Below are 112,923 nucleotides of genomic sequence, written 5' to 3' on the forward strand. Positions count from 1 at the left end.
TCGACCATAAAGCGCATAGGCGACTAAATGAGAGACCTCATGGGGCACCACTTCATCTATAAATTCTTGATAGTTGTCAGCTAGCAGTACAGGATTAAACCGCAACTCATTTGTTTGTAGTCGCGCACAACCGGCAATTTTACCTCTTTGATTAAAGGTTATCGTCGGTAAGGCTAAGTCAACTGATAGTGACCGGCTAGCCAATTGAACACAGGCATGTACACGATTAACGACATGGGCTTGTAAATCTGATTGATTAAGCTGGTTTTGATGGGAAGAAGGGGGGGGCAATGGTTTCATTTATTGTGGGGGTGGGTAAAGGCTAAGTTAAAAGGCAGCGTCTTATCAGTCATGAATAGGACACTGCCATTGGTATATTAAGGGTTAAATTTCACAGGTTAAGCAAAAAGCATACACGCCGCGAGGATCATTGAGCTTTATCACATCGTCAAAATCTGCCGTTACTTGACTAATTAAGCTCATCAATTTGCTATCACTCTGGGCAAACTGCGTTTTTGCTAACATCACTGATGCATTTGAAAAGAACTCTTTCCAGAACAATTCACTGCTGTTTAACGAGCGCTCAACGTACGTTACATCGTATTCAGATAAATCAGCTAGTTGTGCTGCAGCTGATACGGCGTCATCTATGTAGCCAAGATGGTCGACTAAATTTAACGATAACGCTGTTTCACCTATCCAAACGCGGCCTTGTGCGATGCTGTCGACGTCTTCTTTGCTCATATGACGTTCATCTGCGACTAATGAAATGAATTGGTCGTAACCATGCTCAATACTGCGCTGTAACACCTGGCCCATTTTAGGATCGATACCGCGAGTTATTCCCATGCCTGCAAAATCAGTAGTGCCCACACCGTCGGTATGTACCCCTAAGTAATCTAAGGTATTTTCGAAACTGACGAACATGCCAAATATACCGATTGAACCCGTAATGGTACTGGGCGCTGCCCAAATTTCATCGGCACTGGCTGATATCCAGTAGCCTCCTGATGCTGCATAAGTACTCATCAGCGCAACGACTGGTTTGCCTGCTGCTTTGAGGTTTTCAATTTCTTGGCGAATGATCTCAGAGGCAAAAGCACTGCCACCTGGGGAGTCTACATAAAGTACGACGGATTTAATGCTGTCGTCTAAACGAGCCTTACGCAATAAATTTGCTGTACTGTCGCCACCCACTGTACCTGGCTTTTGATCGCCGTTTAAAATGGTACCTTTAGCGACCACAACGCCGACCTTATCAACATTTGTATCTAAGTGGGGAAGCGGTGGGTTCACTATCTGTAAGTAATGTTTGAATGTGATATTGGTGTAACCACGTTTGGAGTCTTCTTCTCCTACCACAGAAGCCAACTCCTGCAATACTTGTTCACGTGTTTTTAATCCGTCGACCCAGCCGTTTTCTAACGCATACTGGGCAAAATCACCATTAACGTCTTCGAATTTAACCATAAATTCGTCGACCTTTTCGTCAAAGTTATCTGCTGATAAACCACGCGCCTCCGCTACATTATTCTTATACTGCGACCACATAGCGTTTAACCATGCTTTGTTCGCTTCTTTTGCAGCTTGTGACATATCATCACGTATTAAAGGTTCTACTGCTGACTTGTAGGTGCCTACTTTAAATACATGTGTAGTCGCCTTGATCTTATCTAACGCTGATTTGTAGTACATGCCAAACCGGCCATATCCTTCAAATAGCATCCAGCCCATTGGGTTCATATAAACGTGGTCAGCATGACTGGCAATGTAATATTGCTCTTGAGTGTAATAATCACCGATGGCGTAAACTGGTTTTTCGCTGAGCTTGAAATCATCGATGGCTTGAGCGATTTGTTCTAGTTTATCTAACCCAGCACCGTTAAGTTCTTGTAAATCAAGTACCAGAGCTTTGATACGCTGATCTTGTTTAGCATTATCCAAAGTAAGCAAAATATCTTGTAACAATACCTCTGGCTTTTCATTTTCTTGGCCTAAGGCTTCTTGCATAAAAGCTTCAAAAGGGTCTATTGCATGTTTTTGAATGACAATATCGCCTCTTAAATTCAAGACAAGAGCGGAATCTTGTTTCACACCTATTTGGCCGTTATCTTTGAATATTAATGAAATAATGGCTATGGCTATTACTAAAAAGATAATGTTAAAGAATAACTTGCGGCTAAAATTGAGAACTGACCAAATACCGCCAAACAGGGCTTTGGTCCAACTTTTATCGGTTGACATATTAATTCGGGTTCACTTACTTAAAAACAATAATGCATCCTAACTAAAATCTGAACTCGATAGAATCCACAAGTGTAAATTAATGTAACTTATGCTCTTTTTAACCACAAAAATTCTTACGTTCGCATCATTTCGCGCTATTTACTTTTTATTTGTTTATTTAATAACCTAAGGTTTAGTAACGAGTGTTGGTTGATTGAACGTTAATTATCTAAGCATTGTTTTTTATTCAATTGGAGTATTCGGATGTCTGCACATCACAAAATTAATTATATCGAAATCCCAGTTACGGATATAAAGGTAGCCAAAGCGTTTTTTAACTCGGTTTTTGACTGGCAATTTATTGACTACGGGCCAGATTATTGCGCTTTCGACGGGGTGGGAATTGACGGTGGCTTCTTTAGTGCTAAGCAAAATGTCTCAACTGCCAATGGTAGCGTTTTGGTTGTACTTTATAGTGATGATCTTGTTGCTACTCAAGCTAACATTGAAGCAAGCGATGGTAAAATAGTGCAGGCGATCTTTAGTTTTCCTGGGGGGCGGCGTTTTCACTTTACCGCTCCCTGTGGTAACGAATATGCCGTATGGAGCGACAAATAAAAGAGCCGACGTTTGGCTCTTAGTGTCTTGTACTACTAAATTGGATTACCTAGGCTAGCCTTGAAAGCCATCGTCCGGTAATAAGTCTTTGCTAGATGCTGCGTTTCGGGCTAATACATCGCAAAGCTCATTCATGGGGTGTCCAGAATGCCCTTTAACCCAGTGCCATTGCACTTGGTGCTGATTGACTTGCTCGTCTAAACGCTTCCATAAATCGACATTTTTAACTGGCTTTTTGTCAGATGTGCGCCAACCATTTTTACGCCAGTTCTTGATCCATTGATTAATTCCATTTTTCACGTACTGACTGTCGGTGGTTAAATCAACTTTGCAGGTTTCGGTTAAACTGGCCAGTGCTTCTATGGTGGCTAAGAGTTCCATACGGTTATTCGTCGTATGGGTAAAGCCTTGGCTTAATTCTTTTTTATGCTTGCCAAACAAAAGAACAGCCCCGTAACCACCAGGACCTGGGTTGCCTAGACACGAACCATCGGTATAAATTTCTATGTGTTTCATTTCAATTATCAATCATTTAAAATTTTTCGCAGTATAATGTAATCGCAACTTAACGTCAGCCTGAAACAATTAGAGAAACCATGAGACAAATCGTACTAGATACAGAAACGACCGGCATTGATCCTAGGCAGGGTCATAGAATAATAGAAATAGGTTGTGTAGAGCTTGTAAACCGTCGCCTTACTGGTAATACGTTTCATGTTTACATAAACCCCCAACGTTTAATCGAACAAGAAGCGATAGAAGTTCACGGTATTACAAACGAGTATTTGTTAGATAAACCGGTATTTGCTGATATTGCAGCTGATTTTGCACAGTTTATTAACGGCGCTCAGTTGGTGATTCATAACGCTCCGTTTGACGTTGGTTTTATGGATCATGAATTTGACCGCGTTGCCTCTATGGGAGGTAAGAAAACCGCAGACATGTGTACCGTGCTCGATACACTCGAAATGGCGCGGCAAATACATCCTGGGCAAAAGAATAATCTAGATGCGCTTTGTAAACGTTATGGCATAGACAATTCACATCGTGAGCTTCACGGTGCATTACTAGATTCCGAGATCCTAGCTGACGTTTACTTGATGATGACTGGCGGCCAAACGGCGCTGAATTTGTCGGGTAAGTCGAATTCAGACGGTGGTAGTCAGGTTGAGCCTATTCGTAGGCTTGACCCAAGCTTAAATCAGCTAAAGGTTTTGCGTGCCACAGCCGATGAATTAGCTGAGCATGAGAAACGTTTGGATTTAGTGACTAAAGAAGGCGGTTCTTGTTTGTGGCGTGAATAGGCGCCAAACCATTATTCAGTTGGGATGCTATGTTAAAACCTCTGTTATTTAGTGCGCTATTATTACCCGCTATCGTTAGCGCACAAACCCCGCAAGCAGAACAACAAGCATCAAACCCGCTTACCACTCTGGGCGATGAGTTTCAAAATAGTATCAAACTACTGCAAAATCGGTTTCGCATCGATCATGAAGTGGATGAGATCACCATGGTCTTTTTTCGCGAATACGGTAGTTTGCCTGTGGTTTTAGTTAGGCCAGACGGCAGCAAAATCTATCAGACACAAGCTGATGGTGAAGATGTTTTTTGGTTTGATACGGCAACCTACGACATGGTGAGTATTAAAAAACCCATGCCTGGACCATGGCAAGCGGTTGGGAGTATTGAGCCAGATAGCCGTGTTATGGTTATCAGCGACCTGTCATTGCACGCAGAGCCTCTACCTAGTGTCATCTTTTCTGGTGAAATTCTTAAACAAACCGCCTACTTAACCAATGGCGGTGAACCAATCAATTATACTGAGTTTCGTGACGTCGTTACGTTAAGCATGCAGTTCTTTAGTACTAATAATCCTGACAGTAATAATTTTGGTGCTGATGCACAAACCATAGCGACCTTTGAAGACAATGGTCAAGGTATGGACGAAACGCCATTAGACGGTACTTTCACTGGTCAATTTAACTTATCGGTAGCAGCAGGTGAGTGGATCCCTACTTTTATGGTATCCACGCCTATGTTCTCCAGAGAACAAGTTGATGATGCTGTGATGCTTTATCCGAATCCGATACATATCTCAGTGGAGCAACACGGCGGGGGAGGCGGGTATCATAAGTTAATGATCGATGCGGACCGTGAACACATTAATATGTCGACCCTACTGATCGATGGAAAAGTTAAATTTCCTAATGGTGATATTCAGAATTTTTCCATTACTGACTCATCTATGGATATTCGTGAACACCTTATCGTGAATTACGAATACGGCGTGTATCGCATAAAGTTAACCGCGTTTGCCAACACGATTGATGGGCGCGATGTGATTTTAGATGTGCCGGAGTTTAGTTTTCTCACCGAAGAGCCAATGATTGCGCCGGTAGTAGACGAGCAAACTGCTGATGGAACGAACCAAGAGAGCTCACAAGACGTCACAAATGAACAACAGCCTGCCTTGCCAGCTGAAGCCGTGACCACAGAGCCAGAAATGGCCACCTCCACATTAATACTGTTGATTGTTGGGATAAACTTGTTCTTATTAATAGTAGGCGGCGCATTAATTTGGTTTGTCACGCGAGACAAGCCTGTGACAGTCACAGAAGCACTGAGTGAAATAACACCGCCAAAGACAGAAGAAAATAGTAAACCTGGATTAATGATGCGTCTCAAACAACGCTTTACGCGTAATAAAGTGAATGTTGAAGACGCAAGCGATACGGTTGTTAAACAGAAAAAGAGCAGTGCCAAAAAGGATGCCAGTAACAAAAGCGCATAATGTTGTTTGCATTTTGGTCAAATCGCTCACTGTATAGGCAAACAAACGAAAAAATTGAAATTAAGCGATAAAATGCAGAAAAAGCTGTTGACTCGATACAGGGTTAACCGTATTATCTGCGCCGCGGTTGAGGGGAAGGTCCTAGATTAACTTCTTAACTCGTTGAAAGTATTAAAGAAACTGGAGCGGTAGTTCAGTTGGTTAGAATACCGGCCTGTCACGCCGGGGGTCGCGAGTTCGAGTCTCGTCCGTTCCGCCAATTTCTTTTAGTATTTTCGGTTTTGAAACAGCGGAGCGGTAGTTCAGTTGGTTAGAATACCGGCCTGTCACGCCGGGGGTCGCGAGTTCGAGTCTCGTCCGTTCCGCCAATTTCAAAACAACAAAATTATATGGGGAGCGGTAGTTCAGTTGGTTAGAATACCGGCCTGTCACGCCGGGGGTCGCGAGTTCGAGTCTCGTCCGTTCCGCCATTAATTTTTATCTCTACATTATATTTATTCTATTCTACGTTATCTTAGCCAGTTCATGGCAAATTTTTGAAACAACTTATCTCTTTTTGTCTTTAGCTATGTGGCTGAAATTCATGTCTTTAGTTTGTGCTTCAGGTAAACTGCTTGCTCTGAATTTTAGCGTGCAGATAGCTAAGTATTTGCACTAATGATTGACGAATGGGTGTATTAGCTTGATCTTATTGTTGTTTTATATTGCGTTGGCCTTAGGTGTCTCGTTTATTTGCTCTATCGCTGAAGCGGTTATCTTGAGCGTATCCTCTGCATATATTTCAGTTCTTGAAAAACAGCAGCATAAAAGTGGCATCCTACTGCGAGAACAAGTACAAAATATCAATAATCCGCTGGCCGCTATTCTGACACTAAATACCGTTGCTCACACAATGGGGGCTGCAGGGGCGGGTGCGCAAGCTGCGGCCGTGTTTGGTGAAGTGTACATGGGCGTCATTTCTGCCATTTTGACCTTATTTATTTTAGTTTTTTCAGAAATTATTCCCAAAACATTGGGGGCGACGTTTTGGCGTAAATTAGCCCCAGCCACAGCTTATTTTCTAAAATACCTCATTTTGTGCCTTTACCCTTTTGTGCTGCTGGCTAATAAGCTCACCGCAGGCTTTAGTGATGATTCGCCGTTGAAAGGGTTAAGTAAGGCTGAACTAGCAGTGTTAACAGATGAATCATATCAAGAAGGGCAAATCGCTAAGCAAGAAGCCAACATATTACAAAACTTACTTTCTCTTGATGAGCTAAAAATTAAAAATGCCATGACCCATCGTACCGTTATCTTTTCTGTATCACAGGAGATGACCGTAGAGGCGTTTTACCATAAGCACGGCACTGTAGAATTTTCACGCATTCCCATTTACGAACATGCTGAGCCAGAAAAGATCACTGGTTACGTTCTTAAAAAAGATATTCTGTTAGCCATGATCCGCAAGAACGAAAAAAATCCGGTCAGTGTATACCGCAAAGAGATGGTTACCTTATTAAGCAGTATGCCTTTATCTGCAGCGCTGCACCCTCTGCATACGAAGCGCGCCAACATGTTATTAGTCGTAGACGAATACGGCGGTTTAGAAGGTATTTTAACTGATGAGGATTTAACTGAATCTTTATTGGGCGTAGAAATAGTCGATGAGAATGACAAAAACGTCAGTATGAAAAAGCTTGCACGACTCATGTGGAAGCGTCGAGAGCGCGCTGCGTTGCATAAATCAAATCAAACGAAAGCTTAAGATGTCGATGAAAAAATCGTTAAGGAACAAGCAAACATATGCATGAACTGTTGAAATGTGATCACTTATCTAAACAGTATGATGACGGCAAAGATAGCGTACACATCCTAAATAACGTGAATTTAACGGTTCACACCTCAGAACAACTGGCCATTATAGGCAGCTCTGGCTCAGGTAAAAGTACCTTGCTGCATTTGTTGGGCGCACTTGATCAGCCTACGTCAGGAAGCGTGTTATTCGAGCAGCAAGACATTTTTGCTTTTTCAAATGCGCAACAAGCCAAATTTCGAAACCAATCATTAGGTTTTGTTTACCAAGCACATCATTTACTGCCTGAATTTAGTGCGCTGGAAAATGTCGCTATGCCGCGTTTAATTGCCAATGAAAAACGTGACGAGGCTTTGCATCATGCTGAAGAGATGCTTAAAAAAGTAGGTTTATCTCATCGGTTATCGCATCGGCCGAGCATGTTGTCCGGTGGTGAGCGGCAGCGTGTGGCTATTGCTAGAGCGCTGGTTAATCAGCCTAAGCTTGTATTGGCTGATGAGCCCACGGGTAACCTAGACACCAAAACAGGTGAAGGAATATATCAATTGCTCAATGAGCTGCGAGATCTTAGCCAAACTAGCTTTATTGTGGTCACGCACGATATTCAGTTAGCGAAACGTCTGGATCGTTCTCTTAGTCTAGTGAACGGGCAGTTAAGCTCGCCCGATGCATAAGGCGAGATTAAATGAAGCTAATTTTTCAACTAGCATGGCGTTTTCGCAGCAGTAAGCAACAAAATGGTTACATTTCCTTTATTTCAGCCTCTTCTACCGTTGGCATCGCGCTAGGATGTTTTGTTCTTATCTTGCTGCTTTCTGTTATGAACGGCTTCGAACGTGAGTTGAAAGACCGTTTGTTGTCAATCATACCTCACGGTGAACTCTATGCGGTGGGCAAGCAAGGTATTACTGATTGGCAAAAAGAAATTGCGGCATTAGAGAAAGACGCGCGGATTGAGTCAATTCAGCCCTACACCAAAGCAACGGGAATGCTGCAAAAAGGCAAGAAAATGAAAGCCATTGAGCTGGTAGGGATTGATCCCCAATTTGCTGAAAATGACGGTATGTTAAGCAGTGTGGCTAAACAACAATGGCAAACGTTTTCGAATGACCCGCAAGGCGTATTATTGGGCGCAGGCGCGATGGATAAACTGGGTATTGAGCTAGGTGACAAAGTGAAACTGCTGTTACCACAATTAAGTGATGATTTATCCATTAGAGCGCCGAAAACATTGTGGCTCAATGTACTGGGAGAGGTGAAAATTGGTGGTGAACTAGATAACCATATAGGCTATATGCATTTACCGTTGGCCTCTAAGACATTAGGTGTAACTCATGGTGTTCAGGGGCTACGTTTTCGTTATCACGACCCGTTCGCAGCGCCATTGATTACACGGGAGATAGGGTTCGGCTTTTCCCAAGAAGTTTACATGTCAGACTGGACACGGACCCAAGGCCATCTATATCAGGATATTCAATTGGTTCGAGTAGTCGTTTACATTACGCTGATCTTAGTCATTGGCGTTGCTTGCTTTAATATCGTCTCGACCTTAGTTATGGCTGTGAATGAGAAGCAATCTGAAATTGCCATGCTAAAAACAATGGGTACAACCGAGCAAAAAATAATTCTAGTATTTATATTACAAGGCTTTATAAATGGGATTATAGGTACCGTTATAGGGGTCACCTGTGGTGTATTAATGGCGTTGAACCTGACGTCTGTCGCCCAAGGAATAGAGCGGTTAACTGGGTTTCATTTTCTGTCAGGTGATATTTACTTTATCAATTTCTTACCTTCGGCGCTTAAATGGCATGAAGTGTATATTACTGCGTTTATCGCCTTAGCCTTAACCATAATCGCTACGGTTTATCCGGCCAGAAAGGCGGCTAGCGTCAACCCAGCAGAGGTGCTTGGGCACTAACGTATGTGTTAACGCCTACTCAACCTAGCCATAATAAAAAGGCAGTGCGTTTTAATGCACTGCCTTATTTGATTGTAAAATGCGTTACGCACTCAATTGTACTTTAGGAAATTTAACTCGCTTTGGGGGAATGAAGCGTTTCTTCCTCTTTGCCCGCGTCAGGATCATTGTACCTATCGATATCAAATTCCCCTTCGCTTTTGCCCACAATACAGGCCACCATACAGTCGCCCGTAACATTGACTGAAGTACGAGTCATGTCCAGCAAGCGGTCGACACCAATAATCAATGCAATACCTTCGACAGGCAAGTTGACTTGTTGCAGCACCATTGCAAGCATAATTAAGCCTACGCCCGGCACGCCAGCGGTTCCTACTGAGGCTAATGTGGCGGTCACGATCACCATCATATAATCACCCAGCGATAAATCGATACCATATACTTGGGCAATAAATACCGTGGCTACACCTTGCATAATGGCGGTGCCATCCATGTTTATGGTTGCACCTAGGGGCACTGTGAATGACGCCACAGAGGATTTAACACCCAGCTTGTTGGTGGCGGTTTCAAGCGTTACAGGCAGGGTTGCGCCGCTACTAGAGGTACTAAATGCGAATATGGCAGCGTCGCGCATTTTCTTAAGCAATATGATGGGGTTAAGGCCACTTAAGAGCTTCAAAATAATCGGATAAGATACAAAGGCGTGTACCAATAATACAAACAACACCAGTAAGAAGTATTTTAGTAATCCGGCAATAGTATCAAAGCCAATTGTGGCAAAGAGTTTAGCCATTAATACAAACACACCGTAGGGCGCTAGATTCATAAGTATGGTCACCAACTTCATGACGACTTCACTTAAATCTTCAAACATAGATGTTAAACGTTTACCTGCATCACCGGCCATAGACATAGCCACACCGAACAACACTGAAAAGACGATGATCTGTAGCATGTTGCCTTGTGCCATAGCATTCACCGGATTAGACGGCATCATATTGATGATAACTTGCCCTAAACTCGGTGCTTCTTTTGCCTGATAAGCGGCATCAGTGGTCATGCTAATAGACTCGCCAGGTGCCACTAACAGAGCAAAACCAACGGCTAGTGAGATAGCGATGGCAGTGGTCCCTATATAAAGCAGAATAGACTTTCCGCCTAAACGGCCTAATTTACTTGGGTCAGACAAACTCGCCGTTCCACACACCAGAGAAACAAACACCAGTGGCACAACGAGCATTTTGAGACTGGCGATAAAAATTTGCCCAACGACGTTAAATATACCATCGACTAAAAGTCCATACGTAGAAACCTCTAGGCCAAATACACTAAACGAAAAATCTCCGCTATCATCAAACAGTTGTTGGAGAAGGCTACCGATAACAATACCGGCCAGCATGCCGAAAAATATTCTGGCAGTTAAACTGAATTTTTCGCGGCTGGGGGGGAGGGATTGGCTCATGATTTTCCTGAATTTATTATTATTGCCCATAGGTTAGCAAGTTTGCTCAGTAAGCTGAACAATTAAAATGTTCAGATATGTGACACACCACTTAGGTTAACCCTTAAAAACAAAGGACTATTTGTATGTATCAACACACAAGATTGCTTTTAAGCAGCTTTACGATTTTTTTGTTATTAGCCTGTGGAGGGGGCGGCTCTGACGCTATATCCAGAGACGGTTCGTCTGATGGAGACGATACCCCAGACCCTATTACCTATTCGGTTAGCCTTAGCCTTGTGAATGCCGATGGGCAAACTGATGGACAACTTAGCGCATCAAATCCATTAACGTTGACCGCCAGAGTAACAGATAACACAGGTGCGATCGCGACCGATCAACTCGTCACCTTTACCTTTAATCCTGAAGGGTTAGCCGAATTTGGTAATGATTCAGGTACGGCTACTACGGGCACCACCGGGGATGCAACAATCAGTTTGCTCGTTGGTGAAAACTCGGGCTCAGGTGAAGTTATTGCAACCCTCAGCGATGGGCAAAGCGCTAGTACCACCTTTACCTCGCAAGGGACAACGCAAGAGAACGTGCAAGCAAGTTCCCTCGATTTATTCGCTGGGGCCGTGCAATTACCCTCAAGTGGCACAGACAGTATTGAGCTAATTGCTCTGGTTAAAAACGCGCAAAATGTACTTATGGAAGGAATTGACGTGGTTTTTTCAGCCGATGCAGATGCCGCGCTAATGATTACTCAGGGTACAACCGGAGCAGATGGACAAGCAACGGCAACGCTTACGACACAGAACAATCGTCAGAACCGAGATATACAAATCACAGCGACAAGCGGAACGTTAAGCCAAACTTTATCCATTTCAGTGGTAGGCACCACAGTGAATATAGATGGGCCAAGCTCAGTGATACTGAACGATCCTGTTGATTTAACCCTTAGCTTGCTAGATTCAGATGGCAATGGGATCGCTAATCAGCAAGTTAATCTTTCTGCTGCAAATGGTTTACTTAGCTCGACCACACCCACAACGGGCACGAATGGTCAGGTAACGGTGACTTATACAGGTAATACGGCGGGTGTTGATACGATCAGTGCCAGTGCATTGAATGACGAAAGTGAGTTTACGGTAACGGTGCAAGCAGACGATTTTAGCTTCACCACAGTTCCCACAGAGGAAGTCGCTCTTAATCAAGCGACTTCTCTTGGTTTAACGTGGCTATCGAATACCGCGCCAGTATCAGGGGCGCAGGTCACGTTAACCACCTCAAGAGGGCTAATAGCCACTAGCACCAAATCAACCGACAGTGACGGCTTGGTGAGCTTTTCGATTTCAGCAGATAATGCCGGCTTTGCCAGCATCTCTGCCACAGGTACTGACAGTGACGGTAATCAGGTGACGGCTCGCACACAAGTAGAGTTTGTCGCTACCCAGGCAGATAGCATCATTGTCGATGCCACGCCCGACTCAATTGGCCCAACAGGAGAAATAAGCACTATCAGCGCGGTGGTAAGGGACGCGAGGGGGAATTTGGTCAAAGGTAAAACGATTAACTTTCTGCTAGATGATGTCAGCGGCGGTCAAATTTCGCCTAATCAAGCTACCACAGATAGAAGCGGTATTGCCAAGACCGTATACACATCTAATGCCCTAAGTACATTTGAAGGGGTTAAGGTGTACGGCACAGTGGATGATACTCAAACCGTGTCTGCTTTTACTTTACTAACAGTTGGCGACAAACCTTTTGATATCGTCTTTGGGACAGGTAACACCATTCAGTCTCCCACTGAATCATCTTATACCAAGGAGTTCTCTGCGTTTGTCACAGATCCTGATTCAAACCCAGTGGAGAATGCTAACGTCACCTTTTCTGCACCACCAAAAGCATTCAATGTTGGGGGAACTTACGAGAAGGGCTTCTGGACATTTAATACCACCACAAATATTTGGAATAAAAATGTCACTGCTGTGTGCGATAACGAAGACTTAAACGGCAACGGGATCCTCGACGAAGGTGAAGACATTAATGGTGATGCCCAGCTTACTCCCGGTAATGTAGTCGCAGTACAATCGCAAGGGATCACAGATGCAAATGGCCAAGTTTTATTTACCTTGAGTTATCCTAAAGCCTTCGGTGCCTGGACAACGGTATCGATAACTGCAAATGGGGAATCTCAAGGCAGTGAGTCATCTGAGCAACATGACTACGGTCTTAGTGTAGCATCTGATGATTTGACCGATTCAGCTTCACCGCCACCGGCGAACCCTTATGGTGAGTCAGCTAACTGCAACGATATTTTATAAATCTTCATTGTAGTCGCAAAGGCTAAGTGCTTGGAAATAGGCCGTTTTAACGTCAACAAAAGACAGACTTGGGTATAGGTGAATAGAGAAAGTCTGATTAGATAAAGATAGCGCGATACATAGCCGCGGTATCACAATATAGTTATCGCCCAGTAGTATGCATACTACTGGGTTTTTTTTGTGTTTGCGCTTAAGCCTTGCACTGAATGAGGCTCAAAAATGCCAGCCACAATACTGCTTTATACTTTTTGGAACGGATACACCGAGCCGAGTTTCAACAACTGAGTTAATTCGTCAAGGGCGGTACGCGATTCATTAAGCAGTGCCACGTCACGTAAATCATCAACAGACAGTCGGTCTCGATAATGTTTGTCTACCCAGTTATTCAAACGTTCAAATTGGGCGTCGTTCATCATAGTACTTTGATTAACAGCTGCTAATTCAGTCTCATTCATAGCTACGCGTAACCTCAGACAGGCAGGCCCGCCGCCATTTCGCATACTTTGCTTCACATCATGGTAACGAATGTGTTTTATCGGGGTATTTAAAGTGACCAGTTCATTTAAATAAGCTGAAACTGCTGGGTTTTCTTCACAGTCAGTGGGGGCGATAATAGCCATCTCACCATTGGCAAGCGTGATTAATTGGGTGTTAAATAAGTAACTTTTTATCGCGTCTTGTACACTTACTTGCTCTGTTGTTACCTTAATAAAATGTAACTCACCGGCACCGTATTTGTGCTTAATTTCAGCAAACGCTTTGTCCGTATCTAAGAATGCTTGCTCGTGATAAAACAACACATTTTGATTGCCTACAGAGATAACGTCATTGTGAAATACCCCTTGATCAATTAGGTCTGGGTTTTGTTGAATAAAGACCACGTTTTCGTCGCTTAACCCGTGTAAGCGTGCAACAGCTTGGCTAGCTTCAAGGGTTTGACGAGCTGGGAATTTAACCGGCGCAGGCTTGCTTTTATCGAAGGCATAACGGCCGTACACGAATAGCTCTACCCCTTTTTCGCCATACTCACGACATAAGCGCGTATGGTTCGCTGCCCCTTCATCACCAAAATGTTCATTGTCTGGCAAGTGCGTGTGATGGCTAAAATGGCTTGGATTGGCAAACGTGGCCTTAAGAATATTGCCCGTGACCTGAGGCTCTAGTGAGCGGTGGTATTTGTTGGTCAAGTTGGCGGGGGTGAAATGCACTGTGCCATCTGCTGTATCTGCACTGGGTGAGACAGTAGCAGCGTTTGCTGTCCACATACTTGATGCTGAGCAACAGGCTTGAAAAATCGCCGGCGCTTGCTTGGCAGCTTGCTGCAAGACGTTGGCATCTGAGCCAGAAAAGCCTAACCGACGTAGCGCATCCACGTCAGGACGCGCTTGAGGCGCCAACACGCCCTGAATCATGCCAAGGTCAGCCAGGGCTTTCATTTTCTTTAAGCCCTGCTTAGCGGCTTGTTTAGGGCTGCTCTCGGCACTCGCATTATTTAACGAGGCAACATTACCGTATGATAAACCCGCATAATTGTGGGTCGGCCCAACGAGTCCGTCAAAATTCACTTCAAACTGCTTCATTTTATCCTCATGTGCGCATTCGTATTCGCTATAACAAAAGCGAAAAAGTTGACCTTGAAAATGACCAATCCATCTTCATCTAGGTGTGTCATGGACGGCATTATACTGGTTTTAAAGTCGCTGCCAATCGAGGTGGTTGAAATTTGAACAGTGAACTGGGCTTGGGTATGACGATTATCGGATAAGTATGAAGAAGAACTTGTTTTCTATTCACTTTGTCGATATATGTTAAAAAGCATTTTATAGCGGTGAACGAGCAATTCTTCTACGGTTCATCTAAAAACCCTAATAAATACAAAGGTTAAGACTAATTATATGGCAAAGTCTCTGGTCATTGTCGAATCACCGGCAAAGGCGAAAACAATTAATAAATATCTCGGGAAAGATTTTATTGTTAAATCTAGTGTAGGCCACGTTCGAGACCTTCCAACCAAAGCGTTAGGCAAAGTTCCGCCTAAAAAACCAGCAAAAGAGCTGAAGTTATTATCCGAAAATAAGCGTGAATCTTATTTACGTGAACATGAATATCGTAAATTAGTCGACCGTATGGGAGTCGATCCAAAAGACGATTGGGCAGCCCATTACGAAGTATTAAACGGCAAAGAAAAAGTCGTTAACGAACTTAAAAAGTTAGCAAAAAATGCTGACACTATCTATCTCGCGACGGATTTGGATAGAGAAGGGGAAGCCATCGCATGGCATCTACAAGAATTGATTGGCGATCCTAGCAAGGATTATCAACGCGTGGTGTTTAACGAAATCACCAAAAACGCCATTCAAGAAGCCTTCTCTGAACCCGGAAAAGTCAATGTCGAGCGCGTTAATGCCCAACAGGCACGTCGCTTTCTTGACCGAATTGTTGGTTTTATGGTGTCGCCGCTTTTATGGAAAAAGGTCGCCCGAGGATTATCAGCTGGCCGTGTTCAATCGGTTGCGGTACGCCTTGTGGTCGAGCGTGAGCGTGAAATTAAAGCCTTCGTACCAGAAGAGTTTTGGGACGTTCATGCCAATCTATTAACGGCGAAAGACAGTGACCTGCGCATGCAGGTGGCTAAATACAATGACAAGGCCTTCAAACCAACCAACAAGAAGCAAACGGATACTGCGTTAGCTGACTTAGAAGGGGCTGAATATAAGGTTATTAGCCGTGATTCTAAGCCAACGCAGTCTCGCCCGTCAGCCCCCTTTATCACCTCGACGTTGCAGCAAGCTGCCAGCACACGTTTAGGGTTTGGTGTAAAGAAAACCATGATGATGGCCCAGCGCTTATATGAAGCTGGCCACATTACGTACATGCGTACCGATTCAACCAATTTAAGCAAAGAAGCGGTTGATGCGTGTCGTGATTACATTGACGATAATTTTGGTGCTAAATATTTACCAGAAAATGCCTTGAAGTACGGCAGTAAAGAGGGCGCCCAAGAAGCTCACGAAGCGATTCGCCCGTCGAATGTATTGCTCAAGTCTGAATCATTATCTGAAATGGAACGTGATGCACAGCGCTTGTATGAGCTTATTTGGCGTCAATTCGTTGCCTGTCAAATGACGCCTGCTAAATATGATGCAAGTACTATCCGTGTATCTGCTAATGGTTATGAATTAACCGCGAAAGGGCGTGTGTTGAAGTTTGATGGTTGGACAAAAGTACAAAACCCTCAGCGCAAAAAAGGCGAAGAAGATTTCTTGTTGCCTGACGTGAAAGAGGGGGAAAGCCTGAGTCTTAAACAGCTTGACCCCAAACAGCATTTCACTAAACCAGTGGCACGATTCAATGAAGCCTCTTTGGTAAAAGAATTGGAAAAGCGGGGGATTGGTCGTCCATCTACCTACGCCAGTATCATCTCGACGATTCAAGATCGCGGTTATGTGCGCCTTGAAAGTAAGCGTTTTTACGCTGAAAAAATGGGTGAGATCGTTAACGACAGATTGCTCGAGAACTTCGACAATCTGCTGAGTTTTGATTTCACTGCCAAGATGGAACAAGAGTTAGATGAAATTGCCAATGGTAAAGTGTCATGGAAAGACGTATTAAATGATTTTTACGGCGATTTCGAGAAGAAGCTGCACCTAGCGGAAAAAGATCCAGACGATGGCGGCATGCGCTTAAATCAGGCTGTACCCACGGATATTGAATGTCCTAAATGCGGTCGCCCGATGAATGTGCGCACCGCAAGTACAGGGGTGTTTTTAGGCTGTTCTGGCTACAACTTACCACCAAAAGAGCGTTGTACTGGCACCATGAACCTTACCTCAGGTGACGAAGTCATCAAGGTAGACGACGAAGAAGAGCTCGAAACTGAGTTACTCAGATCGAAGCGTCGTTGTCCGATTTGTTCTACTGCCATGGATAGCTACTTGGTAGATGAAACGCGCAAGTTACATGTGTGTGGTAATACGCCTACCTGCCCGGGTATTGAAGTTGAAATGGGTACCTTTAAAATTAAAGGCTACGATGGACCGATTATCGAATGTGATAAATGTGGTTCAAACATGGAGCTCAAAAACGGTCGCTTTGGTAAGTATTTTGGCTGTACGAATGAAGAGTGTAAGAATACCCGTAAGTTACTTAGAAACGGTGAAGCTGCGCCGCCTAAAGAAGACCCGGTGGATTTACCCGAGCTTGAGTGTACCAAGTCAGATGCGCATTTTGTGCTACGTGATGGCGCGTCAGGTATTTTCATGGCGGCACATAATTTCCCTAAATCTCGGGAAACCCGTGCTCCACTCGTAGCTGAGCTGGCTCGTTTTAGAGATCGTATTTCACCTAAGTTTTATTACCTAGCAGATGCGCCGGCGAAAGATCCTGACGGAAATGACACTTTGGTCCGCTACAGTCGTAAAACAAAACAACAATATGTGATGAGTGAAAACGAAGAAGGCAAAGCCACAGGCTGGTCTGCTTGGTACACAGATAACAAATGGACAGTGGAAGACAAGCGTAAAAAAGCAAAATAGCGCTTTTGGATCCCAACACTGATTCTTTATAATAAAAAGCCGGTAACTTATCCTTACCGGCTTTATGCATTTTACAACCTATAGGCACGAGTATGGCATTGTCACTCCAAGAACAACTTTTGCAAGCAGGCCTCGCCGATAAGAAAAAAGCGAAGCAGGTACGCCAGCAAAAACACAAACAAGCAAAAGAAAAAAAGAACCATAACATTCAACAAACGAATGAAAGTAAGCTTGCCGCTGAAAAGGCCGCAGAGCAGAAGAAAGCCCGTGATAGAGAATTAAACCAACAGGCTAAAGCAGAGGCTGAGAAAAAAGCTGTTCAGGCGCAAATTGTGCAAATGATTAATGTGAACAAGCAGTCGCGTAAAGTGGGCGATATTGCGTGTAACTTCAGTGATAACAACGTAATTAAACGTATATATGTGGATAAAAATATCCATACTCAAATAACTCAAGGCCAACTGGCGATTGTTAAGTTAAACGAGGCTTATGAGCTTATTCCTATGCCGGTGGCGGACAAAATCGCCGAACGTGACGAAAGTTATGTGTTATACCGCGCCGATATTCTGCCAGAAGAAAAAGCCAAAAACAGCGAAGATGAAGACTGGTATGCAGACTACGAAATTCCAGATGATTTGAGTTGGTAGCGTAGCATTAACCGGTTGATGAATAGCATCACATCGTACTGAGTAAATAAACGCTAGCATATCACTGCCAGCGTTTATCTTATTTCAGTGTTTAAACTTCAATTTGAGAGTTTTCATTATCTGCGGTTTTAACAACGACGATCCGAAAACCATTAAATTGTTTGCCCATAATTTTTTTCATGGCCAAAATACCAAAAAATATGCCTATGCCGGCCCCAGTGGTTTGAATGTACGGGGTAAACGGCTCTACTGATAATCCTAAGGCGGCCAGCGTAAAGCCAATAGCAAAACCAAGCAGCACAGCAGTGGGGATAGTCCAAAGTAATGCGCGCCACGCCCAGCTCCACCAAATTCTTGCTGCGCGCCACCAGGTCACCTCTATTTCTTCCATGAATCACCTTTACGTTATCGTCTTATCGTTGTTTTAACGAGTTGATATACCGCTCGCTGGTATCTCAAAACCGGTAAATGAAACTCCACATAAATTATTTAAAAAAGCGCTCAATCATTGCTAGCGCCGATTGGTTATAACCTACCCGAGTATCAAGATCAGCATCTTTAGGGCGAACGCCCAGTTTAATACCGACAATTGAGTCTTCCGTTAATGCATTGCTACAGGCGGCCAATGAGCGGTGAATTTCCTGTTCTGTCAGTAGTGAATGCTCTGCGCCAAAATCCACGCTTGGATTTTTCGCTGCGGGCATGTGGGTGTCTTTCCAAATGCCATACGGCGATTCTTGATCCGTCACCCCAGAGAACATAAGCCCCTTAAGCAGGCCTTGGGCTTTTACCTTTTCGATGTGGGCTAATACGCCATCTGTGCTCATGGTTTCAATTGCTGAGCGGCCCCAATTGATCAGTATGCCCAGATTTGCTTGATGGGAAGCATTAAGGGCATTAACCACATTTATTTCATCCTCCAAAGATAAAAAACCTTTGGCGGGGGCGTGATCAGGCGTAAAGGCATCACAATGTTCAATAACGATATCCGCGCCGTGCCAATCCCAACTGAGCATTGTTTCTAAAGACGCTTGCAATGATTTGGCAGAGCCACTGGCTTTACTTCTATTTGGTGCGGTCTGTATTTCGATGGCTTTTACTGCTTTTCGCCCAAGCCCTTGATTGAGCTTACCAATGGCATCGCACGCTTTTCGCATAAAAGCGATTGCGGCTTGGCGGCCGTCTTCATCATCTGAAGCAATACCAAAGTGGGGGTTTTTGTCTAATGCCCCCATAGTGCCAGGCACGCAGGTGAACACAAATTTCCAGTCAGGGCTGACATTAGTGATAAACCAATCATCGTCATGGGGGTGCAGCGTACCAGTAAAAGGATGCTCTAAACCTTGTATATTTTTAAAGGTTTTTAACTGTGCGAAATACGCGTGCTCAGCTTCAGCATCCCAATGCTCCCATGCTGGGGATGTGGCGTAGGAGCCGACAAAATAATTCATGTGAATTCCTTTTTGAAAAGTGAAGTTAAACAGTCATTTATAGATGACTTTAGCACGAAGCTAGAAGCTTGCGAATAGCTTTACAAGCGTTAAAAGTGTAAAAACTTTGAGCTAGTTTAGTCTGTTTGATTTGATGGCCCTACAAACACTAATGCACTGCGCAACTGTCGTTTACCATGCATTTTGAACACGAGTATGCAGTTGGCTTACGGTTTGCTTAGATATGCTCTATATCTTTAAACGGCTGTATATGAGTGTGCAGTAAGCGTGTTTAGCCAAGCTGATTTATTGGTCTTCACTGTGCCCATACAAGGAATTAACGCGATGCAAATTCAACCATCAAAGACCTCATTATTTGACTACCTCAACAACACTAGTGATGCCGATGCAGCTTTGCAAAGCGTGGTGGATGCACAAAAAAACAATATTTATGCTGGGCTGGCAGAGGTGGAAAATAATTTAGCAACCGGAAATGTTGACGATGCACTAGAGCGTTTAAAGTCCGGTGAAAACGGCATAAACCTGCAAACCCTGGACAACATGCTGAGCTTTAACATGCGCGGAGTCACTGAAGACTTAACGGATTTGGCAAAAGACCTAGGCCTTACCTTTGATGTTAAGCTCGCTCAAGAGGATGGTGCTTGGGTTGTTAGCAGTGAACATGACCCTGAGCACAAGGGCTTAGCTCAGCTACAGCAATACCTAGATAGAAACCCGAAACTGCAAAGTAAACTCGATGATTTGAACGCTTTATCTGAGTTCTATGAGTTGGGGCAGTCCCAAGAGTATGCAAAAGAATTGCAAGCAGCGGATGTGCATGAAGATGACGTTGTAACTTACCTGACGCAAAGTCGTGAGTATTTGTTTTCATTGGACAGTTTTTATTTATCTGACGCTGGGCTCTCTATTGCGTCTCGAGGTGAGTCAGAAGGTTTGTTTGAGCAAGTGAAGACAACCTTAGGTTTAGTGTCAGAAGAGGATTAATGTTATTGGTCAATGTAGGCTTCGCGTGGTCGCTATGTTGACATCTCTGGTTAAATGCTCTGAGTGTTGAGCGGCCGCTGTTTGCCGCCTTTGCAGTGTAATGTTCTGTTATTTGCCGTTTTATAAGCAGGTCACAAAGTAAAGTATGCTTTTAATAGCTAACATACATTTAGCCGTTCTAGCCAATGTGTTGTCTTAATCTAGGCTAATAAATTAGAATCCCGCCTTTGTATTTTCACGTTTTGGTTTTCATGCGCCTACAATCATTTTTTTACGAGCTCAAGCAGTTGCTCGGTGTTTCAGCCAATACCACAAGTCACAATGAAAAAATAATATCAGCCGTGGGCGGCGGGCTGGGTATCGCAGGGATCATGTGGGTGATGCATTTTTTGGTGCAGGCGCAGTTGTTAACCATGCAGAGCAGTATCATGATTATCGCCTCAATGGGGGCCAGTGCCGTGCTTTTATTTGCCGTGCCTCACGGAGCGTTGTCTCAGCCATGGGCCGTTATTGGCGGGCACTTAATCTCGGCTGTGTTAGCCATTACCAGTGTGAAATATTTAGGCCATGGGCCTTGGGTTGCAGCGTTTGCCGTTGGTGGCTCAATCGGTGTGATGTATTACTTGCGTTGTATCCACCCACCTGGCGGCGCTACAGCACTGACGATCGTGGTAGGCGGCGCCGATATTGATGCGCTAGGTTACCAATTTTTGTGGTTGCCTTTAGGCATAAATATCCTGGTTATCATGGCCATCGCTATCATTTTTAACGGTTTTTTTAACTGGCGTCGTTATCCGGTGTACCTGGCTCATAAGTTAAAAAGAGCGATTGGAGCGCCGTCCAATGAGCGCGAACATGAGTTGACCCAAGAAGATTTTGCTGCGGCTATGCAAGAGCTGGATTCTTACGTAGATATTACCCCAGATGGTTTAACAGATTTACTCGAACTGGCTAAAAAGCACGCGGAAAAAAACATCACTCACCCCCAAAGCATTATTGCAGGGCGGATATACAGCAATGGTAAGCTAGGCCGACTGTGGAGCATTCGACAAGTGGTTGATGCCTCGCCCCAAAATACCCATGCTAGCAAAGACAGGGTGATCTATAAGGTACTAGCGGGTGATGGTGGCTACGAAACCCATATGTGTTTACGCAGTGAGTTTCATAAATGGGCGCGCTTTGAAGTCGAAAAACATAATCAGCAATGGGTCAAGGTTGAAGAGCAAAAAGCGTAAACGCTGATGCATGAACATCCGCGTTTAGCTGTCTTTGCAGTCAAAGCCTGCGAGTGTATTACAAGCCGCGTTCTGTGGTTAGGTAGGTAGCAAAACTTCCTAACCAGTGACTGCCCATGTAATGCATGTCGTGTATCACAGAATTGATGCCTGCTTGGTGATGCTTTTTCGCCGCACTGTTTATCGCCGCTAATCTTTTGTCATCTTCTGGCAGCGCTGAGGCAATGCCTTCTAACATCCATGCTCTGCTTAAATTAAGCCCGTCCAAGTGGGCCAGTTTGCCATCGCTTTTATCGACAACCGTGGCCACGCTCAACCAATTGCCGTTTCCATCTGTTGGGATCGACGGCAAGAACGCGCTCAACCATTTACTGTATTCGGCATTCGGAAAAACACGGCGCATCAAGTCTGCTTCGGCAATACAGGGTGATAAAAAGTCTTGCCCTGATGGCTCGTAAGCGAGGGGGCAGTTTACGTCGTTAGCATACAAACGCGTAACGGTGCTCTTAAGTAGCTGATTAAAAGCAGTATTGTTCGCTGTTTTACTCCAATCTAACATTAGGCCGAAAGCAAATGCGGTTTGACTGTGCTCTCCCACACGAATGGGAAATGACAACTTGGGCAACCAGTCGGTTAAGTTGGCAACGATTTTATTTTCCAACGGCATCAGTGTTGCTAACCACTTTTTAGCTTGGGGGTTGTCCCATTCACGCAATTCGCTGGTGAGTTGTAAAAACCAAGCTAAGCCGTAAGGGCGCTCGAAACTGGTGCCAGTGCCTTCGCGGTTGAAATAGGCTAATTCACCTTGGATATTCGCTTGGCTAAAGCTTTGCCCTAAACTTGCCATTATCGCCTTGTAATGCGCGGAATCAGGATGTTGGCTGGCGATACGAGTGAGCAACCAATGCCCGTGTACAGAAGAGTGCCAGTCAAAACAACCGTAAAAAGCGGGGTAGAGTTCTTTAGGCGTTTTCACGTCCTCATCGCCTGTCATCATATGTTTGATGATGTTCGGATATTCTTTGTGCACACACTCAAGGGCGAGCTCTGCGAATCGCTCGGTTACTTGGGTTTGTGAGGGCGTTGGTAACTGATCATTTTGTGCCGCGAAGGCAATGCCACAATACATGGCAATAGATAAACTTATTGCTTTGATTTTCATCGTAATCTTATATCTCTTTAGTGGTTGAGCGCAGAATACTCGCTCTGTCATGGCGATGCAACGTGTCAAAAGCGGCTGCTAAGGGCGGATAAAAGTGAGGAAACTCCAACGAGCAAAGGTGCAAATACACCAACGCATAACCCTTTGTGTTTACTTAGTGCTTTTTGGCACTGAACCGCCAGCCGCCCCGCAACGTATAGCTTGTGTAATGTACTAACTGTGTAAGGTACTAACTGTGTAACGTTCTGACTGAGGCATACATTGATGTTCACTGGTGAGTATCAATCTATCTGTCATCACGACTTGCGTCATAATCATAAAACTGGTTAAAATACTGTATAAACCACTGTATGTAACATCGACCTATCAAAATAGGCGCTGACCATTCGATAATGAGCGTGTCATCTATGAATCTTTTTAAAATTAATGAAAGCGATAGCTGGAAATCGGTAAACGACGGCGTTATGGGTGGCATATCAAAGTCTCAATTATCCCATGTGGACAAACTCGCCGTGTTTAGTGGTCATGTTTCTTTAGAAAATAACGGTGGCTTTGCATCAGTGACCAGACGGGTTTTTGCAGTAAATGTCACCCATGACGCAGAGTTATCAATTCGAGTTATGGGTGATGGCAAACGCTATCAATTACGCTTAAAACCCAGTTTAGAAAAAGGTGTGCCTTCTTATGGCGTTGGCTTTACTACTCAAGCTAATGTTTGGCAAACCTTCCGTTTTAAACTGAGCGAATTCAAAGCGACCTTGCGCGGTAAAAAAGTAGCAGATGCCCCCATGCTGAATTGGCAGGACGTAAAACAACTCGGTTTTTTAATAGGCGATCGCCAACAAGGGGATTTTTGTTTGTTGATTGACAGTATTACCTTAGATGAATGATATAAATAAGGTTTCTCAAGATGTGACTCCCTCGGTAAAACCAGCCAATTCAGTGTTAGTGCTACCGGAAAAATACTACCTTGATCATTTCAATGAGTTCATTACCTACACTGAAGTGCATTGTGCGTCACTTCTATCGTCGCCTCATATCGAGTTTATCCAAAGATTTAAGCAACTTCAGCACAACACTCAGTGCATGTTTGTACGTGCAGTGAATCGCAAAGGGCCGTTTATCGCTTGTAGCAAGATGTTAGCGTATGAGGAAATTGAAAACTGCCAAAAGCAATTGGATGCCTTGTTAGAAATAGGGGCATTGCGACACGTTGAAAAAAGCGACGTCAGCCTACTGTTAGGTACACTGAATAAGGCGCAACTAGTTGAATTGTTATGTGCTCAGAATGTGTTGTTTAAAAAAAGTGCCCCTAAAGCTGAACTATTAAGATTAGCCAAAGCGCTTACCCCCAGTGCTGTTATTCAGCATGAGGTGTGTGATGACATTAAAGTGAAAACCTTTGTTAATGAATGGCAATATCTGCTGTTTTTATTTTTCGGTAATCTTAAAAGTGCCCTTGATAAATTTTCGATGCGAGATTTAGGCGTACTTAAAACACGCAGTAAATCGAAACAGCAAGGGCCGCGGTTTGATGACATTGAACAAGCTCAAAGTGCTTTTTATTTTGCCCAATTACAACAGCAGCTGGCAACAATCAGTGAGCAAGAGCTGCTTGTATTAGCGCAAAATCAAGCCGTACAACAAAGCCCCGTTGGGATTATAGCCAATGAATACGCAGCACATTTTTGGTACGAAATAGGCTGCGCCTTATTTGCGCTTGATAATGACAGTGCAAAAACGCAAGCGCTGGCATTTTGGCGATTATCGTCACACCAAAAAGCCCAAGAGCGCTTGATAAGAGAAACCTATAAACTTGATAAAGCGCAAGCCAAGTCTGCTCTTGAAGCGATACTCGAATCGCCAAAAGACGATGAGCTGAGTTTATTCGCATTTGATTTTTACCAGCGGAAATTCAATCAAGCGAAATTAAGTGTTCGAACCCAGCGCCTTCGTGAGCACAGCACAAAGCTGTACATTGATGAAGTGTATAAAGATCGTGTGGAGTTAGGCGTAAAACGTTATTACGAAACACTAAGTTTGCCTGATGAAAAGTGCGCATTGGGCGAAAAAAACGCCGATTATCAAAGTGAATTTATAAGCGAGCGTAAAGAGCAACCTCTTCAAAATGCACAAGAGCTACAAAACGGCCAGCAAAGCGTTGAGCATACACGGGTTTCACATACGCAGGTTTATCGAACCGAAAATCGCTTATTCAGAGCGCTATTTGGTTTAACGTTCTGGCATGAATTGTTTAATGAGGCGCAACGTGCCACAGGCTCTGAGTTTGATCGAACCCCGCGCCTGATTAAAGAAAATAGCTTGTATCAAGAACTCGAAGAGCAGGTAGAGGCGCGCTTGGCACTTTTTACGCAACATCACCCTCATGCTACTACCAGCCATGCGATGGGTTATATCACCCAAGTGGCCAGTCGCCATTATGGACAGCCCAATGGCATTTTTCGCTGGCACAGCAAGATGCTCGAAATCATAGGCGTGTTTCTACAACATGTTGATGGGCAGTGCGTCGCAAGTCATCTAAGGGCGATGGCAAAAAATTACCAAGGGCTGAAAGACGGTTACCCGGATTTAATGGTTATCGAATATCAGCAGCTGCGCTTTGAAGAAGTTAAAGCGCCTGGGGACCAGTTGCGGGCCAATCAATTGGTCAGCATTGATGCGTTACAAAATGCCGGCTTTAACGTAGGTGTGTGCCAAGTTGAATGGCGCTATAACCCTCAGCAACCTTATGTTGTGGTTGATGTTGAAACCACAGGAGGTTGTAAGCCAGGCCACCGCATTACAGAGATTGGTGCCGTTAAAGTGATAAACGGTAGGGTAGTCGACAGCTGGAGTAGCCTTATCAACCCTGAGCGGCGTGTACCCCATTTTATTACCCGCCTAACGGGGATAAGCAACGACATGGTTGAAGATGCGCCGTTGTTTTGCGAAGTGATAGATGATTTAGAATGCTTTATGCAGGACTGCATTTTTGTTGCTCATAATGTGAATTTTGACTACGGCTTTTTTAAGTTAGAGTACGCCCGTTTAGAGCGCTCATTCTCAATGCCAAAGCTGTGTACGGTGCGTGAAATGCGCAAGTATTACCCAGGCTCAAAGTCTTATTCGTTAGGTAATTTAACCAAAGAATATGGCTTATCTCTTGATAACCACCACAGAGCACTATGTGATGCGCAAGCGGCCGCAGAGTTACTGATTATGGTCAACGAAAAGAAACGCCATGCCTGATAGCCATAGTGCTTCTTTTCTTCTGTCTTTGTTGACCAAGTTTACTGTCCAAATAAAAAAATGAGAGGAATGTGCAAACGGGCATTCCACGCATCTTCTGTATGCGCGGCACCTTCAAAGGCGAGGGTTTGCCAATTGTTAGTGTCATAGCCTTTTTCGAGCATAATTGCGTCAGCACGTTTTTGTAATGCTGGGTATCTAGCATCTAATGTGGCAGTGCCGTGATCAAAATAGATTCGGTGGTTGTTGGCCGTCGGTAGGTGCGCCCTCATATAGCTAAAAAACGCGCGTGGAATAAGGTCATCCTTAGAATCAAAATCACCAGGCCAGTGAGTTGAAAGGCAAGCTGCAGCACCAAAAACCTCGGGGTATTCACTGATCGCGTACAGCGATATTAGTCCCCCCATACTTGAGCCCATTACAAAGGTGTTTTCGGGGTCAGTATGCACTTTGTACGTTTTATCTATGTAGGGTTTTAGCTCGTTGACTATGAACTTTAAGTACTCGTCCGATTGCACTTTATTGCCTGCAAACAAGGATTGAGCGCCGCTATGGGTCCCTTGATACAGCGCTTTTTGCTTGTTACTGCCCAAGCTTTCAAACGGTTTTTGTGGGAAATATTCTGCATGTCTGAGGGTTGCACCGCCGTTGTCGATACCTACAACAATAAACGGCCTAAGCTTTGATTTGTCCAGTAGGTCAGAAGCGACTTCATCTACGCCCCATGCCTGTCCGTTCCACGTTGAAGAGCGATCGAACAACATTTGCCCATCGTGCATATAAAGCACTGCGAACTTTTCACCCTGCTTAGTAGTTTGTGCATATTGTTCAGGTAACCAGATATGGACATTTCTAGAGGCAACATAGTTGGAATCAAAATCACTGATAGTGACTAAATTACCACGTGTGACTTCACTTGCTGTGCTAGCGCCGGCATACAGAGTGAACATCAGTGTTAAGTTCAATGAGAACAGCAATATTTTACGCATTGTAGGTACCTGTAAGTAATAACAGCATGTCGCTCGGTGCTTATAAAAGGGCGTTAAAGCGAGATAGCTCGCGTCCTAGGGCAGTATAAGCACCGCGCAAAAAGACTCGCTAGGACTATAGCAAGCATCAGCGATTAAATGTGATCCATACGTATGCATTGATTAACATTGCCGATTGGTAAATGCGACGACACAAAAGGGCAAACCTATTTCATTTACAGCAACTAGAATCACTCAAGCCGTTGCTTTACATAGCGCTTTGGTGATTCGCCGAGTAGATTTTTAAACATGGTTATAAAAGCGCTTACTGAACTGTAGCCAAGATACTCAGAAACCCGTTGCACTGGCATGTTACTGCTGAGTTTTTGTACGGCGATGATCACATGTAACTGCGCTCGCCAGTGACCAAAGCTCATGCCGGTTTCTCGTTTTATTAGTCGCGCAAGGGTACGTTCGGTCATGGCTAAATAACTCGCCCATTGGGCAAGTGTTTTTCGGTCTTCTGGGTAGGCCAAAAGTTGTTGCGCTAGCTTAGCCATGGTGGGGTGCGTTGATAAGGGCAACGCCATGGGTTGCTTTGGCAAGCCGCTGACAACATCGATTAATACTTGGGCCATTCGACTGGTTTCGCCATAGCTAGGGTAATGCTGATCCAGTGAGGCAAAATGACAGATTAACGCTTTGGCCAAAGAGCTTATTGCAAGCGTGCAGGTTTTATTTGGCATGCGCAGTTCGCTAGCTTGAATAAACACGTGGCAAAGCTCTGCATGATCAGAAGCGCGATTACTATGGCTCACATGAGCTGGGATCCAAATCGCGCTGTGAGTTGGCACCATCCACATTTTGCCTGCAACTTCACATGTAACATAGCCATGCAGCGCAAGAATAAGCTGCCCTTTAGGGTGGGTATGTAGGGGCAGTTCGTGGCTATCATTGACTTTCTCAATACGTGCAACCACGGGTTGAGGCATAGTTTCGAAATGCTGTAGATCATTCCACTGTATAAAGTTCAGTAAGCTCATTTGTCGGTATTTAGTTATTTGTTGTCTTTATCTGTAAATTATAAGGGTTGAAGAGCTTCTATAATAGCCACAATTTTGCGACGTCTTTCACTATGTACATGTTTGATGTGAGTCATTTGAGCTCATGCTGATATCGCGTATCGCATGGTGCTGGCATGCGCCATGTTGAAGTACACGATTTGTCTTTAAATCATGTGCCGTTAAATCACGTGACAGTAATCGAGAAAAGCATGCGAGTGAAAAATGCAGCGCAACGCTTAAAAGCCATAAAGTCAAACGGGAGTAAATGTGCAGTTAGTAAGCAGGATAGGGCAGTCGGCACCGAGTAAAATAGCTGCATCAACCTTCGTTTTGGTATTGGGAATACTTTTTGTCGCCGCGAATTTACGTGCGCCAATCACTGGCATTGCCCCTATTCTCGAGCGCATTATTCACACCTTCACGTTAAGCAATGCCCAAGCGGGCATGTTAACCACCTTACCACTGATCGCATTTGCCGTGGCTTCGACCATGGCGGCCACATTGGCGCGAAAAATAGGCATTGAAAAAGCGATATTTATTGCGCTGCTATTAATAGGCGCAGGAATTGTTCTTCGGCTAATTGATTCTGTATGGATGCTATACATAGCCACCGCTGTTATTGGTGTGGGGATAGCTATCGGCAATGTATTGCTGCCAAGTTTGATTAAACGAGATTTTGCCACCCGAGTCGCCATGATGACGTCATGTTATGTGCTGGCAATGGGGATTTTCTCTGGTGGGTTTTCAGCGTTGGTCACGCCGCTAGCGAACCTTAAGGGGCTAAACTGGCAAGGGGCACTGGGGTTGTTCTCTGTTATCACTTTAGTGAGTATTGTGCTGTGGTTGCCACGATTAACTACTCGTACTATGCCTGATAATGGCGGCGGTGAACCGAATAAGAGTGGGGCGCCTCATACCGCGAAACTCAGCAAAGTATGGCATTTCGCTTTGGCTTGGCAGGTCACAATTTTCCTCGGTTTGAATTCCTTCATGACCTACGTGCTAATTGGTTGGTTACCTAATGTGTTAGTTGCTGCGGGGTATTCACAGGTTTACGCTGGCGTACTGCATGGTTGGCTACAGTTTTCATCGGCTATTCCTGGGTTCGTACTCATACCTATTTTGGCAAGATTAAAAGACCAGCGTATACCGGCGGTATTGATATCGATTTTAGGCGCTGTGAGTATTTTAGGGCTATTGTATGCGCCGCAGTTTGCACTAATTTGGACAGTACTCGTCGGGTTTAGCTCAGGAGGGTGCTTTATTTTAGGCTTATCGTTTATTAGCTTTCGCAGCCAAAACGCCTTACAAGCTGCCTCGTTGTCGGGCATGGCCCAATCTTTTGGTTACTTACTAGCAGCCGTGGGCCCCATGCTTGCGGGATATCTGTATTCTTCACTTGGTGATTGGTCAGGTAGCTTGTGGATGTGCGCCATTGCCTGTGTATGTTGTGCGGTAGTGGGCTTAGGGGGCGGGCGCAATAAAGTATTGCCGCATTTCTAATTCGCTTAGCTTCAACTCGTGCTTTACCCGGACTAGGGATCCTATATAGGACGCTAAATGCCTAAAGACTTTACAATTGCGCCTTGTAACATTTACTGCAAATCTTCGCCGAGGGGGCTTGGTGCGTCAGCGTTCACCCCTTGGTAAATTCAATACATACTTTTTTACGTTTACGCAAAGCCCTTTCGTGCGGGCGCTGAACGACTTTTGACGCACCGCAGCGCCGATGAAAACCTATCTTGGCGTTGCAATTGCTCCTTTGATAATCGACTCCACATACTATTCATTTACAGGAGAGAGATTATGTCAAACACAGTGAAAACGATTAACCCAACCACTGAAGAACAATTGAAAGAGTACACGCTATTATCCACAGACGAGGCGAACAAAGCCGTTGATCAGGCCGATGAGGTATTCCAACAGTGGAAGCTCACCAGCACCGAGGAGCGTGCCAAATTACTTAATAAGATGGCCGATGTTATCGAAGCCAATAAAGACGAAATAGTCACCCTAATGGTCGACGAAATGGGTAAAGTGAAGGAGCAGGGTTACCAAGAAGTGGAACTGTGCGCAGGAATTTGTCGTTATAGCGCTGAACAAGGGCCCAGTTTACTTGCAGATGAAGAGCGAGATTACGAACCCGGCAAAGCGATAGTAAGTTATCGTCCTATCGGTGTTATTTTAGGGATCCAGCCTTGGAATTTCCCGCTTTATCAAGTGATACGCTACAGTGCATCGAACCTGATGGCAGGTAATGTGACCGTGCTTAAACATGCTGCCAACGTATTTGGTATGGCGGTTAAAATTCAGGAAATGTACGAAGAAGCAGGTTTTCCCAAAGGTGCTTATCAATCGTTATTGATTGATGGTGAAGCGGCGAGTGAACTGATTAAACATCCAAAAGTACGCGGTGTATCCTTCACTGGTAGTGATGGTGTCGGTAAAAAAGTAGGTGCTTCTGCAGCAGAAAACGTCAAAATATCGGTACTTGAACTAGGTAGTAACGATGCCTACGTGGTTCTTGATGATGCAGATATTGACGTTGCGGTCAAAGCCTGTGTGACGGGGCGCGTAATCAATAACGGTGAAACCTGTGTTTCTGCTAAACGTTTCATCGTGACAGAAAAGAACTATGAAGCATTTAAAACCGCATTCGTTGAAGGCATGAAGGCTCTTAAAATGGATGACCCAAATCTCGAAGGGACAGACATTGGCCCGATGGCGCGTGAAGACTTGCGAGACAAATTACATGACCAAGTGACCGAATCGCTCAAAGCAGGTGCAACGTGCTTAATGGGTGGTGAAGTTCCAGACCGTAAAGGTTATTTTTATCCCGCTACCGTGCTTGAGAATGTCGGCGCTGGCTCGCCCGCTTATGATGACGAGTTATTCGGTCCAGTAGCATCTTTAATTAAAGCGAAAGACGATGAAGATGCAATGCGCATTGCCAACGATTCACGTTATGGCCTTGGTGGCGGTATATTCAGCAAGAACGAAGATAAAGCGATTGAACTTGCCCGTGACGTATTTGATACAGGAATGATCAATATCAACGGCTACGGTTTAGCGCATCCTAATCTACCCTTTGGTGGTGTGAAAGAAAGTGGTTATGGTCGAGAACATGGCGGCTTTGGTATGCGAGAGTTTGTTAACGTGAAAGCGATTATGGTCACTCAGTAAGTATGTGCCCTAAGATCTAAGCTAATTGCTGTTTAATCTCAGCAAAACAAAAGGCAGTCAGAATGCTCTGACTGCCTTTTTCCGTTTTTGATAATGCGTTGTTTTTAAGCGCGGGAAATCTCAAACGCGGTGTTTTATATCCTTCCGTGACCACTAAAAGTAAGCCGTAGCACCTTGAAGATATTGATTGAAGGCTCCTTGATTGGCTTGTTTTAACTTAGCGCATTGCCTGGATTCGTCTTGTGCAACGTCATAGCTGCGGGCCATACCGTCATATTTGTCCTTGTGTTTGGCGTAAAAGTCTTGCGCTAAATCGATATTGTGCTGACTGCAGCTGGAGGATACATATTCAGGCATACGGGCAATGTGATAAGCAGGCATTTTAGCGGTGACTTTTTCCATGTTTGAATCTAGCCATTGGTACAGCTCATCTTTATTTTCTTTGGCGTGACTTGCCGTGGCAATAAAACCCAGTACGTTTGCAGGGCTGACTGCATCACTTAGTGCCAAATTTAGCACTTTTTGAAGAACGACAGGGTTAGAAAATAACATACCATAGCGTATGCTGCTTTGGGTGTTAGCATCGTTGCTAGCAATATAGGCAGCTTTATATTTTTCAAACCAGTTTTCGCTGTCATTCACCGCCAAACTGCGCATAGCATTGGCGGCAATAGCTCGGCCTGTACTGGTGTCGTCTTTTAAGAACTTTTCGGTGATACGGCGACTTTCTTTAAGCACTGCTTCGTTTTGTGTGTAGCGACTGAGTAAACCAAATACCGCGGTGCGCAATCGACTTACGTCATTGCTGTCGCTTTTATCTTCGACTGTACCCAATCTAGCAAACCAATGACTTAACTTACTGTTTAAAAAGTCGGCGAAAAGTGCTTTGTTATCATCATCGACCAAATAGGTTAAGTCAGATAATGAAGCTACTACAGAACGGGCTACGACAGGGTCGCTCTCTTTGGCTAGCGCGTCTAGTACGGCCATATGTTGGCTTAAGCTGATCTTATCTGCTTTGAGCAAGGCATCTGAATTGTACAAAAGCGACTTTTTCTCTCTGGCGTTAAGTACTTGGGTATCTTCAAGCAATGCGTGTAATTGCTCAGCAGGGATCTGCCAACGCATGTAGCCCATAGCGTTATCGTTCGGGTAAACCCACTGGGCCTGTGCCAATTCTGGCAGATTCATTTTGCGTTTGTCTAAAAATAACTGACTATGAATGAGTTTGTCGTTCTTTTTATAGGTAATTGCCAAGGGCACAATCCACGTTTGTGCTGTTACTTCAGCACCAGATAAATGGTAACGACTTTGGCTTATATCGCCATTGTCAGCAAAACTAACTAAGGGATAGGCGGGTTGCTCTAGGTAGGTTCGCATCATGGCCGGTACATCAAAATCGGCGACACTCTCTAATACCTCCCACAAGTCCTCAGCTTGGGCATTACCCCAAGCGTGTTTCTGCATATAACGCTGAACACCTTTTTGAAATGCGTCTTCGCCTACTAACGCTTCTACCATCTGTAAAATTGACTCGCCTTTACTGTAGTTCAGGCCAAGCCCGTCCATAACATCTGTTTGACTTCGCACTTCCTTTTTAACGGCCTTCGTTGTAGGGCTGGCGTCTCCAGCAAATGCGCTTTCTTGAACCAACGGGGCTTGGGTATTCAGCTCAGGGTAAAGGGCCATGGTGATTTTGCCTTCCATCCAGGAGGCGAACGCTTCATTTAACCAAAGATCATCCCACCAAGACATGGTGACGAGATTGCCGTACCACATGTGGGCCAACTCGTGCGTTATGGTTTTAATTGGACCGCTTTGTTCAGTTAAGCGGGGAGCATCATCGAGTAAAAGCAGGCTGCTACGAAAGGTCACTAAGCCCGCGTTTTCCATTGCGCCATGAGTAAAGTTAGGCACAGCGATAAAATCGAGTTTTTCATAGGGGTAGGGCGTGGCGAAGTAATCTTCTAAGGCGCTAAGAATTTTAGGTGTTTGCGCCACGGCAAACTTGGTTCGATGGGCTTGGCTTTTGGGCGTGTATATTCGACCAGGCACGGATAATTCAGTGATTTCAGCTGAATCCATTTCGCCCACCGCAAAGGCGACCAAGTAACTCGGCATCGGTTTGGTTTTTTTAAACGCAACAGTTTGCCAGCCATCTTCTGTGTTGGTTGATTCCACGGGTGTATTGGAGATAACAGTATTAACCGATGGTGCGGTAATTGTCAGTTGATAGGGGATTTTATAGCTGGGCTCATCAAAGCTAGGAAACGCACGACGGGCGTGCATGTCTTCAAATTGGGTGAAAATATAGTTTTTACCCTCAAACGTTGAAAGGTACATACCATCTGAGGTGGTGTTAACCTTACCGGTAAATTCCATATGCAATTGATAGGTTTTAGCGGGCAAAATGTCTCGTGCTTTAGCATGTTGAATGTCATAGGCATGGCTCGACAGGGTTAGCTCAAACCGATCCATGCCGTCAATAAGCTCGGCTTTATATACGTCTAGATCTCGTTGATAAAAACGCACAATATCCGTAGGGTTTTCAATGTGTATCGTGATCGTCGTTTCACCGCTAAACGTCGCTTGGTTTGGATCTATTTTCAGTGAAATTTGTTGAAAACTCGGTGTTACGTTATCGCCTAGGCGATAGGCCTCTTCATTAGCAATGGCTTGTGAGGCTATAAGGAGGCTGAAGGCTGCACCTAAGCATCGTTGAATAAAAGTCATATTAAGTCCATGTTATTAATTGTTATTGACGTAATGCATCGAGTTTGGCGCGATACGCGCACTTGATGTATCCGTTTGACGTGCAGATTAGGTCAAATTGGTAGAATTGCAACGATCAAAAAGTTAACACTTGTTTCGTTAAACACAGAACTAAATAGGATGGCCAGAATTGAAAAAAGGCTCATAGAGCCTTTTTTACAGTGGGGTTACGCACACTTTATGCGCTGCTACCCCGCTTCTGGAAATTCGTAATCTTCAAAGGTTTTACGCAAGGCTAGCTTGTTTAATTTACCTGTTGCGGTATGGGGCAGTTCATCCACAAAAACCACATCGTCAGGCAATGACCATTTGTGCAGTTTGTCCGTTAAGAAGCTCAATATTTCAGCGCTCGTTACTTGTGTGTCGCCTTTTCGAACTGCGATAAGCAGTGGGCGCTCAGTCCATTTGGGGTGGTATCGACCAATCGCTGCGGCTTCTGCAATAGCAGGGTGACTCACTGCAGCATTTTCGATGTCGATAGAGCTCACCCATTCACCACCGGATTTAATAACATCTTTGGTGCGATCGGTAATTTGCATAAAGCCCTCAGGATTAATCGTTGCCACGTCTCCTGTATCAAACCAGCCTTTGTCGTCCACGGGGCATCCTTCTTCACCTGGGGTTTGTGACATTCCGTAGTAACCACTGATGACCCAAGGCCCGCGAACTTTCAAGGCACCAAATGCCACGCCATCCCAAGGTAACTCATTGTTATCTTCGTCCACTATGCGCATTTCAATGCCAAACACACCGCGACCTTGCATGGTTTGTAAATCAGTGATTTGTTCGTCTGTGTATTCTTCCATGCCGGGTTGCAAACCAAAAATTGTGCCTAGTGGGCTGGTTTCCGTCATGCCCCAACCTTGATATACCATAGTGTTATGCTGTTGTTTAAAGCGTTCGATTATGGTTCGTGGGCATGCTGCGCCGCCAACCGTGACACGACTTAGAGAAGTGATTTTTTTCCCGCTTTTATCTAAATAATCAAGCAGCGCTAACCAGATGGTTGGCACCCCAGAGCTGAAGCTTACGTTTTCACTCTCAATCAAGTTTTGTAAGGTTTCCCCGTCGCCCATCTTCGGACCAGGCATGACTAATTTAGTGCCTGTCATTATGGTACCAAAAGGTAATCCCCAAGCATTAACGTGAAACATAGGCACAACAGGCAGACAGGTTTCTCTACCGGATGAATTTGTCACATCGGGCAGAGCTCCGGCGTACGCATGTAACATGGTTGATCTGTGGCTGTATACCACTCCTTTAGGATTGCCCGTCGTACCTGAGGTGTAACACATACCGCTGGCGGTATTCTCATCAAATTCTGGCCATTCAAACTCAGTCGATTTATCTGCTATAAGTTCTTCATAGCACAGCATGTTTTCAAGTTTGGTCTGTGGCATATTGGCCTTGTTGGTCAATACGATGAATGTTTCTACATTAGGCAAATGCTCGGCTAGCGCTTCGATTAATGGCATAACCAATACATCAACAAATATGAATCTGTCCTGGGCATGGTTAATAATGTAATTCACTTGCTCAGGGAACAATTTCGGATTGATGGTGTGACACACCATACCGCTACCGGAAATAGCATAGTAAAGTTCAAGGTGGCGGTAATCGTTCCACGCTAAAGTGCCGATGCGGTCACCAAACTTCGCGCCTAATGCATCTAGAGCGTTAGCTAGCTGCCTGGTGCGTACAGCAAAATCTTTATAGGTGTACCTGTGACGAGGGTTATCAGCGGTAACCGATACAATTTCACGGTTCGGATAGTTCTTCTCTGCATGTTTTAAAATATTTGAAATCATCAGTTGTGAATTCATCATTAGCGCTTGCATTTTCGGTTCCTTATTCACGTCAAAGGGCAATTAGATTGCCCCTTTTAAATCATTAATTAATAGCCAAATTTAGCGTTATTACCAGGCGGTCACACCACCATCAAGCGCAATGGATTGCCCGGTCATATAGGTATTGCCAGGTGAAAGCACTAACAACATGGCGTTGACAATTTCTTGTGGTGTCGCAAGACGCTTCATCGGGCAACCGACGGCGAGTTGACTAATGCCTTCTTCTGAAATTTGCCCATCGATATTCAAAATATTGGTAGGGGTATAAAATGGGCAAATTGAATTGGCACGAATACCTTTACGCGCATATTCAATCGCCGCTGTTTTGGTTAAACCGATAACAGCGTGTTTCGCTGCTGAATACGCAGCACCTTTTGGGGCCCCGCCTAAACCGGCAAGTGAACTTACATTCAGGATATGACCGCTACCTTGCTTTAACATGACCTCAATTTGATGCTTCATGCCGAACATTACCCCTTTGACGTTCACATCCATTTGCTTGTCCATTGTCGCTTCGTCAAGCGTATGCATAGGTGCCATGCTATGCGCGATACCCGCATTATTTACCCCTATATCGACTCGGCCAAATTTTTCCATGGCGCTGTCGACCATAGCTTTGCAGTCTGCTTCTTTTGCAACATCACAGTGCTGTGCAATCACGTTGTCAGCGTAATCGCTAAGATTAGCTACTGTTTCAGCAAGCCCTTTAGGGTCGATGTCACTTATCACCAACTTACAACCACGCTCAGCTAAGCCTTTTGACAATAAACGACCGAAGCCACTGCCTGCACCGGTAATTAATGCCACTTGACCGCTAAAATCTAATAATGAATCCATGTTGATACTCGCTTTTAATCTGTTGAAATTGGGTTGTCGTTAATAAATTGCAGTAGCACTTGTGCCAGCTGCTGTGGTTGATCTTCTTGCAAAAAATGCCCACCGTTGGTGATGGTGGTATGTGATTGACCTTGCGTACCAGGGATGAGCTTTTGCATAATTTTGTCGCCCCCTGCGGTAACCGGATCGCTATCGCTAAAGGCAGTGAGAAAGGGTTTGCTGAAACGTTTTAAGGTTTGCCAAGCAGCGCGATTGTTTTCGGTTTGTGGGTCGTCGGTAGTAATGGGCACCAGAAGTGGAAATTGGCGCACACCTGCTTTATGTTCTTCGCTGGGGAAGGGGGCGTTATACCCTTCAAGTACGCTCGGTGCCAGTTCAGTGACCGTGGCGCCTTTAATAATGCCCGCGACGGGAAATTCTGCTACCTCTTGTGAAAACGTACGCCATTTCATAAATGCTTCTCCAGGCGCGTGATCTCCTGTGGGCAACATGGTATTGGCAGCAAGAACGCGTGCAAATTTATCTGAATGCTCTGCCACTAATCGCAACCCAAGCAGGCCTCCCCAGTCTTGACAGACTAAGGTAATGTTTTCTAACGATAGCTGACTAAGTATGTTGCGTAGCCAGTCCAGATGCCGTTGATAGGTATAGTCGCTGCGCTTTGTCGGTTTGTCTGAGCGGCCAAAACCAATAAGGTCTGGCACGATAACCCGATAGCCTTTATCTGTGATGGGGGCGATCATATTTCGATACAAAAAGCTCCATGACGGCTCACCGTGCAGCAGAAGTACGACTTCACCGTCTTTACTGCCTTCATCAAGGTAATGCATACGCATTTCGCCACCGTCAAAGTCATCGACGAAGAGGTAATTTGGTTTGAAGGGATAGGCTGTTAAACCTTCAAAGCATGCATCTGGCGTACGTAAATACTGCATCAATCATTTCCTAGAGGGGCTAAATAACGACGTGTAAACACATTGTTAAATTTGTAATCGTGGTATTAGAAAATCACTTGGCCCGTCAAAAGTCAACTCGCCTAAATTAATGCAGAAGTATGAATTTAATGAATAATAATATGGGCGTTTATTTTTTCTCCGTTATTAGCTCTAATTATTAATCAATATAAAACCAATAAATTTGGATGATTCAGCGCCCTGACCTAGTATTCGTTTACTAATTTGTCTGGTAAGAGGTGTTTATGAGTGAAGCAGTGATAGCTGAAGTACAAGGAAATGTCGCGGTTTTGTATATGCAAAGCCCACCGGTTAACGCGTTATCTAAATCAGTTCGCGTAGGTTTAATTGAAAACATTAATCAAGCACTGGATAACGACCAGGTCGACGCCATTGTTATTTCTTCAAAACTAGCCTTATTCTCTGGCGGTGCTGATATCAGTGAGTTTTCAGGCGGTAACCTTGAACCTCACTTGCCCACCGTTTTGGATGTGATTGAAAACGCTTCCAAGCCAGTGATTGCAGTGCTTAATGGCCCCGCATTTGGTGGTGGCCTAGAAGTTGCGCTTTCATGTCATTATCGCGTTACCTTCGCCAGCAACAAAGTTGGCTTACCGGAAGTGAATTTAGGTATTTTACCCGGCGCCGGCGGAACACAGCGTCTTCCTCGTCTGGCTGGTGTGGCAAAAGCACTAGACATGATTGTTTCAGGTCGTCCTGAAAAAGCCAGCAAGCTTGACGGTGTATTTGATTTAGTTGTAGAAGACCCAACGAACTTACTCAGTGAAGGTATGGCGTTTGTACAAGACGTTATTGCCAATGGGGCTAAGGTACGCAAAACATCAGACGTAGAGATAGATAAAGCCAGCGCGCCAGATGAGTTGTTTGCTCAGTATCGTCAAGGCCTTAAAAAGCAAGCGCGGGGATTTTTTGCACCAGAGCGCTGTATTCAAGCCGTCGAAGCATCGGTTGCATTACCATTTGAGCAAGGCTTAGTGCGTGAGGGTGAATTGTTTATGGAGTGTATGGCTTCTAAAGAAGCACGCGCCCAGCAGCATTTCTTCTTTGCTGAGAGAGCCGCAGCACATGTAAGTGATTACGACAAATCTACCCCTACACGTGACATTAAAAAGGTCGGTATTATTGGCGCCGGTACCATGGGCGGCGGTATTGCCATGAACTTTGCTAATGCTGGCATACCTGTAGTGATGCTTGAACTTAAGCAAGAAGCGTTGGATAAAGGCCTAGCGTTAATCCGTAAAAATTACGAGAACTCAGCGAAAAAAGGCAAGCTAACCCAACAAGCTGTTGAAGACAGAATGGCTCTGTTACAGGGCTCTACGGAATATGAAGCATTAAGCGACGTAGATTTAGTCATTGAAGCTGTGTTTGAGAAGATGTCAGTCAAAAAAGAAGTGTTTGGCGCACTTGATAAAGTGTGTAAGCCAGGTGCCATACTCGCTTCAAATACCTCCACCTTGGATGTAAACGAAATTGCAGCATCGACTTCTCGCCCAGAAGATGTCATCGGCTTGCACTTCTTCAGCCCAGCGAACGTGATGAAATTGCTAGAAGTGGTTAAAGCGGAAAAAACTTCACCTGAAGTGATTAAAACGTCGATGCAGATGGCCAAGAAAATCAACAAAGTGGCTGTGTTGGTTGGCGTATGTTTCGGCTTTGTCGGCAATCGTATGATTGAACCTTATGGCCGTGAAGCTGCCCGTTTGATGCTTGAAGGCGCAACGCCGCAGCAAGTTGATAAAGTCATTTATGACTTTGGTTTGCCTATGGGCCCATTCACCATGGGTGATATGGCAGGTTTGGATATTGGTTACTACGTACGTGAATCACGCCGTGAATTTATTGCTCATGACCCTAGTTACTGTGTGGTTTCAGACCGCTTAGTGAAGCAAGGCCGAGTAGGGCTTAAATCGGGTCGCGGTGCTTATATGTACGAGCCGGGTAACAGAATGCCAATTCCTGATCCTGAAGTGGTAGAAATGGCCAAAGAAGAGGCAGAGCGTCTTGGTATCGAACAACGTGATATCTCAGACCAAGAAATTTTAGAGCGCATTATCTTCCCACTAATCAATGAAGGTGCATTGATTCTAGAAGAAGGTATAGCCGCTAAATCAAGCGATATTGATGTTATTTATGTGTATGGCTACGGCTTCCCAGTGTATCGCGGTGGACCAATGCAATACGCAGACGAAATTGGCTTGAAAAACGTTTACGAGGCGATGTGCAAATATCGTGATGAATTAGGTGAATACGGTAGCCATTGGTTTGAACCAGCACCGCTATTGAAACAACTGGCTGAGCAAGGCAAACGCTTTGCTGATTTCAAGCAGTAACACCTACTTAACCGATTAAACAGAGAGAAAAACAATGAAAGAAGCAGTCATAGTATCAACCGCAAGAACCCCCATAGGCCGTGCTTACAAAGGGGCTTTCAACAATCTTGAAGCGCCAAGCATGGGTGGCCACGCCATTCGTGAAGCAGTAAAAAGAGCGGGTGTCGACCCTGCATCAGTTGATGATGTCATCATGGGTAGCGCCTTAACCCAAGGCAGCGGTGGGATGAATATTGGTCGTCTAGCGGGGCTTGCCGGCGGCTTGCCAACGTCTGTTTCAGGGATGACCTTAGACCGCCAATGTAGCTCAGGTATGTACGCCATAGCGACAGCAGCCAAGCACATTATCACCGACAATGTGCCTGTAATGGTAGCAGGCGGACTAGACCAAATCAGTTTGGTGCAAAACAAATACATGAACACCCACCGTATGGTGGATCCTGCATTGGCGAAAATGCATAAAAATATTTACATGCCTATGTTGCAAACCGCTGAAGTGGTTGCCGCTCGTTATGGTATTGAGCGTGATGCGATGGATGAATACGCATTGCAAAGCCAAATGCGCACGGCTGCGGGTCAGGCTGCAGGTAAGTTTGATGATGAAATCGTACCGGTAACCGCCACTAAAGTGGTGGTTGATCGCGAAACTAAAGAAGAAAGCTTCCAAGAAGTCACATTGAGCAAAGATGAAGGTAACCGTGCTGACACGACTATCGAAGGTCTTAAAAGCCTTAAACCTGTGATTGAAGGCGGTGTAATTACTGCGGGTAATGCGAGTCAGTTGTCTGATGGTGCATCTGCTAGTGTGTTGATGGATTCTAAATTAGCCGAGCAACAAAACCTAACACCACTCGGGGCTTATCGTGGTATCGCAGTGGCCGGTTGTGAACCAGATGAAATGGGTATTGGTCCTGTGTTTGCTATTCCTAAGTTGCTTAAGCAACACGGTTTAACGATGAACGATATAGGCCTGTGGGAGCTGAACGAAGCGTTTGCTGTTCAGGTTATGTATTGCCGCGACAAGTTAGGCATTCCTGATGAATTACTTAACGTTAATGGTGGCGCGATCTCGATTGGTCACCCTTACGGTATGAGTGGCGCGCGTATGGTGGGTCATGCACTTATCGAAGGTAAGCGCCGTGGTGCAAAATATGTCGTGTGCACCATGTGTATTGGCGGTGGTATGGGCGCTGCTGGTTTATTCGAAGTTTATTAAAGTTTTAGGCGCCTTGAAGAAGGCGCTAAAAATGCTAAAAGAGGTTACAGAATGGAAGGTTATAAAGCGCCGCAAAAAGATGCACTGTTCGTCATGAACGAACTGTTAGGCTTTGAGAAGCATTACGCTGATCTTGGTTTTGAAGATGCATCACCGGATATGGTCGAAGCAATTTTTTCTGAAGCTGCAAAGTTCAGTGAAAACGTGTTGGCTCCACTTAATGCTGTGGGTGATGAAGAAGGGTGTACCTGGGAAAACTCAGTGGTCACCACACCGACAGGATTTAAAGACGCTTATCAGCAATATGTTGAGGGCGGTTGGCCGTCAATGACACACCCGGCTGAATTCGGCGGCCAAGAATTACCTTATTCGCTGTCATCTGCTTTAGGTGAATGGCTCTCAGGTGCAAACCACTCTTGGGCTATGTACCCAGGTTTGAGTCAAGGTTGTATGGCAACTCTTGAAGCCCATGGCACAGACGAACAGAAGAAAATGTTCTTGCACAAATTAGTTGCAGGAACTTGGACAGGCACTATGTGTTTGACCGAATCTCACTGCGGTTCTGACTTGGGCATGTTAAAAACCAAAGCGGTCAAGAACGATGATGGCAGCTATAGCTTAACCGGCACCAAGATTTTCATCTCAGCGGGTGAGCATGATATGTCTGAAAATATCGTACATATCGTGATTGCACGTTTACCCGATGCACCTGAAGGTACAAAAGGTATTTCGCTGTTTGTTGTACCAAAATTCAATGTGAGTGCCGATGGCGAAAACGAAGATCGTAATGCGGTTACCTGTGGTTCAATTGAGCACAAGATGGGTATCAAAGGTTCGGCGACCTGTGTGATCAACTTTGATGGCGCTAAAGGTTATTTGGTGGGTACTGAAAACCGCGGCTTGAACTGCATGTTCACCTTTATGAACTCAGCCCGCATTGGTACCGGTCTTGAAGGGTTAGCATCTAGCGAAACAGCGTTTCAAGGTGCATTAGCATATGCTAAAGATCGTGTGCAATTTCGTTCAATGAAAGGCGTACAAAATCCTGACGGTCCTGCAGATCCGATCATAGTACACCCTGATGTGCGTCGTATGTTGCTTACCCAAAAAGCGTTTGCTGAGGGTAATCGTGCACTTGCCATTTACGCCATGAAACTGGTTGATATTACGCTGTACAGTAAAGATGAAGCGGCTAAGCAAATCAGTGAAGCGAAACTCGCTTTTCTCACGCCAATTGTTAAAGCGTTCTTGACTGAAACAGCGCAAGAGTCGACCAGCTACGGCATGCAGGTGTACGGCGGACATGGTTTCATCAAAGAATGGGGCATGGAGCAGCTTGCACGTGATACGCGTATTTGTACCATGTATGAAGGCACAACCGGCATTCAAGCAATTGATTTGTTGGCCCGTAAAATAGTGGGCTCAAACGGTAAACTGCTAGAAGTATTCACCCAAGAAATACGTGACTTCTGCGTAAGTATTCGTGATAAAGGTCAATTCAATGCATGGTCAAATGCGATTGAAGTGCATTTAGACGAGTGGAAACAGATCACCGTTGATATTACCAAACGTGCTGCGCAAAACCCAGACGAATTAGGTGCAGCTTCGGTGGATTACCTTATGTACTCAGGTTACGTAACCGTCGGTTATTTCTGGCTTAAAATGGCTGTACTCGCCCAAGAAAAGCTTGATGCTGGTACTGACAATGCAGCGTTCTATGAAGCGAAGCTGCATACTGCGAAGTTTTACTTTGATCGGTTATTAACCCGTACTCGCTCTCTTGTTTCCGCCATGGAAACAGGTGCCGATAGCCTAATGAGTATGCCGGTTGACCAGTTCGACCTAGGTGCGTAACGCGCTAAATCATTAATAGAGTGAACTAAGGCGAACGTTTTTTAAAAGCGTTCGCCTTTTTTATAAAAGGGACATACGATGCCAATGACTCATCATTATGCCGATATTAATGGCATATCACTGCACTATGTTGAAGCGACCTGTCTTAGTGACGAGCCGAACCCAGATACCCTGGTTTTTCTGCACGGATTTCCTGAATATTGGGGTACGTGGCAAGCGCAAATCGATTATTTTCGTCAACAATATCGTGTCATCGTGCCAGATTTAATGGGCTACAACTTAAGCGATAAACCCAAAGACGTTAGCGCCTATAGTGTGCCGAATTTGATTGCTTTGTATGCACAGTTTGTGAAAACCATCAGTCAAAATAAAGCGGTGCACCTCGTTGCTCACGACTGGGGTGGGGCGATTGCGTGGCCATTGGCAGCGTTTCATTCAGGCCTTTTTGGTAAATTAGTGATTTTAAACGCCGCTCACCCAAGCACGTTTAGCCGAGAAATGGCGGTTAATCCAGAGCAGCAGAAAAAAAGCGCGTACATTCATCGTCTCGTCGCTGATAACGGTGTTGAGTATGTTGAACAAGATGACTTCTGTATGCTCAAAGACATGTTGTTTGACGGTATGCATGACACGCAATTCAGCGAACGCCATAAGGCCGAATATCTGCGCGCTTGGAAGCAACCCGGCGCCGTAAACGGTATGCTGCAATATTATCGCGCTATGCCGCAGTTACCGCCTGAGCCTTCATCATCGCCCAATGATGTAACGACTCAGCAAGGTTTGCATGACGCCACGAATGTAAAAATCCCTCACATTCGTATTGAATTACCTACGCTTATTTTATGGGGCGAACAAGACGAAGCGTTTGTCACTGGCATTTTAGAGGGCATAGAAGATTATGTACCTGACTGCCAAGTTAAGCGTTTTGCTGATGCGACCCATTGGTTACATCATGAAAAGCCTGACGAAGTTAATGCGGCTATTTACCAATTTTTGAAAAGCTAGGATTGCTCAGCGTTTTACAAAGTCGCTGTACATCGTCCGTTAAAAATAACCTCTAGCCGTTTATAGGTTGGCTTATTGGTTAGTGTCAGGGTCGTGCGCTATCACTTGATTACGGCCATTTTCTTTAGCGTGGTATAAGCGTTTGTCAGCTTTGGCTATTAATTGATTTAAGCTTTTACCGTCACATCCATAGGTTGATAGCCCTGCACTTAGGGTGATTTGAATGTCACATTTTGCGGTTGAAAACGGAGTGATCATTAAGCGTTTTCGTAGTGCTTCAATTTGCCCATAACCTTCTTCTAAATCGGTTGCCACCATCAATAACGCAAATTCCTCTCCGCCAAATCTTGCTAATAGGTCTGTTTTGCGGGTGTTGGTTTGCAAAAAATTAGCCACATGGCGCAGGGCGTCGTCGCCCACGGAGTGCCCATGGACATCATTTATCGTTTTGAATAGGTCTAAATCAAAAAGCACTAAGGTTAAGGGCGCGTTGTGTCGAGTCGCTAACGCACTGAGTTGCTGAAATCCTTCATTTAACTTCATACGATTAGCGAGGCCTGTTAGCGGATCTGTTCCTGCTAGCGATAACAAACGCGCTTCGTTTTGCTCTCGCGTTTTTTCATACACATGGGCAAATGCCATCATCAGTAATGCGCTGAGAATGACGTTGGCCGAAATCGCCACATTCAGTGAAAATTGCTGCTCGAGCGAAATAAAACGCCAGTGATAAGAGATAATTCCACACACAATAAAAATCGTCGAATAGAAAAATCCTAGCTTACGTCCAACCAGCAAGTATGAAATAACCGGTATGGTCAATATCCACACGAAAATTGATTCAGACGACTGAGGTAGAGACAGGCCATAAACCATAATAATGAAAAAGGGCACGATATAGATGTTCACCCAGCGCTGAAAATGCACCGTGGTTTTAATGTACTTGAGTAATCCTAATGAAAATAAGCCATAGCCTAGTTCGATTGATGCAAGTAGCCATAAGCCGCGATAAAAATTAATTACCGAGAAAATGATCCCGCCGAATACGGTCACCATAAGTAACACGACCATGATATCCCTGCGGTACTTATAATTCTGAACTAATTGTTCTGTCATTATCCATCTCATACCACTTTTGCATTACAAGCACCCGTAAACGGACGTAAAGCAATCGTGGATCCATTGTATTTATAATGCAATTAACGCAATTGCTGAAATTATAGCTACTAACGCGACTTCATACCTTCAGCGTGATATTGCTGAGCTAGTTTGAACATAACCATTACGACCCAAGTTATCAATAATTAACGGGGATATTGCGCAAGTATAACAGGAGGTTAAACTCAATTTTTGCGTGGGGTGGTGGTATATATTTACCGGTTAGAATAGGCATGTGGGCAAAAAAACGGCCTCAAATGAGGCCGGCTGCTAAGGCGTCAAGTTGCGCTACCTGACTTGCCATGTTGAAACAATTGGTAATTACTGGGCCTATATCCGGTCGTTCAAAACTGCAACAATGGGCGAATTGGTTAAACCATTTTCACTTGCCCAAGCCACTACCGTTTTGCCGTCTGTTTCCGGTGAACTCAACTCGCTTTTTGGCATTTTCTTCACCATTAAGGTGCCTGTTTCGACTGCATCATTTAGCATAGCAGTACGGATTAAGCTGTTGCCGCCGCAAGTAATACCTGAGTAGTAATCTTGTAATTTAAGGCGGTAATCCGACTGCACGCGTTTCATTTTTTTGCGCAGTTCGCTTTTATCATCTGCTTTGACAATGGTACAAATATTTTGCAGTGCTTCTGCTACGTCAGCTTGCGCAGGAGCAGCAAACACAATAGAAGTAGCGGCGATAGCGATAGAAGTTTTAACGATTTTCAACATGGTCAATTCCTCAGTAGTAATAAGTATCTCGATTTGATGGCTTTATTAAACGCTATCTAAATTGATTAAAAAATCTACAAGCTAATACTTTGGTATAAGGGTTAATACCTTCAGTTACTCATATGGGTTATTCAATTCGGTGAAAATATCAGCAGACACTGTTGGAATATAATTTTTGAATTTAATGACTAAAGCGCAAAGAAAGTACCGCTAACAAAGCGCTCAGCACTCCGGTTTTAACCAAGATAAGGTGCCTATCGCAATGAGTATAAATGCAAGTCGCTGAGGTACAGACCTCAGCATATGGTTATTCCCCTCGCACTATTAACTATTATTCAGTAAACAATGCGCATTATGCACAATGTTTAAATACTCAGATCGAGCAGGTTATAGTCTTTTAGCTTGTCTAACGTATTGCTTTGCCAACTAAAATCTACTTTGCTGTGTGCAAGTGGCTGGTATTGGTATGGGGTTTCATTTGGGTATTGTGCTTTGCGCGCTTCAATGGCATAGCCTAGTGCATGGGAGCGTTTTTCAATTAGCGCTTCGTCAAACACCACCGCTTCGCTGTGAATACCGGCACCTTTTACATTAAGTACAGAGGTACGCTTATGAAAACCAAAGTTAATCGTAATACGGGGTTCAAATCCCGTATTAGCAAACGACCCATGAAGCAGTTGGCGATTGCAAATTACCACATCACCTGGGTTACAAATAATCGGTAAGGCATCAGCAATGCGCTCGCTACCCGTGTCTTGCACTAACTTTTTAATGTCTATACGGCCCTTTTTATGGGAGCCAGGTACAACCCAAACCCCATTTACCGCAGTACTGCCGTATACCTGCGCCATAAAGTTGAAGCCATGTATTTGCGCGTCGAACTCAGGTGCATCCCAATGGGTATCGCCATCTTGATGCCAAGAAACTGCCGCTCCTAAACCTGGCTCTTTAATAAATAAACATTCGTGAAAAGGCGCAAAGTCTTTGCCATTAATGGCTTCTGCCACCTTTAATAATTCCGGCTGAGCATACACCCGCAAGCAAGCAGGGGAGAACTGTAACGAGCCTAAAAGCACAAACGGTGACTCTTTTGGGGCGCTGCTGGCAGCGGTTGGCTCAAACAGTTTTACCTGATGACGACCATTTGCGATGGGGGTGCCACCTAAAGGGTCGCCTAGTGATTTGGCCCATAATAGGTTAGGGGCTTCGCAATCTACACCCAATGCGGGTTCACCATTGGCATTTGTTTTAGCGCCATTTGCGCTGGCGAAACGTTGCTTCAATTGCGCTAGGTCTTGCTCTATATCTGCGAGTTCGTTTTCATCCAATACGTTTTCAAAAATATAAAAACCATAGGTTTGATACGCATCTACGATCCCTTTATCTAATTGCCCATGTTTATCAAACGTTAGGGGGCCTCGATTAGGCAGTGCGACAGCCTTGGCTTGACCTTCTATTAAGTATTGACGCATAGCGTCGGCATTTTCGCCATAATGCGCGGCACATGCCTCAATCGAAGCACTAATATCTTTAATCATACTGTATTCCTCTTTTTGTAAACAATTTGTTAATTAACTCATTCTTAATCTTTAGTAGTTTTTGTGCAACATAAAAATTAATGTATGATAAAGTTTACTTTAAAGAAACAATACGAGCAGAGTATATGAAGGCAGCTAGGAGCCAAGGCGGAGTTGCAACTCGCACAGCCAATAAACTGAAACGCAAGCAGACCATCCTCAACACCGCGCGGGGCATTATAGCCAGTGGTGGCTATTCGTCTTTTACCCTGGCGGAGTTGGCCAGCTTAGCTAATGTGACCGTGCCAACTATCCATAATTTGATTGGTAACAAGTCGGAAGTGTTAAAACAGTTAGTGGTCGACATGGTCGAGCGTACCGAACACGTGCTGTTTACCGATAAATTTAGTGACCCCATCACAGCCGTTGAGTCTTTTACTGATAATCTGATGTCACTTTACCAAGACGACGAAGCCTTTTATAAAGCAGCGTTTGTGATAGGTGAACAAGAGTCACTGTTTGAACACGGCCACGCGGGAGGTATCTTTAAAAAGTCACTTAAACTTGCTTATAACGTGTGTACTGAAGCTAAGGAACATGGCTTTTTAAATGGCAACGTGGACCCCGAGTTGTTAGCAGATAGGGTGTTTGCCAATCAGCGTATTGCTCGTTATGACTGGATGCATGGTTATATCGACTTGTCGGAGTACCGCAGGCAAATGATTTGCGGCATGCTGCTTACCTTTGCAGCAGATGCAACTGAAGAATACAGGGTTGTTTTGTTAGCTAAAATTAATCACGTTTTCAGCAGCAGGAAATAGCGCGTCGCTCGAAGTAATACCAATTCTAAAAATAAAAAATTAACCACTATTAAAAGATTGTTGCTTATTGCGATGCGGACTAGAAGTGATATGTAATCGTAAGTGTATCGGTATTTTATGGGAGTATTGCTATTGTTAAGTTAAACAGTCAATAGCGTAATAAAAAGAGTTGCTGTGATTGAATGACAACAAACAACTCTTGGTTGTGGCACATAATCGCGAAGCGGTTAAATGACGCAAGTAAATTGTTTAGCGGGTGAGGGTTTTGATCAGTGCACTGTGTTCAGGAAACGTACTAACAAGCTCTTCCTGCTCAGCAAGTTGCATGTCTTCGTATTCAAAGCCAGGGGCCACCGCTTCACCTATCAAACCGTAGCCATAGTCGCCAGTGGTCGAGATTTTCGATGCTTTCCACGTGCCACCTTTTACCACCATTTGCATTTCATGGCCTTTGGTTGGATCTGGGCCGAGTACGCGTGTCTCTAGGCTACCGTCTTGATTGAGCAAATAGTAAGTGATTGGGTCACCTGCATGGAAGTAATGCATGATGTCAGAGCGGTTTATGTGAAAATGGCTAACAGGCGATTTCGCGCTGAGCAAATAATAGATTGAGGTCATGTTAACGCGATCCCCATGGGCTGTGCTTAACATTGGACGATGATCTGCCTTAAATGTTTGACGATAGAAACCACCTTCGACGTGTCCGGTTAAGTTTAACGATTTGATTAGCTCTTCGGCACTGAGTTTGGCATCCACAGGCTCAGTCGTTGGCTTGATTAATTCGTTTAACGTATCTTCATCCGGTGCAACCTTTGATGCTTCATAGGGCAGGGCGTCTTTGTAGGTGCTCCAATTAGCGATTATGTCGTTAACCACCACACTGCCGACGTTATAAGCAGATTCAAGAGCAGATTGCATACCAGCGTAACCGTTTTCTCCGCTTTCCATGGCGAGGTTCTCGGCGGCGGTTAAGCTGTCAGGCTGCATGGCATAGTTACTGGCGGCGCGCAGAACCATAAAGCGCGACTTATCGACTTTATTAGCATTATCAAGATAAATCATTGATTGGTAACTGCCTGTGTCTTCCATACCAGAGGTGACGAAATTTGCTTGGCCGTTACTCCAATATTGTGACCAATCGTTGGCCCATTCATTTAGCAACTTGCCGTGCCAAAACGTTGCAGCAGCCATATGATCGCCGATGAGTACGAACGGGCGTTTACGAGCATTGGGGTAATTGAGGTATTTCTCGCGCAACTCATACATGGCTGGGTAATCACTAAGGGCTGTGTCTTTACTCAGTTCATAGGCCCACTTTGTTAGCTTAGTATTGAGCTGATAGGCTTCGCCATTCATTGCCTGAACAGGTTTACCACTTGGCTGTGCATTATCTTCGGAGTCTTTTTCTGAGTTGGCTTCTGAGTTAGCTTGTATCGGCTCTACACTAAACAAAGGGAAGTAACCGCTTTTCCAATCGTCAGGAATTTCGCGTCCGTCGATTTCGTGAGCTAAGTCACCATCAATTAACCAGTTCGCCCACACCGCAGAACCAATAGATGCGTCTTGGGGGTCAACACCGGCAATTCCCGCAACCAACCAGTAAGCGTGGGTTAAATCAAAGCGCGGATCTAAGCCTAAAGCCATAATAGCTGCAGCGGCTTTGGCAGTGCCCATACCTGTGACGATACCCATTACGCCTGTGTCTTCATTGACGTAAATATCGTGGTGAGACATGGGAAATGGATAACGTGTATTCAGGTTTTGGCCTTCTTTCCACATTTGAAATTCACCGGGCTTATCATCGTCGTCTTCACCGATTTCAAACATAGTAACCACGACAACTTTTATCTCTAAAGGTTGAGTTTGCGCTGATGTTTCAAGCGCCTCGCTAGTCGTTTGTTGTGCGGTTGTTGGGCTCTGACAGCCGCAGATAAGCACGCTGAGAAAAAATACACTAGAGAGGGAAAGAACGGAATTGGACAATATTTTTAGCATAGTTTTACCATTAGATAAAAAAACAGGCATGCTATTTAGCATACCTGTCTGTGGGAATAAATCACTTATAAAAACTTTATGTGTGATTAAAACTTATAAGCAATTGACGCTTGGTAGTGACGCGGAAGTTCAGGTAGTACAATTTGTGCACCAAATAAATCAGGGAAGTTAGCACGGTAGTACTCTTCATCTGTTAGGTTTTTGATGTTCAAACTAGCTGACCATGTATCTGTGGTATACGTCACACCGGCGTTAACCAAGGTGTAAGACGGGAGCTTAACGGATTGTGAGAAGCTTGAGTATGTCTCATCAGCACGAACTATACTGGCACTAGCGGCGTAACCATTTAAGAAATCATAGGTCGCATTTAGTGTGTATATGTTCTCAGGAATACCGGCTTTTCTAGCTGTCTCTTTGCTCGCCCCTTCAGGTATCAGTGTTAAACCGATAGGGTTACCACCAAATACCAATGACGGGTCAGTTAGGCTTGTTAAGTCTTCCGCACCTAAGAAACCGAATAACGAACCACCATTGCCATCGTTATATGCCGTTAAGTTATACACTTTCATTTTAGTATAACCTGCGCCGACTACGAGTTGATCGCTCACTACCCAACGTAATTCAAACTCGGTTCCTTTGTTTTGCGTGGTCGCGTTAGTCACAATCGCTTGGGCGTTAAAGTCTGAGCGTTCTTGTTCGTAAATGGACAACGCAAAATACAATGAGTCATCTAAGAACGAGCCTTTAATACCAAATTCGGTAAGTTCTGATGTATCAAACGCACCGTTATATTCATTGCCGTCGTCATCAATTAGCTGACCGTAGCCAATTTCAGCACCTTGGCCGGCGACAAGTGTTGCTTGCTCTGCGAGGGTAATATATGGAATCAAACCGAAATCTGTTTTGTATGAAATACTGGTATTCCATGAGGTACCATCTACTGTTTGACTAGTCGACAAGATCTCGCCTTTATTAAGGAGTAAATCGCCGCGGCTCGTTGTTTCGATATCTATCGAGTCATAACGTAACCCTAATACGATATTTAAGCCCCAGTCCCATGTTAAATCGGTCATGGCGGCAATACCTAAATCGGTATAATTCCCTTTGTCGTAGTTATCGTAATTATCGTTAATGCGCGTGGCTAGCTCACGTCTATCAAGGGCAGTTGATTCCATCGTTAGATCGCGACGGTTAAAGTATTCGTAAGTGAAGTCATCCCCATGTAAGAAGTTTGTGTGACGAATTGACGGCGAAAACTGAAATTGTGCTAATAATGAATTGCTTTCGTACTCGGTAGAGAAAATCAGTTTGTTTTCGATCACAGAGCTGTTGTGGAACTGCGAGAAACCATAAGCGTTCTCGTTTAAGTTCTCATAATCTTCGTAGAAGAATTGGTTTTTGATTTCCCAACCGTTGTCTGTGTAATAGATGGCATCGAAATACAAGGTTTGCACTGTGTTTAGCAACACATCATCCGCTGCAACCAAGACTTGGTCACGGCCTAATGTAGTGGTACCAACATTTTCTAACTGCATCAAATCAGTGGCGTCTGCATCTGTGAATAAAGAAGGAACGGCGTAAAAGAAACCGTTACCTGCGAGGTTTACTGCAGCGTATTCATCATGAGATATAGCACCGCTACCATCTGTATCGATGTTTTTAGCTGTACCTGTGATGTAAGTGCCATTATCAATTAAATCTTGAGTTAGGCGGTTCCAACCAGCAACTTGGTTACCGTCATAATCGTGGTACATACCACCAAACTCAAAGCGAAGGTTTTCTGTCACGTCGATATTGAATGACCCTTGCAATACTGTTTGGTCGGTACCTGAGTTTTCATAGTAGCTGCCTGAATTTTCAACTTCGCCATACAAATAGAAGCCGGCTTCTTTGCCCCCAAGCGTAGCGGGGCCACCTATTTCAGCAGTCAGTACACTTTTATCCCATGAGCCAAGGGTATAAGAGAAAGCACCTTCATTTTCGTCTAAGTATTGACCGCCACTTGCGCGGGCAGATTTAGGGTTAAAGTTTAAGTAACCACCAATTTTCGCTGGACCATAGATAGGTGATGCCGGGCCGCGGACAATATCAATGCGGCTAGATGCGCCTATTGGAGTAGGGTAGTTGCCTGGGTTATCTAGACGTTTAACACCTCGGAAATAGGTTTCACCTGGCGTACCACGTACATCAAGCGAGCCTGCAACACCAAAAAACGATTGGGTGAAGGTACCAGGTGAAAATGCGACAAGGTCGTCTATATCCGTAACGGCGAAACGTTCAAGCATTTCATCACTGATGGTTGATGCTGAGCGCGGCGTTTCTAAGATAGATTTACCGAAACCAAATACAGCTTCAACACCTTGCCCAGGTAAACTGCCTAACGATCCCGTTACTTCAATTCGCTCCACCGCCGCGGCTTCTTCACTGTCCGCTTCTTGCGCTGAAATGGTGGGAGATAGCGTCATTGCTAGCCCTAATAGAACAGCGTTGCTCAAGGTTGAGCTTTTAAATAAGGGATGTTTCATCAGTATTCCTCTAACTATGGTTCTTATGTGTTTTATAAAACGTGCTTTATTAAAAGTGTTTCAGTGTGTTTCAATGTGCTACTGAGGTAAAAGCAGGAAGGGTGCCAAAGACTTGTCCAAATGGTCAGGAAATTAGTGTAATGCTTAACTTGTTGATATTTATGAAGTATTCAGGTTTTGTTGTTGAAGAGAGTTAAAAAAATACGCTCAGCTGGCAGGTTGTTTGAATTGCCTGCACCAAAATGGCTCGAATTTCCCCCTATTGCACCGAAACATTCACAGCTGACGTATTAACCGAAGGATAAATAATTTCACGAAGCGAGCAAATTTACGTTAATTCACTGCAGATTGGATCTTTTTCGCTAGTTTTGCATGCTCTGAACGAAGTTCAATTTCGTCAATAGCGAAATGTTGGCCTTCTTCTATCACCCATTTACCTGCAAGCATTAATTTGTCCACTTGATGTGCGCCACAGGTGACTAATGCTGCTACAGGGTCACCCGCACCTGAGAAGCGCAGAGCATCTAAATCAAATAGCGCTAAGTCTGCCTGCATACCCACCGCGATTTCACCGATATCATGACGATTCAACAACGAAGCCGACCCTTTGGTTGCAAGCCCCAGAACATATTCCGCTGTTATGTCGTCTGCACCGTAACGTAGACGTTGCTGCAATAAAGACTGGCGTACTTCTTGTGCCATATTCGAGCAGTCATTTGAGGCTGAACCGTCAACACCTAGGCCTACGCGGCAGCCGGCGTTTATCAAATCCAGTGTCGGGCAAATACCAGATGCCAGTAACATATTTGAGGTAGGGCAGTGAGCAATGCCTACTTTAGCATTCCCTAAACGGGTAATTTCCTCAGGTGTAAAGTGGATGCCGTGGGCTAACCATGTTTTGTCATTAAGCCAGCCACATTGTTCAAGATAATCTAACGGACGAGCACCATATATGCGTTGACAAAATGCGTTCTCGTCTTCGGTTTCGGCTAAGTGGGTATGTAATAAAACATTGTTTTTTTGCGCCAATATAGCAGTTTGTTCCATTAGTTCTTGGGATACAGAAAAAGGCGAGCAGGGCGCCAGTGCAATTTGTAACATAGGGTTGGTGTTGTTATCGTCTGACTGGTGGTAGGCATCTATCACGCGCTGGGAATCAGCGAGTATAACATCTTCGCTTTGTATCACAGAGTCAGGAGGCAAGCCCCCTTTGCTTTGACCTAAACTCATTGAGCCTCGGGTGAGTAGCGCGCGACAATTAAGTTCGGCCACGGCCTGCACCTGTACATCAATAGCGTGACTTAAACGCTTAGGGAACACGTAATGGTGGTCGCCAATAGTCGTGCAGCCCGATTTCATGAGTTCAAGGCCGGCTAATTTAGTGGCGCTATAGAGCATTTCTTCATCAAGGTTTTTCCACACCTTGTATAGAAATGTTAGCCACGGGAATAATGGCTTGTTTAACGCGCCGGGAACGCAGCGAGTAAGTGTTTGGTAAAAATGATGATGGGTATTAATCATGCCGGGCATGATGACTTTACCTGAGCAGTTTTCTATCGCATCGAAATGTAACTTGGGCGTATTGCCACTTTTCACCAATTCTATGATTCGGTTACCTTGGATTAACACACCGTTTCCCGCTTCGCTGGTGTTTGCGGTGAATACCGCTTCTGGCGACTTGAGCCATAAGGTAGGTGAAGTACTTGCTTGCATAGATGTTGTCCCTTTAATGCGAGTGGTTGGAAATTGGATTTGGTTCTGATAATCGTTTCGCCATACTGTGAATCGACCTTGTAGTTAAAGGCCTTTACATATTGCATTTAGCGAGAGGTATTGGCCAAACGCTACTCCTTTGAGGAATGAGGTACAGCAAGATTAGCCTGTTCAAGTATGTCAGTTTCAGAGGTGCCGAGCTCTGGGCTATGTTCCGAATTAGTAGGGAGCTCAGGTGGTTTTTTTTTCTCCGGAATAACAATACTCATAATAATGGCGCAAAAGCCGGCAGTCGTGACCGATGACGATAAGATGTTGTTCGCCAGCTGAGGCAATTGAGCAAGGGTCTCTGGGACCATCATTACCCCTAAACCCAAGCCGAGTGAAGTAGCGATAATGAGGCTCTTGCGACGATCAATCGGTTCACTGGTGAGTATTTTTACACCGGCAACAGCGATGGTGGCAAACATCACTAGGGTAGCGCCACCAAGTACAGGTTTTGGCATGAGTTGTAGCACGCTGCCGATAACCGGAAATAATCCAAGTAATAGTAATAACCCAGCAATGTAAAAGCCCACATGACGACTGGCTACACCGGTCATTTGAATAACCGCGTTGTTTTGACCGAAGGTGGTATTTGGAAAGCTATTGAACATTGCTGCTAGCATTGAGTTGACCCCATCTGCCAACACGCCACCTTTTATGCGTTCAATGTAAATGGGTCCCTTTATAGGCTCTTTGCAAAATAGGCTGTTGGCGGTCAAATCTCCAGAGGTTTCAATTGCACTTAAAAAGTACACTAGGGCAATAGGAATAAATAACGACCAATCAAACGCAATGCCGTATTTAAACGGCTGCGGGACACTGACCAATGGTAATGGGATCATGTTGTCAAAGGTGAGAATACCTTGCCACCAAGCGATAAAGCAGCCGACTAACATACCAATGAAGATGGCGCTTAAACGTAGCAGTGGGTATTTTGACGCATTTAACGCTATTACTGTAATCAGAACACTAAGGCCGAGTAACAGGTTATGCACAGCGCCAAAATCAGGAGCGTTGAAGCCACCAGATAAGTCTGTCATACCGACTTTTATTAAGGTTATGCCTATCGTGGTGATCACTATCCCTGTGGTAAGTGGGGTAATCACTGCTTTTAAGTGTTGAATAAAGCGACTTAATATAATTTCCACAAAAGCGCCAAAAAAGCACAGACCAAACATCAATGCCAAAATTTCATCGTTTGACCCTCCGCGACTCTTAATGGTGGTGCCTGCTACCAATAAAGCACTGATAAAGGTGAAGCTGGTGCCTTGCACAGCAATCAGCCCACAGCCAATTGGACCGAACTTCTTTGCTTGAATAAATGTCGAGACGCCCGATGTCATGAGTGCCATGCTGATCAAATAAGGTATTTCGGCTTCAAGCCCAAGGACTGATCCTATGATCAAAGTGGGGGTGATTATGCCGATAAAGCAGGCCATGATGTGTTGTAGTGCCGCGGTGGTACTATGACTAACAGAGGGGACATCTGTTAAGGCGTACAATATTTCACCGTCTGGTGGGCGAGGAGTCTGCATTTATCAACCTTTGTTCTCTTTGATGTTCATTAAGTGCTTTATTTGTTAGTGGCTTGGCATAGCGAATACTGGCGACAAATAAACAAACCATATCGCGATGGCGAATGGGTAAAGCTTTCTTGCCCTTTGTCTTTAAACGCGTTTTCAAACGCTTTTATGCGTGCTCGGTAATCCGCGAGCAAAGCATTTTTAGTTTGCTCATCTACAAACGCATGTTTAAGGGAGTTTTCCCCTAAACTAATGAGTTCTGGCCATGACAGGTTGAATTCATTCACGGCGACAAAATATTCGTCCGTCATGTTTGAGTCCCACATGCCTCGATCATCGGTTGATAAAGCCACGGGAATGCCAGTGCGTAAATACTCAGGGAAGGGGTGCTCAGCGTACTGATCAACATATTCAAGCAGTAAATTGCTTACCAAGTTAATTTCAACTAAATAACGCTCGTTGCGCATCAATAGCATAGTGTCAGGATCATCAATTAAGTTGACGCCGTGTCCGATCCGGTTTGCCCCTAACAGTAAGGTGTCTCTAACGTGAAAATTTGGCTCGTCTACTTCACCTGCATGAATCGCGAGCGGTATGTGCGCTATGCGTTGGCGCAGTTTGCGCAAGGTGGGTAAAAACCGTAGTGGGTAGCCTTTGTCGTTGTCTTCACGCCCAACCATATTTATCCCTACATAGATGTCTCTGTTGTTATCAACAAAGCGATACATCCACTCGAGCTCTTGTTCAGCATGGGGTAAAAAGCGAAGTAACACATATTGTAATCGGACGGTTACACCTGTGTCTTGGGCGTCTTTTTTGGCTAAGCGCTGGCGAAATATGTCGAGGGCCTCGTCTGCTGAGTAGGGGCTTCCGTCTGATTTTAAGCCGCCTTTGGCATTGGTTTGCGCTTCAATATAACGTACGCCTTCTCTGGCAAAGGCTTGCATGTTTTTAACTAGTATTTCAGCCATTAACGTCGGGTTACGGGTTAAATCCCCTAGTCGTGCCCAGTGACGTTCAAAAAATTCTGCTCGGCCTTCAAAGGGTTTATCAAGACGGATACTATTGAACCAAGCGGTTTTTTGTTCAGAATTTAAATCACTAAGGGGGCGGTATTCAGCTTGCTCACATTGACTCAAAGTGTTGTAGCGACTGTGTTGAATGGTTTTAAATAACAACAATTGAGGGTTTTGACCAAACTCATTGTTGCCGTAACCAAAACACTGCTTGATATTCACCTTAGTGTAATAACGGTAACCGCCGTTGACGTTTTCATTTGTAGCCAGATCGTACCACCACTGACTGTAGCCCGACCCACTGAGATGATGGTGAAGATCACCGCCTTTGGGCAGCGCATAAAGAAACGCATATAGCGCGCTTTTATCTGATTGTCGTTTGAATTGCTCAAACCAGTGAGCTGGGGGCTTAGCCATTGCCTTCATTGCTGTACCGCCAGCAAGTAAAGCAGTGGCCAAAAAAAGTAATGAACGACATGCGCTTTTGATGTGTTGTCCGTAGTGCATAAGTATTTCCGGTTAGCGTTGGCAAATATCAGTTTAGCCAAGTTAAGTGAATTTATTGCAAATATTTGACCAAATGGTCAGCGTATTAATAATGCCTAACTTATTGAATTTATTGCGTTAAAATACGCTATTTAGGTTAGGTTATTTAAACTCGTGGCACGCTGCACTCTAGTGGTGCAAAAAAATGTGTTTTTTGAACTTTGTGGATGCAAGGCAACTGCAATCACAGAAGGCGTGGTTTGGTGCCGGCAGGTCATGAATAATACCAATCCGCATTAATACCTCCCTCTTAGAATGCGTCCAGGGTTATATTTATTTACATATGCAGATCTTATTTTTTGTTAGGCTTATTAGAACAGCGATTGCCACATCCCGTGTGGCGATAGATTAACAAGTAGATTGGAGAGTAAAATGGAAGTGAAGTCTGCCCTTGTTAGCGCACATTGGCTACAAGCCCATTGTGATGACAGCGACCTAATCGTTTTTATGAGCACAATGAACGACATCACCACTGGGGCGCCAGAGCCAGCCCCTGAGGGATACATCCCCGGCGCCCGATTATTCGATTTCGAACATCAGGTCTGTGATCCTAATAGTTCGCTACCGCACACCATGCCCAGTCCAGAAAAGTTCGAGCAAGAAGTACGTAGGCTAGGCGTTAACAACCGTAGCGTCATTGTGGTGTATGACAATCAAGGGTTGTTTACCGCGCCGCGTGTGTGGTGGATGTTTAAATGCATGGGCCACGAGCAGGTATATATTCTCGATGGCGGTTACCCCGCCTGGCAAAAAGAGAGCGGTAAAAGTACGTCTTCGTTAATCACCTCGCCCCCAACAGGGGACTTTACGAGTCAATTTAAGGGGTCGTTGCTCATTGACTATCAAGGGGTGTCACACGCGTTAGATATCACTGACAGTTGGGTTGTCGATGCCCGGGCTGCGGGTCGTTTCAACGGCGCTGCACCTGAACCTAGGCCACATCTTCGCAGTGGACACATGCCCAACGCGGTGAATTTACCTTTCACCCACTGTATTGAACAGGGGCGATTACTATCGCCAGACTCACTTCGCGATAAGTTTGCAGCTTTAGGGATAAAAGAGGGGGATCAACTTATTTTTAGTTGCGGCTCTGGAGTGACGGCGTGCGTACTCGCGCTGGCTGCCCACGAAGCAGGGTACAAGCAACTTAGTGTATACGATGGCTCTTGGAGTGAGTGGGGAGCAAATCACGCATTACCTGTGGTGTGTTAGCGAACGGGTTTTAAATGCAAGACAAAGCGTAAAACGGCTTAAGCGCTTAAATGCGGTTCGGTTAAGGTTTGATGCAGTTTAGTTCAGTTGCTATTCATTCGTGAAATCGCATACTGCGCAGGTCGCGTCGTTGTTATTTATAACAAGTTGTTAGTTGAGATTGATTGTAAGGAAATAGAATGAACAAAGTATTCACCATCATCACGTTGTGCGGCTTAGGTGCTGTCTTAAGTTTTAGCTCTGCCACATTTGCTAAAACCGATGAACAGGTACATCAAATTAGCGTAAGCGGACAAGCAAACGTAGCCAGTGTACCTGACTTATTTCAATTTAGTGTGTATGTGGAAGAACAGGGTGAGCGAGTACAGGATTTAAACAGCGTGGTAGCAGATAAAACGCAAACCATTATTAGCAGTGTGTTGGCCTTTGGTGTGGAAAAGAAAGACATACAATCTATGCGCGTACAGCTTAACCCATGGTACGAACATAGCAATAATCAGCGTGTTCAAAAGGGCTTTAAACTTTCTCGAGAAATTAACTTCACTTTGCGTGATATTGAGCTCTATGACCAGGTGATTGATGCGGTATTGAGTACAGGTGCTAGCCGTATCGATGGCTTCAATTATGTGGTTGAAGATCCACAGCCGCAATACTTGGCGGCGTTAGAGCTGGCCTTAAAAGACGCTAAACTAAGAGCGACCCGCATGGCTAATACCCTGGGTGCTAAGCTTGGTAAAGTGATCACCATCAATGAAAATAGCGGCTATTCGCCCATGCCTCGCGGTCGCGAAGTGATGATGATGAGTAAATCGAGTGATTCATTGCCTGGACAAATTAATACTGGCGCACAGGTGAATGTCACATTTGAATTGGTTGAATAAAATACGTCGAATTTACATAGGCTTATGTAATATCTTCATGCTTAAACTTAAACATGAGAACCTCAATAAGCAGCGGTACTAACACGTAGCGAATACAGTACATATAATGTAGCTGTATTCGCTTTTTTATTGGTATTTGATTTTTCAGCAGCGCCATTTTGCTTACGGCTCATCTGAATTTTTGCGGTTTTATATTTAGCTTAATAGTAAAAATCAAGTTCAACTTCAGGCACCGCTATCACGACTAGCCAATACATAAATGCTGCAATGGCCAATGCAATAAAAACGGCTAACACCAAGCGTGAATGCGTGATCCCACTTTTTGATTGCACATTCTTTTTACCGTGGACCATAGCGCCGATTAATGGCTTTTTTAGCAATAATTCGTAGCTTAAAATTGCGCTAATGTGTAGACCAATAATAATTAATAACACATCAAACAAGGTATGATGCAACCACTGCATAATACCTTGCGTTTCGTCAGTTACGCTGGGGTAATACGGCCCTGTAAAAAGCACATCATCGGTGACGAATAATCCACTTATCGCTTGAGCGCCCACCACAATTAAAATGGCGGGCACCATCAACGCACCCAGAGGGTTGTGGCCAGTGTAAGTTGACGGACGTCGACTTAAAAGCGAACGGGCATAGTGATAGATCGCACCCGGGCCACGCAAAAATGAACCGAATCGTGAATGCTTAGGACCTATAATTCCCCAAATAATGCGAAATATCACCAAGCCTAATAAGCTGTAACCAAATTTAGCATGAAGATCCATATATCCATCTAGTACTTCAGCGGTTAACCACTGTGCAAAAATAAGCAGTACTAATGACCAATGAAAGATACGTAGGGGAAGATCCCAGACCAAAGTTTTGTGGTTTGTCATATGTTGGCTCGAATAATGAATAACAAGAAACAGAGAAGATGAAGAATATTGTTACTGGTGATTAAACACAACTCAAGAGGAATTATATATTTGCTGTTTTCATTGCGCTGTTTTAACGGAAAATTTCACTCATCGTAAGTGCCTTGGTATAGCGAGCTGAGTGACAATTAGTCAATTTCACCATGCTGTTCCTGCCTACCTAGTGAAAAAATCTGTAAATCTTACATTGCGTAACGTTATTTGGCTGATTTAGCGAAAAATAAAGTGGCATATTCTCTATTTTCAAGCATAAAATGCGCGCAAAACTACTATGACGTTGTTTACCCATATTGAGGTCTAACGACACGGTTCAACTTTTAAACACGCGGTTTACAGTTGAGGCCAATTTATCACCTTATTAACACGACAGAGATTTCATATGTTGCAGGCTAACCTACAAGCAATCCGCCAAGCTATTCGGTCTAACACTTACCTCGACGAGGCCGAAAGTGTTGAATATATGCTCAATACAAACCCTTTGAGTGAAGAGGCGCGTAGTAGGGTACATGCAACGGCTTTGTCGTTTGTTGAACAGTGTCGCGCTAACCCAGACAAACAAGGTTTGTTTGATGCTTTTTTGCAAGAGTACAGTTTATCTAGCCATGAAGGCGTCGTGCTGATGTGTTTAGCAGAGGCATTGTTACGGGTGCCAGATAGTTACACGATTGACCGTTTAATTTCGGAAAAAATCCATTTAGGCAAGTGGGGCGATCATATCGGCCAGTCTGATGAGTTGTTAGTTAACGCCGCAAGCGTAGGTTTGTCTCTGACCAGTAAAATTCTGGGCAAAGAAGAAGCACCAAATGAAGAGCCACAAAATTGGTTCCGTAAGTTAATTCAGCGTGTTGGGGAGCCCGTTGTGCGTGGTGCTACGTTGCAAGCCATGAAATTTATGGGGCAGCAGTATGTACTAGGCAGAGATATCAAAGAAGCCACGAAGCGCGGGAAGAAAGGCAACGTTGAAGGCACTCGCTTCTCGTTCGATATGTTGGGCGAAGGCGCTCGCACATACAAAGATGCGCAAAAATACTACGATGCCTATCTCAGTGCTATCCATTCGATTGGTAAAAACAATTCTGATACAGATGTGAATTTAGCGGACGGGATTTCAGTCAAACTTAGCGCCTTGCATCCGCGTTATGAATTTAGTCATCAGCAGTTGGTGATTGACGAATTACTCCCGAGCGTTTTGGCGCTTGCCATTGAAGCGAAGAAATACAACATCGGTTTTACCATTGATGCGGAAGAAGCTGCTCGTCTGGATATTGAGTTAGATGTATTTGAAGGATTGGCGTTTGCTCCTGAATTAGCCAACTGGAATGGTCTCGGCTTTGTGTTACAAGCCTATCAAAAGCGTGCACTGTTTGTCGTTGACTGGTTGGTGGAATTAGCCAAAGCAAGCGAGCGCAAGTTGATGGTGCGATTAGTAAAAGGCGCGTACTGGGATGCCGAAATTAAACATGCTCAAGAAATGGGGCTTAGTGAATTCCCAGTTTTTACACGGAAAGTACACACGGATTTGAGCTATCAGGTTTGTGCCGGCAAATTGCTCGATAATCGTGCCAACATCTACCCTCAGTTTGCTACCCACAATGCGTATACTGTTGCCCTTATTATGGAAATGGCTGGCGATGACAAAAGCAGTTTTGAATTTCAACGTCTACACGGTATGGGCGACCTGCTTTACGGACAAATAAGCGAGACAACCGGTAACGCACTTCCTTTAAGAGTATATGCGCCGGTTGGAGTACATCGCGATTTATTACCCTATTTGGTGCGAAGGCTACTAGAAAACGGTGCCAACGGTTCATTTGTGAATCAGTTTTTAGATGGCAAAATTGCAGCCGCTAATTTAGTCCAAAGCGTTGAAACAACCATCAGCAAAGCAAAAGGCAAACGTAATACACAAATTCCGCTGGCCCAAGATATATTCAATGCGTTTGGCGAAAAGCGTGATAACTCTCGAGGTATCGATTTAGACGATCCTCTTGCTTTTGATACCGTTGCCCAGCAGGTTAAGGCATTTAGTGATATAAAATGGCAGGCGGGGCCGATTGTCAGTGGCAAATTTAACACTGAGAACGGCTATCCATTGTACTCGCCCGCTGATACGTCAATTATGATCGGCCATTGCACAGATGCCAACGAGAATGACGTTGAAAATGCCATGCAAGCCGCGGCAAATGCTTATCCAAGCTGGCAATCGACGCCTGTCGAGCAACGGGCGATCATTCTTGAAGGTGTGGCTGATTTGCTAGAAGCGCAAACAGAAGAGCTTACCGCCTTGATTAGTTTCGAAGCGGGTAGAACGCTCAATGACGGTATATCAGAAGTACGCGAGGCCGTGGATTTTTGTCGTTACTATGCGCTGCAAATTCGTCATTTGGTCTCTGATAGCCCCACTCAACCCAAGTTAGCTCAAGGTCAGGGCGTATTTGTGTGCATCAGCCCGTGGAACTTCCCATTAGCAATATTTGTTGGGCAAGTGGTGGCAGCATTAGTGGCAGGAAATACCGTTATTGCTAAGCCTGCAGAGCAGTCACCGCTTATCGCAACCCACGCTATTAAATTAATGCACAAAGCGGGTGTGCCGGCAGATGTATTGCACCTACTTACTGGGCCAGGACGAGAGCTTGGGCCACTGTTAATGAAAGACGAGCGGGTAGCAGGCGTAGCATTTACCGGCTCAACGGCTACTGCACAAAGTATTCAAGGTGAGTTAATAAAACGAGGCACGTCCTTGCCACCGTTTATTGCTGAAACGGGCGGACAAAACGTCATGCTCGTTGATTCAACCGCGCTACCAGAGCAGGTTATCGACGATGTGATCCAATCGGCATTTTTAAGTGCAGGGCAGCGATGCTCAGCGTTACGCGTATTGTATGTACAAAATGATATTGTTGATAATCTGCTAGAAATGCTTAAAGGTGCCCTAAACACATTAAAAATAGGTAAGCCTTGGGAGTTAAGCACAGATCTTGGCCCTGTTATTGATGATAATGCATTAAATACGCTACAAACGCATTGTGAAAAAATGACTAAGCAAGCCAAATTAGTCGCCAAAGCGAATCCGCCTACGGGGTCTGAACATGGTTATTACATGCAACCTCAGGTGTTTGAAATTGAACACATCAATGTATTAGAGCGTGAGGTGTTTGGGCCGATTTTGCATGTTATTCGCTACGACGCAAAAGACTTGGATCGAGTGCTACAAGATATTAATGACACGGGTTACGGCTTGACCCTAGGTGTGCACAGCCGTCTTAAAGAGTTTGCTGATAAGGTGTATGCCAACACACATGTGGGCAACACGTACATCAACCGGAACATGGTAGGCGCCGTTGTGGGCGTTAATCCGTTTGGTGGGCAAGGCCTTTCTGGTACCGGTTTCAAAGCAGGTGGCCCGCATTACTTGTTGCGCTTTACGCAGTTATGGGCCGCGGAACCTGTATTAGGTTCGTTGCCTGACGTAAACGGCTTGTCAAAACAAACTCAAACCAGTTTACGTGTAGCAGCCATGGGGCAGAACGCATGGCAAGCAACACCTATCGCACAGCGTATTAACTTATTGGAAAACGCTTTTGCTGGCGCACAAAACCTACCACAGTTTTTAAACATCTCGCCAGAGAACCAAAAACAAGCCTCTCGGATGTTCGCACAGGCCAGACACAACTTTACGGGCGCGATTGAATTGCCTGGTCCGACAGGGGAAACCAATGAATTGTCATTACATGGGCGTGGTGTATTTCTAGCCACCCTTAATGAAGGGGATGAAACACGCAATGTGTTACAAGCCATCGGCGCGCTACTTGCGGGTAATAGCGTAGTCTTGGTAAGTTTGGGGCAAACAGTGGCCAGTCGCAGTGCTGTTTATCAAGCGTTGGAAAGTTTCGTTCCCCCAGAAAGCTTACAATGTATTGATGATAAAAAGGAGCTCCATGCATTATTACTCAATGATGCCATCGCGGGTGTAACCGGAACCAATACTGATGGGCTTATCAGTGCTTTAGGCGCAAGAAAAGGCGCGATCATTCCGTTTATTGGTAGCTTAACTGCAGACTATAGCGTGCTGCGTTTTGCGACTGAGAAAACCAAAACCGACAATGTTGTCGCCACTGGGGGCAACGCAATGTTGTTAAACCTTAAAGAGTAAATTAGGCTTCTAGAAAAGGTTGTTGTGCATTTAAGCAGCACTTATCACTGGTTGAATAGTGATAATGCTGCTCAAATTAAGCCTTTTGGGTAATTTACCTGACACTAATTCTGTCTATGATGAACATGAGCGAAACTAAAAACGATAAAATCGTGTTACTACAAGGCAATAAAAATGAAAAAAGGCCAAGATACGCTAGACCGCACAGACTTAAAAATACTCGATATACTGCAACGAGAGTGCCGCATTTCGAATGTCGAATTAGCTAATCAAATCCATCTAAGTCCCACTCCCTGTTTAGAGCGAGTTCGCCGCTTGGAAAAAAACGGCTACATAGAAAAATATGTTGCTCACTTAAATCCCAAAAAGTTAAAAGCCAATCTGACCGCTTACGTTCAGCTTTCATTGGCGAGCACCAGTACGGAGTCGGTAAAAGAATTTAATCAACAAGTCAGTGAAATTGACGAGATTGTCGAATGCGCCATGGTCGCTGGTCAATTTGATTATCTGATCAAAATTCGTATTGAGAACATGGATGAGTATTGTAAATTTTTGGGCTCTAAGTTGGCTTCCATTAAAGGGGTGACTCAAACGCACACCTACGTGGTAATGGAAGAAGTAAAGTCAACTCATCTAATTCAATTATAATAAATAAACGATTGGCCTGCTTGTATGGCTGAAAGCCTGATGTAAATCAGGCACAATGTCGTCACTGAATCATTTGACATACAAGCAGCATGAATAAAATTGCAATTTTTGGGGCCAATGGCCGAATGGGACGCGTGTTAATTGACGCGTTAGATCAAGCGCAGAACGCAACGTTATGCGCGGCATATGTAAGAGCAAGCTCATCTATGATGGGCGTGGATGTCGGTGAGTTAGCCGGTATTGGTCAGCGTGGTCTTACTGTCAGTGACGCCAACTCAGGCGATTTCAAGCAAACTGATATTCTGATTGATTTTACCCTACCTGAGGCGCTTGAAGCCAACTTAGCGCTGTGCGTAACGCACAATAAGCCCATTGTGATTGGCACGACCGGTTTAAATCAACAACAAAAAGAAGCGCTGCAACAAGCCAGTCAGCACATTCCTATCGTATTCGCCGCGAATTACAGTGTTGGTGTCAACTTACTGTTGAACCTTGCTCGGCAAACTGCACGTGTCATGGGGGATACGGCGGACATTGAGATCATTGAAGGTCATCATCGTTTCAAAAAAGATGCTCCATCAGGTACCGCTGTAGCAATTGGTGAAGCCATTGCTGATGAACTAGGCCGCGACCTTGCAACTTGCGCGGTTTATGGTCGTGAAGGTGACACGGGAGAGCGTGATCAAAAAACCATTGGTTTTGCCACCGTCAGAGCAGGGGACATAGTAGGCGAACATACAACACTTTTTGCTGATATCGGTGAGCGTATTGAATTAACCCACAAAGCGTCGAGCAGATTGACCTTTGCCAAGGGGGCGGTAAAAGCGGCGGTTTGGTTGAAAGACAAGCCCGCGGGCTTATATGACATGCAGGACGTTTTAGGCTTAGCATAACTTAGGGTTTTAACCCTTAGCGCGGTAAATACGATTGAAAGCGGTATTTTAACAATTTTCCCAATTGGGAATAGACCTTAATCCGGCTTTCATGTATATTATTGCGAATTTGCCAAATTTTAGTGGGTTTTTTATAAATCCACGGAATTAATAGCTGCAAATACGGTAAAGCGGGATGTAATTCAAACAGTTACAGCCCGTTTTTTATAGGTTTTTGCACATTGCCCGTGTAAATACCTTAGGTTAACTATATTCGGAGGTTGACTTGGCTAATTCCGCCCTTTTAGTGCTAGAAGATGGGTCTGTTTTCAATGGCACGGCTATCGGAGCGACTGGTATGTCTGTTGGTGAAGTGGTGTTTAACACCTCAATGACAGGTTATCAGGAAATTCTTACTGATCCCTCTTACGCAGAACAAATTGTAACTTTAACCTATCCCCATATTGGTAACACCGGTACCAATAGCGAAGATTGTGAATCGACTAAAGTGTGGGCCAAAGGCCTCATTATTAGAGATTTGCCGCTGCTTGCGAGTAACTTTCGTAACGAACAATCATTGTCTGAGTACCTACGTGCAAATAACATTTTAGGTATTGCAGATATCGACACCCGCCGCCTAACACGTATTTTACGTGATAAAGGCGCGCAAAACGGTTGCATTATTGCCGTAGATGCGAGCTCTGAGCAAAGCCTTGATAGTGACGTGGGTTTAGAAAAAGCCAAAGCGTTTCCTGGTTTAAAAGGCCTAGATCTAGCCAAAGAAGTGACCACTGATGAGCTTTACAGCTGGACAGACGGATCATGGACGCTAGGCCAAGGTTTTAATGAAAATCAAACAGACTTGCTTTTTCATGTGGTTGCTTACGACTACGGCGCCAAGCACAATATTTTACGTATGTTAGTAGACAGAGGCTGTCGATTAACCGTAGTGCCGGCTAAAACCAGTGCTGCAGACGTATTGGCGTTGAACCCAGACGGCGTGTTTTTATCAAACGGCCCTGGTGATCCTGAGCCATGTGATTACGCGATAGACGCGATTAAGACCTTGCTTGATAAAGACTTACCTATCTTCGGTATCTGCTTAGGCCACCAGTTATTGGCGTTAGCCAGCGGTGCCAAAACGGTTAAAATGAAATTTGGTCATCATGGTGCTAACCACCCAGTGAAAGACATTCAAGGTAAACGCGTGATGATCACCAGCCAAAACCACGGTTTTGCGGTAGATGAGCAGTCTTTGCCAGATAACCTGGACATTACCCATGTGTCATTGTTCGATCAATCTTTACAAGGTATTCACCGCAAAGACAAGCCAGCGTTTAGTTTCCAGGGACACCCTGAAGCAAGCCCAGGCCCACATGATGCGGCTCCTTTGTTTGATCACTTTATTGAGCTGATGCAAGCAACACGCTAAGACGACCCTTAAGCCCCAAATTTAGAGTAATAAGCACAATGCCAAAACGTACCGACATAAAAAGTATCTTAATTATTGGCGCTGGACCGATTGTTATCGGCCAGGCCTGTGAATTCGACTATTCTGGTGCGCAGGCGTGTAAAGCACTGCGCGAAGAAGGTTATCGAGTTATTTTGGTTAACTCTAACCCTGCGACCATAATGACCGACCCTGAAATGGCCGATGCGACATATATTGAGCCGATTCATTGGGAAGTGGTCAGAAAAATTATAGAAAAAGAACGCCCTGATGCGATTTTACCGACCATGGGCGGACAAACGGCACTTAACTGTGCGTTAGACTTAGAAAAGCACGGTGTGCTGGCTGAATTTAACGTAGAAATGATTGGTGCGACCGCCGACGCTATTGATAAGGCAGAAGACCGCGAGCGTTTTGATAAGGCGATGAAATCAATCGGCCTTGAATGCCCAAGAGCTGAAATTGCTCACAGTCTGGATGAAGCGTTTGATGTGTCAACGCGTATCGGCTTCCCTTGTATTATTCGTCCGTCTTTCACCATGGGTGGAAGCGGCGGCGGGATCGCTTATAACGTTGAAGAATTCGAAGAAATCTGCCGCCGAGGCCTTGATTTATCACCGACCTCTGAGCTGCTTATAGATGAGTCTTTGATTGGCTGGAAAGAGTATGAAATGGAAGTGGTTCGCGATAAAGCAGACAACTGCATTATCGTATGTACCATTGAAAACTTTGATGCTATGGGTGTGCACACAGGTGATTCAATCACGGTTGCACCGGCGCAAACGTTAACCGACAAAGAGTTTCAAATCATGCGTAACGCTGCTATGGCAGTATTACGTGAAATCGGCGTTGAAACCGGCGGCTCAAACGTTCAGTTTGGTGTTGACCCTCAAACCGGCCGTTTGGTTATCATCGAGATGAACCCTCGTGTATCTCGTTCGTCAGCGTTAGCGTCTAAAGCAACGGGTTTCCCTATTGCGAAAGTGGCAGCAAAACTTGCCATTGGTTACACCCTAGATGAGCTTGCTAACGACATCACTGGTGGTTTAACGCCAGCGTCGTTTGAACCGGCTATCGATTATGTCGTGACCAAAATTCCACGTTTTAACTTTGAGAAGTTTGCCGGTGCCAATGACCGTCTTACCACCCAGATGAAATCAGTGGGTGAGGTGATGTCGATTGGTCGTAATCAGCAAGAATCGCTGCAAAAAGCACTGCGTGGCCTTGAGGTTGGTGTTAACGGTCTTGATTCAATTATTGATTATACCGACCCTGAGAACAAAGCCGCTATTATTCGCGAGCTTCGTGAACCAGGTGCAGAACGGATTTGGTACGTCGCTGACGCGTTTAGAATGGGGATGGATATCGAAGAGTTATTCTCTTTAACGAACATCGACCGTTGGTTCTTGGTGCAAATTGAAGATTTAGTCAAAGAAGAGCAAAATGTAGCCGAGCTTAGTTTGTCGGGTATTGATGCAACATTGATGAATCGCCTGAAACGTAAAGGCTTTTCTGATGCACGTATCGCGGATTTGACCGGTGTAGATCAAGGTGATGTGCGTGAATTACGCCGCGGTTTTGATATTCACCCGGTATACAAGCGCGTAGATACCTGTGCGGCTGAATTTGCTAGCAGTACTGCTTACATGTATTCAACTTACGATGAAGAATGTGAAGCTAACCCGTCAGATAAAGATAAAATTATGGTACTCGGCGGGGGGCCTAACCGCATAGGTCAAGGTATTGAATTCGATTATTGCTGTGTTCATGCTGCACTTGCCATGCGCGAAGACGGTTATGAAACCATCATGGTTAACTGTAACCCTGAGACTGTTTCAACAGATTACGACACCTCTGACCGTTTGTACTTCGAGTCGGTTACGCTAGAAGATGTACTTGAAATCGTGCGTATTGAGAAGCCAGTGGGCGTTATCGTTCAATACGGCGGACAGACTCCGCTTAAATTGGCCCGAGATTTAGAAGCCGCAGGTGTTCCAATTATTGGTACATCGCCTGATGCTATCGATAAGGCAGAAGATCGCGAACGCTTCCAAAAGATGGTGAATAAGTTAAACCTTAAACAACCAGCGAATGCCACGGTAAGTAACCTTGAAGAAGCATTGTTGGCAGCCGAAAAAATTGGTTTTCCTTTGGTTGTTCGTCCTTCTTATGTACTTGGCGGCCGCGCCATGGAAATCGTTTATGATCTTAAAGATTTGAAACGCTACCTGAATAACGCGGTTAAAGTGTCAAATGACTCGCCCGTATTGCTAGACCGTTTCCTTGATGACGCTATCGAAGTTGATGTGGATGCAATTTGTGACGGCAAAGAAGTCATGATCGGTGGCATTATGGAGCACATTGAGCAGGCAGGGGTTCACTCAGGTGACTCAGCATGTTCATTGCCGCCTTACTCATTGAGTAACGACATTCAAGATGTGATGCGCGAACAAGTTAAGGCTATGGCACTTGAGTTAGGTGTAGTAGGGTTAATGAATACACAATTCGCGGTTAAAGATGGCGAAGTGTACTTAATCGAAGTTAACCCTCGTGCAGCGCGTACAGTACCGTTTGTATCTAAGGCCACAGGTTTACCGATTGCCAAAATCGGTGCCCGTGCGATGGCGGGGCAATCACTTGCCGACCAAGGATTAAGCAAAGAAGTCATCCCACCATTTTACAGTGTAAAAGAAGTGGTATTGCCGTTTGCTAAATTCCAAGGTGTTGATCCTTTGCTAGGGCCAGAAATGCGTTCTACCGGTGAGGTAATGGGGGTAGGTGATACGTTCGAAGAGGCTTACGCGAAAGCCAATTTAGGCGCGGGTGAGCCAATTCCTGCCGGTGGTAAGGCGCTTTTATCCGTTCGTTTGAATGATAAGAACCGTATCATTGAATTGGGCCGTGCTATGGTCGCCAAAGGGTTTGATCTCGAGGCGACACGTGGCACTGCTGCGGTATTAAATAAAGCTGATGTGCCTTGTTCAATTGTAAATAAGCTATCTGAAGGTCGTCCTAATATTGTAGATTCAATTAAAAACGGTGAGTATTGTTATATTATCAATACCACTGAAGGGCGTCAGGCAATTGATGACTCTGTGTATATTCGCCGAGAAGCATTGCTCAATAAAATACCCTATACCACAACCATGAATGCGGCTTTTGCTACTGTGAATGCAAACAAGGCAGATGACCGTGCCCGGGTAAATTCGGTTCAAGAGTTACATAAACGTTTACTCTAACCGATGATTAATTTGGTGCTGGGCGTTGAATTTATTCGCTCAGTACCTATTTAGTACCCAGGTAATATCAAATAAAAATAAAGTGAGCTATTGATCAATGACTCAATATCCAATGACAGCTAAGGGCGCAGATATGCTGCGTGAAGAGCTACAACATTTAAAGTCGGTTAAACGTCCTGAAATTATTAAGTCTATCGCTGAAGCGCGTGAGCATGGCGACTTAAAAGAAAACGCTGAATATCACGCTGCCCGCGAGCAACAAAGCTTTTGCGAAGGTCGTATTCAAGACATCGAAGGCAAATTGTCAAATGCGCAGATAATCGATGTCACTAAAATGCCCAATAATGGCAAAGTGATTTTCGGTACTACTGTCACTATCTTGAATTTAGAAAGCGATGATGAGATAACCTACAAAATAGTGGGTGACGATGAAGCAGACATTAAGAACAACTTAATCTCTGTTAGCTCGCCTATTGCCCGCGGCTTGATTGGTAAACAACTTGACGATGTGGTCACGATCCAAACACCCAAAGGGGCGATTGAATTCGAAATTATCGAAGTCGAGTATGTCTAATCTTTTTTAAGTTTTGCCAAAAAAATAGCGCACAATTTGTGCGCTTTTTTGTATCTAGCGTTCGCGTTAAATTTGGCAAGTCTGCAGCGCCTGCCGCGAACATTTTAACGTGCTTTTAATGAGTGTGCTGTTTGGTTAATTGTTGAATAACTTGTTGATTTAACGCTGCTAGGTTATGTGAGCTTCGACTGGTGTACAATCCTTTATCGACCACTAGATCACGATCAACTATTTTAGCACCAGCATTACGTAAGCGATTTAACACGGTTGGGAAAGAGGCAACCAAGCGGTTTTTCAAAACGTCTGCTTCAAGTAACATCCATGTGCCTTGATTAATGGCGACAACGGGTTTGTCTTTCGCATCAGTAAAGAATGCTTTCACAAAATTAATAGCGTCTTTATCTTGCAACAATGCATCTGGGTTGAACAATCCACCGGGTAGGATCAGCGCGTCGTACTCTTGCGCTGTGACGTTAGATACGATTTTATCGACTTCAATCTCTATTCCCCATTTACTGCCATTCCAACCAATGATAGTACCTGGCTCTATTGAAATAATATGAACCTTAACGCCTGCTGACACGAGGGCGTCCCGGGTTTCTATAAGTTCACATTGCTCAAACCCATCCTTGGCTAATATGGCTGCTGTCTTATTATTTGATAATGTCGTCAACATGCGTTTCTCCTATTTTGCATGTGTACTTTAATCGATTAATAGTCATAAAGTACAAGTTATGCGCTCAAATACAAACTTGCAATAATCGAACCAACTTAAGCTTGTAAGTTGATAAAGCAGTGTTATATTTTACTCATTGATTTATAAAGAATTATTTAAAAAACTATAAAATTAGACTGAATTTATAGAGCTTAGTTTTATTAGAATAGTGAAAAGTTGTGTAAATTTAGTCACGAGAAAAAGGTAAATTTGTCACAATCGTTTACAGTAAAGAACAGTTTAGGTAGTAATATTTACCCAAAAGCACGTTTTCTTAAGTTGCCCGTATAATTCTGTCGTTACTTTGACACATGTCAGGATAATGCTTGCAAGACACGATTGCTGGTACCGTGTCATTTAACGCCTCTAGCGCTGTATTTGTATCTAAGCGCTACATTTTTTACAAGACAAGACAAGACAAGACAAGACAAGACAAGACAAGACAAGCACAGTACTGATATTTCACTGTATGACTGTCCAATCAATGTGCTACCTTGGCGGATTACGTCAGTGACTAGGAGCCTTCGCTGTGAGAAGTGCGTTGTTATATACGATCACCGTGTTGATTTGGGGCTCAACTTGGTTAGCGATAGAGTTTCAATTGGGCGATGTCGCGCCTGAAGTCTCGTTGGTTTACCGTTTCGCTTTAGCTGCGATACTTATGTGGGGATATTGTTTGTTTTCCCCTTTGAGTATGCGTTTTCCCTTGGCAGACCACGCCTTCTTTCTTGTGTTAGCCTTGTTTAATTTTGGTTTAAACTACTTAATCTTGTACAAGGCCCAGCAGTATTTAACGTCTGCCATGGCGTCTATCGCGTTTTCAACATTATTGCTAATGAACATTATCAATACACGTTTATTTTTTGGTCGTGTTATCGCTAAACGTATTTACATTGGTGCGGCGCTCGGTGTATTTGGCTTAATTGCGCTGTTTTGGCCAGATATCAAAACGCTCGACTTTGCCAGTGATGCAATGTATGGATTAGGGTTAGCTTTAGGCGGCACTTTTTTGGCTTCATTGGGCAATATGGCGAGTGTGCGCAATTCTTCACGTCATATTGGGGTGATGCAGGGCAACGCTTGGGGAATGCTGTATGGTACGTTAGCGTTGATCGCAGTGGCGCTAATACGCGGCGCTGAGTTTAGCTTTTCCACAGAGCCTCATTATGTGTTTTCTCTACTGTATTTGTCAGTGTTCGGTACTGTTATCGCATTTGCGAGTTATTTCTTGTTACTAAGAGATATTGGGCCAGAAAAAGCGAGTTACTCTATCGTGCTATTTCCATTTGTGGCTGTTGTGCTCAGCACCATGTATGAAGATTTTGTATGGCACACCAATACCATCCTGGGGTTTTTGTTAGTGATCCTTGGCAATGCCATTGTTTTAACGCCTGTTGAAAAACTCAGGCATTGGCAGGTAAAGAAAACGTAGAAGGCAAGATTCAGTGATTGACTCAAGCACGCTGGTCAGGCGTGCCAAAGTGCTTATTTAGTGCGGTTTAGGCGAATTGCGATAATAAATGCCAGCACAGTTAATACCCAAGGCCCTAAGTCCCCTATATATCGGTATGGCGTTGTGCCGCTTACACGTTGTATTTCATCACTTAACACGCCAGTTTCAAACTGCGGTAAGCGGCTTTTAATCTCGCCGTCGGCATTGATAAATGCAGTAATACCATTATTCGTTGAACGCATTACTGGCAGGCCAAATTCTTTTGCACGTACTTGAGCAATTTCTAAATGTTGTGCCGGCCCGTGAGAATGGCCAAACCATGCATCGTTACTCACGGTAATGATAAAATCAGTGTCTTCGTACAAATTCTGTCGAATTTGTCTTGGAAATGCGATCTCAAAACACAGCGCTGGGGCAAAATGAAAGCCGTTAGCAAGTAAATTCACTTGCTGATAATCCCCTCGAGTGAAAGACGACATAGGCAAATCAAATATGGGAGCCAAGCCGCGTAACCAGTCTTCCATAGGGATAAATTCACCTATAGGAAGTAGATGATGCTTGTCGAATCGATTGGTTTGCGGGTAGTGGTAATGCCCTTCGCTATCAGTTGATTCTTTAAGACCAACACCGATGATACTGTTATACGCTTGGCGGGTTTCAAAATTATAATTAACGATCCCAGTGAGAAGGCCGGTTTTGTTTTCAGCGGCTTCTTGATCGAGTTGCATTAAGTAATCGGCGGCAATCGGCTCTAATTGCGGTATAGCCGCTTCAGGCCAAATGATGACTTGGTTATCCCAATGCGCTTCGGTGAGCTCAAGGTATTTCTTCATGGTAGGCCAATCTTGCTCTGGAGCCCAACGGATATCTTGAGGAATGTTGCCTTGCACCATGGCAATGTGAACGGGTTCGCCTGTAGGAGAAACCCAATTGTGCTGGTTTAGTGTCCATCCACTTAAATAAACTAACACGCTTAAAATAATAGGGGGGAGATAACGCTTACTTAATAACCATACTGCGCACGCAGCACAAAGCGCCATGAGCAGCGCACTGACCCCAAATTCACCGATGACCGGTAACCAGCCAGATAAGGGGCTCTGCATTTGGCTATAGCCAATCGATAACCAAGGAAAGCCGGTTAAAAATATGCCTCTGGCCCACTCGCACAATAGCCACAAAAAGGGCAGGGCTAGCGCCCAGACTTGAGGAGAAAAGTAGCGCTTAGCGAGTTTGCTAAACAGCATGGGGTACAAAGATAAATAACTACACAGCAGCACCATTAAGCCGATGGAGCCGGCGAGCGGCAGGCCTCCGAAATCAGCAATGCTGACATGGACCCAACTGATGCCTGCACCAAACCAACCTAGTCCAAAACAGAAGCCAAGTTTACCAGCCTGTTCTAAGCGCGCTTTGTGCAGTATGCATAAATACCCAGTCAGCGCGATAGGCATGACAGCCCAATAAGAAAAAGGAGCGTAGCTTAAGGTTAAGCTCGCTCCAAGTAGTAATGATAAAATATACAGCATGTGCGTTATGGCACCTAATCTTCGGTATGGGGAAGCGTGACCTTTAATTGAATCAGGCGTCTGGCGTCAGAGTTAGTAACGGCAAAAACAAAACCGTTAATACTGACTTTCTCATCACGCATAGGCATATGACCAAATGCTTTAAGCACAATGCCGCCGATAGTGTCAGCCTCTTCCTCGTCAAACTCAGTGCCAAAAAATTCATTAAAATCTTCTAGCTCTGTTAAGGCTTTTACTGAATACGTATGCTTGTTTAGCGCACGTATATTATCGGTATTGGTATCTTCAGCATCGTGTTCATCTTCAATTTCACCGACAATTAATTCGAGAATATCTTCGATGGTCACCAAGCCTGATACCCCGCCGTACTCGTCTACGACTATCGCCATGTGGAAGCGCTTTTGTTGAAATTCTTTAAGTAGAACGTCAACACGTTTACTCTCGGGCACGATGACTGCTGGACGTAGAACTTGTTTAAGCTCGAACTCTTTGCCGGGTAAAAATGCGTATTTAAGTAAGTCTTTGGCGAGAATGATCCCTTCAATATGATCTTTATCTTCACTTATCACAGGAAATCGAGAGTGAGCAGAATCAAGCATGATAGGTAAAAACTTATCGACCGTTTCTGTTATGTCAATGGTGGTCATTTGTGCGCGAGGGATCATAATCTCTCTTACTCGCATTTCGCTGACTTCCATGACGCCTTCAATCATTTCTCGGGTTTCTTGATTGATGACTTCTCGTTGTTCCGCATCAGTGATGACAGAAAAGAGTTCGTCTTTGCTTTTCGGTTCTCCCGTGAATGACTGGACTATTTTATCCAACCAACCTTTATTGGCAGAACCGTTAGTAGAGGGGGGGTTATCTTCGCTCATGATCTCGTTAAATTATGGTTTGAGTGGGTATCATCATTGATCTTGGTAAGGGTCGTCAATCGAAAACTGCTTAAGAATGATAACCTCTACTGCTTCCATCTGTTGTGCTTCGTCATCAGTTATGTGGTCAAAGCCAAGTAAATGCAAGGCTCCATGGACAATCATATGTGCCCAATGGTGCGCCAATGCTTTGTGTTGCTCTTTGGCTTCATCTGCTACAACGCTTGCACACACCACCAAATCACCCAGTAGATTCAAGCTTAGTCCCGGCGGTGCTTCAAATGGGAAAGACAGCACATTAGTTGGCTTGTCTTTTCCTCGGTAGGTGTGATTAAGGTCTTGGCTTTCTTCTTTATCAACAATTCGTACGGTGATCTCTTGGTTTGAAAGCTGTTGATGAGCCAGCACCGCATCTAACCAACGCTGAAAATCATCCGTTTTGGGTAAATTTAATGCGTCACTGGCGACTTGCAAGTCAACAATTGCGGTCATGAATTATCGCTTTGTTGCTGAGTATGCTCGGCTTTCTTTTGAATTCGAACCCGCTCTTGTTCCACTTCGTAGTCTTCGTAAGCCATTACTATCCTAGCGACGACGGGGTGGCGCACTACATCATTGGCATTAAAGAAATTAAACGAGATATCGTTAACGTCTTTTAATACTTCAATTGCATGGCGCAAACCAGAGCGTGCACCTCTTGGCAAATCGACCTGAGTGATGTCCCCTGTGATCACCGCTTTAGAGTTGAAGCCAATACGGGTTAAGAACATTTTCATTTGTTCAACCGTGGTGTTTTGGCTTTCATCTAAAATAATAAATGCATCGTTAAGTGTCCGGCCACGCATGTAGGCCAGGGGGGCGACTTCGATCACGTTGCGCTCAATTAGCTTTTCTACTTTTTCAAAGCCAAGCATTTCGAACAAGGCATCATAAAGAGGGCGTAAATACGGGTCGACCTTTTGTGATAAGTCACCCGGTAAAAAGCCGAGCTTTTCGCCAGCTTCTACAGCTGGGCGGGTGAGCAAAATGCGTCGAATTTCTTGGCGCTCTAATGCATCTACGGCCGCAGCAACCGCTAAATAGGTTTTCCCGGTACCTGCAGGCCCAATACCAAAGCTAATATCATGGGTTAAAATGTCCGATACATACTTCGATTGATTGGGATTGCGCGGCTTGATCACTCCGCGCTTCGTTTTAATGTGCACTTCTTTACCGTAATGGCCAGCTTCAGCGCGCTCAAGACACTTGGCTTCTTGAATGGCTAAATGCACCTGATCAGATTCCAAATCAGGGATCTCACCACGTACGGGTTGAGTTTCTATATACAACAACTTAAGCAACTGCGCAGCGCCACTTGATTGCTGCGCTTGGCCTGTGACTTTAAATTCGTTGCTGCGATAGGTAATTTCTACCCCAAGGCGGCGCTCAATTTGCTTAATATTGTCATCAAACGGCCCACATAGACTCGCTAGGCGTTTGTTGTCAGATGGCTCTAATAAAATTTCATTACTGGTAAGTTTGCTCAATCGGTATCTCTCGGTTAGTTATGGTTAATCAATGGGCTGGTACAAACTGCGCGACACCTAAGGCATCGGTCTTATTCGTTTGTTTGGCTAATATAGCTTGGGGTGCCACATTGATACGTAAATTCATATCGGCCTCTTTACGCAGCACGTCACCGCGCAATGAGTTGGCAAATACATCGGTGATTTTGACATCGACAAATCCACCAATCATATCTGGCGTACCTTCAAAGTTAACCACTCGGTTATTTTCAGTACGTCCAGAAAGCTCCATCGGATTCTTCTTAGATGGGCCTTCAACTAAAATGCGCTGTTCACTATCGATCATATTACGTGCAATGCGTAACGCTTGTTGCGTAATACGATTCTGTAGTAACTGTAATCGCTCTTTTTTCGTTGCTTCAGTTACATCGTCCGGCAAATCTGCTGCGGGAGTACCTGGGCGTGCACTGTAAATAAAGCTGAAACTTAAATCGAAATCCATAGCTTGAATTAAATCCATAGTCGCTTCAAAGTCAGCATCGCTTTCACCTGGAAAGCCAATAATAAAATCAGATGACATACTTAAGTTCGGACGGATTTTTCTCAGTTTACGAATTTTCGATTTGTACTCTATAGCTGTATGGCCACGTTTCATTAAATTCAATACACGATCTGAACCTGACTGAACGGGAAGATGTAAATGATCAACTAATTCAGGGATGGTCGCGTACGCTTCAATAATATCGTCAGTAAATTCAACTGGATGTGATGTGGTGTAGCGAATGCGATCGATTCCGTCAATAGAAGCAACCATTTCGAGCAACTCGGCAAAGGTACATATGGCGCCATCGTGATGAGGACCACGAAAGGCATTCACATTTTGACCTAACAGATTCACTTCACGCACGCCTTGTTCAGCCAATTGGGCCACTTCAAGCAATACATCATCTACCGGACGACTAACTTCTTCACCCCGGGTATAAGGAACAACGCAGAACGTGCAGTATTTAGAGCAGCCTTCCATGATCGATACAAACGCCGTTGGGCCCTCAGCTCTTGGTTCGGGCAGGCGATCAAACTTTTCAATTTCAGGGAAGCTAATGTCGATGACTGACGCGCTGCCCCCTTTAATTTGATTAATCATTTCGGGCAAACGATGAAGGGTTTGCGGACCAAATACTAAATCAACAAAAGGTGCACGCTGGCGAATGACCTGACCTTCCTGAGAGGCCACACAACCGCCAACACCAATAATGAGCTCTGGCTTGTCTTGCTTAAGGTTTTTCCAGCGGCCCAGTTGATGAAACACTTTTTCCTGTGCTTTTTCTCGAATAGAGCAGGTGTTAAGAAGTATAATATCGGCCTCTTCCGCGGTGTCTGCAACTTGATATCCATGGGTCGTATCCAATAAATCAGCCATCTTTTGCGAGTCATACTCGTTCATCTGACAGCCCCAAGTTTTAATAAAAAGTTTTTTAGTCATAACGCCGTGTACTTACCTTTGATGTGAAATCTCTGCTTAACAAAGCAATGCAATCTATTGATGCCCCGAAATGCAAATGACAGCTAAATAACGATATAGTGCCGTACGTGCAAAATTGAGCAAAATCGAACCGCGTATTTTACGGGTTATTATGACGCTAGGCTAGTTTTATCCGGTTGGAATAACGCAAAATTCCGAAGAATCTGCAGGGTTGTAAACGATATGTTCCACATTGGGCGATTTATAAGGGAAACATCAAAAGATAAACCGATGTCGGACGTGAATAACTATGCAATTAGTGCAAGAACCTAGTATGTAAAATTATTCATTTTGGCGGGTCACTACTGTACATGTTTTCTGTAATCCAAGATGAGATTCATTCGTGCTAAATGCTATTAAAGCGCATGAAGCCTTGATATTCTTGCGCTTCAGGATATTTCAAAGGCGTAATAAATGAACAATTTACACACTATCGCTGTTGGCGACATTCAAGTTGCAAACAACAAACCATTCGTACTTTTTGGCGGAATGAATGTTTTAGAGTCTCGTGATATGGCGATGCGTATTGCAGAACATTATAAAGAAATCACTACCAAGCTTAGGATCCCTTACGTCTTTAAAGCCTCGTTTGATAAGGCAAACCGTTCATCGGTGAATTCATATCGTGGTCCAGGTATGGATAAAGGGCTTGAGATTTTCGCTGAAATTAAGGCCACATTCGACGTACCTTTGATTACCGATGTTCATGAACCCGCGCAAGCAGCGCCAGTGGCAGAAGTGGTTGACGTTATTCAGTTGCCTGCGTTTCTAGCCCGTCAAACAGACTTGGTCGTTGCCATGGCCGAAACAAACGCCATTATCAATGTGAAGAAACCTCAGTTTTTAGCGCCTCATGAAATGCGTCACATCATCACCAAATTCATGGAAGCAGGAAACGATAAAATTATCTTGTGCGAACGTGGCTCTAGCTTTGGCTACAACAATCTCGTGGTTGATATGCTTGGTATGGACGAGATGAAACAATTTGCTCCTGTTATTTTTGATGCTACCCATGCGCTACAAAAGCCTGGAGGCAGAACCGACTCTGCAGACGGCCGACGAGCTCAAGCTGCACAGCTAGCAAGAAGTGGCATGGCGTTAGGGTTAGCTGGTTTGTTTATTGAAGCGCATCCTAATCCGAATGAAGCGAAGTGTGATGGGCCTTGTGCTTTGTCGCTCGACAAGCTGGAACCCTATTTACAGCAAATGTTAGCGCTAGACGAGTTAGTGAAGGGCTTTGCGCCATTAGATACCAGTGCGAAGTAACAGATATACATTTGACTAAACTGAGAGGTTTTGAGCATATCGGATGACCCGACATGCTCAGAACGTCTAGATAAAAATGCGTTAATTCTTTAAATGAATAACGCGTATATTATTCTGATAAGGTCGCTGTTTGTGGGGCATTGCCAGCGCGCTTGTCTTGTGTAAGTGCAACGGCTTGTTGGCTATCACCTAAACTTTTTTCAAGGCCTGTTACGATAGCGTTTAATGCGTGTGAGCTATCAGTGTTGCTGATATCAGCTAGCATAGATTGTAAATTTGCTTCGATTTGTTCTGTAACATACATAGCAGTAAGGTCGAATTCTTGCGCAAACGTGGACTGACTGAATACTAATGCAAATAAACTGCTTAAAACTAAATTTTTACGATTTTTCATCATTATCACCTAAAGTATATTAATGTTATATGTAAACATATTCACTTAATTGTTAAATAAATACGCATATTGTTAACCCTTGTTTTAAAAGGGTATTTATCTTTGACGGATTAAATAATATACAATTATTGTGCGTTATGAAAATGACAATAAGTATGGTTATGGATTAGAAAAACTAATAATGGTACGCTTGGCTGAAATTCCTCTAGTGCTGACGTTATGAATCGTAGGTTACCTCCACTTAATGCGCTCAAAGCCTTTGAAGCGGCTGCTCGGCATTTGAGTTTTACCCGAGCTGCAGATGAGTTGTTCGTGACGCAGGCCGCAGTGAGCCATCAAATCAAATCATTAGAAGAGTTTTTATCGATGAAACTCTTTATGCGTAAAAATCGATCTTTGCTTTTAACGGAAGAAGGTCAGGGGTATTACTTAGATCTCAAAGATATTTTCCAAGCATTGCAAGAGGCCACACAGCGGTTACTCGCGCGAGGGGAAAAGGGGGCCATTACAGTGGCATTACCTCCAAGTTTTGCCATTCAATGGCTTGTACCGCGCTTAAATCAATTTAGCCAGTCTAACCCTGATATCGATATTCGTATTAAAGCGGTGGATTTTGATGAGGGCTTTCTAACGGACGATGTAGATGTCGCGATTTATTATGGTCGCGGTAAGTGGCCGAATGTATATGCCCAAAAACTTCATACCGAATATTTGACACCGGTATGCTCACCGCTGCTTTTTCAAGGGCAGAAGCCGTTAGAAAAGCTATCTGACCTAAAGCATCACTTATTGCTCCATGATTCATCAAGAGAAGCCTGGAAAAACTGGATCAAGCATTTCCATATATCCGGCGTTAACGTTAATCAGGGGGCCATATTCAGTCACTCTATGCTGGTATTACAAGCAGCCGCGTTAGGCCAAGGTATAGCGTTGGGTCACAGTGTACTTGCGCGCCCTGAGATTGAATCTGGGCGCTTGGTTTGCCCGTTTGATGAACGATTGATTGCCACCAATGCTTATTATGCTGTGTGTCATCAGTCACAAGCTGAATTAGGTAAAATAGTGGCATTCTTGCAATGGCTGCAAAGCCAAGTAGAAGATGAACAGGAGAATGATGATTTTAACTGATAACGCACAAACGCCTATTGCCCACATAATATTAGCTCATGGCGCCGGGGCAGGCATGAATAGTGAATTCATGGAGACGGTGGCAATGCTATTTGCGAAACGCCACGTTAGCGTTACGCGCTTTGATTTTGAATATATGCAAAAAGCGGCATTGTTAAACCGTCGTCAACCACCGGATAGAATGCCCAAACTACAAGCATACTTTGAGCACATTATTGCGTCATTAGACGTAACCGTTCCGCTTTTTATCGGTGGTAAGTCTATGGGCGGTCGCGTAGCATCCATCGTATTAGATGAGTCACTCGCGGCAGGGGGAATTTGTTTCGGCTATCCATTTCACCCTCCCGGTAAGTTAGACAAACTAAGAACTGCGCATTTAGAAGTGTTACAAAAACCATTATTTGTCGTTCAAGGTAGCCGTGATACCTTCGGTACGCAGGACGAAGTAAAAAGTTATTCTTTGCCAAGTAACATTGAAACGCACTTTTTGGCCGATGGTGACCATAGCTTTAAGCCGCGTAAGCGTTCAGGATTCACCCAAGATGCACATATTTTGGAAGCGGTTAATGCAAGCGTCGCGTTTATTGAGCGGCAGGTAGCATAATATAGCGTTATCAACGAAATGTGTTATTTACGCAGCTCTTAATGATGAATAGTCAGGTGTGAAAGGAAAGTGAAATGAAGATTTACCTTGTCATCGGCACGGTCAGTGCGATGCTTGCCGTTATACTCGGCGCATTCGCCGCTCACGGGTTGAAAAATCAATTGTCGGAGCAGCTTTTAGCGGTGTTCCAAACGGGCGTTCAGTATCAGATGTACCACAGCTTAGGGCTAATTTTATTGGTCTTAACAGCACAATTTATGCCTAGTGCGCAGCTTGTATGGTCAGCTGGATTTATGAGTGCTGGCATAATGCTTTTCAGTGGCAGTTTATATTTATTAGCCATTACAGGTATTAAATGGTTCGGGCCGGTTACGCCCATCGGTGGGCTTTGTTTTATCATTGCCTGGGGTTTATTTATTTTTGCAGCATTCAAAGGATTAAAATTGTAGATGGCTGGGTTAGCGTTATATTGTCGTACAGGGTTCGAGAAAGATTTAGCCAATGAGGTCTTAGAAAAAAGCGCAGAGCTGAATGTTTACGGTTATCCAGAGCTCAAAGCCAACAGTGGATTAGTACTGTTCCATTGTTATCAAGAACAGGATGCAGACGCATTAGCCAAAAAATTGCCCTTGTCTAGCTTGATATTTGCCCGCCAGCTTTTTGCTTTTAGTGAGCGTTGTGAGCAGTTAGACACCAATGATCGAATTGGTCCAATCTTAAACGGCTGTATTGAATTTCCCGAATGCGGGGAATTACGTGTTGAACATGCTGACAGCACTGAAGGGCGCGAAATTTCAAAATTTTGCCGAAAAATAAGTGTTCCTCTGCGCCAAGCGCTTAGAGGCAAGCGCATTTTAACTCCGTTAGAGCGCAGCAATTTACCCGTGTGCCATGTGTATTTTGAAGACAGCACCACGGCTATTGTTGGGTACTCTTATCCTGAAAATAATTCGCCGCACCCGTTAGGCATTTTACGTTTAAAGTTTCCAAATGAGGCGCCTAGTCGCTCCACGTTAAAACTCGATGAAGCATTTCAATTGTTTATCCCTAAAAAAGAACACGGTAAACGTTTGTCCGGAGGATTACACGCAGTGGATTTAGGTGCTTGTCCAGGAGGCTGGACTTACCAATTGGTTAAAAGGGGGATGTTTGTCGAAGCGGTAGACAATGGTGCGATGGACGAAGCATTGATGGCTACAGGCCAAGTTCGTTACTGTCCAGAAGATGGTTTTAAATTTCAGCCGCGCAAGAATAATGTGTATTGGTTAGTATGCGACATGATCGAGCAGCCACAACGAGTTGCTAAATTAATGGCAACTTGGATTGCGACTAAGCGCTGTGAAGAAACCGTGTTTAACCTTAAGTTACCGATGAAAAAACGTTACGAGTCCGTTAAAGAAGCATTGGAAATCATCGATCAGTGTATTGATCAACATCGCGCTGGGCCGTATGATCTGCGAGTTAAACACTTGTATCATGATCGAGAAGAGGTAACCGTTCACCTACGGTTGAAAACGTAGTACAGCGTATTACTCATAGGTAACGAAACTTTACACTATAAAAAACAACAAGTTATAAGTATTGTGTAAGCTGATTATATGTTTAGCTAGCTGAATTAAACAGTGCGTAGATGTAAGCGATCAGTATAATAATGAACAGAACATAGACAGTAGTGACATTAAATGAAGAACATTGAAATAGAAGATGATTTATACGCCTATATAGCGTCACAAACGCAGCATATTGGTGAGACGGCCTCAGATATTCTGCGCCGTTTGGTTATGCCAGAAAACACAGTCGTAAAAACGGTCGTTGCGCCTAAACCAAGCACTACAACAAAAGCTCCGACAGGGGATGTATTTAGTCAAATTACCACAAAAGATTTGCTTGAATACCCCAAGATGGTCGAGCGTTTTCTAAAGATTTTGTCAGTTCTGGAAAGCATACATGGCTCTCAGTTCGACGAAGTACTCACGTTAAGTGGCAGAAACCGCGTTTATTTTGCTAAAGACAAAGAAACGTTGTTGCAAGCCAGTAGCGTGACAAACCCAAAACAGATTGGTGAGTCCGCGTTTTGGGTTATGACTAACAATAATACAGCTAAGAAGGCGTCGTTAATTAAAGAAGTCGCAGAAGTATTAGGTTACAACGCGAACGATAGTCAACGCTTAGCCGCATTATTTGCACCGGAATTATATGAAGACTAACTAAAGGATCTACATGGCTATTCACTCAGAAGCAGGTAAACCCGCGTCACAAGAACAACTCGTTAACGTTGCGCATTTAATTAGTGCCTATTACAGCAATAAACCTGATAAAAGTGACGTAAGCCAAGGGGTAACGTTTGGTACATCAGGGCACCGTGGAAGTGCATTTAAAAACACTTTTACCGATACCCATATTGCGGCAATCAGCCAAGCATTAGCTGAATATCGCACGGCTAATAAGATTTCTGGACCTATGTATGTAGGTATGGATACCCACGCTTTATCTGAAGCTGCCTTCACCACTGCTATTGAAGTACTAGCAGCGAATGAAGTCAATTTGGTGGTGCAACAGGACCGAGGTTACACGCCAACGCCTGTAATTAGTCATGCCATTCTTGATTACAATGAAGGAAGAACGTCAGCCTTAGCGGATGGCGTAGTCATTACACCGTCGCACAATCCCCCTGAAGACGGTGGCTTTAAATATAATCCACCTCACGGCGGCCCCGCCGACAGTGATGTAACGAATCAAATTCAAGCTCGCGCCAATGAATTAATCCAAGGTGATTTGCAAGACGTCAAGCGTATGCCTTATCAAATTGCCTGCGATACGGGCTTAGTACAAGAAGTCGACTTTGCTGATAACTATATTAATCAGTTAGATCAGGTTATCGACATGCAGGCTATTGCTGATGCTGGTTTAAAACTGGGAACAGATCCCCTAGGTGGTGCAGGTCTTCACTACTGGGACAAAATTGCAAAGCGTTATGGCTTAAATATAGAAGTGGTTAATCAAAAGGTCGATCACCAATTTGCGTTTATGCGCCGCGACAAAGATGGCAAATTGCGTATGGATTGTTCATCACCTTATGCCATGGCTGGTTTAATTGATTTGAAAGATCGATTTGACTTGGCATTTGGTAATGATCCTGACTTTGACCGCCACGGTATTGTGACCAAGACAAACGGCTTGATGAACCCAAATCACTATCTCGCTGTGGCCATAGAATATCTGTATTCACACCGTAAGGATTGGCCAGCAGGTTTGAAAGTGGGCAAAACACTGGTGTCCAGCAGTATGATTGACCGCGTAGCACAGGATGCTGATTTAACCGTGGCAGAAATGCCGGTGGGCTTTAAATGGTTTGTGCAAGGTTTACTCAATAGCCAAATTGGTTTCGCAGGTGAGGAAAGTGCCGGTGGGATCTTCTTGCGTCGTAACGGTAAGCCATGGGCGACGGACAAAGATGGCATTATTTTATGTTTGCTAGCGGCCGAAATACTTGCGGTAACGGGTAAAGATCCAAGTGAACATTATCAAGCCTTTACCGAAAAATTTGGTGCGCCGTTATACACTCGTATTGATGTTGCAGCCACGCACGCACAGAAGCAAGCGCTGAGCAAAGCTGATAAAAACGCAATCACTTCGACCGAGTTAGCAGGTGAGCCTATTGTGTCGATTCAGACCCATGCATCAGGCAATAATGCGGCTATCGGAGGGGTTAAAGTAGCCACTGAGAACGGTTGGTTTGCTGCTCGCCCCTCAGGCACCGAAGAGATTTATAAAATATACGCTGAGAGCTTTAATGGTGAAAAGCATTTACAGCTTTTGATCGAAGAAGCACAGAATCTCGTGGCGCGTATATTTGAAAGTGTCGTTTAAAGATTAATTGTTTCTTTTATGTTATCAGTAATGAATTGAATTGTTGTAAATGTATTTTTTAAAGGCGGTTGAATACGTATTCAGCCGCCTTTTTTGTTTTATTAACGTATTTTTAACAGAAAACTGTGCTTTTTCCTGCTAAAACTATCTCAAGTTTATTTATGTAATTTTATTACGGTTTGTAATAGCTGTATGTTAACCATATTTTAACAAATAAAGATGAGATAGCATTATGACAACAAAAAGCCCTAAACGAACAACAGTCAAACAAAAGACCAGTAAGACAGCTTCGGCTAGTTCTGTGCCATTAAGCAAAGCCGACCTGAAAGCATCCATTGTTAAACACCTACATTGCTCCTTAGGGACAGACGAAAACAAAGCGAATAATCACGCATGGTGGAAAGCAACGTGTGCCTCTGTTCAAGAGCATGTCTTAGAAGGTTTGCGTAAAACCCAGAAGTCTCATTATTTAAACGACACCCGTGCGGTGCATTATTTTTCTGCTGAGTTTTTGATGGGTCGTTTAATGTCAAATAACCTGCATAATCTGGGTTTGTTTGATGCAACCGAAAAAGCCCTTAATGAACTTGGGGTCAACCTCACTGATATTATGGAAGAAGAGCCTGACATGGCGTTGGGCAATGGTGGGCTTGGCCGTTTGGCAGCTTGTTTTATTGACTCACTCGCCACGTTAGATTTACCTGCTGTAGGTTATGGTTTGCATTATGAGCACGGTTTATTTAGACAAGAAATAAAAAATGGCGAGCAGATTGAAAGACCGGACAGCTGGCGCGATTATGGCAATCCGTGGGAAATTTGCCGTCCTGAGTCAATCCAAGATATACCGCTATTTGGCTACGTAGAAACGAAATACGGTGAAAATGGCCGGATCAATAAAGAGTGGCATCCTGGCTTAATTGTCAAAGGTTTGCCTTGGGATATCCCAGTGGTTGGTTATGGCGGCAAAACCGTCAATGTTTTACGTTTATGGCAAAGCCAAGCATCAGATTATTTCAACTGGGATGTATTTAATGCAGGTGGCTATGTGGATGCCCAGAAAGAAAACGTGCAGGCCGAAACCATCTCTAAAGTACTTTACCCGAATGATGAAACAGATGCGGGCAAAGACCTACGTCTTATTCAGCAGTATTTCTTTAGTGCATGTTCACTCAAAGATATTATTCGCCGCTACAAACGTGCGCATGGGGACGATTGGAGCCGTTTCTCGGACCAAGTGGTGATCCAGCTAAATGATACCCATCCTGCGGTGGCGATCCCTGAGCTTATGAGAATCTTGATCGACCGAGCCGAACTGGATTGGGACTACGCGTGGAGTATCTGTAGCAAAACATTTGCTTATACTAATCACACCTTATTGCCTGAGGCACTAGAGAAATGGCCTGCGCGTATGTTTGAAAGAATTTTACCACGTCATTTAGAGATTATTTATGAGATTAATCGTCGTTTTATGGACGAAGTTGAGGCCGTTTGGCCTGGCAATAACGACATCAAACGCAAGTTGTCTATCATCGAAGAAGGCCCAGATAAGATGGTGCGCATGGGCAATCTATCGGTTATTGGCTCTTTCGCGGTCAACGGGGTAGCGGAAATTCATTCAGAGCTGGTTAAGAAAGATTTATTCCCTGAATTCAATCATATGTGGCCAAATAAACTAACAAATGTAACTAACGGTATTACGCCGCGGCGTTGGTTAAAAGCCTGTAACCCAGCATTATCCAAGTTGATTGATAGCAAGATTGGTGCTGACTGGCCGTTAAATTTGGATAAATTGCAGGGCTTAACTGAGTTTGCTGATGACGCTAAATTTAAAAAACAGTTCATGAAGATTAAGCGTGACAACAAAGTACAGTTAGCCAAAGAAGTACTTGCACTTACCGGTGTCGAAATTGACCCTGATGCGATATTTGATGTGCAGATTAAACGCCTACACGAATACAAGCGTCAACACTTAAACCTTTTATACATTATGGCCTTGTATCGTCGTTTGTTGGAAAACCCCAATTACGATATGCACCCTAGAGTATTTTTATTCGGCGCAAAAGCGGCACCTGGTTATAAGTTAGCCAAGGATATTATCTATGCCATTAATAAAGTGGCTGAAAAAATCAATAATGATGCTCGGGTTAACCATAAACTGAAGGTCGTTTTTTTGCCAAACTATCGCGTTAGCTTGGCAGAGAAAATGATCCCTGCGGCCGATATCTCTGAGCAAATATCAACCGCCGGTAAAGAAGCATCTGGTACAGGTAACATGAAGTTATCTCTAAACGGCGCTTTAACGGTCGGTACGCTGGACGGTGCAAATATCGAAATTGCTGAAGAAGTAGGTGACGAGAATATTTTCATTTTCGGCTTAACCGTGGATGAAGTCGAAGCTCTTGATAAGAAAGGGTATAACCCGTTTGATTACTACGACAATAACCGCGAATTAAAAGCGGTACTTGATTGGCTAGACAGTGACTATTTCACCCCTGGAAAACCTGGCGCATTATCGTCTTTAAAACGCAGTATGCTAGAAGGAGGCGATCAATATAAAGTCCTCGCTGATTTTGTGTCTTACAGTGAAGCGCAGTCACTTGCTGATAAAGCATACAAAGACGCTGACAAATGGGCGCGAATGGCGATCCTAAATACTGCCCAAATGGGAAAATTCACCTCAGATCGGTCTATAAAAGATTATGTAAAGCGCATTTGGAAGCTTGATCCATGCAAAGTTGAGTAGTATTAATGCTTTCTTACCTTTAAAGGTGTAATGGCTTTAACCCCAGCCATTTTCCTGTAGACTATTACGCTATATGTAAGGCTCTAACGCTGCTTAGAGCCTTTTTCCTAAACAAAAATAGACACTCAGTGTCAGAAGTATTTGGGGTTGATTTATTTGCATGAAGCCTGTTCATGATTCATTGCGAACGTTACCTAATCGTCATATTTTTTTAGAACAGATTGACGTTATGCTTAAGCGCAACCCTCATCATTCTATGTTGTTGATTGATGTAGTGCGTTTTTCCGATGTCAGCAGTAGCTTCGGCTATGAATTAGGTGATGAATTACTGCTCACGATAGCAAATAGAATCAGTTATTTGTTCACCGGTCATCACGCCCAATTGGGTCGCATAAGCGGTGATATTTTTGGCTTGGTGATCCCTGGTAAATTTAGTCAAGTTCAACTCCAGCGATTTTATATCCATCTCATCGAACATTTTAAAACCCCCATCGGTGTTGGTGATCATTCATTTATTGCTGATTTTAATGTTGGCGCGGTTTCCAATGAAGAGTCTGCAATTGCCGCAAGTCAGTTTTTCACTCGTGTTGAAGCCGCATTAAAACAAGCCAAGCAAAATCGTTACGACAACTTTTGCTACATGAGCCTTGTCGACAAACCAGATAATAGTCGCTCTATTACCCTTAAAGCGGATCTTAAGCGGGCATTGTCGCACCATGAGCTAGAAATTTATTATCAACCGAAAGTCAATTTACGCACGCTTGAAATAGTCGGAGCAGAATGTCTATTACGCTGGAATCACCCGCTGGATGGCGTGTTGTTTCCTGGTGCACTCATTGAAGCCGCTGAGTCATATAACATGATGAACGAGATGGGCTATTGGGTACTCGAAGCGGCTTTTAAAGGTGTAAAAGAATTAGCTGCGGCCAATGTGCGCCTGAAACTCTCAGTAAATATGTCGCCTACCCAGTTATACGACCCTCATTTTGTTGATCAACTCGCTGAGTTTGCTCGGGTCTATGAGGTTGACCTTGGGCAAATTGAAATTGAATTAACAGAGGATGTGGCGTTGTCTAACTCATTTGTGGTGACGTCTCAATTAACGCAAATTCGAGCATTAGGGGTGTCTGTTGCCATTGATGATTTCGGAAAAGGCTATTCGAATCTTGCTTATATGCGCAATATTGAGCTTGATACCATTAAAGTAGACAAAACATTTGTGATGGAATTGTCTGAAAGTCCAATCAATAGAGCGGTAATTGAAGCATCAAGATTGATCGCCACCGCAGCGAATTGTGAATTGGTTGCTGAGGGTATTGAAAATATTCATCAATTGCACGTGTTACGAGAGATTGGAGTGATGGAAGGCCAAGGCTTTTTGTTTTCACGTGCTGTTCCCATAAACGATTTTATTAGGTTAACTCAGCAAGATTTTATCGTTGGAAACTCTCACGCGCGTTTGTCGCGAGTAGGGGATACAGCGAAATAGAAACCACAGTGGAATAGTGGCCGCAGCGGTATAACAGCCGCAGCGGTATAAAATCTCAATTTCTGTTACTTAGGTCATCATATTAATGTTGTACGATTAGGCTTTAATATCGTACGTTGAAGAGATGATGATTAAGCTTTAAATGCGTAAAAGGCAAAGTATGTACACTTCACAAACCAACCAACTTATCGATCAATTAGCAAGCGAAGGCCAATTTCTTTTACTTTCGAGACGCTCCTCCGAGTTATTCACAGCTGAAAAAGACCCCGTGGAGTTCACATTATCCAATGGCACTTTAGTGCACATTGTAGCGCCTGGTATCATTGCCTTTACGCCAGCAGAAAAAGGCAATAAAGCGATTATATTATCCAGTGGCATTCACGGCAACGAAACTGCACCAATAGAGATATGTGACCAATATGTTGTGGATATTTTGACCTGTAAGATCACACTTGGGCATCGGGTTTTGTTTATTTTTGGTAATTTACCAGCAATGGACAAAGCAACACGCTTTGTTGATGAGAACTTAAACCGTTTATTTAGTCAGGCGCATAGCAGTGCTTCGGTGAATCAAAATGCTTACGAATGTGCACGGGCAAAAGAATTAGAAGAGGCGGTTGCGCAGTTTTATAACGCGCCGTTGTCTAATAAAGTTCAGCCCGCGAATGCAACCCCGCAGGATGACGAAACGCGATACCACTATGATCTTCATACTGCCATTCGCCCATCAAAAAACGAAAAATTTGCAGTCTACCCATATTTGCATGGTGAATCGCACAGCAAAGAACAGTTAAGCTTTTTGCTGGCATGCGGTGTAGACACCTTCTTATTATCCGGTAGTTCTACCACTACATTTAGCTATTTCAGCTCGCGTCAATTTAATGCTCATGCGTTTACGGTTGAGTTAGGAAAGGTACAGCCGTTTGGGCAAAATGACATGTCGCGTTTTACCGCTGTTAATACCACTCTTAGGCAATTTATCTGTGGCGAACCGCTCATCAGCAAACCATACAACAACGACGATATGTTGATCTATCGCGTAAATCAGGTGATCAATAAACATTCAGATGACTTTGTTCTCGATTTTTCTGATGATTTACCAAATTTTAGTACCTTTGAAAAAGGTGCGTTGCTAGCCCATGAAACAGGCGCTGAATATCGAGCTCAATATGATGGAGAAGCGGTGGTTTTCCCAAATGCCAATGTAGCACTTGGCCAGCGAGCTATTTTAACGGTAGTGCCGACAACGCTTGATTAGCCTTAATAGCGGTTTACACGGATTTGTTACAAATAGGTAATTGAATGCAGTGGGTTAATTCAGTATTTTTAGTTAGGTCGTTTAAAATTAATAAGGATAATAAAATGATTATGACAACCACTCCTAGCATTGAGGGTAAAAAAATAGAACGCTATTGCGGTATCGTAGTTGGCGAAGCGGTTATGGGAGCAAATGTGTTTCGCGATATTTTTGCTGCCATTCGTGATGTGGTCGGTGGCCGTTCAGGCGCATACGAAGACGAGTTAACCAATGCGCGGCAAATCGGCTTCAAAGAGCTCGAAGCAGAGGCGCGCTCTATGGGAGCAAACGCAGTTGTTGGTATCGATATCGATTATGAAGTGGTAGGAAAAGGCGGCAGTATGCTGATGGTGAGCATCAGTGGCACAGCAGTGAGTTGTTCCGACCTATAGATTGCACACCCCCCACTCAACACTAAATCTACGTTAAGCTGGACACGCACTCAGCTTAACGCCAACCCGATATAGAATGCTTTAATCCAATTAGATGCAATGTATCGAGGAAATGTCACTTTTTGCCCCAGTCATCATCGTCATCAAAGTTAGCGTTATTGTCTTTATCGGGCTTGGGTAATTTTTCTTTTGCAGTCTGTTGTAACAACATAATATTGCCAACAATAAACCCCAACACCACGACAATAATGGCAACAACTATCCATATATTCATTTAATCACCTAGTGAAGTTATCACGCTCTGTTAGCGTTCCCTGATTTAGTATGTACCTGTGATATATGGTTGGCAACTGATTAAGTACAACCTCTTTTCCTTCAATGTCCTGTCTCAACAGGCAGTCGTTTAACGCATCGCAGCTCATTGCATTTTGCATTTGCTCAGCTACAGGCTGAAAGCTTAAATGCCAAGGCTCTGCTGATACTCCACCTGTGTATTGCTGATAGGGGCGGTAAAACCCGAAATCGGCGGCAAAGCGATCTAACCACTGGTTAAGTGCAAAGCAGGGGCCGTTTTCAGCATATTCCGCTGGAACAAGCTGGAGTTTTTGCCCTGTTTGTTCAACCCGAGGGCGATCATAAACATCGAGATCTGTGCCCCAGTGATGGCGACTGCCACCAGGTAGCGCAGACCAGGTCAGTATAGCGTGCAGTTTTTCTTCCGGTGTCAGTTTTGCTGGGTCGAGTAATTTACCACTTGCAGAATACAAGGGGCGTAAACCTTGCCATTTGTTGTTCCAAATGAGTAATTGGCGTGTAAAGTCACGAAAGCCACTGGCGATATTGATGTCAATTTTATCTATCTGCGCGGCGCGTTGCATAGACTGAAAAGCATTAAAAGTACGTACTTCAAGCCTATGTCCGTCTTGCGCCTCGCATAAATGCGAGGCGTCAGTTCCTAGTACATGCCCAATCAAGATCAAGCCAATAACCTTTGTAAAATGCCTTGGTAAATTTTAGCGAGTTCGGCTAAATCTTTGATGTTTACGTTTTCGTCTATTTTATGAATAGTTGCGTTTACAGGGCCTAATTCGATTACTTGCGCTCCCGTTGGTGCAATAAAGCGCCCGTCGGACGTGCCACCTGCAGTGGAGAGTTCTGTCTGTCTACCGGTAACGTCTTTTATCGCATCTTGGGTCGCTTCAACTAATTTACCTGAATCAGTTAAAAAAGGCTGACCGTTGAAGGTCCAATCAATTTCGTAATCAAAGTCGTACTTATCAAGAATTGAGATAACCCGTTCGATAAGTTGCTTGTCGGTCACTTCGGTTGAAAAACGGAAATTAAAACAGGCAGTTAGGTCACCTGGTATGACGTTGCCAGCCCCCGTACCCGAATTAATATTAGAAACTTGAAAACTGGTAGGGGGAAATGAGGCATTGCCACTGTCCCAATGGGTCTGAGCGAGCTCAGCAAATGCTGGTGCTGAGGCATGAATAGGATTTTTCGCTAGGTGAGGATAGGCAACATGGCCTTGTACCCCTTTAATGACGATATCGCCGGTAAGTGAACCACGACGGCCGTTTTTTACTACATCTCCTACAAGTGTGGTGCTTGATGGTTCGCCTACTAAGCACCACGTCATTTTCTCGTTGCGGGCTTCAAGGGTGTCGATCACACGAGTGGTGCCATTAATAAAAGGGCCTTCCTCGTCACTGGTAATAAGAAAAGCAATCGATCCCGTATGTTCAGGGTGCTTAGTAACAAAGGCCTTAGTGGCAACTAGCATAGCGGCTAAACTGCCTTTCATATCAGCAGCGCCGCGTCCGTATAACTGTCCTTCGTGCTGAGTCGCCTCAAATGGCGGAAACGTCCACTTTTCTGCAGGCCCACTGGGCACAACATCGGTGTGGCCGGCAAAGCAAAACACAGGATCGCCTTTGCCTTTGCGTGCCCACATGTTTGTGGTGTCTTCAAACACCATAGTTTCAATCTCGAAACCTAATGGAGCTAAGTATTCTGCCATTAACTGCTGGCAACCGGCGTCTTCTGGGGTCACAGATTGGCGGTTAATTAATTCTTCGGTCAGGGCTAATACTTCACAACTCATTTGAATATCTCTTGGTATTGGGCGTCTTTGAAACCAACAATATGCTGGTCATTATGGATAAGAAGAGGGCGTTTAATCATCGCAGGTGCCTCAAGCATAAGTGCAAGTGCCGTCTGTGTGTTGAGGTTTTCTTTTTGCGCATCGGATAACTGACGAAAGGTGGTACCTCGCTTATTTAATAAGGTTTCCCATCCGACTATTGCTTCAACTTCTTCAAGCCATTTTGCATCAATGCCGTCTGCACGATAATCATGAAACCTGTACTCAACATCGTTTGTACTTAGCCACTTACGCGCTTTTTTAATCGTGTCACAGTTTTTAATTCCGTACATTGTTGTCATCAAGTTACTCGTTATTCCCATTAATTTACTTAGCCGCTAACTATAGCGAGACACACAGGGTAGGGTAAAGAGGAAACATATATTAGTGCTTAATTGCTCCACGGTTAATTACAAGGGTTTTTACTTTCAGCATATTTTTCTCTTGCTTAGCACAAATGATTTCGCCTAGCCGTGAATAACGGCCTTTTAATTTCGATTTTGTACCACACATTAAGTAAATGAACTTCTCTAAACGATTATCCAACAGCATATTGGCCAGCACTGGGTTTGTGTTGTTGCTATGGTGTATTCAGTCAGCTGAAATCTTATTCTCTTTGGATATGCATGTGTTTGCTGTCTATCCACAAAGACTCAGTGGAACACTGGGGATACTCACAGCTCCTTTGATTCACGGCTCATTACAACACCTATTTAGTAATAGCTTGCCACTACTGATACTGTTAACGGCATTAATATATGGCTATCCGAAAACGCGATATAAGGTGCTGGTCAGTGTCTGGATTTTATCGGGCGTTGGTGTGTGGCTTTTTGCTAGAGAGTCATATCATTTAGGCGCCAGCGGTATGACACACGGGATTTTCTTTTATCTATTGGTAGTGGGGATTTTACGTCGAGATAAGTCGTCAATTGGGATCATGATGATTGCATTTTTCATGTACGGCGGCATGACAATGAGTATCTTCCCTAGAGAGCCCGGTATTTCATTTGAGTATCATTTGTTTGGCGGAATAAGCGGTGCTTTGGCAGCGCTGATGTGGTTTCGGTTAGACCCCAAACCAGAGGTAAAGCGTTACCCATGGGAACGTGAAAGCACTGATATAGACGACCCGATCATTCAGGACCAATGGCGCGACGACGTCGAGCAATTGCATCCTGAAGATCATGAGCTTACAAAGCACGGGTTTTCCTCCCAGGTTGATCAAACCACGCGGCCGGAAAAAGTTGAGCAAGTTGAAAAACCTACAGAGCACCCACAGCGTAAAAAAATTATCAGTATTTCAAGACGTGATTAATACCAACTCCAACGGTATAGGCATATTTGTCGGTATTTCCCTGCAGAAATTTATCATTGTGGAAATCATTCCGAATTTCTATATGTATTAATACAAAAGGGGAATAGAGGTTACGCGTGACTAATTTGCACCCCATGAAATTCCATTTCGCCTAAAATTTTTCCGTTAATCAGTATGCTAAATAGTTGATTAGCATTTGTATGAATTAGTGCTTTATTTGCTATCAAAGTAAGATGATTCTCTATTGTTAATGCATAGGTTTATTTAGTCTTATGGACGTTCGAATGGCAGATTTTAATTATTATTTTCGTGTGCGTTATGGAGAATGTGACGCACAAAGTGTGGTGTTTAATGCGCGCTACGCGGATTATGTCGATATTACTATGACAGAGTATTTTCGGGTTTTTTATGGCGGTTTCGAGAATCTGATCACACAAGGATATGAAACTCAGGTGGTAAATCTAAATATCAGCTGGAAGTCGTCTGCGCGTTTTGATGATGTCATTCACGGGACTGTAGGGGTTAAAAAAATTGGTAATTCTTCTTTCACCTGCCAGGTGCATCTAACGCAGCAGCAAAGCAAAAAGCCGATTGCTAGTGCAGACATTACCTATGTGTGTGTTGACTCAAGTTCCTTTGAGAAAAAGGCAGTGCCGCAAAGCTTAAGGGAGGCATTTGACGCGCCTATTCAACCCATCACTATTAACCATGCGGGAGATGTGCTCTGAGTCATTATTATGAACCGATTTAGATATAGACCTTAGTCGGATACAACCAGATCAGATAACTTTTTATAATGATACTACAGTTGGTGTCAGATATTATTTCTAGGTTTTTGTTATAACCTACTGTAATTTAGGTTAAATGTTCCATTTGGTTGAATGAAACTGCCTTTTTAATAATAAAGTTACCTAACCTAATAATAAGAATAAAGGGTTTGATATGGTGCCTCAAAATAGAAAAAGTGATAATGCGTTGCTGAGCGCGTTTTCTACCCGCTCAGGGCTGTCTACTCACTCAGGGGCGTCTACTCGCTCAGGGCTGTCTACTCACTCAGGGGCGTCTACTCGCTCAAGGCTGTCGACACAAAGATTAGAACAGTTAATAGCGAAAACACATTATCAGCCTGAGTCGCTCGCGACGTTTAAAGAGCCTCTATTGACCAGCATTAACAATTTTATCGATGAGTTGTATCGTGAGCATCCTCAAATGGCTAGCGTAAAGCTGCACACGGACGAATATAATCTTTCAACCGATTTACGCGATGTACTGAGGCAGTATATTGAAGGCCTCTTTGTTACTGCTCGTTATGACCAAGTCTATATCACTGAGCGCATTGAATTAATTGTTCAGTATAAAAATATAGGCGTACCGGCATTAGACTTCATTCAGTTTATTAATACCTTAAGTGAGTTACTGTGTCGCTTTGCTCAACAGGCCTGTGATCTGGGCTCTGCACAAGGCTCTTTTTGTCATTTTATAAGACAGCTACTTCAGTTTGATATTGAGCTATGCGCTGATACTAATCTAACGCATCTATACGCTGAGCTTGACGTGCTAAGGCAGCAAAACGAGAGTTTGTCCCGTGATATTGAGGCGAGAATAGCGAAACGAACGAAAGACTTAATGGATCAGGTACGTTTAGATCCCTTAACGAAAATCTATAACATCAGTGCGATGCAAGAGATGCTCGACAAAGAATTAGCACTAGCGAAGCGCCGCCAAACTAAAGTATCTTTGGTGTACTTTGATGTTGATCATTTCAAAAAAATCAATGATACGGAAGGGCACATAAAAGGCGATGAAGTGCTTAAAGAAATCGGCCAAACGTTACGTCAATGCGTTAGGCAAACTGATATCGCTTGTCGTTACGGTGGCGACGAATTTTGCTTAGTGTTACTCGAATGTAATGCACAAGAGGCACAAGGTGTGTGTGAGAAGCTCATTGCTACTTTTCGCGCTCGCTACCCGACGTATTCATTTAGTATGGGAATTGCGGAAACTGGCGCTTCTGAATTTGTTAGTGTTAAACAGCTTATCCATTTAGCAGATCAAAAAATGTATTTAGCGAAAAAAGAAGCAGGGTTTACCATCGTTCTTTAAAGGGCAAACCCATGCTAAATCGTGTTGGCCCTTTTCGTTGAGCCTTCGCGTTAGTTCAAAACCTATTTTTTTATGACCTACCTTTTGCCACCAGAGCGCCCAGTTATAGCAATAACAGAGGGCTGCTTGGTTGTGTATGATTACAAATTTTTAACCCTTTCACATTAACGAACACGCTCATACAGCCTGTTATCGCCTTGAATACGTATGCAAAAACTTGTTTAGATTATGTTACAAAGGATAATCTTCACGCTGTCGTACAGCCGCCACCCTTAAAATAGTTTCGTAGAAAACACCTCGCAACATAAGGATGGGATATAACAAATAGAATGTAATGCGTATATTCGAGATGACCATCAGTTTTCGTCAGTTTTTACAACCTAACAACATGTATAAGTAGAGAAGGTTTCATGCAGCAAACAAAACCACAATTAAGCTTTTGGCAAATTTGGAATATGTGCTTTGGCTTTTTAGGTATTCAATTCGGTTTTGCTTTGCAAAATTCAAACGTCAGCCGAATTTTTGAATCTCTTGGCGCAGACTACAGTAACCTAGCAGTGCTGTGGGTCGCGGCGCCCATTACCGGCCTTGTAGTGCAACCCATAATTGGCTATTTGAGCGATAATACCTGGAACCGTTTAGGCAGAAGGCGTCCGTATTTTTTATGGGGCGCCATAGCGGCAAGTGGCGCGCTATTTATTATGCCCAATTCACCTACTTTGTGGTTCGCTGCAGGTATGCTCTGGATTATGGATGCCTCTATCAACGTCTCAATGGAGCCTTTTCGTGCATTCGTCGGTGACATGCTGCCTCCTAAGCAGCGCGCCAGTGGTTATGCCATGCAAACCTTTTTCATTGGTATTGGCGCGGTCGTTGCCTCAGCCTTACCTTGGATGATGACCAATTGGTTTGATATCTCGAATATTGCTGAACCGGGCTCAGTAGCGGATTCCGTTAAATTTTCATTCTATGCCGGCGGCAGTATTTTTCTTTTGGCTGTGTTGTGGACGGTTGTTTCTACGAAAGAGTACTCCCCAGAGCAACTGGCGGCGTTTGATGCTGCCCAGGCGCAAATTGACCAGAAAAAAGACACAAACACGACGACACGTACACAAAAGCAATATACTCGTGGAGGCAGCGGATTCACTGCCGTAGGCCTGATTTTACTCGCCGTTATTTATACCAATATTGATGCCCTGGATCAAAATCTTTATATCTTAGCAGGGGGCCTGATAGCGTTTGGTGTGTGTCAGTTTGTTGCTGCTTTTATGGTTCGCCAGCAGTATACCAAAAACGGGTTTGCTCAAGTGATGGGGGACCTGTTTGCTATGCCTCAGGCCATGCGCCAGCTTGCAGTCGTGCAATTTTTCTCTTGGTTTCCACTGTTTGCTATGTGGATTTACACCAACTCTGCTGTCACCTCCCATCATTTCGGTAGTCGTGATACAAGCTCAGTAGCGTATAACGAAGGTGCTGACTGGGTATCAATTTTAATGGCGACCTATAACGGGGTATCTATTATCGCAGCAATTGTGATCCCTGTGGTGGTGCGTATCCTTAATTTACAGTATGCCCATTTAATCAATTTATCCTTAGGCGGAATTGGATTTATTTCATTTTGGTTTATTCGCGACCCTGCGTGGCTGGTGCTGGCGATGGTGGGAGTCGGTTTTGCTTGGGCATCAATTCTATCTGTGCCCTATGCCATATTGGCCAACGTACTGCCGAGCAATAAAATGGGTGTCTACATGGGAATATTCAATTTCTTTATCGTTATTCCACAAATATTAGCCGCCAGTATCTTAGGTTTTCTGGTGACGAAAGTCTTTGATAATCAACCTATTTTTGCTTTAGTGATCGGCGGTTGTAGCATGCTTATCGCTGGTGTCATGACGTTACGTGTCAAAGTTCCTCAATAGCTCATATCGGATTAGATAAAATGATGAAACAAAAACTGTTAGCCCGCCCGTCACTTTCCTGTTTTACGTTCACCGCAATGACTATGGCATTGACCCTTGCGTTAACCGCATGTACCCATACGAGTCACACAGCGTCAGTTGATAGCGCAGAACAAAGCACAGCACAGTATTACGGCACGGATAACCCCTTTGTGAAAGAAGCCGTTTATTTCGTGATGACAGACCGCTTCGTCGATGGAGATGCGAGTAACAATTACCCAGAACAAGGGGGGAATCTCCCCAGTTTTGATTTACCTCTTTATGCTGATAATGGTGATGCCGCCAATGTGGGTTATTTAGGTGGCGATCTAAAAGGTGTGTTAGATAATGCGCAGTACATCAGTAACATGGGGTTCACAGCGGTTTGGCTAACCCCCATTGTAGAAAACCCCGATCAGCAGTTTTCAGGGGGGGAGGCGATAGCGTATGGAGGAGCGTTCAAAGATGGCGGTAAATCTGCTTATCATGGCTATTGGGCATCCAATTTTTATAAAATAGATGAGCATTACCCGTCTGAAAATTTAGATTACAAAACATACACCAACAAAATGCGCGACCAATTTGGCATCAAAACCGTGTTTGACGTGGTGGCAAATCATGGTTCACCGTCGTTTAGTATGCCTGTAGAGCAAGATCAATTTGGCAAGTTGTATGACCTGAATGGGCGTTTAGTGGCTGATCATCAAAATTTGGCCCCAGAGAAACTAGACCCAAATAATCCGCTGCACCAGTTTTATCACACCAGCCCAGACATCATGCAACTTTCAAATTTGAATGAAGACAACCCGCAATTGCGTGACTATCTGATTAACTCGTACTTGTATTGGATAGAGCAGGGCGCAGATGCTTTTCGTATCGACACGATTAAACATGTTCCCCATCACTTTTGGCAAGAAATGGCAGCAAGAGTGAGGGAACAGTACCCAGACTTTTTTATGTTTGCCGAGAGCTTTGACTACAATGCGAACTTTATCGCCCAGCACACCCTTGCGAAAAACGGCGGGATCAGTGTGTTAGATTTTCCTGGCCAAAAAGCAATCACGAGTGTATTTGAAACACCGGGCAGTGATTACGCCTCATTATTGTCGTATTTACACTTAACCCATGGGCCTTACGCAAACCCCTATGAGCTAACCACTTTCTACGATAACCATGATATGCCACGCATGAACGCGAGCGATTCAGGGTTTATTGATGCCAACAATTGGTTATTTACCAGCAGAGGGATCCCCGTTGTTTATCAAGGCTCAGAAATAGGGTTTATGCGAGGAAAGGCAGAACACCAAGGGAATCGGAATTATTTGGGCCAAGAAAATATTGAAATTGCCAAGTCTCACCCTATTCAACAACAGTTATCTGCGATCGCCAATATAAGAAAGAATGTACCGGCATTGCAAAATGGTTTGCAAGTCAACCTTGAATTCAAAGGCGATCATGCGGCGTTTTATCGTGTTATTCAAAAAGGCGATATTGCACAAACCGCATTAGTGTTACTCAACAAAAGCGACAAATCGCATCGCTTTGCAATTACCCAATACCTAGATAAAGGTACATGGACCGAAATGCGTTTTGAGCAACAAGCGCAGACCATTACGACCGGCGATGCATTACTGGCTGATGTGGCAGGTCATAGTGTAAACGTCTGGGTTAAAGAGGGCGCCGTGGTTAATGATGCCCTCAAATATGAGTTGTCTAAATTGATGGCGTTTAAATAAATGATTACGCAGCGGAGCAAGTACGTTATTTAGTACTATGCTCCGCTGGACTGACGGATAACAAGATCAACATGCATTAAGTAATGCTCCACTTCTTCCCCCGCGATTAACCTTAATAAACTGTCTACTAAAATCTCACCGGCTAAAATTGTGTCTTGCTTGACCGTGGTTAAGCCTGGTGTAGCGAAACTCGCGACAGGGACATTGTCGAAGCCAACGACGGCAATTTGTTGTGGGATCGATATATTGCTATCGCGTAAGGCTCGAAGCACACCTATGGCTATCAGGTCACTAGCACACACGATGGCATCAATATTGGGATGACGTTCAAGTAGTAATAAGGTCGCGCTGTAGCCCGAATCTTCGGTTGATATTGCGTCCTGCTGTACGGCACTTTGCGCTACATCAGCAAGCGTCAACGCTTTATGATAGCCCTGGTAGCGGGCAAAAAACTCAGGCGCACGGGAATCTGCCCCGCCGATAAAGGCAAATCGTTTTCGACCCAGATCGAGTAGGTGCTGGGTAACGTCAAATCCCCCTTGGAAATTATCACAACCAATTGAAACACCCGGGTGTTCATCATCAAGGGCGCCCCAGCGCACGAAATGCGTGTTTTGTGCCTCGAGCTGAGTAAGCTTAGTGCAGTATTCTGTGTAATCGCCATATCCTAATAGGATAATGCCATCGGCTTTATTTGAATCTTCATATTCAGCATGCCAATCATCGCTTAAATTTTGAAATGAAATTAGTAAGTCATATCCAGCATTTGCCGATGCCCGCGTGATACTGCCAAGCATGGATAGAAAAAAAGGATTAATGAGAGAATTATCTGATGTTGGGTCTTCGAACAACAAAAGCGCTAGGGTTTTACTGTGCTGACGCCTTAGGTTACTGGCGTTCTTGTCAACTTTATAATTAAGTTCACGAGCTATGGCTTGCACTTTTTCACGAGTTTCTTTATTAACTAAAGGGCTATTGCGAAGTGCACGAGACACCGTAGACTGCGATACACCAGCGTGATGGGCAATATCAAACGATGTAGCTTTCTCTTTCATTATTAGAAACCTTATTCAACAAACACAGAACAATAGACCATTTATAAATAAGAGTTATACACTAGCCAGCTTTTTAAATCCCTAACAAAATACCAACACGCTGGGTTTTTGCACGTTTATTATACTAAATGTTAAGTCGCTGATTTAGCTTATTTAAAGTGTCCTTATTATGACCTATTTAATTACATCATATTCACTGGCTTGCTAATAAAAGGGCTTTTCGGGCGTAGAATACTGGTATAATATCCGCTGTTTTCCATGTATTAGCGTTAGGGGTAATTATTAATGGCCGAGACCGAAAGTCGTCCGACCAATTTCATTCGTCAAATCATCGATAAAGATCTGCAATCGGGTTTGCATACACAAGTGCAAACGCGTTTTCCACCAGAGCCAAACGGTTATTTACATATAGGTCACGCAAAATCGATTTGTTTAAATTTCGGTATCGCTCAGGATTACCAAGGACAATGCAATTTACGCTTTGATGATACCAACCCTGACAAAGAAGACATTGATTACGTTAATGCGATCAAAAACGATGTCACATGGCTTGGTTTTGAATGGCAGGGCGAGGCTCGCTATTCTTCTAACTACTTCGACCAATTGCACGCGTATGCGCTGGAATTGATTGAAAAAGGATTAGCGTACGTTGATTTTTCTAATCAAGAACAAGTACGTGAGATGCGCGGCACCCTCACAAAGCCAGGTACCAACAGTCCATATCGCGATACTTCGATTGAAGAGAATCTTGCGCAATTTGCTAAGATGAGAAACGGCGAATACAAAGAAGGCCAGTGCCTACTGCGCGCTAAAATTGATATGTCGTCGCCGTTTATGTGTATGCGCGACCCAGCGTTATACCGCGTAAAATTCGCCCATCACCATCAAACAGGTGATAAGTGGTGTATTTATCCCATGTACGATTTTACCCATTGTATCTCTGATGCAATAGAGGGTATCACTCACTCTTTATGTACTTTGGAGTTTCAGGATAATCGTCGTTTATATGACTGGGTGTTGGAAAATATCACTATTGATGTTGTGCCTCGTCAATACGAGTTTTCTCGATTGAATCTTGAATATACCGTTTTGAGCAAACGAAAACTGATTCAGTTAGTAGAAGAGCAGTATGTTAGCGGTTGGGACGACCCCCGTATGCCAACGATAGCTGGGTTGCGCCGCAGAGGGTTTACCGCAGCTTCAATCCGTGAGTTTTGTAAACGCATCGGCGTGACCAAAATGGATAACATGGTTGAAATGGGCATGCTAGAGGCACCGCTGCGGGATGAGCTCAACGAAAATGCTCCTCGTGCTATGGCCGTGCTTGAGCCCGTTAAAATCGTAATAGAGAACTATCCCCAAGATGGTGTCGAATTATTGGATGCACCTAATCATCCAAATCGACCTGAAATGGGCAGTCGCCAAGTTCCTTTTACCAAAGAGATATACATTGAGGCTGAAGACTTTAGAGAAGAAGCCAATAAGAAGTTTAAGCGTTTGGTATTAGGCAAAGAAGTACGTTTACGAAATGCTTATGTGATCAAAGCACAGCGCGTTGAAAAAGACGAGCAGGGCAATGTAACCACCATATTTTGTGAATATGACCCTGATACTTTAGGTAAAGATCCAGCTGATGGTCGCAAGGTAAAAGGCGTGATCCACTGGGTTTCAGCTGAGCATGCTGTTGCGGCTGAAATCCGTTTATATGACAGTCTATTCTCTGTGCCTAACCCCGCGGCTGAAGAAGATTTTGCGGCCTGTATTAATACGAATTCGTTAACGGTTAAGAACGGCTGGGTTGAACCAAGCTTGGCCAAGGTTGATGTCAATTCATCAGAGATACACGCCTATCAGTTTGAGCGTACTGGGTATTTTTGTTTTGACAAAGACAGCACGGCAGACAAATTAGTGTTTAATCGTACGGTTGGCTTGCGCGACACGTGGGCAAAGATTGGTGATTAATACCAGTTCACATGTGTATGTGACATTAGCAAAATAGCATTATTGAAAAAGCCCCTGTTATTTTTTAAATAACAGGGGCTTTTTTATATCATCTAGAGACAGCGTTACTTGTGCCAAGTGACGATAATTATCTGCTTTGAAAAACTACTTAGGCTGTGCGTGAAATGTTTTGCCTGATTCATGCTTACTTGCATCACTCATTAAATACAAATAAAGCGGCATGATCTCTTCAGGGGTTTTTAACTTACTTGCATCTTCTGCTGGGTAAGCTTGTGCCCGCATGTTGGTGCGAGTGCCGCCTGGGTTAATACAATTTGCTCGAATTGAGGTATTTTCGTTTTCATCCGCTATGATTTCCATCATGCCTTGGGTGGCGAATTTCGAAATTGAATAACTGCCCCAATAAGCGCGCCCTTTCAAACCAACACTGGAGGTGGTGAAAACAAGCGATGCGTTTGTCGATTTCTTCATTACCGGTATCAGCGCTTGAGTCATAAAAAACTGACTATTCACATTGACTTGCATCACGTTATTCCAATCGTCTTCATTGATTTGCTGGAAAGGTTCAAGATGACCTAACAGGCTTGCGTTGTGCAATACGCCATCCAGGCTAGCGAACTGATTGTCAATCGTGTTGGCCATGTCGCGATAGTGCTGCGGCGTAGCGCCTTGCAAATCTAACGGAATAATAGCTGGCTCCGGGCCTCCATTTGCGACAATTTCGTCATAAACGGCTTCTAACTTACTGACCGTTCTACCGAGCAAGATGACAGTGGCGCCGTACTTAGCAAATTGTAAGGCCGCTTCTTTCCCTATGCCATCGCCTGCGCCAGTAACAAGTATCGTTTTCGACGTTAAAAGCCCGCTGGTTGGTTGAAAATTAAACATATATTTCTATTTCAAGTAAATTTTGCTGATTTTATCATTTAGATGTGAAAATATCCTACCGAAATAGTCGTGGAAGACTGGATTGTTTTACGTTACATGTTGTTAACAAACCTTTGCAAATCAATATCAAACTAAATAAGATGGTTCAGGAAGTAACTGGTCTAACGTGTTATTTATATCGATGATAAATGTGCATAGGTCGAATTGATTCCAAGAACATGCAAAGCCAATTGAAATAATAAAGAGGTAGGGAAATACAATGAATAAACTTTTGCTTAGTGCGAGTATCGCAGCTGTGCTGGGACTAACAGGCTGTAATGGAGACTCGGTAGCAGATTTAGAGACCGATACCCCCGTAGAGAAACCGTTTGCTCGGGTGGTATTTGATCCTGCCAACAGCGACCTTAATTTACCGAATGATTTATTGATGTTACCAAGCGGTAGCTTTTTCGATTTTACGTTAAATACAGAAGGGACGGAAACGTTTGATGGCGGCAACCCTGAACACGCACTAAGCGCGCTAGATGGATGGTCGACTCAGAATCCTTTCTCGATTAATGTCACTTTACCTACCGGTCTTGATATTGATGCCAGTAGTGTTAATGGATCATCAATTAAGTTATTTCAGGCTACCCAAGCGTTAGAGGGTACCTCAGAAACGTGTCAAGCAATTGCGGCCGCTGCTGCTGCTCCAGGCGTGCCTTGTGAACTAGGTGATGAATTGGTGTACGGCGAAGATTTCATTGCCTCATACGAGTCAGGAGCTGGGACAGGTTCGATCACGGTTATTCCATTAAAACCACTGGCGGCTGGTCAAGGCCATATGTTGGTGGTAACAGATTCTCTTTTAGATACAGACGGCAAAAGTATCAAAGGTTCAAGCTCTTGGGAGCTAGCCCGCCAAGACATACGCACTCTACCGCTTTCAACAGACGAGCAATTGCAACTACAAACGTTAGTCAATAGCATTGTTGACGTTATTATTCCCACGGGCATTGAACGCGAAGCGATTTCATATGCCTCATACTTCTCGACGGTCTCGGCTGGCAGTGTGATGGACTCGGTTAAAAATCTGCAAATTGCAGGTTACGCTACTGCATTCGGGGCGGCTATGACTGCGACGGGTGGCGACGTTGCTACTTCTGCGTCTGTAGCGCGTGATTATTTGCCGCAGCTTGATGTTTCAGGTGACAATGTTAGCAACGCGTATGAGGCCCTTAATTCACAATTGGGCGCCACATACACCGCATTACAGGCTCAAGGGTTGGGAACATGTGCTGAGCTATCTGCTGCAGTGACTGCCTCAGGAGGTTCCCCAAGCGCAGAATTAACTCAAGCGGCCACATTTGCTGGACCGTTTTGTGCGGCTAAACGTATCGAAGCAGAAGTTAAACTACCTTATTACCTGAGCACGACTAACCCGCTAGGGGATTGGTGGCGTGCTATGTGTACTAGCGGTGCAACACTGCAATTAATGGGGGCCGAAACGGTTGCCTCATTAATACAAGCTGGCGCAGTCGGGCCAAATGATGCCTTGTGTCAACAAGCGTCGGGCGGGCAGTTACGCGATCTTGATTTATCGTCTTTGGGTATTGATGATCCACGCAACCTAACCAAGTTTAACCCTTTGCCTATCGCCCAAGGGACAAACACCGATGATGATTCGACATTGATTAATGAAGCAGGCACTGAAACCTTAGGTGTGCAATTTACCGTACCTGACGAGTCTGTGATTGCTATGCTCTCTGCAGCGACAAATGGTGCGATCCCAATGCAAACTAAGCCTGATAATGGCTGGCCGGTGATCATCGTTCAACATGGTATTACTGGAGCAAAAGAAAATGCCTTAGTTGTAGCGGCAGCGTTTTCTCTAGCTGGTTTTGCTACAGTTGCAATTGATCATCCGTTACACGGCGGGCGTGGTTTTACATTAGCTGACGGTACTGTTGTGAATGCATCGACTCACTCACCAACTGATTATATGAACCTGGCAAGCTTAATAACGGCGCGCGACAACTTGCGTCAAAGCGCGTCCGACACACTTGGATTGCGCCTGGCCCTTAATGCCATAAACGATGGTTCAGGGATCGTCGATATTGATACATCAGAAGTACATTTTATCGCCCAGAGTTTAGGGTCGATTTCGGGCATGAACACATTGGCTAATGCGAACACACCGTTTGAAGGTGACTTTGCTGCGTTTAGCGATATGTATAAGGTAGACACAGCTGTACTGAATGTTCCTTCTGGTGGTGTTGCTAACTTCCTTCTAGAATCACCGGATTTTGGTCCATTAATTAAAGGGTCTTTATTAGCGGAGTCTTCAGAGGATTTTGCTACGTTCTTAAGGCAATACGCTGCAGCAAATGATTTGTCAATTGAAGCGGCGATTCGTCCAGCTTACATTGCGTTTGATGAAGCATTAGAGGACGATGCGCGCGCAGAAATTGCTGCGACTTTTAGTCAGTTCGTGTTCGCAGCACAAACCATACTAGATGCGGGCGACCCTATTAACTATGCCCAGCGCATGAGCAGCAATACACCGACATTAATGCAGTTGGTTGTAGGTGGCGGCGTGAATGATGACGGTACAACAGCGCTAACCGATCAAGTGAATCCGGTGGTAACGGCGTTACCTTTATCTGGTGGTATTCCTTTGTCTCAGGTCATGGGCTTATCACAAGTTTCGTCAACGTCACAAGGCGATGCAGCGCAAAGTGGTGTGGTCTACTTCTCAGCTGGAGCACACCAATCTTTGTTTGTTCCTTCACCAAGTTTGGCTGCTACCACAGAGATGCAAACTCAAGCTGTGAACTATTTTGGCTCACAAGGGAACAATATTGTGATCACAGACGAGTCTGTTGTTGCAAACTAATTCTTTGCCTTATTGATGAAAGCTAGGCCATGCCTAGCTTTTTTTTTGTAAATTAGTCCCAATATCGCTTAAGTCAGTCATTAAGGAGCACATAGAATTGGAATTTTTGTATGAATACGGTTTATTTATAGCCAAAGCGGTAACGATTGTTATTGCTATATTATTAGTCGTTGGTGGGATTGTTAGTTTAGTTAGCAAACAAAAACAATCCAAAGGGAACCTAGAGATTGATTCAATTTCTGAGCGATTAGATGATATTAAGGGCAGCGTTGATAACCTGATTTGCACCAAGGACGAGCTTAAAAAGAAAAACAAGGAACAGAAAAAAGCAGATAAGGCGGCCAAGAAAGCTGCTAAGAATAACAAAGCAGAAGATGAAAAAGGTAACTTGTACGTCATTGATTTCAATGGCTCTATGGACGCTCATGAGGTTGAAAACCTTAGGGAAGAAGTGACAGCTGTTATTTGCATTGCAAAACCAAAAGATGAAGTCTTAGTTCGTCTAGAAAGTGGTGGCGGAGTCGTACACGGCTACGGACTCGCTGCATCACAGTTGCAACGTTTAAAAGACAAAAAGATACCATTAACGGTTTCGGTCGATAAAGTGGCAGCCAGTGGTGGATATATGATGGCTTGTGTTGCTGATAACGTGTTGGCCGCCAAGTTTGCTATCATAGGTTCGATCGGTGTTATCGCGCAGATCCCGAACTTTAATAAGTTATTAAAGAAAAACGATATTGAGTTTGAGCAGCATACAGCGGGACAATTTAAGCGCACTTTAACCATGTTTGGCGAAAACAATGATGAAGGACGTGAAAAGTTTCGAGATGAACTTGAAGATGTGCATCAAATGTTTAAGGGGTTTGTTCAAGAGCACAGACCAGCCTTAGCGATTGATACTGTTGCCACCGGAGAATATTGGTACGGGAGTAAAGCGTTAGAGCTTGGGCTTGTGGATACGATCCAAACATCGGATGATTTTTTACTCAGTGCAAATAGTGATAAAAAGATCTATTCAGTGAAGTATTCGGTGAAAAAGAATTTGGCTGAAAAATTCGGTATGTCAGTTAGCCATGGGGTTGCTAATACACTAATGAAACTTTGGCATAAAACACAAATTATTCCAAAATAGGCAATTAGACAAAAGATTAGTTTTGTATAAAAAATACCGGCTTTTAGCCGGTATTTTTTTATCTGCAATAAAGCGCTGTACAAATTTTAATTATATAAAATATCGTAAAGCCCATATTGGTGATAAATTTGACCTGTTTAAATTGATATTTTAGTGATTGTAACTGTTAGTGGTTGCTATCGTCCTTCGACCTCGCAATGTGTTTGTAAGTTCAACTTTTTATCGTTATAAATAATATGCAATTCAATAGAAACCAGAGAGTTTTACTGAATTCTCAACCGCGCAATGTCAATCAGCCCAGCTTGATAAAACAATAATAAGATGTCGCATGCGCAATTAAAAAACACAATAAAGTTGGATATAAAATGAACACGTCATTAAACAAATTAACGAAAAGTATTCGCTACGTTATCGCTACATCCACGGCGGTAGCGGTTACTGCTATTAGCCCAGTTTATGCTCAAGAAGTTAAAGACGATAGCGCTGATGTAGAGAAAATCGCGGTTGTAGGGAGCCGCTCAGCACCTCGTTCAGTTGCGGACTCTCCTGTTCCAATTGATATCATTGGTGGAGATGAGTTAGGAAAGTCTGCGTCTACTGACATGCTTGATATGTTGGTCAGCACTGTGCCTTCATTTACGGCACGTGCGCAGCCTATTTCAGATGCTGCAACCCTTATTCGCCCAGTAAATTTACGTGGTTTATCGTCAGACAGTACGCTTGTGTTAGTCAATGGCAAAAGACGTCATCGCGCTTCTGTTATTGCATTCCAAGGTGGTGGGATAAACGATGGCGCGCAAGGCCCTGATATTTCGGTTATTCCTAGCTCAGCTTTGAAGCAAGTGGAAGTTCTTCGAGATGGTGCCGCTGCGCAGTATGGCTCTGATGCTATTGCCGGTGTAATGAACTTTGTATTAAAGGATGACGCAGAAGGTGGTTCGTTATCTGTTAAGCGTGGTGAATACTACGAAGGCGACGGTGCTACTACCACGGTGGAAGGTAACCTTGGCCTACCATTTACCGATGATGGTTATGCTAACTTAAGTTTTCAACTTAAAAATGCTGACGCAACCAGTCGCAGTGTACAACGTCCTGATGCCGCTAATTTGATAGCCCAAGGCAACACAGCTGTTGGCGATCCTGCGCAAATTTGGGGTAACCCTGAAATCAACGATGACATTAGTGTATTTGGTAATGTCGGTCTTGATCTTGGTGATGATAAGAAATTTTACATGTTCGGTAACTATTCTGAACGTGACATTGTAGGTGGTTTTTACTACCGCAACCCGCACAACCGTGGGCAGGTCTATTCTAACGATGGCGGTGAAACGCTATTGGTCGGTGATGTTGCACAAGCTGAAGGAGCAGAGCGCACCTGTGCGACTGTTGCTATACCAAAGGTTGTGCAAGCTGATGGCTCAGTGGTGGACGGTAATGTACTAGAAACTGCGGCTTATCAACAAATGGTGGCCGATCCAAACTGTTTCTCAATGAACCAAATTTTCCCTGGTGGTTATACTCCAGCGTTTGGTGGAAATATCACCGATACATCATTAGTAATTGGTGTTGAAGGCGAATTGAAAAGCGGCTTCTTATCTGGAGCGTTTTTTGACTTAAGTGGTTCAGTCGGGCGCAGTGAGTCAGCGTTTAACCTTACGAATACGCTTAACCCATCGCTTGGCCTTGATACGCCGACTGAGTTTGATACGGGTAAATATATTCAGCTAGAAAAGATGTTCAACTTAGACTTATCTAAACAAATTGATGTTGACGCAATTGATTCACTAAACCTTGCAGGTGGTCTTGAATGGCGTGAAGAGTCGTTTGAAATCGTTGCTGGTGAAGAGGCATCTTGGAAAGCAGGAGACTATGCAGCACAGGGCTTTAACATTGGCTCTCACGGATTTAAAGGCTTTGGACCTGAGTCTCAGGGAACAAATACGCGTCGTAGTGTCGCAGCTTATGTTGACGTCGAAGCATATCTGACGGAAGACCTATTAATTGGTGCAGCTGTTCGTTACGAAGACTTTACCACCTTTGGTGATACCACTAACTACAAGTTAACAGCGCAATATAGCGTGACAGATGAACTTTCACTACGCGCGTCAACCAGTACAGGGTTTAGAGCGCCTACAGTTGGTCAAGCAAATGTGGTTAATACGCAAACCTCGATTGTTGGTGGTGATTTGATTCAGAGTTTCTTGGCGCCACCGACTGATACGTTATCAGCGTTTTATGGCGGTAAAGAGTTAACACCAGAAGATTCGCAAAGTTTTGCTATTGGTGCGGTGTACCAAAGTGGTGATTTCTTTATTAGTGCTGATTTATATAGCATCACCGTGGAAGACCGTATTGCTCAATCTAGCCAGATTGATGTAAACCCTGAGGATTACGAAGAATTGAGAACTTTGGGTGTGCAAAACCCAGAACTTATTTCGGCTGTAACCTATTTCGCTAATGACTTTGATACTAAAACCCAAGGTTTGGATTTAGTGGCAAACTATACTCATCCCATTTTTGATGCCGGTGATACTAAGTTCTCACTAGCTTACAACTGGAATGAAACTGAAGTTGAGAAATTCAACCCTGACACAACCAGTGCAGGTAAAGTTAAATTGCTCGAAGAAGGGATCCCTCATCACAGAGCGACTTTTACCATTTCACAGAGCTGGGATACGGTAAGTGCCTTTATTCGTGTTAACTATTTCGGTGAGTACTTTGCGGTACATGCTGATGATGCAGAACCAGGTGGTTGGAATGAAGACGCTGGCAGCAGTGCTACGGTTGATGCTGAAGTAAGTTACTTTGTCACCGACCAAATTACCTTGTCTGCAGGTGCGAGTAACTTGTTTGATACAGAAGCGCAAGAGCTACCAGCAAGCTCATTTGCAGCTGTGGGTGGTCGCTTTTATGAAAATGGACCGTTTGATTATAATGGTGGTTTCTACTACGTAAAAGCGAAGTATAACTTCTAAATTATTCAGTACCTTATAAAAAAAGCTCTGTCGCGCTAACTACGTACG

General features: G+C 44.2%; 85 protein-coding genes and 3 tRNA genes (1 of these 88 only partly in view). 52 read left to right on the forward strand and 36 right to left on the reverse strand.

From position 1 onward, the window contains the following. Both GCHA_RS10650 and sppA read right to left on the reverse strand, forming a co-directional pair. Window positions 1-300, reverse strand: the 5' portion of a protein-coding gene (locus GCHA_RS10650; protein WP_007987981.1) for a SprT family zinc-dependent metalloprotease. 240 nt of this gene lie to the left of the window's left edge; the window shows 300 of its 540 coding nt (coding positions 1-300); its start codon is at window positions 298-300; its stop codon lies beyond the left edge, outside the window. Window positions 301-384: 84 nt separating this feature from the next. Then, on the reverse strand, window positions 385-2,244 hold the full coding sequence (sppA, locus tag GCHA_RS10655) for a signal peptide peptidase SppA (RefSeq protein ID WP_007987982.1): 1,860 nt from the start codon (window positions 2,242-2,244) through the stop codon (window positions 385-387). 246 nt (window positions 2,245-2,490) lie between these two features. Here sppA and GCHA_RS10660 point away from each other — a divergent pair, with 246 nt between their 5' ends. After that, window positions 2,491-2,844, forward strand: coding sequence for a VOC family protein (locus tag GCHA_RS10660; protein WP_007987983.1), 354 nt, complete (start codon window positions 2,491-2,493; stop codon window positions 2,842-2,844). A 54-nt stretch (window positions 2,845-2,898) separates the two neighbouring features. Here GCHA_RS10660 and rnhA read toward each other — a convergent pair whose 3' ends face one another. After that, window positions 2,899-3,360, reverse strand: a complete 462-nt coding sequence (rnhA, locus tag GCHA_RS10665; RefSeq protein WP_007987984.1) for a ribonuclease HI — start codon at window positions 3,358-3,360, stop codon at window positions 2,899-2,901. Window positions 3,361-3,440: 80 nt separating this feature from the next. Here rnhA and dnaQ point away from each other — a divergent pair, with 80 nt between their 5' ends. The 8 genes from dnaQ (at window position 3,441) to GCHA_RS10705 (ending at window position 9,348) form a co-directional block, all read left to right on the forward strand. Then, window positions 3,441-4,148 (forward strand): DNA polymerase III subunit epsilon, encoded by a 708-nt coding sequence (gene dnaQ / locus GCHA_RS10670; RefSeq protein ID WP_007987986.1) that lies wholly within the window; start codon window positions 3,441-3,443, stop codon window positions 4,146-4,148. A gap of 29 nt (window positions 4,149-4,177) precedes the next feature. After that, window positions 4,178-5,635, forward strand: a complete 1,458-nt coding sequence (locus GCHA_RS10675; protein ID WP_007987987.1) for a TIGR03503 family protein — start codon at window positions 4,178-4,180, stop codon at window positions 5,633-5,635. A gap of 182 nt (window positions 5,636-5,817) precedes the next feature. Next, window positions 5,818-5,894: transfer RNA gene (locus tag GCHA_RS10680), tRNA-Asp, on the forward strand. 32 nt (window positions 5,895-5,926) lie between these two features. Then, window positions 5,927-6,003 (forward strand) — tRNA-Asp (locus GCHA_RS10685). Window positions 6,004-6,028: 25 nt separating this feature from the next. Next, a tRNA-Asp gene (locus GCHA_RS10690) sits at window positions 6,029-6,105 on the forward strand. 212 nt (window positions 6,106-6,317) lie between these two features. After that, window positions 6,318-7,379: a CNNM domain-containing protein gene (locus GCHA_RS10695; RefSeq protein WP_007987991.1), complete on the forward strand. Its 1,062-nt coding sequence runs from the start codon at window positions 6,318-6,320 to the stop codon at window positions 7,377-7,379. A 38-nt stretch (window positions 7,380-7,417) separates the two neighbouring features. Next, window positions 7,418-8,101 (forward strand): lipoprotein-releasing ABC transporter ATP-binding protein LolD, encoded by a 684-nt coding sequence (lolD, locus tag GCHA_RS10700; RefSeq protein ID WP_007987993.1) that lies wholly within the window; start codon window positions 7,418-7,420, stop codon window positions 8,099-8,101. An 11-nt stretch (window positions 8,102-8,112) separates the two neighbouring features. Beyond that, window positions 8,113-9,348 carry a lipoprotein-releasing ABC transporter permease subunit gene (locus GCHA_RS10705; protein WP_007987995.1) on the forward strand — a complete coding sequence of 412 codons (1,236 nt, stop codon included), beginning with the start codon at window positions 8,113-8,115 and terminating at the stop codon, window positions 9,346-9,348. A 112-nt stretch (window positions 9,349-9,460) separates the two neighbouring features. Here the strand turns inward: GCHA_RS10705 and GCHA_RS10710 are convergent, their stop codons facing one another. Next, window positions 9,461-10,810, reverse strand: coding sequence for a dicarboxylate/amino acid:cation symporter (locus GCHA_RS10710; protein WP_007987997.1), 1,350 nt, complete (start codon window positions 10,808-10,810; stop codon window positions 9,461-9,463). Between the two features lie 125 nt (window positions 10,811-10,935). Between GCHA_RS10710 and GCHA_RS10715 the strand changes: the two genes are divergently transcribed. After that, complete coding sequence (locus GCHA_RS10715) at window positions 10,936-13,116, forward strand: Ig-like domain-containing protein (RefSeq protein ID WP_007987999.1); 2,181 nt, start codon at window positions 10,936-10,938, stop codon at window positions 13,114-13,116. Window positions 13,117-13,355: 239 nt separating this feature from the next. Here GCHA_RS10715 and astB read toward each other — a convergent pair whose 3' ends face one another. Further along, the gene (astB, locus tag GCHA_RS10720; RefSeq protein ID WP_007988002.1) at window positions 13,356-14,696 is read right to left on the reverse strand and encodes an N-succinylarginine dihydrolase; all 1,341 of its coding nucleotides are present in this window, start codon (window positions 14,694-14,696) and stop codon (window positions 13,356-13,358) included. Between the two features lie 315 nt (window positions 14,697-15,011). Between astB and topA the strand changes: the two genes are divergently transcribed. Together topA and GCHA_RS10730 are read left to right on the forward strand one after the other, a co-directional pair. Then, a complete protein-coding gene (topA, locus tag GCHA_RS10725; RefSeq protein ID WP_007988003.1) occupies window positions 15,012-17,651 on the forward strand; it encodes a type I DNA topoisomerase in 2,640 nt (879 codons plus the stop codon). Window positions 17,652-17,743: 92 nt separating this feature from the next. Continuing rightward, window positions 17,744-18,298 carry a DUF2058 domain-containing protein gene (locus tag GCHA_RS10730; RefSeq protein WP_007988005.1) on the forward strand — a complete coding sequence of 185 codons (555 nt, stop codon included), beginning with the start codon at window positions 17,744-17,746 and terminating at the stop codon, window positions 18,296-18,298. 91 nt (window positions 18,299-18,389) lie between these two features. Here GCHA_RS10730 and GCHA_RS10735 read toward each other — a convergent pair whose 3' ends face one another. Continuing rightward, window positions 18,390-18,689 (reverse strand): hypothetical protein, encoded by a 300-nt coding sequence (locus GCHA_RS10735; protein WP_007988007.1) that lies wholly within the window; start codon window positions 18,687-18,689, stop codon window positions 18,390-18,392. Between the two features lie 94 nt (window positions 18,690-18,783). Further along, window positions 18,784-19,749, reverse strand: a complete 966-nt coding sequence (locus GCHA_RS10740; protein ID WP_007988009.1) for a DUF4862 family protein — start codon at window positions 19,747-19,749, stop codon at window positions 18,784-18,786. Between the two features lie 324 nt (window positions 19,750-20,073). Here GCHA_RS10740 and GCHA_RS10745 point away from each other — a divergent pair, with 324 nt between their 5' ends. Both GCHA_RS10745 and GCHA_RS10750 read left to right on the forward strand, forming a co-directional pair. Continuing rightward, window positions 20,074-20,733: a hypothetical protein gene (locus GCHA_RS10745; protein ID WP_013753684.1), complete on the forward strand. Its 660-nt coding sequence runs from the start codon at window positions 20,074-20,076 to the stop codon at window positions 20,731-20,733. A 251-nt stretch (window positions 20,734-20,984) separates the two neighbouring features. Then, window positions 20,985-21,968 carry an HPP family protein gene (locus GCHA_RS10750; protein WP_007988014.1) on the forward strand — a complete coding sequence of 328 codons (984 nt, stop codon included), beginning with the start codon at window positions 20,985-20,987 and terminating at the stop codon, window positions 21,966-21,968. 58 nt (window positions 21,969-22,026) lie between these two features. Here the strand turns inward: GCHA_RS10750 and GCHA_RS10755 are convergent, their stop codons facing one another. After that, a complete protein-coding gene (locus GCHA_RS10755) occupies window positions 22,027-23,130 on the reverse strand; it encodes a DUF2891 domain-containing protein (protein ID WP_007988016.1) in 1,104 nt (367 codons plus the stop codon). A gap of 407 nt (window positions 23,131-23,537) precedes the next feature. On the opposite strand from GCHA_RS10755, the gene GCHA_RS10760 reads away from it, so the two are divergent. After that, a complete protein-coding gene (locus tag GCHA_RS10760; RefSeq protein ID WP_007988018.1) occupies window positions 23,538-24,020 on the forward strand; it encodes a CIA30 family protein in 483 nt (160 codons plus the stop codon). Continuing rightward, the gene (locus GCHA_RS10765; protein ID WP_007988020.1) at window positions 24,013-26,379 is read left to right on the forward strand and encodes an exonuclease domain-containing protein; all 2,367 of its coding nucleotides are present in this window, start codon (window positions 24,013-24,015) and stop codon (window positions 26,377-26,379) included. The genes GCHA_RS10760 and GCHA_RS10765 overlap by 8 nt, the downstream gene beginning before the upstream one ends. A 41-nt stretch (window positions 26,380-26,420) precedes the next feature. Here the strand turns inward: GCHA_RS10765 and GCHA_RS10770 are convergent, their stop codons facing one another. After that, window positions 26,421-27,368 carry an alpha/beta hydrolase gene (locus GCHA_RS10770; protein WP_007988021.1) on the reverse strand — a complete coding sequence of 316 codons (948 nt, stop codon included), beginning with the start codon at window positions 27,366-27,368 and terminating at the stop codon, window positions 26,421-26,423. A 230-nt stretch (window positions 27,369-27,598) separates the two neighbouring features. Further along, window positions 27,599-28,390, reverse strand: a complete 792-nt coding sequence (locus tag GCHA_RS10775) for an AraC family transcriptional regulator (RefSeq protein WP_007988023.1) — start codon at window positions 28,388-28,390, stop codon at window positions 27,599-27,601. A gap of 288 nt (window positions 28,391-28,678) precedes the next feature. Here GCHA_RS10775 and GCHA_RS10780 point away from each other — a divergent pair, with 288 nt between their 5' ends. After that, window positions 28,679-29,914, forward strand: coding sequence for a CynX/NimT family MFS transporter (locus tag GCHA_RS10780; protein WP_007988027.1), 1,236 nt, complete (start codon window positions 28,679-28,681; stop codon window positions 29,912-29,914). 303 nt (window positions 29,915-30,217) lie between these two features. Next, a complete protein-coding gene (locus tag GCHA_RS10785) occupies window positions 30,218-31,594 on the forward strand; it encodes an NAD-dependent succinate-semialdehyde dehydrogenase (protein ID WP_007988030.1) in 1,377 nt (458 codons plus the stop codon). A gap of 153 nt (window positions 31,595-31,747) precedes the next feature. Here GCHA_RS10785 and GCHA_RS10790 read toward each other — a convergent pair whose 3' ends face one another. From GCHA_RS10790 to GCHA_RS10805, 4 genes are all read right to left on the reverse strand, one after another. Next, window positions 31,748-34,327: a M1 family metallopeptidase gene (locus tag GCHA_RS10790; RefSeq protein WP_007988034.1), complete on the reverse strand. Its 2,580-nt coding sequence runs from the start codon at window positions 34,325-34,327 to the stop codon at window positions 31,748-31,750. Between the two features lie 227 nt (window positions 34,328-34,554). Next, window positions 34,555-36,204 carry a long-chain-fatty-acid--CoA ligase gene (locus GCHA_RS10795; protein WP_007988035.1) on the reverse strand — a complete coding sequence of 550 codons (1,650 nt, stop codon included), beginning with the start codon at window positions 36,202-36,204 and terminating at the stop codon, window positions 34,555-34,557. Between the two features lie 78 nt (window positions 36,205-36,282). Beyond that, window positions 36,283-37,050 (reverse strand): SDR family NAD(P)-dependent oxidoreductase, encoded by a 768-nt coding sequence (locus GCHA_RS10800; RefSeq protein ID WP_007988038.1) that lies wholly within the window; start codon window positions 37,048-37,050, stop codon window positions 36,283-36,285. Between the two features lie 14 nt (window positions 37,051-37,064). Beyond that, the gene (locus GCHA_RS10805; protein WP_007988040.1) at window positions 37,065-37,985 is read right to left on the reverse strand and encodes a haloalkane dehalogenase; all 921 of its coding nucleotides are present in this window, start codon (window positions 37,983-37,985) and stop codon (window positions 37,065-37,067) included. A gap of 263 nt (window positions 37,986-38,248) precedes the next feature. Between GCHA_RS10805 and GCHA_RS10810 the strand changes: the two genes are divergently transcribed. The 4 genes from GCHA_RS10810 (at window position 38,249) to GCHA_RS10825 (ending at window position 44,432) form a co-directional block, all read left to right on the forward strand. Continuing rightward, window positions 38,249-40,357, forward strand: a complete 2,109-nt coding sequence (locus GCHA_RS10810) for a 3-hydroxyacyl-CoA dehydrogenase NAD-binding domain-containing protein (RefSeq protein ID WP_007988043.1) — start codon at window positions 38,249-38,251, stop codon at window positions 40,355-40,357. Between the two features lie 34 nt (window positions 40,358-40,391). Beyond that, window positions 40,392-41,573 (forward strand): acetyl-CoA C-acyltransferase, encoded by a 1,182-nt coding sequence (locus GCHA_RS10815; protein WP_007988044.1) that lies wholly within the window; start codon window positions 40,392-40,394, stop codon window positions 41,571-41,573. 51 nt (window positions 41,574-41,624) lie between these two features. Next, window positions 41,625-43,427, forward strand: coding sequence for an acyl-CoA dehydrogenase C-terminal domain-containing protein (locus GCHA_RS10820; RefSeq protein WP_007988045.1), 1,803 nt, complete (start codon window positions 41,625-41,627; stop codon window positions 43,425-43,427). Window positions 43,428-43,505: 78 nt separating this feature from the next. Then, window positions 43,506-44,432: an alpha/beta fold hydrolase gene (locus tag GCHA_RS10825; RefSeq protein ID WP_007988046.1), complete on the forward strand. Its 927-nt coding sequence runs from the start codon at window positions 43,506-43,508 to the stop codon at window positions 44,430-44,432. Window positions 44,433-44,504: 72 nt separating this feature from the next. Here the strand turns inward: GCHA_RS10825 and GCHA_RS10830 are convergent, their stop codons facing one another. The 3 genes from GCHA_RS10830 to GCHA_RS10840 all read right to left on the reverse strand — a co-directional run bounded on the left by GCHA_RS10830 (window position 44,505) and on the right by GCHA_RS10840 (window position 47,851). After that, window positions 44,505-45,545: a GGDEF domain-containing protein gene (locus tag GCHA_RS10830; RefSeq protein ID WP_193362825.1), complete on the reverse strand. Its 1,041-nt coding sequence runs from the start codon at window positions 45,543-45,545 to the stop codon at window positions 44,505-44,507. A 372-nt stretch (window positions 45,546-45,917) separates the two neighbouring features. Beyond that, the gene (locus tag GCHA_RS10835) at window positions 45,918-46,313 is read right to left on the reverse strand and encodes a DUF3718 domain-containing protein (RefSeq protein ID WP_007988048.1); all 396 of its coding nucleotides are present in this window, start codon (window positions 46,311-46,313) and stop codon (window positions 45,918-45,920) included. A 365-nt stretch (window positions 46,314-46,678) separates the two neighbouring features. Beyond that, a complete protein-coding gene (locus GCHA_RS10840; RefSeq protein WP_007988050.1) occupies window positions 46,679-47,851 on the reverse strand; it encodes a phytanoyl-CoA dioxygenase family protein in 1,173 nt (390 codons plus the stop codon). 125 nt (window positions 47,852-47,976) lie between these two features. Between GCHA_RS10840 and GCHA_RS10845 the strand changes: the two genes are divergently transcribed. Then, window positions 47,977-48,651, forward strand: a complete 675-nt coding sequence (locus tag GCHA_RS10845; RefSeq protein ID WP_007988051.1) for a TetR/AcrR family transcriptional regulator — start codon at window positions 47,977-47,979, stop codon at window positions 48,649-48,651. A 249-nt stretch (window positions 48,652-48,900) separates the two neighbouring features. Here the strand turns inward: GCHA_RS10845 and GCHA_RS10850 are convergent, their stop codons facing one another. The 5 genes from GCHA_RS10850 to GCHA_RS10870 all read right to left on the reverse strand — a co-directional run bounded on the left by GCHA_RS10850 (window position 48,901) and on the right by GCHA_RS10870 (window position 57,975). Continuing rightward, window positions 48,901-50,676 (reverse strand): cupin domain-containing protein, encoded by a 1,776-nt coding sequence (locus GCHA_RS10850; RefSeq protein ID WP_007988052.1) that lies wholly within the window; start codon window positions 50,674-50,676, stop codon window positions 48,901-48,903. Between the two features lie 56 nt (window positions 50,677-50,732). Beyond that, the gene (locus tag GCHA_RS10855; protein ID WP_007988053.1) at window positions 50,733-53,171 is read right to left on the reverse strand and encodes a TonB-dependent siderophore receptor; all 2,439 of its coding nucleotides are present in this window, start codon (window positions 53,169-53,171) and stop codon (window positions 50,733-50,735) included. Window positions 53,172-53,504: 333 nt separating this feature from the next. Next, window positions 53,505-54,884: an 8-oxoguanine deaminase gene (locus GCHA_RS10860; RefSeq protein WP_007988055.1), complete on the reverse strand. Its 1,380-nt coding sequence runs from the start codon at window positions 54,882-54,884 to the stop codon at window positions 53,505-53,507. Window positions 54,885-55,015: 131 nt separating this feature from the next. Continuing rightward, window positions 55,016-56,464 carry a uracil-xanthine permease family protein gene (locus GCHA_RS10865; RefSeq protein WP_007988057.1) on the reverse strand — a complete coding sequence of 483 codons (1,449 nt, stop codon included), beginning with the start codon at window positions 56,462-56,464 and terminating at the stop codon, window positions 55,016-55,018. 38 nt (window positions 56,465-56,502) lie between these two features. Beyond that, window positions 56,503-57,975 (reverse strand): adenosine deaminase family protein, encoded by a 1,473-nt coding sequence (locus tag GCHA_RS10870; protein ID WP_007988059.1) that lies wholly within the window; start codon window positions 57,973-57,975, stop codon window positions 56,503-56,505. Between the two features lie 411 nt (window positions 57,976-58,386). Here GCHA_RS10870 and GCHA_RS10875 point away from each other — a divergent pair, with 411 nt between their 5' ends. Together GCHA_RS10875 and GCHA_RS10880 are read left to right on the forward strand one after the other, a co-directional pair. After that, window positions 58,387-59,226 carry a sulfurtransferase gene (locus tag GCHA_RS10875; RefSeq protein WP_007988061.1) on the forward strand — a complete coding sequence of 280 codons (840 nt, stop codon included), beginning with the start codon at window positions 58,387-58,389 and terminating at the stop codon, window positions 59,224-59,226. A 179-nt stretch (window positions 59,227-59,405) separates the two neighbouring features. After that, window positions 59,406-60,107, forward strand: a complete 702-nt coding sequence (locus tag GCHA_RS10880) for an SIMPL domain-containing protein (protein WP_007988062.1) — start codon at window positions 59,406-59,408, stop codon at window positions 60,105-60,107. A 200-nt stretch (window positions 60,108-60,307) separates the two neighbouring features. Here the strand turns inward: GCHA_RS10880 and GCHA_RS10885 are convergent, their stop codons facing one another. Continuing rightward, on the reverse strand, window positions 60,308-60,997 hold the full coding sequence (locus GCHA_RS10885; RefSeq protein WP_007988064.1) for a cytochrome b/b6 domain-containing protein: 690 nt from the start codon (window positions 60,995-60,997) through the stop codon (window positions 60,308-60,310). A 418-nt stretch (window positions 60,998-61,415) separates the two neighbouring features. Here GCHA_RS10885 and putA point away from each other — a divergent pair, with 418 nt between their 5' ends. The 6 genes from putA to greA all read left to right on the forward strand — a co-directional run bounded on the left by putA (window position 61,416) and on the right by greA (window position 71,972). Next, complete coding sequence (gene putA / locus GCHA_RS10890) at window positions 61,416-65,189, forward strand: bifunctional proline dehydrogenase/L-glutamate gamma-semialdehyde dehydrogenase PutA (protein ID WP_007988066.1); 3,774 nt, start codon at window positions 61,416-61,418, stop codon at window positions 65,187-65,189. Between the two features lie 174 nt (window positions 65,190-65,363). Continuing rightward, the gene (locus GCHA_RS10895; protein WP_006993387.1) at window positions 65,364-65,837 is read left to right on the forward strand and encodes an Lrp/AsnC ligand binding domain-containing protein; all 474 of its coding nucleotides are present in this window, start codon (window positions 65,364-65,366) and stop codon (window positions 65,835-65,837) included. Window positions 65,838-65,926: 89 nt separating this feature from the next. Beyond that, on the forward strand, window positions 65,927-66,730 hold the full coding sequence (dapB, locus tag GCHA_RS10900; RefSeq protein WP_007988072.1) for a 4-hydroxy-tetrahydrodipicolinate reductase: 804 nt from the start codon (window positions 65,927-65,929) through the stop codon (window positions 66,728-66,730). Between the two features lie 265 nt (window positions 66,731-66,995). After that, window positions 66,996-68,141, forward strand: a complete 1,146-nt coding sequence (gene carA, locus GCHA_RS10905) for a glutamine-hydrolyzing carbamoyl-phosphate synthase small subunit (RefSeq protein ID WP_007988074.1) — start codon at window positions 66,996-66,998, stop codon at window positions 68,139-68,141. A gap of 38 nt (window positions 68,142-68,179) precedes the next feature. Further along, window positions 68,180-71,398 (forward strand): carbamoyl-phosphate synthase large subunit, encoded by a 3,219-nt coding sequence (gene carB / locus GCHA_RS10910; RefSeq protein ID WP_007988075.1) that lies wholly within the window; start codon window positions 68,180-68,182, stop codon window positions 71,396-71,398. A 97-nt stretch (window positions 71,399-71,495) separates the two neighbouring features. Beyond that, complete coding sequence (gene greA, locus GCHA_RS10915) at window positions 71,496-71,972, forward strand: transcription elongation factor GreA (RefSeq protein ID WP_007988077.1); 477 nt, start codon at window positions 71,496-71,498, stop codon at window positions 71,970-71,972. Window positions 71,973-72,087: 115 nt separating this feature from the next. On the opposite strand, the gene GCHA_RS10920 is transcribed toward greA, so the two are convergent. Continuing rightward, complete coding sequence (locus GCHA_RS10920) at window positions 72,088-72,648, reverse strand: type 1 glutamine amidotransferase domain-containing protein (protein ID WP_007988080.1); 561 nt, start codon at window positions 72,646-72,648, stop codon at window positions 72,088-72,090. A gap of 568 nt (window positions 72,649-73,216) precedes the next feature. Here GCHA_RS10920 and GCHA_RS10925 point away from each other — a divergent pair. Beyond that, window positions 73,217-74,119 (forward strand): DMT family transporter, encoded by a 903-nt coding sequence (locus GCHA_RS10925; RefSeq protein ID WP_007988081.1) that lies wholly within the window; start codon window positions 73,217-73,219, stop codon window positions 74,117-74,119. Between the two features lie 53 nt (window positions 74,120-74,172). Here the strand turns inward: GCHA_RS10925 and lnt are convergent, their stop codons facing one another. From lnt to miaB, 5 genes are read right to left on the reverse strand one after another with little or no spacing between them, the layout of a single operon-like run. Further along, window positions 74,173-75,666 carry an apolipoprotein N-acyltransferase gene (lnt, locus tag GCHA_RS10930; RefSeq protein ID WP_007988083.1) on the reverse strand — a complete coding sequence of 498 codons (1,494 nt, stop codon included), beginning with the start codon at window positions 75,664-75,666 and terminating at the stop codon, window positions 74,173-74,175. A 14-nt stretch (window positions 75,667-75,680) separates the two neighbouring features. Continuing rightward, window positions 75,681-76,541, reverse strand: coding sequence for a CNNM family magnesium/cobalt transport protein CorC (gene corC / locus GCHA_RS10935; protein WP_007988085.1), 861 nt, complete (start codon window positions 76,539-76,541; stop codon window positions 75,681-75,683). Between the two features lie 33 nt (window positions 76,542-76,574). After that, window positions 76,575-77,033 carry an rRNA maturation RNase YbeY gene (ybeY, locus tag GCHA_RS10940; protein WP_007988087.1) on the reverse strand — a complete coding sequence of 153 codons (459 nt, stop codon included), beginning with the start codon at window positions 77,031-77,033 and terminating at the stop codon, window positions 76,575-76,577. Continuing rightward, window positions 77,030-78,067, reverse strand: a complete 1,038-nt coding sequence (locus GCHA_RS10945) for a PhoH family protein (protein WP_007988089.1) — start codon at window positions 78,065-78,067, stop codon at window positions 77,030-77,032. Before GCHA_RS10945 ends, ybeY begins: the two co-directional genes overlap by 4 nt. Before the next feature lie 28 nt (window positions 78,068-78,095). Further along, the gene (gene miaB / locus GCHA_RS10950; protein ID WP_039992338.1) at window positions 78,096-79,529 is read right to left on the reverse strand and encodes a tRNA (N6-isopentenyl adenosine(37)-C2)-methylthiotransferase MiaB; all 1,434 of its coding nucleotides are present in this window, start codon (window positions 79,527-79,529) and stop codon (window positions 78,096-78,098) included. A gap of 453 nt (window positions 79,530-79,982) precedes the next feature. Here miaB and kdsA point away from each other — a divergent pair, with 453 nt between their 5' ends. Next, window positions 79,983-80,834, forward strand: coding sequence for a 3-deoxy-8-phosphooctulonate synthase (gene kdsA, locus GCHA_RS10955; RefSeq protein ID WP_007988092.1), 852 nt, complete (start codon window positions 79,983-79,985; stop codon window positions 80,832-80,834). A gap of 109 nt (window positions 80,835-80,943) precedes the next feature. Here kdsA and GCHA_RS10960 read toward each other — a convergent pair whose 3' ends face one another. Beyond that, complete coding sequence (locus GCHA_RS10960) at window positions 80,944-81,228, reverse strand: hypothetical protein (protein ID WP_007988094.1); 285 nt, start codon at window positions 81,226-81,228, stop codon at window positions 80,944-80,946. Window positions 81,229-81,447: 219 nt separating this feature from the next. Between GCHA_RS10960 and GCHA_RS10965 the strand changes: the two genes are divergently transcribed. The 10 genes from GCHA_RS10965 (at window position 81,448) to GCHA_RS11010 (ending at window position 92,751) form a co-directional block, all read left to right on the forward strand. Beyond that, on the forward strand, window positions 81,448-82,356 hold the full coding sequence (locus GCHA_RS10965) for a transcriptional regulator GcvA (protein ID WP_007988096.1): 909 nt from the start codon (window positions 81,448-81,450) through the stop codon (window positions 82,354-82,356). Then, window positions 82,343-82,960, forward strand: a complete 618-nt coding sequence (locus tag GCHA_RS10970; protein WP_007988098.1) for an alpha/beta family hydrolase — start codon at window positions 82,343-82,345, stop codon at window positions 82,958-82,960. The genes GCHA_RS10965 and GCHA_RS10970 overlap by 14 nt, the downstream gene beginning before the upstream one ends. Window positions 82,961-83,034: 74 nt before the next feature. Next, window positions 83,035-83,409, forward strand: a complete 375-nt coding sequence (locus GCHA_RS10975; RefSeq protein WP_007988102.1) for a DUF423 domain-containing protein — start codon at window positions 83,035-83,037, stop codon at window positions 83,407-83,409. Then, the gene (gene rlmM, locus GCHA_RS10980; protein WP_007988103.1) at window positions 83,410-84,480 is read left to right on the forward strand and encodes a 23S rRNA (cytidine(2498)-2'-O)-methyltransferase RlmM; all 1,071 of its coding nucleotides are present in this window, start codon (window positions 83,410-83,412) and stop codon (window positions 84,478-84,480) included. Between the two features lie 162 nt (window positions 84,481-84,642). Next, window positions 84,643-85,167: a negative modulator of initiation of replication gene (locus GCHA_RS10985; RefSeq protein WP_007988105.1), complete on the forward strand. Its 525-nt coding sequence runs from the start codon at window positions 84,643-84,645 to the stop codon at window positions 85,165-85,167. Window positions 85,168-85,180: 13 nt separating this feature from the next. Beyond that, window positions 85,181-86,830 (forward strand): phosphoglucomutase (alpha-D-glucose-1,6-bisphosphate-dependent), encoded by a 1,650-nt coding sequence (gene pgm, locus GCHA_RS10990; protein ID WP_007988106.1) that lies wholly within the window; start codon window positions 85,181-85,183, stop codon window positions 86,828-86,830. Window positions 86,831-87,062: 232 nt separating this feature from the next. Then, a complete protein-coding gene (locus GCHA_RS10995; protein ID WP_007988108.1) occupies window positions 87,063-89,573 on the forward strand; it encodes a glycogen/starch/alpha-glucan phosphorylase in 2,511 nt (836 codons plus the stop codon). A 160-nt stretch (window positions 89,574-89,733) separates the two neighbouring features. Further along, window positions 89,734-91,062 (forward strand): putative bifunctional diguanylate cyclase/phosphodiesterase, encoded by a 1,329-nt coding sequence (locus GCHA_RS11000; protein ID WP_007988109.1) that lies wholly within the window; start codon window positions 89,734-89,736, stop codon window positions 91,060-91,062. A gap of 160 nt (window positions 91,063-91,222) precedes the next feature. Continuing rightward, the gene (gene astE, locus GCHA_RS11005) at window positions 91,223-92,320 is read left to right on the forward strand and encodes a succinylglutamate desuccinylase (protein ID WP_007988112.1); all 1,098 of its coding nucleotides are present in this window, start codon (window positions 91,223-91,225) and stop codon (window positions 92,318-92,320) included. Window positions 92,321-92,424: 104 nt separating this feature from the next. Further along, window positions 92,425-92,751 carry a heavy metal-binding domain-containing protein gene (locus tag GCHA_RS11010; protein WP_007988114.1) on the forward strand — a complete coding sequence of 109 codons (327 nt, stop codon included), beginning with the start codon at window positions 92,425-92,427 and terminating at the stop codon, window positions 92,749-92,751. 115 nt (window positions 92,752-92,866) lie between these two features. Here GCHA_RS11010 and GCHA_RS22610 read toward each other — a convergent pair whose 3' ends face one another. Genes GCHA_RS22610 through GCHA_RS11025 form a run of 4 tightly spaced genes read right to left on the reverse strand, consistent with a single transcriptional unit; the run spans window position 92,867 to window position 95,199 of the window. Continuing rightward, window positions 92,867-93,025, reverse strand: a complete 159-nt coding sequence (locus GCHA_RS22610) for a DUF2897 family protein (RefSeq protein ID WP_007988115.1) — start codon at window positions 93,023-93,025, stop codon at window positions 92,867-92,869. Between the two features lie 4 nt (window positions 93,026-93,029). After that, complete coding sequence (locus tag GCHA_RS11015) at window positions 93,030-93,731, reverse strand: M15 family metallopeptidase (RefSeq protein WP_007988117.1); 702 nt, start codon at window positions 93,729-93,731, stop codon at window positions 93,030-93,032. Beyond that, window positions 93,728-94,858 carry a succinyl-diaminopimelate desuccinylase gene (gene dapE, locus GCHA_RS11020; protein WP_007988119.1) on the reverse strand — a complete coding sequence of 377 codons (1,131 nt, stop codon included), beginning with the start codon at window positions 94,856-94,858 and terminating at the stop codon, window positions 93,728-93,730. The genes GCHA_RS11015 and dapE overlap by 4 nt, the downstream gene beginning before the upstream one ends. Continuing rightward, window positions 94,855-95,199, reverse strand: a complete 345-nt coding sequence (locus GCHA_RS11025) for an ArsC family reductase (protein WP_039992340.1) — start codon at window positions 95,197-95,199, stop codon at window positions 94,855-94,857. Before GCHA_RS11025 ends, dapE begins: the two co-directional genes overlap by 4 nt. A gap of 218 nt (window positions 95,200-95,417) precedes the next feature. Between GCHA_RS11025 and GCHA_RS11030 the strand changes: the two genes are divergently transcribed. From GCHA_RS11030 to GCHA_RS11050, 5 genes are all read left to right on the forward strand, one after another. Continuing rightward, the gene (locus GCHA_RS11030; protein WP_007988125.1) at window positions 95,418-96,212 is read left to right on the forward strand and encodes a rhomboid family intramembrane serine protease; all 795 of its coding nucleotides are present in this window, start codon (window positions 95,418-95,420) and stop codon (window positions 96,210-96,212) included. A gap of 284 nt (window positions 96,213-96,496) precedes the next feature. Then, window positions 96,497-96,940 (forward strand): acyl-CoA thioesterase, encoded by a 444-nt coding sequence (locus tag GCHA_RS11035; protein ID WP_007988129.1) that lies wholly within the window; start codon window positions 96,497-96,499, stop codon window positions 96,938-96,940. A 214-nt stretch (window positions 96,941-97,154) separates the two neighbouring features. Beyond that, window positions 97,155-98,315 (forward strand): GGDEF domain-containing protein, encoded by a 1,161-nt coding sequence (locus GCHA_RS11040; protein WP_007988131.1) that lies wholly within the window; start codon window positions 97,155-97,157, stop codon window positions 98,313-98,315. A 410-nt stretch (window positions 98,316-98,725) separates the two neighbouring features. Continuing rightward, window positions 98,726-100,234 (forward strand): MFS transporter, encoded by a 1,509-nt coding sequence (locus GCHA_RS11045; protein WP_007988132.1) that lies wholly within the window; start codon window positions 98,726-98,728, stop codon window positions 100,232-100,234. A 20-nt stretch (window positions 100,235-100,254) separates the two neighbouring features. Then, window positions 100,255-101,988, forward strand: a complete 1,734-nt coding sequence (locus GCHA_RS11050; protein ID WP_007988134.1) for an alpha-amylase family glycosyl hydrolase — start codon at window positions 100,255-100,257, stop codon at window positions 101,986-101,988. Between the two features lie 35 nt (window positions 101,989-102,023). Here GCHA_RS11050 and GCHA_RS11055 read toward each other — a convergent pair whose 3' ends face one another. Further along, a complete protein-coding gene (locus GCHA_RS11055; RefSeq protein ID WP_007988136.1) occupies window positions 102,024-103,043 on the reverse strand; it encodes a LacI family DNA-binding transcriptional regulator in 1,020 nt (339 codons plus the stop codon). Window positions 103,044-103,328: 285 nt separating this feature from the next. Between GCHA_RS11055 and glnS the strand changes: the two genes are divergently transcribed. After that, window positions 103,329-105,005 carry a glutamine--tRNA ligase gene (gene glnS, locus GCHA_RS11060; protein WP_007988138.1) on the forward strand — a complete coding sequence of 559 codons (1,677 nt, stop codon included), beginning with the start codon at window positions 103,329-103,331 and terminating at the stop codon, window positions 105,003-105,005. A gap of 144 nt (window positions 105,006-105,149) precedes the next feature. On the opposite strand, the gene GCHA_RS11065 is transcribed toward glnS, so the two are convergent. Beyond that, the gene (locus GCHA_RS11065; RefSeq protein WP_007988139.1) at window positions 105,150-105,893 is read right to left on the reverse strand and encodes a YciK family oxidoreductase; all 744 of its coding nucleotides are present in this window, start codon (window positions 105,891-105,893) and stop codon (window positions 105,150-105,152) included. Between the two features lie 259 nt (window positions 105,894-106,152). Here GCHA_RS11065 and GCHA_RS11070 point away from each other — a divergent pair, with 259 nt between their 5' ends. The 3 genes from GCHA_RS11070 (at window position 106,153) to GCHA_RS11080 (ending at window position 112,875) form a co-directional block, all read left to right on the forward strand. After that, window positions 106,153-108,768, forward strand: a complete 2,616-nt coding sequence (locus GCHA_RS11070; RefSeq protein WP_007988141.1) for a VolA/Pla-1 family phospholipase — start codon at window positions 106,153-106,155, stop codon at window positions 108,766-108,768. Between the two features lie 97 nt (window positions 108,769-108,865). Further along, window positions 108,866-109,900, forward strand: a complete 1,035-nt coding sequence (gene sohB / locus GCHA_RS11075; protein ID WP_007988143.1) for a protease SohB — start codon at window positions 108,866-108,868, stop codon at window positions 109,898-109,900. A 365-nt stretch (window positions 109,901-110,265) separates the two neighbouring features. Next, complete coding sequence (locus tag GCHA_RS11080) at window positions 110,266-112,875, forward strand: TonB-dependent receptor plug domain-containing protein (protein WP_007988148.1); 2,610 nt, start codon at window positions 110,266-110,268, stop codon at window positions 112,873-112,875. Window positions 112,876-112,923: the final 48 nt, after the last annotated feature.

The organism is Paraglaciecola chathamensis S18K6 (genome assembly GCA_000314955.1).
Lineage (GTDB): Bacteria > Pseudomonadota > Gammaproteobacteria > Enterobacterales > Alteromonadaceae > Paraglaciecola > Paraglaciecola chathamensis.

What these genes read in the sequence shown, in the direction of transcription:
- sppA (WP_007987982.1), bottom strand. Translation starts at nt 2,244, where the DNA reads ATGTCAACCGATAAAAGTTGGACCAAAGCCCTGTTTGGCGGTATTTGG.
- GCHA_RS10660 (WP_007987983.1), top strand. Translation starts at nt 2,491, where the DNA reads ATGTCTGCACATCACAAAATTAATTATATCGAAATCCCAGTTACGGAT.
- rnhA (WP_007987984.1), bottom strand. Translation starts at nt 3,360, where the DNA reads ATGAAACACATAGAAATTTATACCGATGGTTCGTGTCTAGGCAACCCA.
- dnaQ (WP_007987986.1), top strand. Translation starts at nt 3,441, where the DNA reads ATGAGACAAATCGTACTAGATACAGAAACGACCGGCATTGATCCTAGG.
- GCHA_RS10675 (WP_007987987.1), top strand. Translation starts at nt 4,178, where the DNA reads ATGTTAAAACCTCTGTTATTTAGTGCGCTATTATTACCCGCTATCGTT.
- lolD (WP_007987993.1), top strand. Translation starts at nt 7,418, where the DNA reads ATGCATGAACTGTTGAAATGTGATCACTTATCTAAACAGTATGATGAC.
- GCHA_RS10705 (WP_007987995.1), top strand. Translation starts at nt 8,113, where the DNA reads ATGAAGCTAATTTTTCAACTAGCATGGCGTTTTCGCAGCAGTAAGCAA.
- GCHA_RS10710 (WP_007987997.1), bottom strand. Translation starts at nt 10,810, where the DNA reads ATGAGCCAATCCCTCCCCCCCAGCCGCGAAAAATTCAGTTTAACTGCC.
- GCHA_RS10715 (WP_007987999.1), top strand. Translation starts at nt 10,936, where the DNA reads ATGTATCAACACACAAGATTGCTTTTAAGCAGCTTTACGATTTTTTTG.
- astB (WP_007988002.1), bottom strand. Translation starts at nt 14,696, where the DNA reads ATGAAGCAGTTTGAAGTGAATTTTGACGGACTCGTTGGGCCGACCCAC.
- topA (WP_007988003.1), top strand. Translation starts at nt 15,012, where the DNA reads ATGGCAAAGTCTCTGGTCATTGTCGAATCACCGGCAAAGGCGAAAACA.
- GCHA_RS10730 (WP_007988005.1), top strand. Translation starts at nt 17,744, where the DNA reads ATGGCATTGTCACTCCAAGAACAACTTTTGCAAGCAGGCCTCGCCGAT.
- GCHA_RS10735 (WP_007988007.1), bottom strand. Translation starts at nt 18,689, where the DNA reads ATGGAAGAAATAGAGGTGACCTGGTGGCGCGCAGCAAGAATTTGGTGG.
- GCHA_RS10740 (WP_007988009.1), bottom strand. Translation starts at nt 19,749, where the DNA reads ATGAATTATTTTGTCGGCTCCTACGCCACATCCCCAGCATGGGAGCAT.
- GCHA_RS10745 (WP_013753684.1), top strand. Translation starts at nt 20,074, where the DNA reads ATGCAAATTCAACCATCAAAGACCTCATTATTTGACTACCTCAACAAC.
- GCHA_RS10750 (WP_007988014.1), top strand. Translation starts at nt 20,985, where the DNA reads ATGCGCCTACAATCATTTTTTTACGAGCTCAAGCAGTTGCTCGGTGTT.
- GCHA_RS10755 (WP_007988016.1), bottom strand. Translation starts at nt 23,130, where the DNA reads ATGAAAATCAAAGCAATAAGTTTATCTATTGCCATGTATTGTGGCATT.
- GCHA_RS10760 (WP_007988018.1), top strand. Translation starts at nt 23,538, where the DNA reads ATGAATCTTTTTAAAATTAATGAAAGCGATAGCTGGAAATCGGTAAAC.
- GCHA_RS10765 (WP_007988020.1), top strand. Translation starts at nt 24,013, where the DNA reads ATGAATGATATAAATAAGGTTTCTCAAGATGTGACTCCCTCGGTAAAA.
- GCHA_RS10770 (WP_007988021.1), bottom strand. Translation starts at nt 27,368, where the DNA reads ATGCGTAAAATATTGCTGTTCTCATTGAACTTAACACTGATGTTCACT.
- GCHA_RS10775 (WP_007988023.1), bottom strand. Translation starts at nt 28,390, where the DNA reads ATGAGCTTACTGAACTTTATACAGTGGAATGATCTACAGCATTTCGAA.
- GCHA_RS10785 (WP_007988030.1), top strand. Translation starts at nt 30,218, where the DNA reads ATGTCAAACACAGTGAAAACGATTAACCCAACCACTGAAGAACAATTG.
- GCHA_RS10790 (WP_007988034.1), bottom strand. Translation starts at nt 34,327, where the DNA reads ATGACTTTTATTCAACGATGCTTAGGTGCAGCCTTCAGCCTCCTTATA.
- GCHA_RS10795 (WP_007988035.1), bottom strand. Translation starts at nt 36,204, where the DNA reads ATGCAAGCGCTAATGATGAATTCACAACTGATGATTTCAAATATTTTA.
- GCHA_RS10800 (WP_007988038.1), bottom strand. Translation starts at nt 37,050, where the DNA reads ATGGATTCATTATTAGATTTTAGCGGTCAAGTGGCATTAATTACCGGT.
- GCHA_RS10805 (WP_007988040.1), bottom strand. Translation starts at nt 37,985, where the DNA reads ATGCAGTATTTACGTACGCCAGATGCATGCTTTGAAGGTTTAACAGCC.
- GCHA_RS10810 (WP_007988043.1), top strand. Translation starts at nt 38,249, where the DNA reads ATGAGTGAAGCAGTGATAGCTGAAGTACAAGGAAATGTCGCGGTTTTG.
- GCHA_RS10815 (WP_007988044.1), top strand. Translation starts at nt 40,392, where the DNA reads ATGAAAGAAGCAGTCATAGTATCAACCGCAAGAACCCCCATAGGCCGT.
- GCHA_RS10820 (WP_007988045.1), top strand. Translation starts at nt 41,625, where the DNA reads ATGGAAGGTTATAAAGCGCCGCAAAAAGATGCACTGTTCGTCATGAAC.
- GCHA_RS10825 (WP_007988046.1), top strand. Translation starts at nt 43,506, where the DNA reads ATGCCAATGACTCATCATTATGCCGATATTAATGGCATATCACTGCAC.
- GCHA_RS10830 (WP_193362825.1), bottom strand. Translation starts at nt 45,545, where the DNA reads ATGACAGAACAATTAGTTCAGAATTATAAGTACCGCAGGGATATCATG.
- GCHA_RS10835 (WP_007988048.1), bottom strand. Translation starts at nt 46,313, where the DNA reads ATGTTGAAAATCGTTAAAACTTCTATCGCTATCGCCGCTACTTCTATT.
- GCHA_RS10840 (WP_007988050.1), bottom strand. Translation starts at nt 47,851, where the DNA reads ATGATTAAAGATATTAGTGCTTCGATTGAGGCATGTGCCGCGCATTAT.
- GCHA_RS10845 (WP_007988051.1), top strand. Translation starts at nt 47,977, where the DNA reads ATGAAGGCAGCTAGGAGCCAAGGCGGAGTTGCAACTCGCACAGCCAAT.
- GCHA_RS10850 (WP_007988052.1), bottom strand. Translation starts at nt 50,676, where the DNA reads ATGCCTGTTTTTTTATCTAATGGTAAAACTATGCTAAAAATATTGTCC.
- GCHA_RS10855 (WP_007988053.1), bottom strand. Translation starts at nt 53,171, where the DNA reads ATGAAACATCCCTTATTTAAAAGCTCAACCTTGAGCAACGCTGTTCTA.
- GCHA_RS10860 (WP_007988055.1), bottom strand. Translation starts at nt 54,884, where the DNA reads ATGCAAGCAAGTACTTCACCTACCTTATGGCTCAAGTCGCCAGAAGCG.
- GCHA_RS10865 (WP_007988057.1), bottom strand. Translation starts at nt 56,464, where the DNA reads ATGCAGACTCCTCGCCCACCAGACGGTGAAATATTGTACGCCTTAACA.
- GCHA_RS10870 (WP_007988059.1), bottom strand. Translation starts at nt 57,975, where the DNA reads ATGCACTACGGACAACACATCAAAAGCGCATGTCGTTCATTACTTTTT.
- GCHA_RS10875 (WP_007988061.1), top strand. Translation starts at nt 58,387, where the DNA reads ATGGAAGTGAAGTCTGCCCTTGTTAGCGCACATTGGCTACAAGCCCAT.
- GCHA_RS10880 (WP_007988062.1), top strand. Translation starts at nt 59,406, where the DNA reads ATGAACAAAGTATTCACCATCATCACGTTGTGCGGCTTAGGTGCTGTC.
- GCHA_RS10885 (WP_007988064.1), bottom strand. Translation starts at nt 60,997, where the DNA reads ATGACAAACCACAAAACTTTGGTCTGGGATCTTCCCCTACGTATCTTT.
- putA (WP_007988066.1), top strand. Translation starts at nt 61,416, where the DNA reads ATGTTGCAGGCTAACCTACAAGCAATCCGCCAAGCTATTCGGTCTAAC.
- GCHA_RS10895 (WP_006993387.1), top strand. Translation starts at nt 65,364, where the DNA reads ATGAAAAAAGGCCAAGATACGCTAGACCGCACAGACTTAAAAATACTC.
- dapB (WP_007988072.1), top strand. Translation starts at nt 65,927, where the DNA reads ATGAATAAAATTGCAATTTTTGGGGCCAATGGCCGAATGGGACGCGTG.
- carB (WP_007988075.1), top strand. Translation starts at nt 68,180, where the DNA reads ATGCCAAAACGTACCGACATAAAAAGTATCTTAATTATTGGCGCTGGA.
- greA (WP_007988077.1), top strand. Translation starts at nt 71,496, where the DNA reads ATGACTCAATATCCAATGACAGCTAAGGGCGCAGATATGCTGCGTGAA.
- GCHA_RS10920 (WP_007988080.1), bottom strand. Translation starts at nt 72,648, where the DNA reads ATGTTGACGACATTATCAAATAATAAGACAGCAGCCATATTAGCCAAG.
- lnt (WP_007988083.1), bottom strand. Translation starts at nt 75,666, where the DNA reads ATGCTGTATATTTTATCATTACTACTTGGAGCGAGCTTAACCTTAAGC.
- corC (WP_007988085.1), bottom strand. Translation starts at nt 76,541, where the DNA reads ATGAGCGAAGATAACCCCCCCTCTACTAACGGTTCTGCCAATAAAGGT.
- ybeY (WP_007988087.1), bottom strand. Translation starts at nt 77,033, where the DNA reads ATGACCGCAATTGTTGACTTGCAAGTCGCCAGTGACGCATTAAATTTA.
- miaB (WP_039992338.1), bottom strand. Translation starts at nt 79,529, where the DNA reads ATGACTAAAAAACTTTTTATTAAAACTTGGGGCTGTCAGATGAACGAG.
- kdsA (WP_007988092.1), top strand. Translation starts at nt 79,983, where the DNA reads ATGAACAATTTACACACTATCGCTGTTGGCGACATTCAAGTTGCAAAC.
- GCHA_RS10960 (WP_007988094.1), bottom strand. Translation starts at nt 81,228, where the DNA reads ATGAAAAATCGTAAAAATTTAGTTTTAAGCAGTTTATTTGCATTAGTA.
- GCHA_RS10965 (WP_007988096.1), top strand. Translation starts at nt 81,448, where the DNA reads ATGAATCGTAGGTTACCTCCACTTAATGCGCTCAAAGCCTTTGAAGCG.
- GCHA_RS10970 (WP_007988098.1), top strand. Translation starts at nt 82,343, where the DNA reads ATGATTTTAACTGATAACGCACAAACGCCTATTGCCCACATAATATTA.
- GCHA_RS10975 (WP_007988102.1), top strand. Translation starts at nt 83,035, where the DNA reads ATGAAGATTTACCTTGTCATCGGCACGGTCAGTGCGATGCTTGCCGTT.
- rlmM (WP_007988103.1), top strand. Translation starts at nt 83,410, where the DNA reads ATGGCTGGGTTAGCGTTATATTGTCGTACAGGGTTCGAGAAAGATTTA.
- GCHA_RS10985 (WP_007988105.1), top strand. Translation starts at nt 84,643, where the DNA reads ATGAAGAACATTGAAATAGAAGATGATTTATACGCCTATATAGCGTCA.
- pgm (WP_007988106.1), top strand. Translation starts at nt 85,181, where the DNA reads ATGGCTATTCACTCAGAAGCAGGTAAACCCGCGTCACAAGAACAACTC.
- GCHA_RS10995 (WP_007988108.1), top strand. Translation starts at nt 87,063, where the DNA reads ATGACAACAAAAAGCCCTAAACGAACAACAGTCAAACAAAAGACCAGT.
- GCHA_RS11000 (WP_007988109.1), top strand. Translation starts at nt 89,734, where the DNA reads ATGAAGCCTGTTCATGATTCATTGCGAACGTTACCTAATCGTCATATT.
- astE (WP_007988112.1), top strand. Translation starts at nt 91,223, where the DNA reads ATGTACACTTCACAAACCAACCAACTTATCGATCAATTAGCAAGCGAA.
- GCHA_RS11010 (WP_007988114.1), top strand. Translation starts at nt 92,425, where the DNA reads ATGATTATGACAACCACTCCTAGCATTGAGGGTAAAAAAATAGAACGC.
- GCHA_RS22610 (WP_007988115.1), bottom strand. Translation starts at nt 93,025, where the DNA reads ATGAATATATGGATAGTTGTTGCCATTATTGTCGTGGTGTTGGGGTTT.
- dapE (WP_007988119.1), bottom strand. Translation starts at nt 94,858, where the DNA reads ATGAGTTGTGAAGTATTAGCCCTGACCGAAGAATTAATTAACCGCCAA.
- GCHA_RS11025 (WP_039992340.1), bottom strand. Translation starts at nt 95,199, where the DNA reads ATGACAACAATGTACGGAATTAAAAACTGTGACACGATTAAAAAAGCG.
- GCHA_RS11030 (WP_007988125.1), top strand. Translation starts at nt 95,418, where the DNA reads ATGAACTTCTCTAAACGATTATCCAACAGCATATTGGCCAGCACTGGG.
- GCHA_RS11035 (WP_007988129.1), top strand. Translation starts at nt 96,497, where the DNA reads ATGGCAGATTTTAATTATTATTTTCGTGTGCGTTATGGAGAATGTGAC.
- GCHA_RS11040 (WP_007988131.1), top strand. Translation starts at nt 97,155, where the DNA reads ATGGTGCCTCAAAATAGAAAAAGTGATAATGCGTTGCTGAGCGCGTTT.
- GCHA_RS11045 (WP_007988132.1), top strand. Translation starts at nt 98,726, where the DNA reads ATGCAGCAAACAAAACCACAATTAAGCTTTTGGCAAATTTGGAATATG.
- GCHA_RS11050 (WP_007988134.1), top strand. Translation starts at nt 100,255, where the DNA reads ATGATGAAACAAAAACTGTTAGCCCGCCCGTCACTTTCCTGTTTTACG.
- GCHA_RS11055 (WP_007988136.1), bottom strand. Translation starts at nt 103,043, where the DNA reads ATGAAAGAGAAAGCTACATCGTTTGATATTGCCCATCACGCTGGTGTA.
- glnS (WP_007988138.1), top strand. Translation starts at nt 103,329, where the DNA reads ATGGCCGAGACCGAAAGTCGTCCGACCAATTTCATTCGTCAAATCATC.
- GCHA_RS11065 (WP_007988139.1), bottom strand. Translation starts at nt 105,893, where the DNA reads ATGTTTAATTTTCAACCAACCAGCGGGCTTTTAACGTCGAAAACGATA.
- GCHA_RS11070 (WP_007988141.1), top strand. Translation starts at nt 106,153, where the DNA reads ATGAATAAACTTTTGCTTAGTGCGAGTATCGCAGCTGTGCTGGGACTA.
- GCHA_RS11080 (WP_007988148.1), top strand. Translation starts at nt 110,266, where the DNA reads ATGAACACGTCATTAAACAAATTAACGAAAAGTATTCGCTACGTTATC.